Origin of the sequence: Mucilaginibacter sp. CSA2-8R (genome assembly GCF_038806765.1) — a bacterium.
Classification (GTDB): Bacteria; Bacteroidota; Bacteroidia; order Sphingobacteriales; family Sphingobacteriaceae; genus Mucilaginibacter.
Map to the genome: position 1 here is coordinate 1,095,760 of NZ_CP152389.1, position 112,191 is coordinate 1,207,950.

Here is a 112,191-nt window from a genome sequence, read left to right on the forward strand (position 1 = left end):
CTGGCCTTTGGTGGCGGGTTTGGCGAGTTTCCGAACGATCATTATTTTATTCACAAAGGCGTAGTAGCGTCCGATCGATCGCCTAAGCCTCATTATCCTGAAATGAAACACGTGTTTCAATGGATAAGCGCAAGTGCCGAAGATTTGAATAAGGGAATGATCAGGGTACGTAACAAATATCAATTTATCAACTTAAGCGGTTTTAAAGCAAGTTACACCATTACTAAAAATGGCGAGGTTGAAACCTCTGGTAACCTGGATGTGAGTACTATTGCACCACGCTCATCTAAACTGGTACAAATTCCTTACAAAAGCTTTGCCTTTAAACCGGGCAATGTTTATCATGTGCGGATAGTCTTTACATTAAATCATGATGAACTTTGGGCAAAAAAGGGATACGAAATAGCATCTGATCAGTTTGAAATACCGGCCGCTGCGGTAAGTGCTGTGCCAATAATAGCTACTAACGAGCCTGTGAAACTGCAAGATGCCGGTTCGGTAATTACCGTGAACGGTAATGCATTCAGTGCTGTATTTAGCAAGCAGAGCGGTACTTTAAAATCTTTAATAAACCATGGGGCTGATATGCTGCAAAGCAACGGTGGCCCTATGCTGCACTTGTGGCGTGCCCCGCACCAGCGTGATGATATTTACGCAGATGACCAGTGGGAAAAGTTTGGTATTAAACAACTGTCATGGTCGGCCAGTGGTGTTAACGCCCGCCAGGTATCACCATCGCTGGTTGATGTATCGGCTACTTTAACGGGGACCGGTAAAAATAATTTTCAGGTAAAGCACCAGGTGGTTTATCATATTTACGGCAACGGCATTATAAAGGTAGATAACCAGGTTAACGCCAACGATGCCAACATCACCATTGCACGCATGGGTGTACGCTTGTTTGTGAACGATGATTACCAACAGTTTAGTTACTTTGGTCGTGGCCCGATGGAAAACTATGCCGACCGCAAAATTGGCTCTGATATTGGTGTTTACAGCAGTTCGGTAGCTGAGCAGTTAACACCGTACGAAAAGCCGATGGAATGTGGTAACCACGAGGATGTACGTTGGGCCTGGCTAAGAGGCAACGGTGGCCGCGGCCTTAAAGTTACTGCTACAACCTCATTGTTACAAGTAGCTGCATTGCCTTACAGTGACGAGCAGCTGGCACCGGTTGAATACCGGATAGATTTGCCTAAAAGCACTGCTACTGTGCTTACTATTGGCTATAAAACATTGGGTGTAGGATCTAACTCATGCGGGCCAACACCATTGCCGCAGTACACGGTTACTACCAAGCCGGCCTCGTTTACTTACACATTAAATTTAACCCATTAATTTTTTGTTAATGACTTCAGTTTCTTTTTTTCGTTTGCAGCAGCTTTTATTTGCCGGTGCTTTTTTGTTTCTTTTCTTTATTCAAGGCGTAGTTGTAGCTCAGCAAAAAGCATACAATATAGCCGATTACGGAGCAGTAGGCGATGGCAAAACCAACAACGCCGTTGCTTTGCAAAAGGCCATTGATGCGGCATCTAATGCAGGCGGGGGCAGAGTAGTAGTGCCATCAGGCGCAACTTACCTCACGGGGCCGTTTAACCTTAAATCGAATATTGAATTTGAGGTACAGGTGAACGCCCGTGTGCTGGCCAGTCCGGACGAAAAGTTGTACACCCAAAGTGCGTTTAAAGACAACAAGGGCGAAGGCTCGATTTGGATAGGCGGCCAAAACCTGAACAATGTAACCCTATGCGGTGCCGGTACCTTAGATGGCAACGGTATTTCTTTTATGGGTGCCGAGCTCGAAGATTCGTACGTGCTTAAACCCTTTAACGTGGTAGACCCTCGTCCGCATTTGTTAACGATAATGGGTGGCAAAAACATCCGTATCCGCGATTTAAACATCAAAAACTCGGCTTACTGGACAGTACACCTGATTGGTTGCGATGATGTAGCCATTGACAATATAACACTCCTTAACAGCCTCAAGGTGCGTAACAGCGACGGTATTGATGTTGACCATAGTAAAAACGTGCGCATCAGCAATTGTTATATCGAATCGGGTGATGATTGTATATGTTTAAAAAACCGTCGTGAGTACGAAGAATTTGGCGCCTGCGAAAATATTGTGGTCAGCAATTGTACCATGAGCTCGCGCTCATGCGCCATTAAAATCGGGTCCGAAAATATGGATCGTATCAGCCGGGTGCTTATCAATAACTGTATCATTACTAAGAGTAACCGCGGTATAGGCATCCAGAACCGCGATGAGGGTACGGTAAGCGATGTGATATTTTCAAATATTTTGATTGACTCGCACCTGTTTTCGGACGTATGGTGGGGTAAGGCAGAGCCTATTTATGTAACTGCCTACCGCCGCGCCAATGGCAATAACAAGGATGCAGGCTGGCGTTTCCCCAAAGGCCAAACCGAAGGCCGCATAGGCAAAGTAAGCAACATCACATTCAGCAATATCAAAGCTACCAGCGAAAATGGGGTATATGTAGGCGGCGAAACGCCCGGCATGGTATCCAACATCATGTTTGACCAGGTAGACCTCAACATTACCAAAACCACTAACATTCCGGGCGGTGTGTACGACCGCAGGCCAAGCAAGGTAGAAGGTTTAATTAAAGCCAAAATAGCCGGCTTTTATTTAGACGAATCAGAAAATATCACTATCCGCAACAGCTCACTAACCTGGGGCGCCAACCGGCCCGATTATTATGGAGGCGCCATTCAAAAAGAAAAGGCCAAACAGGTAGTGGTTAAACAGTTGGACGAGCGGTTTGAGAAGTAGTGCTGAGAGCATGACGAAATCAAAAAGCGCCTTTACAAATTTGTGAAGGGGCTTTTTGATTTCGGTTAACACCCGAGTAATTACCTTATTCCTTTTCTTTTAAAAATGAGATAACTGCATTGTTTACCGCTTCCGGGTTTTCTTCAAACATATAATGCCCGGTATCTGCTAAATGAACCAAATTATACTGTGCAGCCAGCATTGGCAATGCATATTGATAAAACCCATAAGAAACATTGCTGGCTATGCCCAAAACCGGCATTTTTAACTGGTTATAGCTTTTGGCATCTTCTATGTCCTGGTTAAACGTTTGGTACCACGCATTTGAGGCGCGTATGCGTTCCGGGTCATTGTAAATAGTGGCGTATATCTCCTTTTCAAAGTCGGATATCTTACTGTCATCTACCATTACATAGTCAAAAAGCCAGTCTAACAACAGGCGATACCTGCCCGCCAGTAACTGTTCGGGTAAGCCTTTTACCTGGTTAAAGCTCATCCACCAGGTGTAAGGCTGCTCATTATCTATTTTACTGCCAAAAGTACCGGGTGCAGGTAGTAAACGCATTTGCATCATGCCTTCGCCTGGATGTAGCCCATCAGCCACAATCAATTTTGCCACTACTTCTGGGTAATTGAAAGCTAAACTCATAGCCACCATACCACCGATATCGTGACCGAGTACATATACCTGCTGCAGCCCAAGTTGCTGGATGAAGTAATAGATATCGGCAGCCATGTTTTTTTTGCTGTAGCCAGATGCGGGCGTAGCAGAACTGCCCATACCACGTATGTCTGCCACAATAACGCGGAAGTGCTTTGCCAGTTCGGGTGCAACTTTATGGTAAGAATACCACGTTTGCGGCCAGCCTGGCAAACAGAGCAGGGTAGGACCTTTGCCACCCTCTACATAATGAATTTGCGTGCCGTTAACTGTGATAGTATGATTAGTGAAGCCTACCCACTGTTTGATAAGTTCCTGGTCGGTATATTGAATTTGCATAGCTGTTGGTTTTAAATGGTGAATGAAAAATTAAGCTTGTTTTTGCTGCAAGGCATCCGATGCCGATGTCCAGCTTAAACTCAAATAACGTGCATTATCAAGATGGGGATGATGAACTGCAAACATGCTGTATAAATACTGCATTTGCTGCCAGCGTGGGTAAAGCTCTGCCTCACCCTCCGGGTTTGCTTGCCTTTGTTTATTGATGACAGCCAGAAATTGTTCTAAGCTACCATCATCAGTTAATTTAAAAGCTTCACCATAAAGTGATTTACTTAGATCTGCCAAATCTTGTGCACTTATTTGAAAGCTTGCAATATGCAGATGTCGGGGAGTACTATCATCCAAAGCCGCCGCCGCTGTATAGGCCGCAGTGTCATTCACCGTAGTGAAGTCAATTTTCCAGTCCTTTTTACCTTCGTAGTAGGCAATAGTTTTGTTTCGAGTATCAAATAGCGGGATGCCATATTGAAGCACATAAGCAAACGCACCGTTAAATATGGATGTTGCTTTGATTTTACTATCATTAATCAAAGTTTCAAATTCTTTACGCAGATCAAAATTCCGATTAACGCCTTCAGGTAATTGGGTATAATCGGTACAAAAATCAGAGGGGATAAAGCGTGGAACGCCTACCTGTAATGCAGCACTGAGCAATTGTGATTGGGTAGTAACAATCACATCACGTAACCCTGCCAATGCAGACACTATACATGATACGTCCTCGCAGGCAGATAATAAATCAGTGGGTTTGTTAAAGTCAATTACCTTCACATCTACCCCAATATCCTGTAATGCTTTTGTTTTGGCCGGGTCACTTTGCGCACGTACAACGGCTCTTACCCCTGCTCCGCAGTTAATTAGTTGTTTGCATATTTGCTTTCCTAAATTCCCGGTAGCACCGGCAACTAAAATAATGTTTTTCATAGCTTGTGTATTTTGATACAGCAAAGCTACCGGCTTAATGAAATCCAAAAACTACCATTTGGTAGAAATCACACTATGGCAGATTTTTACGAATGCGGCTCAGTGCGTTAGGTGTGATGCCCAAATAAGAAGCTAATTGTTTTATAGATACATGTTGCATGACTCCCGGCTTTTTTAAAAATTCGAGATATCGTTCTTCGGCACTGAGGGTCTGAAAGCGAATAATTTCATCAATCATCCGTATGGCCATCCCTTCCCAAAGCTTTCGGCCAAATTCTTGCCAGGCGGGTATTTGCTTGTAAAGTATTTCCATTTCAGTTTTGTCAATATAGCAGAGTTCTGTAAGGTCAACTGCTTCTATATTAAATCTGGTAGGCCGTTGCGGACTTAGGCTGGATATTTCGGCAAAGAACTCATTGGGCAACACAATCCACGCTGTAAGTGATACTTCCTCTTCAAAAAAAAATCGCAATGCGCCGCTGTTAACAAAATAGTATTGATTGGCAATCTGACCCCGACGCAATAGCAACTGCCCTTTATATAACGTTTTGCTGCGAAATTTTGACACAATGGCCTGCAGCTCATCATCGTTTACTACAACCTGACTACTAATGAACGATTTGAGTTGATGCATTATGAGGGCTAATAATGAGGAGTTCTTGGTGAGTAAATTTAAAAAGTGTTTATCAACCTGAACGTTAGTCGATAAAATCTTAAGACGTTTTTATTAAATATTCGCAAAGTATTGAAAGTTAATGTGTTATATATAAATCAAGAACTTTTTGGATGATTTAGTGGCCAGTATCGATGCAAAATCAGATGATCAGCCAAATGTGCATGTAACGTTTTTAACCAACAAATATAAGTCACCAAATACTAAGCAATTTTTTGTAAAAGCTTGAATAAAATGTTTGCGTTTAAAACTTAATTGTTTTAGCTAAGTCGTTTTTTAGGTGTATACCAAATTTAACTTCTTTGTAAGGCTGGATTATAATTCTCTTAAAAGCGTTAAAAATTTATTGATAATCGATATATTTTATATGTTTGTAATCTTAGTTTAAAATAATGAATAATTTGGACAGGTGGCTGATAGGGCTGAAGACACTTTTGTGGATATCTGTTATAGGATTTGGGCTGACGTTGTATAATGCTGTGTACTTAGTTATCTCCTCTGATCATTTACGGGCGGAGGTACGCCTGAAACAAGGGCGCTTACCGCTGGAGAAAGTGGATGGTATTCAATTAAACAGCGGGACATTCGTATTTGAATCGGCCAATATTATAGATAGAATAGTATTTAGGCATACTCCCGAAAATTGGGATTTCCCACAGTCGCTGTTTGCCTTTTTAAGCTGTGCGCTTTTGCTTTACGTTAGTAGGAGTGTGAGCAGCCAAAATCCTTTTAACCTCAGAACTGCTAATGCTATTAGGCTTATGGGGCTGGTTTTTATTGGCTACGGATTAATTAATGTGGTTGCAGCCTACTATATGCGTTTGAGGGTTGGGCAACTCACTAAAGTAATGGACCTGCGCTATATATCATTTCCAAGTGATCTCACTTATCTTAAGTCAGGCGTATTTATTCTGATTTTTTCACTGATTTACCGCATGGGCGTAGTTTACCAGGAAGAAGCACGATTAACTATTTAAGCTATGCCAATCATTGTTAATGTTGATGTCATGATGGCCAGGCGCAAAATGTCGCTGAACGAGTTGCAACAAAAAGTAGGTATCACGCTGACAAATTTATCTATACTTAAAACCGGCAAGGCCAAAGCAATACGCTTTGAGACGCTGAATGCAATTTGTAAGGCACTGGACTGTCAGCCTGGTGATCTTTTAGAATACCGTTCTGATTAACAGTTTGTCGTTGCTCAATAGCTAAGTTCCCTTTCATTAGGGTGGAACTTCTAATTAAAACCTATCCTCATGAAAAAGATTTTTATCCTCATTTTTCTTTGCCTGTCACAAGTAGCTCAATATCCAGGCGCTGCCTTGGCTAAGCCTTTGTATGCTGATCGTAAAGGTGATCAGCATATCAGCGACTTGGTTTTATTGTGCAAAGTATGGGGCATGCTCAAATATCACCATCCGGCGGTAACCAAGGGACAGTATAACTGGGACCAGGAACTAATTAAATTGCTGCCATCGTATGAGGCTGTTAGGAATAAGGTAGAGCGCAATCAGGTGCTACTGAACTTGGTAAAAGCCTTAGGTCGCGTATCTAAAGGAACGCCCTTTCCTGACAGTCTTTTAAGGGATGTTAAAATGAAACCTGACTATACCTGGGTTAGCCAAAAAAGCTTAGGAATGCAACTTGCTGACTTATTAACGCAGGTAAGTCATTATCATGATACCACAGAACAGCATTATCTTAAATATCTGGCAGAAGACAATATTGTGCTTCCATCTTTTGTAAACGAAGAACCCTATGCACAGATGGCTTTACCTGACCCGCAATACCGGCTACTGGCCGTTTACCGCTACTGGAATATCATTGAGTACTGGTACCCTTATAAGTACCTGGCAAAACAAAACTGGAACAAGTGCTTACCCATTTTTATCCAGGATGCACTTGCTGCAAACACTGAGGCAGCTTACGTTCGCTTCATCCAAAAGATGGTTGGAACAATCAAAGACAGCCATGCTACGGTAACTGCTCAAAAGGTAGAAATGCTTAAGGGACGTTGGTTTCTGCCGCTAAGAGTGCAGTTTATCGAAAATCAAGCTGTTGTTACTTCCATAGATGCGAAACTGCCGGCGGCGGCATTGAGAGTAGGAGAAGTGATTAAAGAAGTGGATGGCGTACCGGTCAGCACGTTTGTTCACAGGCAAAGGCCTTACGTTTCCGCCTCTAATGAGGCGGTGGTGCTGCGTGAGGTGGCAAGGTTGCTTGTACGAAGCGATGATTCGGTAAGTCATTTAAAGGTAGCCGCCTTGGATGGCAAAGTGCGCCAGTGTACACTGAGCAATATCCCGTTTGCACGGGCAACGCTGGCACCGGTTTACAATTTCCCTTATCAGCGCGACTCTAGCTGCTTTATGCTGACTAATGGTGTGCTTTATGTAAACCCCGGACGTTTCACAAATAATCAGGTTGCTTGGGTTAAGCAGCATCTGCCGGCGGCCAAGGGCTTAGTGCTGGATGCCCGGCAATACCCCAGAACCGGTGCCGGGGCAGTATTCAATCTATTGCAAAGCTGTTTGCTTTCGGGCAAGGGGCCGATGTGCAAGTTTAGCAGTGCGGTTAAAGGTTTTCCAGGTTTATTCAGGTTTGCTCCCCCGTTTGTCATCGGCGAAACCAATACAAATTACTATCGCGGCAGGGTAATTATCCTGGTAGATGAAAATACGCAAAGTACCAGCGAATTTTTAACGATGGGTTACCAGTTAGCGCCAGGCGCATTGGTGGTGGGTTCTACTACGGCCGGTGCAGACGGCAATGTAACTTACCCATTTCAGTTACCAGGCGGTATAGTAACTAAAATTACCGGCTTAGGCGTATATTATCCAGACGGTAAGGAAACGCAGCAAATTGGAATAGTAGCGAAGGTGAAAGTGACTCCAACTCTAACCGGCTTCCGTGCGGGGAAGGACGAATTACTGGATAAAGCTATACAGATTATATTGACTGAAAAAAGCAATTAAAACTTCCACATCCGAATCATTATCGGATTCTATGACATATGATGTCATCATCATGCTAATTGTAATAGAAGTAGCGCGCCAGCAGGTAAAGCGTTATGCCAATCGGCCATTCCGGCACTACATCACCAGATGGTGCGGCAAGCTGATTCGCTGTATAAATAGAAACAGTTTCTTTATGCAGCTTATGGATACACCCCGTCGTTCAATATGAGTGAAAGGCTGGGTACCGGATAACAGACTGATGTACTTTCAGGCTAATGTGCTCCCAATGCAAGAGCAACTGCCATTTAATAAGTAAATATAGCGCAAAGCGTCAACTAAAAAGCTTCTGTTAAAATAGAAGCTTTTTAGTTGACGCTTAATAGGCATTTCTCGAGCTACTTTATAAAAGATTTGAATAGACTGGGAAATTAGGAAACCTCGTAGTTCAAGTCTTTTTTGGGCTGCTTTGTAAGGAATTAACAAGTGCTGATCCCTTACGAGAGGTTGCTCAGAATAATGGCAGAGGAGTGGAAAAAGTGATGTTTTGCGGCTAGTATTAACAATATACTTCCGTTGATCACTTCATACAACATATCAGTGATGATGATACTCACCGATGATGACACTCGCCGATGGTACATTAAAATATTTTGTATTTACCACTGTATAGTCTCCAGCGGCTAACGAGTTGAAGATATACCCGGAGAAAAAGATTTACCGCCTAAAAGTTACGAAAAGTCTGATATCGAGTCCAGTAGCTTTCTTCCTGAGACAGCCATGCAAGACTTTTCTATTCAAGGCAAGATTAAGTAATGTTGTGCATTAATCGGCTTAGATGAGCCGATGGAAAGTTTCTGCTTTCTTTTGCCTGTGAATAACTCTTATTGGCTTTTTTTTAACTCTGCCAATATAACAGGAAGCGTGTTGATGCCCCAGTGCTCCACATATTTTCCATTTTTGATTCTTACGATGTCAATGACATCGATACTGATCTTTTTACCCGACGGAGCAATTCCCATTAACTCGCCGGTTTGGGTACCGCTTATTGTCTTCCGCGTAGTAACTAAGTCTCCTTCTGCAACCTGCTGATAAATAGTCACTTTTAAATCCGGCATGGCTGGTCTCAAAATATTGTTGAATGTGTTTATCATTCCCGCCGGGCCATTGTCTGCACCAGTTGGAGCAGAGTGATTGATGAAGTGCTCATCCATCAATGTGTTGAAACTGTCTATGTTTCCCTCCTCAATTACTTCTTCATTAAATCGGCGTACAACGGCTTTGTTCTTTTCTGTCTGTGCTTCCATAGGTCTAAGTTTTTATAATATTGTTTTTTTGATAGCAGTTGGAAAGCGTTGCTTTTACTTTTTACTATAGCAATTGATAATCCCATTACTGCCCCGCTTACAATGTGACTGTTGTTTTTTCAACGGTCAAAGGTCACTCGGCAATCGGAAGACTGTTAACGCGGAATTATCAATCTTTAAGTTTAATCCTGTTTCGGGATAGATACTACAACAAGTTCTTATTGGACAAATTTTGAATTAGTTGCAGAATAGTCAAATTGATTGCAGATCAATATTTCACGATAATAAACATGATTTATTACGGCCAACAATTGCTATCTCTTCTTAATACTTTAGTCGTTAGATCTAATTCTCCCGCAGCTTCATCGCTAAATCGCTTCAATGCATCTTTCCTCAAATTCAACAATGCGGTTTGATTGAGCTGCTTAACATAGTCAGCTTCTTCTTTATCTAATTTGCTATGTTTTATAACGTCTTTTGCAAAGTTCCTCACGTCTTTACTTAACAATTTGTCTTCAATGCTCGCTTTTATTGAACCGTCTCCTTTGCAACTATACGCAAACCATAAAGTCATAATAATTGATTTTTGGGCAGCCGGACTTGATGTTTTAAAAACGGAAATCAAAGCATCTACATAAAGTGTGTTTTTTTGTGGCAACAGTATATAGGCCAGTGCTAATCCTTGGTCAACAGTAAAAGCATGCTGTGGAATAAAAAAAGAGAATTTATCATCGTTTAAGATTTTTAAAGCTGCAGCAGTCACGTCCACCCCGTCATTAGCAAGTTGGTTTAACATTCTTGTGTACATTTCGGGATTTAAATCTTCTATATCAGCTTTCACAATGGCTTTGGCGATTAAGTCTTTGTCAATGATGTTATCAGATAAAGAAAGTAAAAAGGCACAACCATCATAGTAAAAATAAGGGTTGTGGCCAGAAGCAATCAATTCAGTTCGTAATTGAGGTAAATACTGCGCCGTATCACTTTTAATCTTATTAAAAAGTTTATCCATCGCCGGAAACTTTGTTTGTTGTTCGGCTTTGGAAAGTTTACTTGGTTTAAAGTTATAAGTATTGTCAATTTCTAATTTAAGTGACTGGCCTAATACAGCAGTATTTATGCAAATCAAAATTAACAATAGCCTGATACACATATCTCGATGTTTAATGATCGTTTGATTTAAATGGAAGTTTTGACGAACGAGTAATCTTAAAAATTAAAAAAACCTCAAAACTTTCGAATTGAGGCTTTTGCCTAAAAGTGACCCCGCTGAGGCTCGAACTCAGGACCCACAGATTAAGAGTCTGTTGCTCTACCAACTGAGCTACGGAGTCGGGTATAGTAGGGAGTAGCTGTTTATTTTAATGGCTACTCCCTGCAAAATGTTTTAAGCTAAGGCGTACATTTCTTCGCGTTGCTTTTGTACGGCGTCGCTTTTAATGTAATCGTCGTAGTTCATCATTTTATCAATCATGCCGGCGGGCGTTAGCTCAATAATGCGGGTGGCCACAGTTTGAGTAAGCTCATGGTCACGCGAGGTGAACAGGATCGTGCCTTTAAAATCTTTCATACCGTTATTAAGCGCCGTGATTGATTCCAGGTCCAGGTGGTTGGTTGGCTCGTCAAACAACAACACATTAGGCTGCTGCAGCATCATCCGGCTAAACATACAACGCATTTTTTCGCCACCCGATAATACGGCACTCTTTTTCAATACCTCTTCGCCCGAAAACAGCATACGGCCTAAAAAGCTGCGGATAAATTGCTCGTCTTTATCGCCTGGGGCATACTGGCGCAGCCAGTCTACCAAATTTAAGTCGTTCCCTTTAAAGTAATCGGCATTGTCCATCGGTATATCAGCTGGGTTAATGGTAACTCCCAATTTAAAGCTGCCGGTATAATCGGTGTCACGACCGGTTAAAATATCGTAAAAAGCGCTGGTAGCTAAACTGTTTTGTGATAGCACAGCAACCTTATCGCCTTTGTTAACCATCAGGTTGATGTTGCTAAACAGCACTTCTCCGTTAAGCGTTTTGCCTAAATTTTCGATCTGTAAAATCTGGTCACCTGCTTCGCGGCTTTGCTGGTTAAACATAATAGCCGGATACTTACGGTTGGATGGCTTAATTTCATCCAGGTTAATTTTATCCAAAGCTTTTTTACGGCTGGTAGCTTGTTTAGATTTAGAAGCATTAGCGCTAAAGCGGCTAATGAATTCCTGCAGCTCCTTAACCTTTTCTTCCAGTTTCTTGTTCTGGTCCGACCGTTGTTTTAAAGCCAACTGGCTCGACTGATACCAGAACGTGTAGTTACCGGTATAAATAGTCATCTTACTAAAGTCAATATCTACCACGTGGGTACATACCGTATCCAAAAAGTGCCTATCGTGCGATACTACCAGTACAATGGCCTCGTAGCCCGCTAAAAAGTCTTCCAGCCAGCTAATAGTATGTATGTCAAGGTCGTTGGTAGGCTCATCCAGTAATAAAATATCGGGTTTACCAAACAGCGCCTGAGCAAGCAATACGCGTACTTTTTGCGTACCATCCAGCTCTTTTAGCAGTTTATAGTGGGTATCTTCTTTAATGCCTAAGTTGCTCAGTAAGGTGGCTGCGTTGCTTTCAGCATTCCAGCCGTCCATTTCTGCAAAAAGGTTTTCCAGCTCACCGGCACGTTCGCCATCAGCATCGGTAAAATCCTCTTTCAGGTAAATGGCATCTTTTTCTTTCATGGTAGCATAAAGTTCTTTATGCCCCATCAATACCGTTTCAATCACCGGAAACTCATCAAACTCATAGTGGTTCTGTTTTAGCACCGCCATACGCTCGCCGGGAGTGAAGCTTACCGAACCAGTTGTAGGGTCAATCTCGCCCGAAAGAATTTTTAAAAATGTAGATTTCCCGGCACCGTTAGCGCCGATAATGCCATAACAATTGCCTTGGGTAAATTTAAGATTTACATCTTCGAATAAGATGCGCTTACCAAAGCGTAAGGATAAATTAGAAACTGTAATCATGCCGTTCCTTTAGAAAATTTATACAAAAATACGTTAAATAAGCCGTAGATGCTTGATTTAACAGCGTATTTATGAATCGAAAAACTAATTTTTTACGCTGTTTTGATGAGAGGTGAATGTTTTTCGATTCGAAAATAATAAGACGAAAAAGGAATTTTTATTAACTTTCAATTTAAAATAAAGTATTGCTGAAAGAAATTAAAAAGTGTTGTTTCAACGACGATTAGCGAACTATTACGTCATAATACACGTTTTAAAAGTACTAAAACGGACAAATTATGATAGCAGTTATTGTTAGTTTAATAGTTGTAAATATCATTGTAGTGTATTACAACAGAGAACAAAAAAAGGTGTATTAATATCTGGTGTAGCAGATTTGGTAACTTACCAGGTCTTCCTGATATAAAATAATACCGGGCCTAATTAATTAAGTCCGGTATTTTATTTTCTTATTGACCCCATTCAGCAGGGTTTCGGCGCCATTGTTGTAAAAGGTCAATGCTTGAGCTGTTAATGTATTGCTTTTCTTCGGCAAACTTAAGCATGGCATTGTAGTTTGATAAAGTAACATAGCGGCACTTAGCTTTCTTGAAATTTTCTTCGGCTATATCAAATCCGTAGCTAAAAATAGCAGCCAAACCAGCCACTTCATATCCTGCGCTTCTTAAAGCTTCAACAGCTTGCAAGCTGCTTTTACCGGTCGAAATCAGATCTTCTACTACCGCTACGCGTTTGCCTGGCATAATTTCACCTTCAATCAGGTTGCCGGTGCCGTGGTCTTTAGGTTTAGCACGTACGTATACAAAGGGTAAACCTAACTCTTGGGCAACCAGCGCACCTTGCGGAATGCCAGCTGTAGCTACCCCGGCAATACAGCTCACCGAGCCGAATTCTTCCTGAATAATCAGGCTTAATTTTTGACGGATGTAGGTACGGATAGATGGATAAGATAGTGTTACGCGATTGTCGCAGTATATAGGCGATTTCCAACCCGAGGCCCATGTAAATGGATTATTGGGTTGTAATTTAATTGCTTTAATTTGCAACAGAAATTCAGCCACCTGCTGTTCAATCTCATTATTATTAAACATGGCACAAAAATACAGAATTTATATCAACCAAAAGGTTATTTTGATTACGGAGTCGGTTCCCAAACATCCCGAAAAATACGAACCGCTTGAGCAGCAATCTTTTGATTTAAAAACTTTATACCCTAAAGTGGTAAATAATAATGACAGGTCTTACTATTATGTGCTGTGTGACAATGCCAAAGCGTTTTTAAAACAAGTAATTAAAAGCGTAACGCTTATTGAAGCGGCTGGTGGACTGGTAAAAAATGGAAAAGGTGATTACTTATTTATATTTAGAAATGGTAAGTGGGATATTCCTAAAGGTAAGCTTGAAAAAGGTGAAAAGCCACGTGCAGGTGCCGTGCGTGAGGTAGAAGAAGAGTGCGGAATTTCGATTGGTGAGTGCGGTAAAAAAATTGTGAATACTTACCACGTGTATACGTTAAAAGGCGAGGTGGTATTGAAGAAGACGCATTGGTATAAAATGAAATATAAAGGTAAGGAGAAGCTTAAGCCGCAAATAGAAGAAGGAATTACCGAAGTGCGCTGGTTAAATAAAAGGGAAATTAATATGGTAACCGATAATACATTCCCCTCTATTATGGACGTTTTGCTGAAACGTGATTTGCTTGAAGATATTCCAGCGCCTCTTTCGGAATAAACTGACTCACATCGCCATTGTGCCGTAACACTTCGCGCACAATGGTTGAACTAATGGAGGAGTATCCTGGTTTACTTACAATAAAAATACTCTCAATGTCGGGCGCCAGGGCATGGTTCATCTGCGCTATGGCTTTTTCATATTCAAAATCCGACACAGTACGTATACCCCGTATCATGTAATTAGCATTGATGCTTTTACAGAAATCTACCGTTAGACCTTCGTAAGCAATAATATGTATTTTGGGCTCCGACTCAAATACCGCCCTTAGCATTTGCTGGCGCTGTTCAATACTCAAAAAACTTTGTTTGGAGCTATTTACACCGATGCCTATGTAAAGCTTGTCGAACAAAGTTACCGAGCGTTTTACAATATCCACGTGGGCTTTGGTAATAGGATCAAAAGAGCCGGGGAACAGGGCAATTTTCATAGATGGCGCAATAGCTTTATACAAAGGTATATTTTTGCAACATATTTGTCTTTAATAATTGTGCCTGCATCGTTGTGCCACTCGGTAAATTATCGTGACAATAATTGCATTTAATTATAAATCAATTTTTGCGCATACCTGTTAAAGGTAAACACTTACCGAAAACTTATGGCTATTATCGGCGAACTCATCAAATCTGCAATTGACTTTACTGATAAATTTGTTAAAAACCCCGAACCTGTATCAGCTCAGCAACAGGTTTTAAACCAGTTACTTACTGAGGCCCAAAATACAGCGTTTGGCAGGCATTATCAATTTGAGCGTATTTTAAACAGCACCAATATGGCCAAGGCATTTGCTGAGGCGGTGCCTGTATTTGATTATGATAGCTTGGCCAGGCAATGGTGGCAGCGGGTAGTTGATGGAGAAAATGACGTAACCTGGCCCGGCGAAACGCATTACCTGGCCTTAAGCAGCGGCACTACCAGCCATAGTAAAACCATACCTGTTACTAACGATATGCTGACCGCTATCCGCCGGTCGGGTATGCAACAGGTGGCTGCGCTGGCCAATTTTGATTTGCCTGCCGAGTTTTTTGAAAAACAGATATTGATGCTGGGCAGCAGCACAAATCTCAAAGATATTAAAGGCCACTTGGCCGGCGAAATTAGCGGTATAAGTGCCAGTAACATCCCATTTTGGTTTAAAGGCTACTACAAACCCGGAAAAGATATTGCCAGTATTAGTGATTTTGACGAGAAAGTTAAAGAGATAGCACGGCAGGCGCCTAATTGGGACATCGGTAGCTTATCGGGCATACCGGCTTGGATAGAGCTCATGCTAAAAGAAATCATCAAACAGCATAACCTCAAAAACATTCATGAGCTGTGGCCTAACCTGGCGGTGTATACCACGGGTGGCGTAGCGTTTGATCCGTATCGCCGTAGCTTTGAAAAACTGCTGGCTCACCCGCTCGTTTACATTGATACCTACCTGGCTTCAGAGGGTTTTTTGGCTATGCAAAAACGGCCGGATACTTCGGCCATGGCCTTAGTGGTAGATAATGGAATTTATTTCGAATTTGTGTCCTTTGAGGAAAAAAATATCACTTCTGAAGGCGGTATAGTTTCTGACGCTGAAATCGTCACGCTGGCCGATGTTGAAGAAGGAAAAGAATATGTACTGTTGATCTCCACCGTATCAGGTGCCTGGCGTTATGTAATTGGCGATACAGTTACTTTTACCGATGTAAGCCGGTGCGAAATTAAAATTACGGGCCGTACCAAACAGTTTTTAAACGTAGCAGGTTCCCAGCTTTCGGTACTGCAAATGAATAAGGCTATCGAAGTGATGGCAGAAAAATATAATGCAGCCATGCAGGAGTTTATTGTAGCTACCATACACCGCGGGGATGAACTGATAGATCGCTGGTATATCAGCACCGATCAGGAATTAGACAACAGTGCGCTGGCCAAAGACATAGACCAGCATTTAAAAGACAATAACAAAAACTATGCAGTGGCACGCACACGGGCATTAAAAGACGTAGAAGTGCATACCTTGCCGGTAGAGGTGTTTCACCAATGGAGCGAAGAAAATAAAAAACTGGGTGGGCAGGTAAAAATACCCCGGGTAATGAAAGAAGAACAGTTTTTAGAATGGGAAGCCTTCGTTAAAGCGCATCAGCATTAATGCTGATGCGGGTGCTTCATTCTTTCTACCAAATCAACAATCTGCTGCGGAGAGGGATATAGCCGGCGTATACGTGCTTTGTATTCGGGCGGAATATCAGAATTATGAAGGATGAAATTTTTCGTTTTAATAATGTAATCACCCAGGCCATGGTTTACCGCATAAGTGTCGGCATTTTGCTCGGCCTGCATCAAAAACTTATCCGAGCATACATATTTTAGCCCAAATAAGGCCATGTTAGCATTGCCTCGGGTGGTGTAATCTTTTATATGGCCTAATTCATGCCCAAACCAGCCAATCAATATGTCTTGCGGTACGTTTTGTATAGGCATAGAGTTGTGTGTAGTGGCAAACCGTGGGTTAATTTTGACTACGTAACTGCGGTTTTGCTGCCCCCTGAAAAAGCTCGATATCACCGGTTGCGAAAGCATGATGGATTTGCTGGTGTGTGGGTCGAGTACAAAATCAATCGCTGTGTTTTTTAAATCGGGATAGTGGCTCAGCGCAGCTTTAATTTCTTTCTCAACCACTACCGGTATAGTTTTATGCTGGTAGAGTACGTTTAGCGGGTTCATGCCGGCTATGGCAGCCGGTTTCGGTGAAAAATAAACCAATGCACTAACAAAGGCGGTAACCAGTACAATAATTGCTGCAATAATAAACCAGTATTTCCTGAGCATAATCTGATAACGCATTTGTGCTTTAATAGTTAATTAAAACAAATTTTATTCTCAATTTCGGCGCTGTTGGTTAAACTATATAACTGCGGTAATGGCAATATTATTTTACGCACATGGAGCTACGCACGTATGATGGCAAAAATTTCGAAAAGGTTGACTACACAGAAAAGGCAGCTACCAGCCGCGAGTTTCACGACTGTACCTTTATCCAGTGCAACTTTTCGGGCAGCAATTTCTCCGGCAGTAAATTTATCGACTGCACCTTTACAAGCTGTAACCTATCGCTCGTTAAGTTTGACCAGGCTACGCTAAGGAACGTCACTTTTAAAGATTGCAAAATATTAGGCGTAAATTTTCACGAGTGCAGTGCCTTTTTATTCAGTGTTTCTTTCGAGGGTTGCATGCTCGATTTTGCCTCGTTTGCAGGGCGCAAAATGGCCAAAACCAGTTTTATTAAATGCTCGCTTAAAGAAACCAGCTTTATGCAGGCTATTTTAACCGGCTCCAAATTTGATCAATGCAATTTATTGGGCACAATATTTAACCGGACGGACCTAAGCAACTGTAATTTCGTCACTGCCTATAACTACCAGATAGACCCCGAAATAAACAAACTCAACAAAGCTTCCTTTGCCGAGCATGGCTTAGCCGGGCTGTTGTTCAAGTACGGTATAAAGGTGGTATAACAGGTATAAAGCTATTCTGCCGAAGGTTGGTCTGCATCCTCGTCAGGCATATTAAAAAACGAAAACGATGAGTGCCCGTATCGCCGTTGCTCTGTAAAATTCGGATGATTGCTCAGGTTTTGGTTAGACTGATGTTCTACTATCAGTAAGCCGCCCGGTAACAGTAAATTTTTGCCGAATATGATTTTGGGTAACTCGGGTATACGGTTCAGATCGTAAGGCGGGTCGGCAAATATCAGGTCGTACTGCTCGGTTTCCAGCTCCAGGTATTTAAATACATCGGCCTTAAAAGTGCTGATTTGGGTAAGTCCGTGTTGGCGGGCGCAGTCTTTAACGTAATTGATGCAATGTATACTTCGGTCAATAGCGGTTACACTTTCAGCATAACGTGATGCAAACTCCAAAGCCAAGTTACCGGTGCCGCTAAAAAGATCTAAAACCTTGATGCCTTCTAACTCCACCTGGTTTTGCAATATGTTGAACAACGCTTCTTTAGCCAGGTCGGTTGTGGGCCGTACCGGTAGGTTTTTGGGCGGATTAAGCCGCAAGCCCTTTAAACGTCCGCCAATGATGCGCATAGCGATAGTGCGGTTAAGGCCAGTAGTTGGTGTTGAGGTAAGTGTTCCGGCAGGGTAGCCACGGCTAGGGTGTTCAAACTCACAGCGCCAAAAATATCCTGCAGCAAATGCTGGTAGCGTTCATCGCCGGCTGCAATATCACCGCTTAGTTTAACGGTAAGAGTCCGTAAATCGAGTTTTAGTTGCTGGCAAACAAACACGGCGTAGTAAGCAAGTTCGTCTTGGTGCGTAAATTCAAACGTGTTGAATAGATTTAACCTGCCTTTATCAAAGTGTGCAATTTCTATCCGGTCGTCGTTTACGTTAAGATATAATTCATCAGCCGATGGTTGATTGGCTTCAACCGCCTGTATCCAACCCGATGGGCCAAATACGGCCTGCGTTACGTCAAAACTTTTTATAGCTTGTATTAAGGTTTCAGGTGCCTTAAAAATAACCTGATTGAAGGCGTCCAGCGGTTGCGCATAAACGGTATCGGTAGGTGCTACGTCCAGGTAACGCGCTATATCTTTTACCTGGCTTTCATTAAATACACTTTGCGCCACCAACGTAAAATAGGAAGAGCTGATTCCCGTTATTACTTCATGGTATTTAAAGTTTAACACTTCCTGTACTTCGCCTGCCTGGGTAAGCTCTGCCAGCGGAGCAGGTTTGCGCCAAACCATTAATTTGTTGTGATGCATAACCGCCAGCGAAAACTTCTTATCGCCAACCCAAAGTAAAAGCTTATAGCTGTTTACCTCCAGGTGATTAAAAGCGGGGTCAATATAGTGGTATAGCAAATCGTTCATGAGCAACTATGCAAATCTAACTATTTTTTTATTTTTTTGTTAAGGCCATAAGCCCGGTTTACATCATGCCTGCACAAGAGCAAATAAGCAAATCATTTCAGCACCAGCCCACCGGCCAGCAATTTGAGCTGTTTGGGCGCATACATACTTTTTTAAACACCAATAATGGGTACGAGTGCTTTTTATTAAGGGGGTATGCAGGTACCGGTAAAACTACCGTTTTAAGCGCCTTGGTTAAAGCTTTAAGGTCGTACGGGCAAAAGGCGGTTTTACTTGCGCCAACAGGGCGGGCTGCCAAGGTTATTACCGGCTATTCCGGGCGTAAGGCATTTACTATCCACAAGCGCATTTACCGCCGCAAGTCGGCCGTGAGTATGGATGATTCATTTACGCTGGCTACCAATAATGCCGAAAATACGCTGTTCATTGTTGATGAGGCCTCCATGATATCTGACGAAGCCAACCCGGGTAACCGCGAAACCTTGCTAAAAGATTTGATTGATTACGTTTACAACTTTAAAAATTGTAAGCTGATGCTGGTGGGTGATACTGCTCAGTTGCCCCCCGTAGGCTCGGCCATTAGTCCGGCTTTAGACGCAAAAATATTGCAGGAGTACTTCGGGTTACAAGTGTTTAGTTTTGAGCTTACGGATGTATTGCGACAGCAAAAAAACTCAGGGATATTGTACAATGTAACTTCGGTGCGGGATATTATCCGTCGCGAAGAAGAGGCGTACCCTCAAATAGTGACCAAGGGTTATAAGGATGTTTACCGCATGAGCGGCGAGCGGCTTGAAGAAGGCCTAAACTATGCTTACAGCAAATACGGGTTTGATAGTACGCTTGTTATTTGCAGGTCGAATAAAAATGCCAACATGTACAACCAGCAGATCCGTAACCGCATACTCATGCGCGAGGAGGAGCTGACCGGCGGCGACCAGATTATGATAGTGCGTAACAATTACTTTTGGTTGCAGGAGCACGAAGAGGACAGCACGGGTTTTATTGCCAATGGCGATATTGCCCGCATTAAGAAAGTGCGGCGCACCGAAGAAATGTACGGTTTCAGGTTTGCAGATGTGCAATTGGAATTTATTGATTATGCTGAAGATCCGGTCATTGAATGTAAGGTGTTGCTGGAAGCTTTGTATTCCGATTCGCCATCGTTACCATCTGACGACCAAAAGCGCCTTTACCTCGAGGTGATGAAAGATTATGAGCACATTCCTAACCGCCGCGAAAAACTAAAGGAACTGAAGCTTAACCCTTATTATAACGCGCTGCAAATTAAATTTGCTTATGCCGTAACTTGCCACAAAGCCCAGGGCGGACAGTGGGAGGCCGTGTTTGTTGACCAAGGGTATTTGACAGATGAGATGGTGAATACCGATTTTTTACGCTGGTTTTATACCGCCTGCACCCGTGCAACTACAGAGTTGTTTTTGGTAAATTTTAATGATAAATTTTACCTGGCGCCTGCCGAGTAAAAACAAAAAAGCATCAATATAAAAGCGTTCTCAGAAAGATTTTATATTGATGCTTTGTGCTGATGCAAATCTATAAAATGCACCATGCAATCAATAATGAGGATCTTTTAGGTTCACAAATACTGATACAGCTAAGTACACTAAACTGAACGCAGAGGAAACTGTAGTAACTATTGTTTTCATATTGCTTTTAAGTTTATAATTATGTAATTGTATAGCAATATAAGCTCAATTTTATGGCTTAGTTTAACGTTAAAATATTTTTATGAAATTTTTATCGACTGGTGCTAAAATGCCCTCAGCGTTATAAATAAGCACTATTTGCTTTGCTAATTATAAAATATTGGCTTTAATTACCTATCAATTTCAAAAATAGCTTTTGGTAGTATTTTCGCCAAAGTAAAACATTTTTGCACTAAAAAGCGCGTGAAATCAATAGAAAAGGCTTTTTTGGTAGTTTGTTGTTATGCAGAGGGCATTGCTCGGTTAAATATTCTGTGTAAATAATGAAGCCATTGCATGAATTTGTTTGTGCCTGATTAATCATGATTTCCGCACCTTTCTTGCCATAGCTAATTGGTAAACGCAACTACATCTCTAAAACTTGATTATATGAAAACTGTACTTCATGAGTAAGCGTTATCTGCAAAACGGCTATAAACGCAATTATTGAGTCATCTGCAGTTAGGATGGCTTAGCACGAATCCGCTATTGGAGAACTGAAAAAAGGGCATGTAATTTTAGAATCGAAAGACAAAATGTCGTTAAGAATTATCTAAAGCTGACTTTTTAACATTTGTGTAGCCGTGGCAAGTAGTTTGAACACCATAGTATACCATGAATTTTAACAACTTTACCATCAAAGCCCAGGAAGCTGTACAGAAAGCTTCCGAAATAGCAACCGGTAATCAGCAGCAAGCCATCGAAAATGCGCACCTGCTGAAAGGATTGTTACTGGTTGATGAAAACGTAATCAGCTATTTATTAAAAAAGCTGAACGTAAATATGAGTCGCTTAAACGATACTTTAGATAAGCAAATTGAGTCTTTTCCTAAAGTGAGTGGCAGCAACGTTTATTTATCATCTAACGCCAACACTGCGTTGCAAAAAGCGCAGAGTTACTTGAAAGAATTTAAAGACGAGTTTGTATCGGTTGAGCATATTTTGTTAGGCATTTTAGCCGTAAGTGATAAAACTAGCAGCGCCCTTAAAGATTATGGCGTTACCGAAAAAGATTTAAAAACTGCCATTGTTGCCCTGCGCGGCGATAGTAAGGTAACCGACCAAAATGCTGAGGCTACTTACAATGCTCTGAATAAATATGCCCGAAACCTAAACGAGTATGCCGAATCCGGCAAACTCGACCCGGTGATAGGGCGCGACGAAGAAATACGGCGTGTGATACAGATCCTGTCACGCCGCACCAAAAATAACCCGGTGCTGGTAGGCGAGCCGGGGGTGGGTAAAACTGCCATTGCCGAGGGTATCGCTTTCCGGATTATCAAAGGCGATGCGCCAGAAAATCTGAAAACTAAAACCGTATACTCATTAGATATGGGTGCCCTGGTAGCAGGTGCCAAATATAAAGGTGAATTTGAAGAGCGCCTTAAAGCGGTAATAAACGAGGTTATTAAAAGCGACGGCGAGATTATTTTATTTATTGACGAGATACATACCCTGGTAGGTGCCGGTGGGGGCGAAGGTGCCATGGACGCTGCCAATATTTTGAAGCCTGCCTTGGCTCGTGGAGAGCTGCGTGCCATTGGTGCTACTACCTTAAATGAGTACCAAAAGTATATTGAAAAAGACAAAGCTTTAGAGCGCCGTTTTCAGCGGGTAATGGTAGAAGAGCCGGATGCTGCCGATGCTATATCTATTTTACGTGGGTTGAAAGAACGTTACGAGGCTCACCATAAAGTGCGTATCAAAGACGAGGCTATTATTGCTTCGGTAGAAATGTCGCAACGTTATATTGCCGACCGCTTTTTGCCGGATAAAGCCATTGACCTGATGGACGAGGCTGCTTCTAAACTGCGTTTAGAAATGAATTCGGTGCCTGAGGCGGTTGATGAACTGGAGCGCCGTATTATGCAGCTGGAAATTGAGCGCGAAGCCATCAAGCGCGAGAATGACGATCATAAAGTAAAATCGCTGAGCGAAGAAATCGCTAATCTCTCGGCCGAACGTGACTCGCTGCGAGCCAAATGGCAGAGCGAAAAAGATTTGGTAGATGGGATCAACTTAAAAATTGAAGCCATTGAAGCCTACAAACTGGAAGCTGAACAGGCAGAACGTGCCGGTGATTACGGTAAGGTAGCCGAACTGCGTTACGGCCGTATCCGCGAAGCGCAGGAGGAAGTTGAAAAACTGAAGGATGCCTTGAAAGAGAACCAAACCGACAGCCGTATGCTGAAAGAAGAGGTTACCGCCGACGATATTGCAGGGGTAGTATCCCGGTGGACTGGTGTTCCAGTATCTAAAATGATTCAGAGCGAACGCGAAAAGCTGCTGAACCTTGAAGACGAACTTCACAAACGTGTGGCTGGTCAGGAAGAGGCTATTGAAGCCATTAGTGATGCCATACGCCGCAGTCGTGCCGGTTTGCAGGATAAGCGCCGCCCAATCGGTTCGTTCATCTTTTTAGGTACTACTGGTGTGGGTAAAACAGAATTAGCCAAAGCACTGGCCGAGTTTTTATTCAACGATGAGCAAAGCATGGTGCGTATTGATATGTCGGAGTACCAGGAACGCCATGCGGTGAGCCGCCTGATTGGTGCGCCTCCGGGCTACGTAGGTTACGATGAAGGCGGGCAATTAACAGAGGCCGTGCGCCGTAAGCCTTACAGTGTAATTCTGCTTGATGAGATTGAAAAAGCGCATCCGGATGTATTTAACATATTGTTGCAGGTGCTGGACGATGGCCGCCTTACCGATAATAAAGGCCGTGTGGTTAACTTCAAAAATACCATCGTAATTATGACCTCTAACATTGGTTCGCACATCATTCAGGAGAACTTCCAGAAGTATGACGAGATGGACAAAGAGGAAGTAATGGCTAAAACTAAAAGCCAGTTGTTTGAGTTGTTGCAGAAAACCATTCGTCCGGAGTTTTTAAACCGTATTGATGAAATCATCATGTTTACGCCGCTGGGCCGCGACGAGATAGGTGAGATTGTAAAACTGCAGTTTAAAGGCTTGCAGCAAACCCTGGCCGAAATGGGCATACAGATGGAGGCTACCGATGAGGCACTTGACTGGCTGGCCCAGTTAGGGTACGACCCGCAGTATGGTGCCCGTCCGTTAAAGAGGGTCATTCAGAAAAAAATCCTGAATGAGCTTTCAAAGCAGATACTGGCCGGTAAGGTAGATAAAGACAGCAAAATTAAGCTGGATACCTTTGATAACCAGTTTGTGTTTTTGAACGAGTAAATCTTTGTCCTCCAATTAGGGAGTCCATATATATCCACGGGGAAGTTATCAGCAGGTAGCTTCCCCGTTTTATTTGGTAATAGTGAGTGTTAATGAATTACCCGACAGATTGTTAATATTATTTGGACTATTTCCAAATAGTGTTAAATTTGCTTCACAATGAATGGAATTGCCGTGGCTGCCGAAGCAGCAGAAGTATTTAGCACGCATAAAGGCACTGTGTATCAAAGCGATCGGCAGCGTTGTTGGTACATCAATTTTGCCGATAAGCTGGTGCGTTTTGATTATCGTGGATTGTTAAAATTAAAACAATCCATTTATCGTATGGATATTGAACTACTGTTGTTAGATAGTAGCCGCTCGCCAGAGATTGAGATGGTTTTTATCTGTGCCTGTAACCATTGCTACTTTTTAAACCTGTCGCAGATTATCGCCTTAAAAGAGTTACTCGAAGGCACATTTGCTATGTTTGAACTCAATCAGATTATGCACGACCGCCTTTACAGGTTAGCGATTTAAGAAATATAAAATGCATAAAAAAAGCCGGTATCTGTTTTTCAGACACCGGCTTTTTAGTTAATGCGAAATCTGTAATTATTCTCCGGCGGTTTCGCTGTCGTATTTAATTTTGTTAACGTGCTTGTCGATTTCCCAGCGGCCGGTGCCTTCTTCGCCAATAACTTCAAACAGCTCCAGCGCACGACGTGCTTTGTATTCTTCTTCGCGTTGTTCTTTCATAAACCAGTTCAGAAACTCGAAGGTTACAAAGTCCTGCTCTTTTAAGCAGTTGGCTGCAATATTCTTGAAAGATTGGGTGATGGCTACTTCCTGCTCTAAAGCATCTTCAAATACCTCGCGGAAAGAGGCGTAGTCTTGTTTAATATTGTTTACATCCGGCGACAGCGCCGTGCCGCCCATATCTAACACATACTTAAATAATTTTAATTGGTGTACTCGCTCTTCTTCCGACTGTTTAAAAAAGTAATCAGACGAATAATCAAAGCCATTTTGATTACACCAGGAAGCCATGGCCAAGTACATGGCCGATGAATGAGCTTCTTTTTTTATCTGTTGATTTAAAAGCGTTTCCACATCTGCCGATAGCAAACACTTTATGCGCATAATGTCTTTCATGTTATTTTTGTATTACCGTTACGTGATATAGTACAATAATAGTGCAAGAAAGTTGTATTTGTTACCCGTAGTGTTAATATGAAATAAATCTAATTAAGGATATAATATTGTTAATCAGGTTGTTGCTTTCGGATGCTGCCTGTTGTAACCCTATTTTATGAGGCATGAGTAAGCAATCAGAATTTTTAACGCTTGATTATTTAAAATCTGGTACAAAAAAGCAGCAGCAGGTGTTTGAGCTGCTTACTGAAAATAGACTATTCCAAGTTTTAGCAGCTCACCATCCGGTATTAGCCGGCACCGTACCGTTAAATGTTGATATTGAAGGCAGTGATTTAGATGTGATTTGCCAGTTTGATGATAAGCATCAGTTTAAAGAGCTACTGCTCATGCAGTTTGCAGACTATCTAGAGTTTAGAATATCACAACCGTTGGTACTCGGCATAGAGACGGTAATTGCTAATTTTTTTATAGAAAACTGGGAAGTCGAAATATTTGGTCAGGCTGTACCTGTAATCAAGCAAGCTGCTTACCGTCATTTGTTGGCAGAGCATAACTTGTTGCAACAACACGGCGACGTCCTCAGGCAACAAGTGAAAGCGTTAAAAATGATGGGATTTAAAACTGAGCCGGCATTTGCCCGGGCGCTTAATCTACCTGGCGACCCTTACGAGGCCTTATTTGCTTTTGAAAATGAGTAATGCAGGATGCCTTGCACATCCTGCACACCTAAACAAACAAATGCAGGTTAATTTAACAACCCGTCTAAAGTTATTGCGGTATAATACAAGCCGCCTATGGTAGGGCCACCGGCATATTGTATGTAAGCTTTGTTAAATATGTCGGTTCCGCCAACTTTAATGGTGGCCTTAAGCTTGGGCACACGGTAGGTGGCCTGCACATCAAACACATGGAAGCCGGGCACGTAGCCGTTTACCAGAGGGCTTTCCCATAAAAAGCGCTCCTGCCATTTCCAAACCACGTTAAAGCCTACGTTCTTCACAATTTCGCGGTTACCGAAGGATACGTTAGTGGTAAACTGCGGTGTATTAAAGCCAGTTACAAAAACATCTGCCTGTGCATTAGATTTGATTTTGTTAAAACTTACATTACCCGACACGGTGTACTTTTTATAAAAGTTATAGGTAAGCCCTGCAGCCGAGCCATAATTACGGTATTTGTTTTTAGCATTGGTGTATACCCGGTACCGGTCCTGGCTGTTGCGGTTAGCATCCAGCATGGCTATCACGGCTGCATCGGTGCCTACAGTTTGTCCGTGCGGCACGTCTACCTGCACCTGGCCTAAAAAGCCATCGTAGGTATTAGTATAGGCGTCAATATCAAAGGTCAACTTATCATTCAGAAAAATACTCTTATATCCAAATTCTAAAGAGTTGATTCGTTCCGGGCGGGCAGCCTGAAGGTTGGCTTTTTCTAATAGATCACGATTAGCCAGCGCAGCGGCATTCCGGTCGGTACCATTGGCAACAGCCGCGTTTACTGCTGAGTTGAACAAGATACCAGAAGCGCGGGTATAGCTGTTTTCCAGGTAACCTAACCCTTCATCAATTCGTGGTAAACTGCCTACTCGCTTTACCCGGCCATTGTTAACGTATGATAGTGCTTCAAACAAGCCGGGGAAACGATAACCTAACTGGTAAGTAAAACGGAAATTATTATTATGGTTAGGCGAATAAACACCTGCTATCCGTGGTGTAAACTTGGGGCTGAATTCCGGGTTGTAATCATACCGCAACGACCCGAATATTTTAAGCTTTTCTTCGAAAAAGGTTTTGGTACCCTGCACAAAGCCGCCAAATTTTTTATAGTAAATATTATTACCAAAGCTGCCATTGGGTAGGGGGGTGCCGCGGTCGGCTATAGGACGCGAAAAATCTACAAAGCTATTCCCATCGGGTATTACTTCATAAACACGGGCATCGGCTCCAACCAATACATCAATTACTTTGGTGTATTTAGATAAATCCCATTGCCCTTCAGCATGATACATGTGGCTTTTTTGTACCAGCGCAGCGCCACCCGAGGCAGGCGCATCAGGGATGGTGCTTGATTTAATGTCCCAGTTGTTAATACTGCGTATCAACGCTTTTTGATCTTCAAATGCCTGGGTGCCCGGCACTACCCGGCTGCCATCAGCCATTTGGCGGGCGTATTGTGTGGCAGCAGCCAAATTACCTGAGGTAAGCGCTCCGCCATTAGATGCTGCGTAAGCATTCAAGGCGCTTTTATATTTATTTCCCCATGTGGTGGCATCGCCACCGGTTGATAAATCGAGGTTATCGGCAAGTGGTTTAACATTGTAGGAGTTACCCGAGTTTTCGAGCGAAACATAAGTACGTATAGTGAAATTGCTGCCCTTAAGCTCAAACTTATGATTTTGCACAACCACATTATCTAACTGTATTTTATTTCCCCGCTGAAAGACCCCGTCCAGCGTACCTACACGGTAGCCGTAGGCCAATTCGGTATGGTCATTTATCCGGTAATGCAGTGCTGCATCAAATTTTAAGTTGTTTACCTTGGGGTTAACCAAATCCTTTTCATAGTAGCCGGTGCGTGCCACGTTTAAGGTTTGGTTGGTTTTGCCATCAATAGTTAAGCCACTAATTGATACAGTATTACTGCCTGCCAAAACATCATCGCCATATTTATTCCAGGCATCATAAGCTACATTATTAGCTCCGTTCAGCGCCGGAAAGTTTGGGTTAGCCGATTTCAGGTTATTGGGGTTTTGGTCGGTACGGGTATCGGCAAGCCAGTCGGTGCCTTTAAAATAACTAAAGTTTACCTTAAACGCCCACTTGTTGTTAAATGCCTTAGCATACCGAAGCGCAGTTTCAGTTAGTGCGCTGGTACTGCGGCCGGTGTTGTTACCTACATGGTTTACGCCGGTGCGCTGGTAAACACTTAAACCCTGATAATTAAACGGGCTTTTGGTTAACAGGTTAGACAGACCGTTAATGGCGTTCATACCGTAAATGGCTGAGGCTGCACCTGGGGTAATTTCAACGCTGGCAATATCCAATTCGGTGGGGCCGATGGCATTGCCTAAAGGAACACCTAAAGTGGCGGCCTGCATGTCTACATCATCTACCAGTTGCATAAAACGATAATTGCTCGGGATGTTGAAACCGCGGGTGTTGGGTATCTTGAATGTTAAGCTGGAGGTAGTCATTTGCACGCCTTTCACATTTTCGAGTGCATCGTAAAAGGATGGGGCTGGTGATTCTTTAATGGCGCGTATATCGAGTTTTTCAATGGCCACCGGCGATTTCAGGATGCTTTCTGGTACCCGCGATGCAGTAACCACCACTTCGCGCCCTAACAAGGTTTGAGTATTAAGTTCGATGTTTAATTTGGAATTTGAATTGGTAACCACAAATTCTTGCGGCTGAAAACCTACGTAGCTGAACACCAGCGTAAACGGGAACTTTAAACGGGTTTTAAGCGAGAAACTGCCTTGGCCGTTGGTGGTAGTACCTGCTACCGCACCCTTAACAGATACAGTAGCACCGGTAATAAGCTGCTTTGTGCCTGCATCAAGCACCTGGCCGGATACCAGGATCAAACTGTTCTCTTGGGCAAAGGTTGCCGCCGTAGCCATAAAAAGTAATAACGTTGTGATATAGCGAAGCCTTAACTGGTGAAGGCCTTTTATAAAAGTTGACATGAAGGTTTAATGAGGTGAATGTGATTTGTTGATTAATGCTGGTTTTTGGGTTAACGGCAGCAACAACAGCAGGTGAAGGAGTATAGATGAACCATAGTGTTTAATTAAATAATATAATATCTATAGATTTAGTAGGCAAATATATTATATTTCTTCGTATGATCATCTTTATCTGAAATTTTCATAAAATAATTATCCAGTATCAGGTCAATTTTATGTCCTTTAAAAAGAGTAAAGGAAAGTAAGGGCACAAAAAAAGCAGGCGTTAGCCTGCTTATATCAAAATGAGTTGTATTAAGCTTTTAATCAGCTGCAGCTCTCAACATTAGTGCGCCTACGGTTACATTAGTACGGCTATCTACAATAATAGCACCACCATTGGCCTTGTTTTCCTGGTAAACGTCAAAAGCTAAGGGCTCTGCAGTTTTTAGTATAATACGGCCAATATCATTTAGTTTAAACTCCTCTTCGTACACTTTATCAAGCGTATTGATGTTAAATTTATATAATACATCCTGTATACGGCACCGGGTTACTTTGCTGTTGTGCTGTACGAGGTAAGTTAACGAGGTGTCTAAAGCCCGGGTATCCATCCAGCATAAATCGGCCTCAATCAGTTGCGACACTTCGGGGTGGGCATGGCTGCTCACCAGTATATCACCGCGACTAATATCAATGTTATCCTGCAAATGTACCGTTACCGATTGGCCGGCCACGGCCTCATCAAATACTTTGTCCAGCAGTTCAATTTTGGTAATGGTAGAGCTGAAGCCCGATGGTAGGACCGTAACCTTATCGTTTACTTTAAACGTACCGCTGCTTACGCGGCCTGCGTAGCCACGGTAATCATGCAGCTCTTCGGTTTGTGGGCGTACTACCCACTGCACTGGTAAACGGGCATGCGAGGCTTTGTCATCTACCGGAATTTCTACCGTCTCTAAATGATTGAGCAGGCTCTTCCCGGTATACCAGGCCATGTTAGGCGAACCATTAACAATGTTGTCGCCTTTTAGAGCACTTACCGGAATGTACGTTATGTTTTTTAAATTGAGCTTGGCTGCCAGCACCTGGTATTGTTCTACAATCTGGTTAAAGGTTGCCTGGTCATAATCAACCATATCCATTTTGTTAACGCAAACCACTACCTGCGGCAATGCCAGCAACGATACCAGGAACGAGTGCCGGTTGGTTTGCTCAACCACGCCCCGGCGGGCATCAATCAAAATAATAGCCAGGTTAGAGTTAGATGCACCGGTAACCATATTGCGAGTATATTGTATATGACCAGGCGCATCGGCAATAATAAACTTACGTTTATCGGTCTGAAAGTATTTGTAAGCCACATCAATAGTAATGCCCTGCTCACGTTCGGCTTTGAGGCCGTCGGTCAGGATGGCTAAATCGATGGTACCATCGTCATTTTTGCGGTTAGAGCGGTGAAGGGCTTCGAGCTGATCGGCCAGTATGGCATCGGTATCATATAATAAACGGCCAATCAATGTGCTTTTCCCATCATCAACACTGCCGGCTGTTATAAATTTAAGTATCTCCATAGTTGTTTTTTTGATTTAGGATGATTTTATCGAGTTGATTTCACTGATTTAAACTTCTTGATTTTGATGATTTATGTAAGAATTGATTAGCCTATTCACAGTTGCATCAATAAAATCTCTTCCTTATTCGGAGAAATCATCACAAAATCAGTGTAACCACAAGTACCCTAAAAATATCCTCCCTTTTTTCGCTCTTCCATGGCGGCTTCCGATACCTTGTCGTCCATGCGGGCACCGCGTTCGCTTATTTTAGAGGCGCTGATTTCGTCTATAATATCATCTATCAAATAAGCATCCGATTCTACAGCTGCGGTACAAGTCATGTCGCCTACGGTACGGAAACGCACGTTACGGCGGGTAATCACATCATCCTCATCCATGTTCAAATACTCGGCGGCGGCCATTAACTGCCCGTTGCGGGTAATGCAATCACGCTCGTGTGCAAAATAAATGCTCGGTAAGGCAATGTTTTCCCGGCGAATGTAGTTCCAAACATCCAGTTCGGTCCAGTTACTGATTGGGAATACCCTTACGTTTTCGCCTTTGTGTATTTTGCCGTTGTAGATGTTCCATAACTCGGGGCGCTGGCGTTTAGGGTCCCACTGGCCAAACTCATCGCGTACCGAAAATATACGTTCTTTGGCGCGGGCTTTTTCCTCGTCGCGGCGGGCACCACCAATACAGGCATCAAACTGGTGTGCGGCAATAGTATCTAACAAGGTAACCGTTTGCAGCGCGTTGCGACTTGCATTTTTACCTTTTTGTTCAACCACTTTGCCCTGGTCAATAGAGTCCTGCACATGACCAATAATTAGTTTTTCGCCTAAACGGGCAATCATTTCATCGCGATATCGTATCGTTTCCGGAAAATTATGCCCGGTATCAATATGCACTAAAGGGAAAGGGAACTTGCCCGGGCGGAAAGCTTTCTCGGCCAATCGCACCAGGGTAATGGAGTCTTTACCGCCCGAAAACAGCAACGCAGGCTTTTCAAACTGCCCGGCTACTTCGCGCAATATATGTATGGCTTCCGCCTCCAGTTCGTCTAAATAATCTAAATGATGCTTGCTCATTTCTCAGTAATAATTTCGGTTACACTATGCAAACCACACTCTTTTTTAGATTGGTCTTCCCACCACCAGCGGCCGGCCCTAAAATCTTCGCCCGGCTGTACGGCGCGGGTGCAGGGGGCACAGCCAATGCTCGGAAAGCCGCGGTCGTGCAGTGTATTGTATGGAATATTGTTGTTCTTGATATAAGTCTTTACCTCGTCGAGCGACCAGTTAAAGATGGGGTGAAATTTAACCAGTTGATTGCCTTCGTCCCATTCTACGTTGCTCATGTCGTGTCGATTGGGCGATTGCTCGGCACGGATGCCGGTTATCCAGCATACATTCCCTTTGAGTGCACGCTTTAATGGTTCAATTTTACGGATGCCGCAGCACTCTTTACGGTTATCCACCGACTCGTAAAAGCTATTCGGGCCTTTGGTGCTTACCATTTGTTCGAGCGGTTCGTGCTGCGGATAATAAGCATAGATGGGCTTGCCGTAAATTTCCATGGTGCGGTTCCACACATAATAGGTTTCAGGAAACAATCGTCCTGTTTCGAGCGTGAAAACTTTAATGGGCAGGTTGTTCGAAAAAATAAGATGGGTGATTACCTGATCTTCCCAGCCAAAACTGGAAGAGAAAATAACTTGGCCCGGAAATGCGTTAGCCAGCCACGCCAGTGCGCTGCCCGGCGAAAGGCCTGCAGTTTGTTCTTGAATATGTTGTGCCAGTTGGTCCATAATTAAATGAGCTTAATAGCGAAGCCGTAAATACTTTTAAGGCTTACTAATATAACAATAATGCCTACGGCTATCATAATCACCTTAACCGATATACGGTTGGATATGCGTGCCGCAATGGGGGCTGCCAATGCACTGCCGATCATTAAACCGGTAATAGCACTCCATGGAGCCTTGTTAAGCATAATTAAAAAAGTGAGCGACCCAATCATCGCTATAAAAAAACGGGTTAGCTTAACGGTGCCTAAAGAAAAACGAGGGTGGCGGCCGCCGGCAATAAGAGATGAAAGAACGATGGAGCCCCAGCCGCCACCGCCAACCGCATCAATAAACCCGCCGCCTAAACCCAGCAGCGGAATTTGTTTAATCTTTTTATCACCCGCTTTTCGGTTAGCCGTTTTAAAAGCTTTGGATAATATTACCGAGCCTAAAATTAAGGTATACACCGATACCAGCGGCTTGGTATACATGGTATAATGTTCTAATGATGATACCAGGTAAGCACCTGTGAGTGCGCCTAATATACCCGGAATGATAAGCAGTTTAAACAGCTTCCAGTTGATGTTACCCATGCGGTAATGCATCCAACCGGCAATGCCGTTACTCATAATTTCGGATAAATGCACGGCCATGCTTGCTGCCGCCGGAGTAATGCCCATAGACAATGAAAATGCCGTTGACGTAACGCCGTATGACATACCAATGGCGCCGTCAATCATGGCAAATACAAAGCCTGCTCCTAAAAAGTAGTAAAAGATTTTGTCTACACCCTCTACATAAGACCTAAAAGAAGGCTCATTATACCAGAGTGCTGTTATGGCAATACCTAATGAGGCTATGATGGTGAGCCAAATTAACCACTTGAAATTTTTTTTATTAACCGGTTTAGGTTCTATTAAAACGGCAGTAGCCTTATTTAAGGCTTTTACCTTACCTGCAAAATCTCCGGTTAAAGTATTGCGTAAGGCACTTAGTTGTTGCAGTGTGGTGTCTAATTCCTCGGGCAGGGCCTCGGCCAGTACCTGTTTCAGTCGCTTGGCTGCCGTTGGCGATTTGCCGTTGGTAGAGATGGCCAGTTTAAGATCCCCTTTTTTGACGATAGAGCCCAGATAAAAATCGCACAGATCGGGCTTGTCGGCTACGTTGATGAGCAGCTTGCGGGCGTGAGCCGCCTGCCTGATGCGTTCGTTCAGTACATTGTTGGCTGTAGCCGCAACCACCAGGTCGGCATCATTCAGGTCATCCTCGGTAAACGATTTCTGTACCAGCGTTACTTTAGGGTAGGTCGCTACAAAGTCGTAAACCTCGGGCAGGATGCTTTCGGCAACTATAGTTACAGTAGCCGCCTGGCTGTTGTTGAGCAGGGCGGTGAGCTTTTCGAGCCCTACGTTGCCTGCACCAATTAACACCGTATGTAAATGGTTAAGCTTCAGAAAAACCGGGAACAGCTGATTGCCTTCGGGCTTTTCTGAAACATTAACCGGGGTAAGCTCGCTATTCTTGGGCAAGGATGTCATAAAACTCGCGAATAGGTTGAAACTTGGGGTGCAGAGAAACCACGTCGCCAAACACCATCATAGCTGGTGCCTGTATCTTGTTTTCTTCGGCCAGTTCTACTATCGTATCCACAATGCCTATCACCACTTTTTCGTTAGCGGTAGTGCCGCTTTGTATCAGCGCTACCGGCAGGCGGTGTTTGCCTTCGGCTTTAAACACCGCGGCTATTTCGGCCAGCTTATGCAAGCCCATCAAAACAACTACGGTTGCCTTGGTTTTTGCGGCCTGGTGTAAATCGCGAGAGATGTTACCATCGGCCGTAGTACCGGTAACTACCCAAAAACTTTCGCTAAGCCCACGGTGGGTAACCGGAATTTGTTGCAAACCCGGAACACCGATAGAACTGGAAATACCGGGAATCACCTGGGCCGGGATGCTGTAAGACGCTGCAAAGTCCAGCTCTTCGTAACCACGTCCAAACACAAACGGATCGCCGCCCTTTAACCTGACTACATGGCCGTAGTTAATGGCGTAGTCGATCATTAGTTTATTTACGGCCTCTTGCGAGTACGAGTGTTCGCCCGAGCGTTTACCTACGTATACTTTGTGTGCATGTGCAGGTGCAAAGCTCAGCAAATCTTCGTTCACCAGGGCATCGTATAAAACCACGTCGGCCGTTTGAAGGGCTTTCATGCCTTTAATGGTAATCAGTTCGGCATCGCCGGGGCCTGCACCTACTAAAGTTATTTTGGGTTCTTTAAAAGCTGTATTTGTTTGCGTGGTAATAATCATGCTTTAAGCGCCTCCCTGGCCGCTTTCATTTCGGTTAAAAATTCTTCGGCGCTCTGCAGATAAGCGGTTGCAAATGCTTCCGATGGTTCATTCTGATTTATTTGTAAAACCAGGTCGTTAAAAGATACCGGTAATTTAACCAAACCGGTGCTCACAAAGTGGTTGTCAAACTCTTTAATAACGCCTATTTGAGTGCTGCTGTTAACGCCTTTATCCAGCAGTAGGGCCTTCGCCGTGCTGATCAATGTATTATAGCTATGATAAATGGCATCTGCCCAGCGGCTTTCGTTATAAGCATCTCTGGCCCAGCTGGCTTTTTCTTCAGCTTCAAAAAGCAGGGTAGCCACCAGGTCGATCATCACACCGGCACATTCGCCAACGCCAATAGCGGTAGCAAAAGTTTCTTCGTGGCCCCAGTCAACAAACTCTTCTTCGGTTAAGTTAGTTAAATCGGCTAGAGGTTTGAGTAACTGGTAAAAATAATCTTTACCCTGGCGGTCATAATACGCATGGAAATTTTCCTGCTCAGTGGTATTAGCCTGGTAGTCGTTTAATACTGACCGCAAAACATGGGTAGCACGTTTGGCAGGTACCTTAATTACCTTGTCGGCCGCGCGGCCAACACCGTTGCCTACCGTGCCGCCACCTAACAAAACCTGTACTGATGGTAACACCCGCTTATCAGCTTTTAATGAACTGCCATGAAAGCCGATGTGCGCCAACCCATGCTGCCCGCACGAATTCATACAGCCACTGATTTTAATTTTGATGTCGCGGTTATAAATCAGGTCTTCGTATTCGTTATAAATCACATCTTCCAGCACTTTAGATAACGTCATACTGTTGGAGATGCCTAAATTACAGGTATCTGTGCCTGGGCAGGTGGTTACATCGGCCACACTATCAAAGCCGGGCTCGGCTAAATGTAAAGCAGCTAAGGCATTGTATATTGCAGGTAAAGTTTCTTTACGGGCATACTTTAACAACAGGCCTTGGTTTTGCGTGATGCGTATTTCATCGGCTACCAGGCCGCGTAAGCTGTCTGCCAGTTGGCGGGCCTCAGGGGTATGGATATCGCCTACCGGCACTTTTACATATACGCCGTAAAAGCCTTTCTGCTTTTGCTCAAAAACGTTGGTAGCAAGCCACTGCTCGTATTTGAGTGGATTGATAATATCAATAGCAGGTACACTCAAAGCTTCGGGTGCCGCAGGTTGCGGTACGGCATCGCGGTTAATGGTGTAAGTTTTTACTTTGGTGGCAATAGTTTCCTGTTCCACCAGGTTTAAAAATTCATCCAAACCAATTTTTTGCACCAAAAACTTTAAGCGGGCCTTGTTGCGGTTATTGCGTTCGCCATAACGGTCAAATACCCTGATTACCGACTCGATGTAAGGAATCAACTCATCCTCGGGTAAAAACTCTTTTACGGCATGTGCCAAGGCAGGCTGTGCGCCTAATCCTCCGGCCATTAATACCTTAAATCCGCGCTCATTGTCGTTGTGCAGTTTAGGAATGAAACCTAAATCGTGAATATAACTGAAAGCCGTATCAGCCTCGCTGCTGGAGAATGATATTTTAAATTTACGGCCCATCTCCTGACAGATAGGGTTACGTAAAAAGTATTCGAATGTAGCATGTGCGTAAGGCGATACATCAAACGGTTCTTGCGGGTCAATGCCCGAAGCAGGGGACGAGGTTACGTTACGCACTGTGTTGCCGCAAGCTTCGCGCAGGGTAATATCATCCTGCTCCAGTTGTGCCCATAGCTCTGGGGTACGGTCAAGGCTTACATAATGTATCTGTATATCCTGGCGGGTAGTTAAGTGCAGGTTGCCGCTGCCGTACTCGTCGGCAATATCGGCAATGCGCAGCAACTGTTTAAAAGTTACCTTACCAAAAGGGAGTTTGATGCGTACCATTTGTACCCCCGGCTGCCTTTGGCCGTAAACCCCGCGGGCCAACCGCAGGCTTCTGAATTTTTCTTCGTGTATTTTACCTTCGCGAAAAGCCCTTATCTTTTTTTCAAGATCGATAATGTCTTTTTCAACTACCGGGTTTTCCAGTTCGGTTCTGAAACTTTGCATGCAGTTTATATTCAAAAAAGCCTCTAACAGTAATTTACCGAAAGAGGCCTAAGTATTAATCACTTAAAATTATTTAATAGCGCCTCGTTAACATACTGCCGTAACAGCAACACATTGCATTAAATTGAAAAGTATGTTTGTTTTGCAACACCATTTTTCAAATATATAAATATCATAGATTAAATATATAGAATAAGTAGATTTTATTTTATTTGTTTGATAAAGGCAATCTGTTGCCACACATAATGTGTATATAGTTACATAATTGTTGCAGAGCAGCCCTGGCATAATACTTAGGTTTGCCTGCTAAATGTGAGCGATTTAATAATAGTGATATGTTGAACAGTGGAGCTGATACGATGACAGCCGGTGTTTTAACCGGTTCATTAATTACTCATTTAGAATGCCCTAATTGCGGGCGGCATTATAGTGCCGATGTAATACGCACGGTTTGTGAAGATGCCAGTTGCCTGTCATCGTTATTTGCCCGGTATGATTTTACTAACGGCTTATCTATAGATATCTTAAAAGGAAGAACGGCCACCATGTGGCGATATAAAGAGGTGTTGCCTGTTATCCATGAAGAAAATGTGGTTACGCTGGGGGAGGGGTTTACACCCATACTGCCTTTAACCAAACTTAAACATTTAGCCGGTGATAATGAAGTTTTATGGAAAGATGAATCGGGCAACCCAACCGGTTCATTTAAAGCCAGGGGTATCGGGGCGGCCGTATCTAAAGCCAAAGAGTTGGGTATTGACACCATTGTAACTCCTACTGCAGGTAATGCGGGTGGTGCATTGGCCGCCTATGCCGCCAGGGCCGGCGTTAAAGCCGTAGTGTACATGCCTAAACTTACGCCCAAAGTATTTAAAGATGAATGCCACCTGTATGGCGCTCAATTAGTTGAGGTAGATGGTAACATTAGCGATTGCGGGCGCCTGGCTAATGAGCAAGCTACGGCTAATGGCTGGTTCCAGGTGTCTACCTTAAAAGAGCCTTACCGGCTGGAAGGCAAGAAGACCATGGGCTACGAAATTGCCGAACAACTGAACTGGCAACTGCCAGATGTAATTTTGTATCCCACCGGCGGCGGCACCGGGCTGATTGGTTTATGGAAGGCCTTCGATGAAATGCAACAACTGGGCTGGATTGGTAACCATCGCCCGAGGATGGTAGCCGTGCAGTCGGAAAGCTGTAATGGGATAGTGCAGGCATTTAACGGTGGAGAACTATCATCGCAGTTTGTAGATGGTGGTTTTACCATAGCCAACGGCTTGCGTGTGCCTAAGCCTTACGCCGATAAGTTGATATTGAAAGTTTTGCGGGAAAGCAATGGCACAGCCTTAAGCATTCCGGATGCGATGATGAGCGAAGCGTTGAAAGAAATTGCCCGTAACGAAGGTATGCTCATTGCCCCCGAAGGTGCTGCCTTATGGCAGGCGTTTAAACAATTGAAGGCTGAGCAGTGGATTAAACCCCAGGAGCAAGTACTGCTTCTGAATACCGGAAGCGGCTATAAATATCTGGAAAATATTGATGTTTAGTGTCAGATGAATAAGTTAACGCCAGTGCCTGTTTATTTTTTTAATTCTTTTATAGGTAACCCGCAGGTTACGTATTATTGTTTAACCTGCGGATTATCTATAAACGAATGGAACGCGACATTAAACTAAACTGGTATTTTGAACAAAACCCCGAACAGGTTTGGCAGTGCTTAACTAATGTTGACTTGCTCAATCAATGGTTTATGCAAAGCGATTTTAAGGCCGAAGTTGGGCACCACTTCCGTTTTGTGAGTAAGCCTATGCCAGCGGTTGGCTGGGATGGTATTGTATACAGCGAAGTGCTGGAAGTAGTGCCCCATCAAAAACTGATTTATACCTGGAAGGGCGGACCCAGGCCCGGCGTTATTAATTTAGATACCGTGCTCACCTGGACACTCCTGCCGCAGCAAAATGGTACGGTGCTCACTTTAGAGCATAAGGGCTTTAAGGGTATGAAAAATTTCCTGTCGAGCTTTATGATGGAGAAAGGCTGGAAAATCAACATTGAGCGTAAGTTTATGAAAGTGCTTAACCGGTATAGTCATGCTCAAGTCTAAATCCGACGTTTTTCCAGTCATTGCATACCCAACCCGCCGGGCCCTCCTGGTAATGCTGGCTGCGCAGGCTCTGCCCATTAATGCCCTGGCCGATAATTTTACCATGAGCCGTCCGGCAGTTTCCAAACATATCAAAGTACTTAACGAGTGCGGCCTGATTGAGATTAAGGATGCAGGGCGCGAACGCTACTGCTCGTTAAACCAGGCCGGATTTCAGGAGGTTACCAACTGGATAGCTTATTTTGACAGTTTTTTGGAAAGAAAAATTCAGTAACCTCGAAAAATTACTTCATCAGCAATTACAAAACAAAAAATAATGGCAAACCAACCTTACACTATTGAGCAAGTATATGCAGCACCGGTTTCGCGCGTGTGGCAGGCGCTTACCGATAAAGATCAGATGAAACAATGGTATTTTGACCTGGCCGAGTTTAAACCCGAGGTAGGTTTTACTTTCTACTTTACGGGCGGACCTGATGGCGGCATAAAATACCGCCATATTTGCTGCATAACTGAGGTGATTGAAAACCAAAAGTTGAGCTATACCTGGAGTTATGAGGGTTATGCAGGTGAATCGGAAGTGATTTTTGAGATCTTTGATGAGGGCGAATGCACCCGTTTGAAATTAACCCATAAAGGATTGGAAACCTTCCCGGCTGATAATCCGGATTTTGATGCCAAAAACTTTGCAGCCGGTTGGGGCTACCTCATCGGTACCAGCTTGAAAAACTATCTCGAAAGTAATTAAGCTTTCATTTGGTTTGCCCTCCTAGTAAAACGAGCGAAGCCAATGTGCGCTCATTTTATCAGGAGGGTACATTTATTCCGGAATTAGGGTAACGTCGTTCCGTTCAAACACTTCGCGCTGGTGGTCGCCGTCAATCAAGTCTACAATAATCTCGTCTTCAATGATGTCGTTGATGTAGCCGTTTCCTTTAGGAGTCGAAACGGCGTCGCCTATCTGTAATTCCATATCTTAAATTATAATGTATTTTATTGATGCAAGTGGCGCCATAAATCTGGGTTGTCGCGGTAATGGCTGATGTTTTCTATCACTTGTTCAACCTGGTCAGCTGTTAAGTCTTCGTTGCCGTCGGCCGTGTAGGTAAACAGTTTTCCGGGGTCTTCAAAAGTAATGTAACCCATATAGTCAGGATCGTTGTGCTTAACTAAATGCAGCTCTCCGCTCTTAGATTTTTCCAGCCCTGTCGTTTTCAGTCCGGTGTCTTTAAATATACTATAAGTATAAGTAATTACGGCATGCCCGTTCAGGTGGGCCTGCGTGTCAGGAATCACCATGAGCGACAAATCATCAATATGAAAAAATAGAGCAGACATTTAGTTAAGCACTTAAATATTACAACTTATACTTGATGTAATGGTTTTACCATGACTTATAAAGCACATTAAAGATAAAATTAAAGTCATGCCCATCATTTCAAGAAATGACTTTGATTATAGTAAGTTTTAATGCTTGGCCGAGTCGGCGTTTAATGAATCTTGCTTGGCTTTTTCTGCAGAATTAGAGTCAGCTGCCATTACGCCGCGCTGGCTTTCTAAAGCCGAGATTGAATCCATCCGGTTACGGTCACGCATAGTAGAGTCTTGTCCCTCGCCGCTCACGCCGCCTTTGCAGGCCGCCAGTGTGCCAGCTAGGCCGGCAGTTAAAATGAATAGTTTTACTGTATTTTTCATGATTTAAACTGATGGTACTTATTTAAAATGAATTTTAGCGAAACTTGTTTTCTTTTAAGTTTAATAAATGAATGAGTTTGTCGATGCAATAGTGCACTGACGCATCACTAAAATGTTACTTAAACCATTGAGTCTGGCTTGCATCTATTATAGTATTAAAATTAAAACGATAAAAACCATGATGAAGTCAATAAAATCATTAGCCATAGCAGCCCTGATTACCGCTGCATTTTCGGTAGGTGCGAATGCCCAAATCAAAAAAGGTACTGACAGTTTGAAAACTGTGCACCGGCAAGAGCGTCATGCCTTCAGGGCGTTGTTGAACGACCAGCAAAAGGCAATGCTGAAAGAAAACCATCAAAAGCAAAAAGCAGCCAGAACTGCATTTGTAGCCAGTTTAAATAACGACCAGAAAGCTATTTTAAAAGATAAAGCGCTTACGCATAAAGAGCGTAAAGCAAAACTGGCTGGCACATTTACGCAGCAACAAAAAGATGCTATGGCAACTAACAAAGCAGCGCATAAAGCAGACCGCAAAGCTTTTGTAGCTACTTTAACCGAAGATCAAAAATCGGCCTTCAAAAAGATGGCGAAAGAGCGGCATGGTCAGCATGGTTTTCATCAGCAAAAAGCACAAAAAGCTTAACATTGATAAATAACAACTAATAAAACGCCTTACAAGCTGTTTGCTTGTAAGGCGTTTTGCTTTAACGCATTTGCGTGTTTTAATTTAAAATGAGATATTGTACACCGGCATTATAACGCCATTCATTTGCATTTTCCTGTAAATATAACCATAGGCCAGTCAGTAATTCCGGTGCATTTTTTGTGCGAAACGCTGGCTTACTTTATAGGTTATCGCTATTATCTGTATTTACGAAGACTCCATCATGACCTCATCAGTGATGAGCACCGCTTGCTTATTTTTGTAGGTGCCGCGGCCGGTGCTTTTTTAGGATCGCACTTGTTAGGCGTGCTCGAAAACCCTCCAAAACTTCAATATGCCGATTGGGTTTATTTTATAGGTAACACTACCATCATCGGCGGTTTACTGGGAGGACTTGTAGGCGTTGAATCGGTTAAAAAGCGGATAGGAGTAAGAGCATCATCCGGCGATCTGATGGTTTACCCTATCATCCTAAGTATGATGATTGGCCGGACGGGTTGCTTTCTGGCCGGGCTTGAGGATGGCACTTATGGAATTGCCAGCTACTTGCCTTGGGCCATCAATTTTGGCGATGGCATTTACCGGCACCCCACCAACCTTTACGAAATAGTTTTTTGGTTGCTGCTGGGTATTAGCTTAACGCTGTTTGAAAGAAGGCACCAGTTTGCCAATGGGTTCCGATTTAAACTGATGATGGTGGCCTACCTGAGTTTTCGTTTTTTTATCGAATTTATAAAGCCCGCTTATTTTTTTAACTTCGGTTTATCGGTTTTGCAGTTGGCTTGCCTGGCCGGGTTAATCTATTATTACAAAGTATTTATCTATCCTTCAAAAATATCATCAACCTATGCCTGAACGTCCGTACATCTATTATGATTTTACCATCAGTATTTGCTCCACCTGTTTGCGGCGGGTTGATGCCAAAATTGTTTTTGAAGACGATAATGTTTATATGCTCAAAAACTGCCGGCATCATGGGCCCGAAAAAGTGCTGATAGCCACCGATATTGAGTATTATAAAAACTGCCGCAACTATGCCAAGCGCAGCGAAATGCCACTTAAATTTAATTCGGCTACACACTATGGCTGCCCTTACGATTGCGGTTTATGCCGCGATCATGAACAACATTCGTGCTTAACTGTCATTGAGGTTACCGACCGCTGCAATTTAACCTGCCCAACTTGTTATGCCATGTCATCGCCGCATTACGGCCGGCACCGTACCCTGGCCGAAATTGAGCAGATGCTTGATGTGATTGTAGCTAACGAAGGTGAACCTGACGTAGTACAGTTAAGCGGCGGTGAGCCAACTTTGCATCCGCAGTTTTTTGAAATACTGGATATTGCCAAACGCAAGCCCATCAAACACCTGATGGTAAATACCAATGGCGTTCGTATAGCCAAAGACGAAGAGTTTGTGAAAAGGCTGGCCACATATATGCCCGACTTTGAAATTTACCTGCAGTTTGACTCGTTTAAAAAAGAAGCGCTCGAAAAACTTCGTGGCGTTGACTTGCGCGAGGTGAGGGCCAAAGCTATTGCCAACCTAAACAAGTATAACCTGTCGACCACACTGGTGGTCACCCTGCAGAAGGGGCTGAATACCGACGAAATAGGAGAGATTATAGAATACGCCCTAAAACAGCGTTGCGTGCGTGGCGTAACCCTGCAACCAACACAGCAAGCCGGGCGACTGCATAACTTTAACCCAGCTACCGACCGGTATACGCTTACCGAAGTGCGGCAGGCTATACTGGATCAAACCAGCATTTTTACGGCACAGGATTTATTGCCTGTGCCTTGTAACCCGGATGCCCTGGTTATGGGATATGCCTTAAAGGCAGGTGGCTGTGTTTTTCCGCTTACGCGGATGATTAACCCTGATGATTTGTTAGATAACTCGAAAAATACTATCGTTTACGAACAGGATGAGTTATTAAAGCAGCACCTGCTGCACATGTTCAGTACCGGTAACTCGGTTGATAAGGCACAGGAGCACCTGGCATCCATTATGTGTTGCCTGCCAAACATTGAGGCGCCGGGCTTAAGTTACGAAAACCTGTTCCGCGTTATCATCATGAATTTTATTGATGCGTATAACTTTGATGTTCGGGCTATCAAAAAATCATGCGTTCATATTGTAAATAAGGACATGCAGATAATTCCTTTCGAAACCATGAACCTGTTTTATCGTGATGATAAAGCAGCCTACCTCGAAACCTTACGTAATGAAATAGCCGTATGATAACACCGCCCGAACCTCCAAAACAAGACACCGGTAATAAGGTAAACGGTAAAATACTTGGATACAATCTGCTGGCATTTGTCGGTTATACTTTGCTCGCGGCTCTTGCCAGCCCTACTGAGGGTTGGTTTTTTGCCTTTTTTATTTCGATAATCCATTTTGTAATTGCTGTCATCGCAGCACTGGCTACCCGGCGTTGGGTATGGTTGCTGGCAGGTGCGTTGGTTTTGGTTATTGGTTTTGGTACTTGCGTTAGTAATTTTAAAATGGGCGATATGCGGTAGTAGCAATTCTTTTAAGGATTGCTACTTCATGAAAATTTTTGAATTGGTTAGCGTTAGCTGAATAAAGGATTCGTTTTGAGCATTATGCGATCAGAAGGCAAGTTGTTATATTTACAGACAACTAAACGCTTATCACCAATATGACTCTTAGATTTTTTAATCTTGTTATTTTTTCTGCTGTTTTATTGCTTTTTTCTGCTTGTAAAAAAGAATCATCTGTCAGCAGTAAAGCAGATACTGTTAGTAAAACCACCCCCGTAAAAATTACCGAAATAGACAGACCGATTTATGTAAAAGCTACTAAAGGCGATTTTGGGTCGCAAATAGTTGTTAAGTGGGCGCCAATGCCTTTAGCTAAGAAGTATCAGTTGTATAAATTCAATGAAGCTGACCAACAGTACAAGCTACTTAAAGAAACACCTGACACAACGTATACCGATATTCTTGGAAAGCCTTTAGTTAAGAATTACTACAAGGTAAAAATTTATAACAGCAGCACAGAGTACAGCCAATTTAGTGATGTTGACTATGGCTACACTTCCGGACAAACGTATAGTAAGTTTGGAGTATTTGGGAGCGAAGGTACTGGGATTGGTCAATTCCAATTTCCATCAAATGTAGAGGCTGATGCTGGCGGTAATTTGTATGTAAGCGACGAGTTTGGGGGCATTCAAAAGTTTGATGCTGGAGGGAAATTCATTGAATATTTTTACAAGCCTTCGGGGGCAGGTACCCGTGCATTAGTCTTTTTATATAACGGTAATTTTGTAGCAACACACATAGCAGATTATGGCAACAACGTAAGTATTTTTAGCGCACAAAAGCAGGAGATATCTTCATTTGCACCTCTTGGAATGGGGAATGGAGATGGCCAATTTGGAAATACCAGGCAAATTTGTAATGATAAAGATGATAATATTTATATTGTTGATCAGATAAACAAACGAGTTCAAAAGTTTGATAAGAATGGAAAGTTCCTCTTGAAGTTCAATATTACCACCATTGGTGCGTCCAACGCAGGCTGGGGAGTATGTTATTTAAATGATAACATATTTGTAAGCAATACTGCTGGAAACGATATAACTGTATATGATAAAAATGGGATCTATGTTAGATCATTCAATATCGGAGCTCCAAGCTACTCTATTAAAACTGATGGTGAAAATCTGATTATAGGGTCAGTTGGTTACATTATAAAAACAGATGACAAAGGCCAAGTAGTTGAAAAAATTGGACAAGGGCAGTTTGTGTCTATTGTTGCAGGTGTAGCCATAAACAAGTCTCAAGATATTATAGCTACCGATACTTATGGAAGGAAAGTTATTACATTCAAAAAATTATAAAAAGTTCAATTCGAAAATTAAAAGACGGTTTTCGGTTTTAATGTAAGCTGTTAGTTATCAGCAGCAAGTTTACATATTCCAATATATACCACTAAGGTAGTATATATACTTTTTCAGGTACAGTAGTATTCTTTTGGCAAGCATCCTGTGCTGTCCGCATTATTATAAAAATCTTTTCCTCAACCACTTGATAATCAAAAAACAAGTGCGTACTTTTGCAGACCCGAAAACCGGGTTAAAAAGAAGTAAAACAAAAAGGAAGAAATGCCTACTATTCAACAATTAGTTAGAAAAGGTAGAGTAGCTCTGGAGGATAAGAGTAAATCCCCAGCGTTGGACAGCTGTCCACAGCGAAGAGGCGTGTGTACCCGTGTATACACCACTACCCCTAAAAAACCAAACTCAGCAATGCGTAAAGTGGCCCGTGTGCGCCTTACTAACGGTAAAGAGGTGAATGCCTACATTCCGGGTGAAGGTCACAACTTACAGGAGCACTCTATCGTGTTAATTCGTGGCGGCAGGGTAAAAGATTTACCTGGTGTTCGTTACCACATCATCCGTGGTGCGTTGGATACTTCAGGTGTAAACGGCCGTAATCAGCGTCGTTCTAAATATGGTACTAAACGTCCTAAACCAGGTCAACCGGCAGCAGCAACTAAAGGTGCACCAGCTAAAGGCAAAAAGAAATAATTAAAGGAGGATAGTTACAATGAGAAAGTCAAAACCGAAAAAAAGAATCCTTCTTCCTGACCCAAGATTTAATGATGTTTTGGTAACCAGGTTCGTAAATAACATGATGTATGATGGTAAAAAATCTACCGCATACAGCATTTTCTATAACGCCGTTGATATCGTTGAGAAAAAAATCAACGAAAGCGGTTTAGATACCTGGAAAAAAGCATTAAACAATGTTATGCCTGCTGTTGAGGTTAAGTCTCGCCGTGTAGGTGGTGCTAACTTCCAGGTTCCTACCGAGGTTCGTCCGGAGCGTAAAATTGCTTTAGGTATGAAATGGTTAATCAGCTATGCCCGTCGTCGTGGTGAAAAAACCATGATGGAGAAATTAGCCGGCGAAATCATCTCTGCTTCAAAAGGTGAAGGTGCTGCCGTTAAGAAAAAAGAAGATACGCACAAAATGGCTGAGGCCAACAAAGCGTTCTCGCATTTCAGATTCTAATTAGTGAATGAGTGAATTTTGAATGAGTGGATGAGTGAATAACAGAGTAGAGTTTAAATACTTACTCATTCACTCACTCGCTCATTCACTCAATAAAAACACAAATGTCAAGAGATCTTAAATATACAAGAAATATTGGTATTGCCGCTCACATTGATGCCGGTAAAACCACTACCACCGAGCGTATCCTTTACTACAGTGGTGTAAGCCATAAAATTGGTGAGGTACACGAAGGTGCTGCTACTATGGACTGGATGGCTCAGGAGCAGGAGCGTGGTATTACCATCACTTCGGCTGCTACAACCGTATTCTGGAACTACCGTGGCGACAAATACCAGGTAAACGTAATTGACACTCCGGGCCACGTTGACTTTACCGTAGAGGTAAACCGTTCATTGCGTGTACTGGATGGTCTGGTTTTCCTGTTCTCGGCCGTTGACGGTGTTGAGCCTCAGTCAGAAACTAACTGGCGTTTGGCTAACAACTACAACGTACCTCGCATTGGTTTCGTTAACAAAATGGACCGTTCGGGTGCCGACTTCTTAAAGGTTGTTAAACAAGTACGTAGCATGTTGGGCAGCCACGCGGTGCCTCTGCAAATCCCTATCGGTGCTGAAGACAACTTTAAAGGTGTGGTTGATTTAATCAACTTCCGTGGTGTGGTTTGGAACGAGCACGATAAAGGTATGACCTTTACCGAAGTGCCAATCCCTGACGATATGGTTGAGGAAGCTAACGAGTGGAGAGAAAAATTACTGGAAGCTGTTGCTGAGTTTGACGATACGTTGATGGAGAAATTCTTTGACGATCCGACCACCATCACCGAGCGCGAAGTATTAGATGCTTTACGCCAGGCTACTTTAGCCGGTAAAATCGTTCCGATGACTTGTGGTTCATCTTTCAAAAACAAAGGTGTACAAACCATGCTTGATTACGTAATGGAGTTGTTGCCTTCACCTCTTGATTCAAAAGGTGTTGTAGGTACTAACCCTGATACTGGCGAAGAAGTATTGGTTAAACCAGACGCAAAAGAGCCATTTGCCGCTTTGGCATTTAAAATTGCAACTGACCCGTTTGTTGGTCGTTTGTGTTTCATCCGCGTTTACGCTGGTAACCTTGATGCTGGTTCTTATGTACACAACATGCGTTCTGACAATAAAGAGCGTATCTCTCGTATATTCCAGATGCACGCTAATAAGCAAAACCCAATCCCTAACGTAGGGGCTGGTGATATTGCTGCGGTAGTAGGCTTCAAGGATATTAAAACTGGTGATACCCTTTGCGACGAAAAGAACAAAATCGTTCTGGAGTCAATGGTGTTCCCTGAGCCGGTTATCGGTTTAGCGATCGAGCCTAAAACTCAGGCTGATATTGATAAACTGGGTATGGCTTTAGGTAAGTTAGCTGAAGAGGATCCAACATTCCGTGTAAACTCTGATGAGGAAACCGGCCAGACTGTAATTTCAGGTATGGGCGAGCTTCACCTGGATATCATCATGGACCGCTTAAAACGTGAGTTTAAAGTAGAGGTTAACCAAGGTGCTCCACAAGTAGCTTATAAAGAGGCTATCACTGGTACTACGCAACATCGCGAAACCTACAAGAAACAAACTGGTGGTCGTGGTAAATTTGCCGACATTCAGGTAATTATCTCTCCTCCGGATGAAGGTAAAGAAGGTTTACAGTTTGTGAATGAAATTAGTGGTGGTGCTATCCCTCGCGAGTTTATTCCATCTGTAGAAAAAGGCTTTGCTGCTGCCATGGCTAATGGTGTGTTGGCAGGTTACCCACTTACCGGCTTAAAAGTACGTTTAATTGATGGTTCATTCCACGCAGTCGATTCGGACGCATTATCGTTCGAGATTGCAGGTCGTTCGGCATACCGTGAGGCATTGCCTAAATGTAGACCAGTATTGCTGGAGCCAATCATGAAAATCGAAATCTTAACCCCTGAAGAAAACATGGGTGACGTTATCGGTGACATGAACCGTCGTCGTGGCCAATTGTTAGGTATGGACAGCCGTGCAGGCGCACAGGTAATTAAAGCTACTGTGCCACTTTCAGAAATGTTTGGTTATGTAACCCAGTTACGTACTATCACTTCTGGCCGTGCTACTTCAACAATGGAGTTTGACCATTATGAAGATGCTCCACGTAACGTACAGGATGAAGTTGTTGCCAAGGCAAAAGGTAAAAGAATAGGTGCTTAAATAAGCATATGGTGCTGACTGGTGAGTAGCTTTTACAGGTTATCGTTAATCAGCACCATAAGCCAAAAATAAATCAACCGCTTGTAATTAATAGCTCTTACGGGCGGTTTAACACAAAAACAAAATGAGCCAAAGAATCAGAATTAAACTGAAATCTTACGATTATAACTTGGTTGACAAATCAGCTGAGAAAATCGTAAAAACTGTAAAGCCAACCGGCGCTGTAGTAAGCGGTCCGCTTCCTTTACCTACTGAAAAGAAAATCTTTACGGTATTACGTTCACCACACGTAAACAAAAAAGCGCGTGAGCAATTCCAACTGTGCAGCTACAAACGTTTGCTGGACATTTATAGCTCAAACTCTAAAACTGTAGATGCTTTGATGAAGCTTGAATTACCAAGCGGTGTTGAAGTTGAAATCAAAGTGTGATAGTACCGGAAGATCCGAATAAAAAAGCCATCAGTTATTTAACTGATGGCTTTTTTGCTTTACGTGGTATTTTATATTAAGCAGATTTACATCAGACTGGGCAAACATTGTTTGCCCAGTCTGATGTATGGTATTATCCTCTGCCTAACAATTCATCAAGCTTATTACGTTCGGTTTGCAATTCGCGGGCTAGCTTCTTTTCTTTCTCGTTAGCTTTTACTTTATAGGCCTTGTATTCTTCGTCCAGTTCTTCATACAACTTGATGCGGTATTTGGCCTCACGGCGGGCGCTACCCGAGCTTAGTAGTACTACCGTTGTGATGGCTCCAAGGGCAATCACCAGTCCCCACATAATAGTATTGTAAGTAGTTTTATTTACTAGTATACCTGCCAGGCTAATGGCATCAACTTTGGCGTTCGACTCCGTAAGGCTTTGCTCTTTCGCGTTCACATCAGATTGTAAATCCTGAACGGCTTTGCCCTGGGTTGACAACTTTTGTTGAAGTTCTCTTGTTTTTTTCCTCTCTGCACGTAAGGTATCCATTACGTTTTTGTAAAAAGCCGAAAGTGGCGGCCGCTGATAATTATAAACTTTACTTGTAACGTATTGATATTGGCCACTCAGGCTTTTGTCGGTATTTACGGGAGCAGCGCCGGGCTGTTGGGCAGCGGTGTATCTACCTGATCTAACTGCTGACCTGGTAGCTGCAGGAGTGGTGGCATTCGGCTTTGCGATGTCTTGAGCGGTTGCCGTTTGCAGGCTCGCTGCTGATAAAAGCAGTGCAAAAGCACTCATAATATACCTGTTCTTCATAATGGCAAAGTAAAATATAGATACAAAATTCAATTAGCTAAACTGTTAACGAGTTGCATAACAGCCGCTAAGCGTGACAAAGTAGGTTTATAAGCTTGATGACGAATATAGGTTAAGCGCACGTAATTTACCAAACCATATTTATATTAGCGGTTATGAACATCGGAATAATTGGTTTGGGCGATATGGGTAAGGTATATGCCAAGGCTTTTGCTAAAGCAGGCTATGCCGTTTGTGGCTGCGATTTACCGCAAAATTATGAAGCATTACAAGCCGATCTGACTCCCTACCACATTCGCGTAATGGAAGATGGCAAGCAGGTAGCCCGCACCAGCGACTTGCTGATTTACTCGGTAGAGGCCGAGCATATGGAAAGGGTAGTGGCTGATACCTCAGGTTCTATCAAGTACGGTGCTATTGTGGCGGGACAGACCTCCGTCAAACATCCCGAGATAGCCATTTTTAACAAGTATCTCCCGGCCGATGTTCAGATCGTGACTTTTCATGCCATGCATGGCGGGGCTTTCGAGCCTGCCGGGCAAAACCTCGTGCTCATCCCTTACCGTACAGATAAGGAAGCATACCAGCGCATGTATGATTTATTTATGGCTATAGGCTCAAGCATTGTTGAGCTGGCCGATTACCATGAGCACGACCAGATCGTAGCCGATACGCAGGCGGTAACGCATGTAGGTTTCGAGAGTATGGGAACTGCTTGGGCATCCGCAGGATTTTTTCCATGGGAGAATGCATCCTACTTAGGTGGGATCGATAATGTAAAAATATTAATCACGCTGCGGATATTTAGTTACAAAGCGCATGTGTACGCAGGCTTAGCAATTTTAAACCCATATGCCCGGCAGCAGGTAAAGCGTTATGCACAATCCGAATCGGAGTTGTTCAAATTGATGATTAAGGAAGACGAACATGCTTTCAGGCAGAGGTTATACAAGGCGCGCGATTTTGTTTTTCATGAAAGCCGCCAGCCCATTATGCTGAACGATACCGTGATGGATGAGTTTGCGTTTCATGGCAGTGCCCAGGAGCGAAAACCTAATTCGCACTTAAGTATCTTAAGTATGGTTGATGCCTGGCATCACTTAGGCGTTAATCCTTATGATAATTTAATCGGGCAGACGCCACCATTCAGGCTGCGCTTGGGTATTGCCGAATACTTATTTAAGAACGAAGAATTACTGGAGGAGTCTATACAAACAGCGATTTACGATAAATCCATCCGGGGAGATGACTTGGAGTTCCACTCGGCTGTAAGGGAATGGTCGTCTATCATTAACTACGGCGATATGGAAGGGTATAAGAAACACTTTAACCAGGTACAGGCCTTTTTTGGCGACCGTTTACCGGAAGGCCAAAAGCAAAGCGCTGATATGATACGCCAGCTGATGAAGAAATAAGGATACACATCGTCTTTCCAAAATTTTAAAACAAAAGAAGCAGGCAAATAAAAAAATTGCCTGCTTCGTCATTTATAAAACCGCGCAAAGGTTATTTAGCGTTCCATGTATTATTATTTTCGTCGGCATCCATAAAAATACCACCATCGAGCTTAACCGACTTAACCGCTTTTGTATTCTTAAGTGCCAGTGTTGCCTGTTTTTGGTTGCTCTCCCAAAAAGCTGATGTACGGTGTAAGGTATCTGAGGATCCATTGGTGTAAGTAATCACGGCGTCGAAAGGTGCCGCAAAGCCACCGATGTTTTTAATGGTGATGTTAACGCCGGTTTTCGTTTTGGCCACATTATCAACAGCCAGGTCTATGTAGCCATTGGTGAAAAACCAGTTATTAAAAAACCAGTTCAGGTTACGGCCCGAGCCTGCATTCATGGAGTTGAAATAATCCCACGGGATAGGGTGCTTGCCGTGCCAATTATCCATGTATGTATGCAGCGCTTTCTTAAAGAGTTCATCGCCCAGCATATCTTTCAAAGCCAGATAGCTAAGTGATGCTTTACCATATTCGTTGTTGCCCGCAGCCATGTTTAGTTCGCTGGTCGGGGTAATAATAGGTAAATCCTCGTAGCTGGATGGGTCATGTACCCAACGGTTAACCCGGAAGTTTTTATAAAGCTTATCCGTCGCCGCCTGGCCAACTTCGGCTTTGCCAATCAAATACTCAAACGTCGTAGCCCAACCTTCATCCATATAACCATAACGGGTTTCGTTGATACCCATGTAAAACGGGAAGTAGGTATGCGCAATTTCATGGTCCTGCACAAACTGAGCAAAACGCAAATCATCCGTATGGCTGTCATTCACCATCATAGGGTACTCCATATCGGCAAAGCCTTGAAATGCTGTCATTTTAGGGAAGGGGTAAGGTACACCCGGCCAACTGGTCGAAAAATAGCTCAAACTATTGCGGCCATTCTGCACCGAATGATGAAAATCAGCCGAGCTATCTGCAAAGGCAGCCTGCATGCTTGCGCGGCGGCCGGTGGCTTTGTCAACCACCACACTCGCGGCATCCCATACATAATGGTCGCTCAATCCAAGCGCTACATCGGTAATGTGGTTCGACGTCCATATCCAGGTGTTGTTGCCTGGCTTGGTAATCTTTTTAGCGGCCAGGTCTTGCGCGGTGGCTACGTGTATGGTCGAATCGCTGGTGAAAGAAGCCTGCAGGCGTTTAGCATACTCAGGTTGTAATACCTGGGCGGCGTTTTGCAGTGTACCAGTGGCCCAAACCAGGTAATTGGCCGGTACCGTTACCTTAAGATTATAGTCGTTAAAATCGTTGTAAAACTCCAGCGCGTCATTAAACGGAAGATAGTCCCAGCCATTATAATCATCATAAACTGAAACCCGCGGATAAAAGTAAGCCAGGTAATAAGTAGTGGCATCAATCATGCCTTCGCGGTTACTTTCTTTGGAGATTTCGTAGTGCCAGGCAATGTTCAGTTTAAGCGAATCATGCGGCAGAAGTGGTTTAGCAAGCCGAACTCTTTGATTGGTTGCAGCCGCCTGCTCGTTGTTCCACGCAACAGACTGCTGGCCATTAACAGTAAAAGTGTCTATTTGCATACCTGATGTAAGATAATCTGGTTGAGCAGGCGAAAGCCGTACCGCACCAGGGCGATGTACATTCAGGATTAACTTCATGTTGAGGCTGCGCAGCGTGTCGGGACTATCGTTGAAATAAGTAATACTCTCCGTGCCTTTGATATTGCGATTAGGCGGCGCGGCGGTGACGTGAATATCATAGCGGGCATGGTTTTGCCAGTAGTTTTTACCGGGTTTACCATCTGGCGAGCGGGTGCCTTTTTTAAAGGCATTTTGTATGTCGCGTGGCATATAAAGCGCATTCTGCGCAAAACCGCTAAGCGAACTTGCCGCCAAAGCCGTAAAAAGGATAAATCTTTTAAACATAAAAAATCAATTGCTAACAGCAAAGTTACGAACCTAAGTTGAAGCAGAAGCATTGTACCCGATAAGGTTAAGATTTTTATGATGAGAAAAGAAGTTCAAAAGCAAAGCGCAGGCATGATACGCCAGCTGATGAAAATGTAGGTTTTTTAACCTGTAAAGCAGCCCGTACAAATCAAGTTTTTTGAGCCATTTTGTACCTTTGCGCCGTCATTACAATCTCATTTCAAAACATAGCTGCAAAAGCAGTTCATTTCTGCTGATAATCAATGCTAAAAACTACTAAAAATAATTCCGTAACTATTTGACACATAATTAAAAATTCCTATCTTTGCCGTCCCTTAAACCGGGAAAATTGCCTTGAACGAAGCCCTACTGCTTCGATGGGCAGAATTAATTAATTAAGAAAATGTCAGGAATTATTGGAAAAAAGGTAGGAATGACCAGCATTTTCGATGAGGCGGGGAAAAACATTCCCTGTACGGTAATCGAGGCTGGCCCTTGCGTGGTTACTCACGTTAAGTCTGTTGATACAGACGGATATGCAGCTGTTCAGCTGGCATATGATGAGCAAAAAGAGAAAAACACTCCAGCTCCCTTAAAAGGCCATTTCCAGAAAGCTGGTACTACGCCAAAGCGTAAACTGGTTGAGTTCACAACTTTCGAAGATCAAAAAAGTCTGGGCGACACTGTTGCGGTAGACATTTTTGTTGTTGGAGATTTTGTGGATGTGGTTGGTACTTCAAAAGGTAAAGGCTTTCAAGGTGTGGTAAAGCGTCACGGCTTTAGCGGTGTGGGTATGCAAACCCACGGTCAGCACAACCGTTTACGCGCACCGGGTTCACTGGGTGCTTCGTCTTGGCCTTCACGCGTATTTAAAGGCATGCGCATGGCTGGTCAAACTGGTAACTCACGTGTTAAGGTGCAAAACCTTGAAGTGGTTAAAGTGTTTGCCGAGCAAAATTTGCTGGTTGTTAAAGGTTCCATCCCAGGAGCTAAGGGTTCATTCGTAATCGTGGATAAATAAGATGGAAGTCAATGTATTAAATGTATCAGGTCAGCAAACAGGTGCCAAGGTGCAGCTTCCTGATTCGGTTTTCGGTATCGAACCTAACGACCATGCGATTTATCTTGATGTTAAACAGTTTTTAGCTAACCAACGTCAAGGTACACACAAGTCAAAACAACGTAACGAAATTGCAGGTTCAACCCGCAAATTGCATAAACAAAAAGGTACTGGTGGTGCCCGCGCAGGTAGCATCAAGTCGCCTTTATTCAACGGTGGTGGCCGTGTATTCGGTCCGCAACCGCGTGATTACAGCTTCAAGCTGAACAAAAAGCTTAAGCAATTAGCCCGTAAATCAGCGCTTACTTACAAAGCTCAGGATAATAGCATTGTGGTGTTGGAAGATTTTACTTTCGATACTATCAAAACTAAAAACTATACTAAACTGGTTGCTGATTTAAATATTGGCAATGAGAAAACTCTTTTAGTATTACCTGCTGCCAACAACAATATTTATTTATCAAGCAGAAACCTGAAAAAAGCTAAGGTTATTACTGCCGACCAATTAAGCACTTATGATGTGTTGAACGCCGGTAAGCTTTTATTAACTGCAGGTTCTGTTAAAACTCTGGAGGAAGCATTCGCTAAGTAATTATGGAAATCTTAAAAAAACCTTTACTTACTGAAAAAGTATCTCTGCTAACAGAGAAACTTAACCGTTACGCTTTTAAAGTTGATCCCAGAGCGAATAAAATTCAGATCAAATCAGCAGTAGAAGCTATGTACGGTGTTACTGTAACCGCAGTAAATACCATGAAATATGCCGGCAAATTGAAGAGCCGCTACACTAAGGCAGGAACTGTAACCGGGAGGCCAGCTGCTTACAAGAAAGCGATCATCACTTTAAAGGACGGTGAAACAATTGATTTTTATAGCACAATCTAAAAAGAGACATGGCAGTTAAAAGATTTAAACCGGTAACCCCGGGTACCCGTTTCCGGGTAGGCGCTGACTACTCTGATGTGACTACCAACGTTCCTGAAAAGTCATTGGTTGTATCGCACAAAAAATCAGGCGGACGTAACAATACCGGTAAAATGACTATGCGTTATATCGGTGGCGGTCACAAAAAATCGTACCGTTTGATTGACTTCAAACGTGACAAATTTGAGATCCCAGCAGTAGTTGCAACTATTGAATACGATCCAAATCGTTCAGCTCGTATTGCCCTGCTTAACTATGCAGACGGCGAGAAAAGATATATGATTGCTCCTGAAGGCCTGACTGTAGGTCAGACTGTTCTTTCTGGTGCTGGTTCTCCTCCTGAAATAGGAAATACCTTACCATTAAAAAACATCCCTTTAGGTTCTATCATCCACAACATCGAACTTAATCCTGGCCAGGGCGGTACAATTGCCCGTTCGGCTGGTACATACGCTCAATTGTCGGCTCGTGATGGCAAATATGCTATCATTAAGTTACCTTCAGGCGAAACCCGTATGATTTTGTCTACTTGTTTAGCTACCATTGGTACAGTATCAAACGCTGAAAAAGCGAATGAGGTATTAGGTAAAGCAGGTCGTAAGCGTTGGATCGGACGTCGTCCAAGAGTGCGTGGTGTAGCCATGAACCCTGTTGATCACCCTATGGGTGGTGGTGAAGGCCGTTCATCTGGTGGTCACCCACGTTCACGTAAAGGTTTATTAGCTAAAGGCTACAAAACCCGCGACAAAAAGAAAACATCTGATCGTTATATCATAGAAAGAAGGAAGAAATAATGGCACGTTCGATTAAAAAAGGCCCTTATATTGATCATAACCTGGACAAAAAAGTACAGGTATTGAATGACTCAAGTAAGAAATCAGTTGTAAAAACATGGTCACGTCGTTCCATGATCTCTCCTGATTTTGTTGGTCATACATTTGCAGTACACAACGGTAATAAATTTATCCCTGTGTATGTAACAGAAAACATGGTAGGTCATAAGCTGGGAGAGTTTGCACCAACCCGCACATTCCGTGGTCACGCAGAAAAGAAAAAATAACAGGTAATGGAAGCAACAACAAAAATTAAAAAGTCTGTAGCTATCAGACAGCGCAAAGAGCAAGAGAAAGCTCAGCAAGGAGGAGCTTCTGTTGCCAAGTTGCAAAACTGCCCTACTTCGCCCCGTAAGATGCGTTTAGTGGTTGATTTGATTCGCGGTGAACAAGTGGAAAAAGCTCTGTATATCTTAAAGTATACCAATAAAGAAGCTGCTATCCGTGTTGAAAAGTTATTACTCTCAGCCATTAAAAACTGGGAAGCTAAAAACGAAGGTAAACGCGTTGAAGACAGCGCATTATATGTAAAAGAAGTTTCAGTTGGTGGTGGCCGTCAATTAAAGCGTCTGCGTCCGGCTCCTCAAGGCCGCGGATACCGCATTCGTAAACGTTCAAACCACGTTACTTTAATTGTGGGTAGCAAAACCGAAATCAACTAAATACAATGGGACAAAAAGCACATCCAATAGGTAACCGTTTAGGAATCATCAGAGGCTGGGATTCTAACTGGTTCGGTGGCAACAACTACTCCGATAAATTAGTTGAGGACGAAAAAATCCGCAAATACCTTTCAGTACGTATCGCCAAAGGCGGTGTGTCTAAAGTAGTAATCGAGCGTACATTAAAACGCATCACTGTAACCATCCACACTGCCCGTCCGGGTATTGTAATTGGTAAAGGTGGTCAGGAAGTAGATAAAATTAAAGAAGAGCTTAAAAAGCTTACCAAAAAAGACGTTCAGATCAACATTTTTGAGATCAAACGTCCTGAATTGGATGCTCAATTAGTTGCTGAAAGCGTTGCTAAGCAATTAGAGGCTCGTATCTCTTTCCGTCGTGCCATGAAAACTACCATCGCATCAACCATGCGTATGGGAGCAGAAGGTATAAAAGTAATGACCTCAGGTCGTTTAGGTGGTGCTGAGATGGCACGTACCGAGCAATATAAAGAAGGAAGAATCCCTCTGCATACTTTCCGTGCTGACATTGATTATGCATTGGCTGAAGCTTTAACCACTTATGGCAAAATCGGCGTAAAAGTTTGGATTTGCAAAGGTGAAGTTTACGGCAAACGCGATCTTTCTCCTAACATCGGTTCAACCAGCAGCTCAAGCGGCAGAGGCGGGCGTCCGGAAGGTGCTGCAGCATTTGGCAACGAGCGCGGTGGTAACGATCGCAGAGGTGGTGGCGACCGTCGTCAAGGTGGCGGTGGTGACCGTCGTCAAGGTGGCGGTAACGGCAACCAACGCGGTGGCGGTGGTCAAGGAGGCGGTAACCGTCCGGGTGGTCAAAACCGTCAAGGCGGTGGCAACCGTCCAGGTGGCCCAGGCCGTCCGGGAGGAAACAGATAATTAATCAAAGTCGAGACAGACATCGTTTAGATATAAAAAGCTAATAAAATGCTACAGCCAAAAAGAACGAAGTTCAGAAAGATGCAAAAAGGCAGAATGAAAGGAGCCGCTACCCGCGGTGCTGAGCTTTCATTCGGATCTTTCGGTATAAAATCACTCGAGCCGGCCTGGATTACCAGCCGTCAAATCGAGGCTGCACGTATCGCTGTAACACGTTTTATGAAACGTGAAGGACAGGTTTGGATCAGGATTTTCCCTGACAAACCAGTAACTAAAAAACCAGCAGAGGTACGTATGGGTAAAGGTAAAGGTGCTCCTGAATACTGGGTTGCGGTAGTACGCCCAGGACGGATCATCTTTGAAGCAGAAGGTGTGCCATTAGAAGTTGCTAAAGAAGCACTTCGCCTGGCCGCTCAAAAGCTGCCCGTTCAAACCAAATTTATTGTACGTAGAGATTACGTAGAAGCATAGTAAGATTACAGGTTGTAAGTTGTGGGTTGCTTTAACAAGCTTACAACCTGTAACCTGAAGGTATAATTTAAAATAGAAAGCGTGATGTAAGCATCCAACTTACCTCTCACCTTGATGAAAATTCACAAAAATGAAAAGCTCAGAAATATCAGCGCTGTCAACTGAAGAGTTAGTTGCAAGAATTAGCGAGGAGAAAACTAATCTTACCAAACTGAAATTTGCTCATGCAGTTTCGGCTATTGAGAACCCTATCCGTATTAAAAATGTACGTAAGGAAGTTGCTCGTTTAAATACTGAATTAACCAAGCGCAAAGCGGCGTCAGCTTCTGAACAGCAATAATTAAAGCGTCGAAACAAATGGAAAGAAATTTAAGAAAAACCCGTACCGGACTGGTAGTTAGCAATAAGATGGATAAATCCATCGTTGTTGCCGTAGAACGGAAAGTAAAACACCCTATCTATGGTAAGTTCGTAAACAAAACTGCCAAGTTCATGGCTCATGACGAAGCTAATACCTGTGGTATTGGTGATACCGTATTGATTATGGAAACCCGCCCGTTGAGCAAAAATAAAAACTGGAGATTAGTTCAAATTTTAGAGAGGGCTAAATAAGATGGTACAACAGGAATCGAGATTAACTGTAGCTGATAACAGCGGCGCTAAAGAAGTGTTGGTTATCCGCGTATTAGGCGGTACAGCAAAACGCTATGCCTCTGTTGGCGATAAAATTGTAGTAACTGTTAAAAGTGCTTTGCCATCCGGCAACGTAAAAAAAGGTACTGTATCTAAAGCCGTAGTTGTAAGAACTAAAAAGGAAATACGCCGCAAAGACGGTTCTTATATCCGTTTCGACGATAATGCTGCTGTTCTGTTAAACAACCAGGATGAGCCCAGAGGTACACGTATCTTCGGTCCGGTAGCAAGAGAGTTACGCGAGAAACAATTCATGAAAATTGTATCATTAGCACCGGAGGTATTGTAACATGGAAAACAAAAAAGTAAAATTAAAGATCCGCAAAGGTGACTTGGTTAAGGTTATCGCCGGCGATTCAAAAGGTCAGCAAGGTAAAATTACCGAAATCATCATTGATAAAAACCGTGCAGTGGTTGAAGGTGTGAACATGGTTTCAAAACACACTAAACCAAATGCAGCCAACCCTAATGGTGGCATTGTAAAAAAAGAAGCTGCTATTCATATTTCTAACCTGGCATTGGTTGATCCAAAATCTGGAGAAACAACCCGCGTAGGTCGTAAAAAGAATGATGCAGGCAAATTGGTTAGAGTAGCAAAAAAATCAGGGGAGGAAATTAAATAATGTCTTACGTTCCAAGATTAAAATCCAAATACAAAGACGAGATCCGCACCGCTCTGAAAGATAAATTTCAGTACAAAAGCGTAATGCAGGTTCCGAAGCTGGAAAAAATTGCAATCAATCAGGGTGTTGGCGCAGCTACTACCGACAAAAAACTTATCGATACTACTATTGCTGAGTTAGCAACCATCACTGGTCAAAAACCGGTAGCTTCAAAATCTAAGAAAGATATCTCTAACTTTAAATTACGTAAAGGTATGCCGGTAGGTGTACGTGTTACTTTACGTGATAACAATATGTACGAGTTTTTAGATCGTTTGATTGCTGTTGCTCTTCCACGTATCCGTGACTTTAAAGGTATTAACGATAAAGGCTTTGATGGCAAAGGTAACTACACTTTAGGTATCACCGAGCAAATCATATTCCCGGAGATAAATATTGATAAAATCAATAAAATTCAGGGTATGGATATTACCTTTGTAACTTCTGCATCAAACGACGTTGAGGCGTTAGAGTTGCTGAAACAATTTGGTTTACCATTTAAAAATCAAAATACTAACAATGGCTAAAGAAGGTGTTAAAGCACGTGAAGTAAAACGCGCTAAATTAGTGGCCCGGTATGCCGAGAAAAGAGCTGCCTTAAAAGCCTCTGGCGATTACGAAGCATTAGATAAATTACCTAAAGCTGCATCGCCTGTTAAATTGCACAACCGTTGCAAGCTTACTGGTCGTCCTCGCGGATATATGCGTCAGTTTGGTATTTCACGTGTTACATTCCGTGAAATGGCTCTGGCCGGAAAAATCCCCGGAGTAAAAAAAGCAAGCTGGTAATACAGCATAACTGCAGGTATTAAATTGCCGGTTGCAGGTTGAGAATTAATTTCTTACCTTTGCGGCCGGCAATTTGCAAAAATACATACTTGTAATTGCTTTAAAATAATTTTTTAACCGATGGAAGGTCGTCGTTGTGAAAACGAAGGAAACCGCCGTCATATATTTCAATAATGAATACAGATCCAATCGCAGATTATCTTACCAGAGTAAGGAATGCTATTAAGGCCAACCAAAGGGTTGTTGAAATTCCTGCATCAAATCTGAAGAAGGAAATCACTAAGGTGCTTTTCGACAAAGGTTACATCGCAAACTACAAGTTTGAAGACAACGGTCCTCAAGGCAACATCAAAGTAGCTTTGAAATACCATGCTGTAACTAAAATTCCAGCTATCCGCACATTAACCCGTGTGAGTAAGCCAGGTTTGAGAAAATATGCAGGTGCAGACACTATGCCGCGCGTATTAAATGGCTTGGGTATCGCTATTCTGTCAACTTCAAAAGGAGTCATGACTGATAAAGAAGCCCGTCAGCAAAACATCGGTGGCGAAGTTTTATGCTTTGTTTATTAATCGCAACGAGGAATTAAGAAAATGTCAAGAGTAGGAAAAGCCCCAATTACTATCCCTTCAGGTGTAACTATTACTGTTAGCGATGCTAACGTAATTAAAGTTGCCGGTCCAAAAGGCCAGCTTGAACAAGCGATAGACAGTGATATCTCTGTATCACAAGAAGACGGTGTATTAACCGTAACCCGTCCGACAGACCAAAAACGTCATAAGGCATTACACGGTTTGTACCGTGCGTTAATCAACAACATGGTTACAGGTGTAACAACAGGTTACAAACTGGAGCAAGAGTTGGTTGGTGTAGGTTACCGTGCCACTAACACAGGCAATACCTTAGATTTAGTGCTGGGTTATTCTCACCACTATGTATTTGAGTTGCCAAAAGAAATTAAAGTATCCACTACTGCTGAAAAAGGTAAAAACCCAACTATTATTCTGGAGTCAATCGACAAACAGTTAATCGGACAGGTTGCAGCCAAAATCCGCTCACTACGCGCTCCTGAGCCATACAAAGGTAAAGGTATCAAGTTTGTTGGCGAAGTGTTAAGAAGAAAAGCAGGTAAATCAGCATCTAAAAAATAATCGTCATGACAGGTAAATTATCAAGAAGAGACAAAATCAAAAAAGGAATCAGAAAGCGTCTTTCAGGTTCTGCAGAACGTCCGCGCTTGTCAGTGTTTAGAAGCAACAAAGGCATCTATGCACAGATTATTGACGATGTTGCCGGCAAAACACTGGTATCTGCTTCATCTTTATCAAAAGACTTCAGCTCTACCGGATCAAAAGGCGAACAATCAGTGGCTGTAGGCAAACTTATTGCTGAGAAAGCAATGGCTGCCGGTATCAACGCTGTTGTGTTTGATAGAAATGGATACTTGTACCATGGCCGCGTTAAGCAACTGGCTGAAGGTGCACGTGAAGGTGGATTACAATTTTAACCGTAACGAGTAATGTCAACAATAAATATTAAAAGAGTAAAAACAAGCGAGATCGAATTAAAAGACCGCTTGGTAAGCATACAACGTGTTGCCAAAGTAACCAAAGGCGGCCGTACTTTCAGCTTCTCGGCCATTGTGGTTGTAGGTGATGAAAACGGAGTTGTAGGTTACGGTTTGGGTAAAGCAAAAGAGGTAACTGAAGCTATTGCTAAAGGTATCGATGATGCAAAGAAAAATTTGGTAAAAGTGCCTATCATCAATGGTACTGTACCTCATGAGCAAATTGGTAAGTTTTCTGGCGGTTTTGTTTTTATAAAACCTGCTGCAAACGGTACCGGTGTTATTGCCGGTGGTGCAATGCGTGCCGTATTAGAGTCGGCTGGTGTTCACAACGTATTAGCTAAATCTAAAGGCTCATCAAATCCGCACAACGTGGTTAAAGCCACTGTATCTGCATTAGCTCAACTGCGCGATGCTTATACCGTAGCTCAGCACCGTGGCGTTAATTTAGGTAAAGTATTTAACGGATAATCAGTCATGGCGAAAATCAAAATAACACAGATTAAGAGCGTGATCGATAGAAGCGAGCGCCAGAAAAAAACCATCGAAGCTTTAGGTTTAAAGAAAATTAACCATAGCGTTGAAGTGGAAGCTAATCCTGCAATCATAGGCATGATTAGAAAAGTTAATCATTTGGTAGCAGTAGAAAACATTTAATGTTATGAATTTAAGTAATCTTAAACCTGCAGAAGGTTCTACTAAAAATAGAAAAAGAATAGGCCGCGGTACAGGTTCTGGCCGTGGTGGTACGTCAACACGTGGTCACAAAGGTGCCGGTTCACGTTCAGGTACTTCAACCAAAGTTGGTTTTGAAGGCGGACAGATGCCATTGCAACGTCGTGTACCTAAGGTAGGATTTAAAAACCCTAACCGTGTTGAGTATAACGGCATCAATCTGGATACTTTACAGCAATTAGCTGATACTTATTCAGTATCAACAATTAACTTTGATACCATGAAAGAACATGGTTTAGTGTCAAGGAACGACTTAGTTAAAATTTTGGGTCGTGGTACACTGACTGCTAAATTAGATGTTCAGGCACATGCGTTTTCTGCAACTGCTCAACAAGCTATTGAAGCAGCCGGCGGTTCAATTGTTAAGCTGTAATTTTCAATGAAGAATTTTTTCACCACATTATCCAATATTTGGAAAATTGAGGACTTAAGAGTGCGTATTATAAACACACTCTTATTTCTTTTAATATACCGCGTAGGTGCTTATGTAACTTTACCTGGTGTTGATGCAAATGTTATAAGTAATCAGGGCGCTAAAGAAGGCCTGATGGGTTTATTAAATATGTTTGCAGGCGGTTCGTTCTCTCGCGCTTCTATATTTGCTTTGGGCGTTATGCCGTATATTTCTGCATCTATCGTAGTGCAGTTATTAGGTATTGCGGTTCCTTACTTTGCAAAGTTACAGAAGGAGGGGGAGAGCGGTCGCAGTAAAATCAACCAGTGGACACGTTATCTGACCATTGCTATTACTATGGCTCAAGCTGTAGGCTACGTACGGTCGCAAATTACTCCTAACGCCATTAACCCGGCGTTAAGCTCTGGCTTATTTACTTTAAGTTCAATATTTGTTTTAACCGCAGGTACATTATTTGTGATGTGGCTGGGTGAAAAAATTACCGACAAAGGTATTGGCAACGGTATTTCGTTGATCATCATGGTGGGTATTATCGCTCAGTTGCCGGCCGCTATTATCGACGAGTTTAACTCACGGGTAAGCGGTACCAACGCAAGTGGCGGACCATTGGTATTTATTGTTGAGATGTTGGCGCTTGTAGGGGTAATCATGTTTACCATATTAGTGGTACAAGGCACACGTAAAATTGCTGTGCAATATGCTAAGCGTATTGTAGGTAACAAACAATACGGCGGTGTAAGGCAATATATCCCTTTAAAAGTGAATGCAGCTGGTGTAATGCCGATCATTTTTGCGCAAGCACTGATGTTTATTCCTGCAACCATTTCGTCGTTCTTTCCAAGCATTGCTGCTAACAGTGTGTTGATCTCATTGTCAAGCTACACGTCTTGGTTACATAATCTTGTGTTTGCTATATTGATTATTTTGTTTACGTATTTCTATACGGCAATTACAGTTAATCCAAAGCAAATGTCAGACGATATGAAAAAGAATGGTGGGTTTATCCCAGGTGTTGCTCCTGGTAATGCTACGTCAGAATTTATCGACGCTGTTATATCTCGCATTACTTTGCCGGGTTCTATATTCTTAGCTATCATTGCTATTATCCCTGCATTAGCTAATATCTTCCATATAAACAGTCAGTTTGCCCGTTTCTTTGGAGGTACATCATTGATTATTCTGGTAGGTGTTGTTTTAGACACACTGCAGCAGATTGAGAGTCATTTGTTAATGCGCCATTATGATGGCTTAATGAAAACTGGAAGAGTTAAAGGTCGCACAGCTGTACCTACAGCTGCAGGTACTGTTCCTCCGGCCATTTAAATTTATAATGTCTAAAATAGTATATAAGACAGCAGAGGAAATTGAACTGATACGTCAAAGCGCTCAATTAGTGTCGAAAACACTTGGCGAAGTTGCTAAGATAGTCAAACCTGGTGTCAAAACCATTGAATTAGACCGGTTAGCCGAAACCTTCATCCGTGACAACGGAGGGGTTCCGGCTTTCCTCAATTTTCACGGGTTCCCTTACTCGCTCTGTATCTCCGCTAACGACCAGGTAGTGCACGGTTTCCCTGGCGAGCATGTGCTCAAAGAGGGCGACTTGATTTCTGTGGACTGTGGTGTTGTTCTTAATAACTTTTATGGCGACTCTGCTTACACATTTGCTATAGGCGAGGTAAGCAATGAGATTAGGTCGTTAATGCGTGTAACCCAAGAATGCCTGATTAAAGGGGTTGAGAAGGCTGTAACGGGTATGCGCGTTGGCGATATTGGATTTGCCGTTCAGCAACATGCGGAAGCACATGGCTATGGCGTAGTGAAAGAGTTGGTAGGACATGGGGTTGGTACGAAGCTGCATGAGAAACCGGAAGTGCCTAACTACGGCAAACGCGGTTCGGGTGCTAAGTTAGAAGAAGGCATGGTGATTGCGATTGAGCCCATGATCAACGCTGGCAAAGCCGGCGTTAAATTTTGGAAAGATGGCTGGACGGTATCAACAGTGGACGGTAAGCCGTCTGCTCATTACGAACACACCGTGGCGGTACGAAAAGGAGTGGCAGATGTCCTTTCAACATTTTCTTATGTTGAAGAAGTTTTAGCAAAAAATAATTAAATATTACAAAAAATATTTATATTTTTGCATCCCGAATTCAATCGGTATAATTTAGTAATAATCAGTAAAATATGGCCAAACAAGCCTCAATTGAACAAGACGGTACTATCAAGGAAGCATTATCTAACGCGATGTTTAGAGTTGAACTGGAGAACGGTCATGAGATTATTGCACACATATCCGGTAAAATGCGTATGCACTACATCAAAATTTTGCCTGGCGATAGAGTGAAATTGGAGATGAGTCCGTATGATTTAACCAAAGGCAGAATAACCTACAGATATAAATAACAACATGAAAGTTAGAGCATCCATCAAAAAACGTAGTGCTGATTGTAAAATCATCCGTCGTAAAGGAAAGCTTTTTGTGATTAACAAAAAGAACCCTAAGTACAAACAACGTCAAGGGTAATTAAAAACATCGGAATGATTGTACAACGGTGGCCCAGCCGTTCGATCATTCATTAAAACAAACGAGAAAAATATGGCAAGGATTTCAGGTATTGATTTACCAAGAAACAAAAGAGGCGAGATCGGACTAACCTACATTTACGGTATTGGACGTTCTACAGCCCAACAAATTTTAGACGAAGCTGGTATCCCTTACGATACTAAAGTTCAGGAATGGTCTGATGATCAACTGGCTGCTATTCGTGGTATCATCAACGATCAAATTAAAGTTGAAGGTGCTCTGCGTTCAGAAGTGCAACTTAATATTAAACGTTTAATGGATATTGGTTGTTACCGCGGTACCCGTCACCGTAAAGGTTTACCTCTGCGTGGCCAGCGTACCAAAAACAACTCACGTACCCGTAAAGGTAAACGTAAAACAGTTGCTAACAAGAAAAAAGCTACTAAGTAATAATTGAATAACAAAGGAGCAGGATTTGTTTTGCTGCTTTGTTTGGACTATCTCATACAGTATCAATAATTAGTTAACGGGTCCCAGTTTTAGTAACTCCGTAATCTGTTAACTTAAAGAAACAAAAAATGGCTAAAGCTAAAAAAGTAACCAAAAAACGCATCGTTATTGTCGAGCCAGTTGGTCAGGCACATATCAACGCTACCTTTAACAACATCATTGTAACCTTAACCAACAGTTCAGGTCAGGCTATCTCTTGGTCGTCTGCAGGTAAAATGGGTTTCAAAGGGTCTAAAAAGAACACTCCTTATGCTGCTGGTCAGGCTGCTGCCGATTGCGGTAAAGTAGCTTATGATTTAGGCTTACGTAAAGTAGAAGTTTTTGTTAAAGGCCCGGGTGCTGGCCGCGAGTCGGCTATCCGTACACTGCAAACCAGCGGTATCGAGGTTACTACTATTAAGGACATCACTCCACTGCCACACAACGGCTGTCGTCCTTCAAAAAGAAGAAGAGTTTAATAAATCTATTTTTTAAAGCTAAGATTCTGCAGCTACAGGCTGCATGATACTTTAAAAACAAAAAACCATGGCAAGATATACCGGACCAAAGTCCAAAATTGCACGTAAATTCAGAGAGCCTATTTTTGGCCCTGATAAAGTGTTAGAAAGAAAAAATTACCCTCCTGGCATGCATGGCGTGTCAAAACGCAGAGGTAAACAATCTGAGTACGCTGTTCAGTTACAAGAGAAACAAAAAGTAAAGTACACTTATGGTGTATTAGAGCGTTACTTCGAAAACTTATTCCACCGTGCTTCTGCCCGTGAAGGTATTACCGGTACTAATTTGCTTCAGTTATTAGAAGCTCGTTTAGATAACGTAGTATACCGTTTAGGTATTGCTCCTACACGTTCAGGTGCCCGTCAGTTGGTAGGTCACAAACACATCACGGTAAATGGCGAAGTAGTTAACATCGCTTCTTACACCATCAAACCGGGTGACATTATTGCCGTTCGCGAAAAATCAAAATCACTTGAGGCTATCTCTAATTCAGTAGCTGGTCGTAAAGTGAATAAATATAGCTGGTTTGAATGGGATGCTGCTGCTTTAAGCGGTAAACTTTTAAACTACCCTAACCGCGATGAGATTCCGGAAAATATTAAGGAAAACTTAATCGTCGAGTTATATTCAAAATAATTAATGATATTGAGCTGCGAAATGATTGGCATTTTATGTCAGTCATTTTCGTGGTTATATTTCATCCAATCAGTAAACAATAAACAAAGCATATAAATGGCAATTTTAGCATTTCAAAAACCAGATAAGGTTATCATGCAGAAGTCAACCGACTTTGAAGGCACGTTTGAATTTCGTCCGTTAGAACCAGGCTTCGGTATAACCATTGGTAATGCTTTACGTCGTATCTTACTTTCTTCATTGGAAGGTTATGCTGTCACCTCAGTACGTTTTTCAGGTGTAACGCATGAGTTTTCAACCATCAAAGGGGTTGTTGAAGACGTTACTGAAATCATCCTGAACCTGAAACAAGTACGTTTGAAAAAAACAGGTGAGTCGGGTGATACCGAGAAGATCTTTGTCATTGTTAATGGACAAGACAGCTTTAAGGCTGGCGATATCACTCAGTTCTCTAACAACTTTGCTGTTTTAAATCCAGACCTCGTTATATGTAACATGGATCCTTCGGTAACCTTAGAGGTTGAGTTAACTGTTAACAAAGGCCGTGGTTATATTCCAAGCGAAGAAAACAAAAACCCTGATGCTGCAATCGGCGTAATCGCGATCGACTCGATCTATACACCGATTAAAAACGTAAAATATAGTATTGAGAACTATCGTGTAGAGCAAAAAACCGACTATGAGAAATTAGTGCTGGATATTGCTACTGATGGTTCTATTCATCCTGAAGACGCACTAAAAGAGGCGGCCAAAATTTTGATTCAGCACTTTATGTTATTCTCTGATGAGAACATGATGCTGGAGGCGCAAGCTAAAGAAGAAACTAAAGAGGTTGATGAAGAAATTTTACACATGCGTAAAATTCTGAAAACTGAATTGGTAGATCTTGATCTTTCTGTACGTGCATTAAACTGTTTAAAAGCAGCCGATATCCGTAGCCTGGCCGATCTGGTATCTTATGATGTAGCTGACATGCTAAAGTTTAGAAACTTTGGTAAAAAGTCATTAACAGAGATTCAGGATTTGGTTAAATCAAAAGGTTTATCATTCGGTATGAACCTGGCTAAGTACAAATTAGACGAAGAATAATTATAAGCGAGGGCATAATTCCGCGGGCTTGACGTTAGCGCCGCCCAACGGTATGCACGTGCACAACAAAACAAAACAATGAGACACGGAAAAAAACACAATCATTTAGGCCGTACCAAGAGCCACCGCGTGGCTATGATGGGTAACATGGCATCATCGCTTATTTTACACAAGCGTATTACTACCACTTTAGCAAAAGCAAAAGCACTACGTGTTTATGTTGAGCCTTTGGTAACCAAATCAAAAAGCGATACTACACATTCACGTCGTACTGTATTTAGCTACCTGCAAAACAAAGAAGCGGTTACTATTTTGTTCCGCGAGATTGCAGAGAAAGTTGCTAACCGTCCGGGTGGTTATACTCGTATCATCAAGTTAGAAAACCGTTTAGGTGATAACGCCGAGATGGCGATCATTGAATTGGTTGATTACAACACTGTATATGGTGTTAAAGAATCTGCTGCTGCAGCTACAACTCGTCGTTCACGTCGTGGTGGTAAAGCTAAAGCTACTGCACCTGCTGCTACTGCTGAGGTTACTCCAGCTGATGAAGCTGTAGTTGCTGAACCGGAAGTTACCCCTGAAGCTCCTGCTCAAAACGAGGAGAATGCAGAAAAAGGTGAGTAATTAAAACACTTATTATTTTTATAAAAGGTCGGCTCCTGCAAAGAGCCGACCTTTCGCTTTTTACAAAGCATAATTTACTCCTCTGGTAACATTATAGTGGTAATAGCCAGCCGGTTCCAGGCATTGATAGCTATGGCGGCCATCACAACTTTGGCTGTTGTTTTTTCTCCCAGAATAATCACAGCTTCGTTGTAAGTTTGATCACTTACACGTCCTCTAATGTCGGTAACTTCTTCAGTAAGTTTTAGTGCTGCACGTTCCTGCTTTGTAAAAGAATTTGTTTCTTGCCAGGCGTTTAATAGATAAATACGCTGTTCTGTTTCGCCAAACTTACGTGCATCTTTAGTGTGCATATTTAGGCAAAAAGCACATCCATTAATTTGTGATGCTCTGATCTTGATGAGCTCGTATAAGCTTTTATCTAAGCCCGAATTTCGGACATAGTTTTCTAGAGTGTACAGCGCTTTAAAAGCGTCTGGCTCAACATTCTGAATTTTGATTCTGGTTTCCATAATAGCTTGCATTAATTTAAATTGATGTAACGCCGGACTAAATTCCGGACATCTCAAATTTGCGCAAGCCTATTTGTCAAAATCTTAATCATGATTAAGAAATGCATGTACTCACTTCTTACCTCGTACTTTGCTCAAAAACTCAGGAGTAACGCCTAAATATGATGGCAGCATGTATTGCGGAATGCGCTGGATGAAATCTGGAAATCTGCTGGCAAAATGATGGTATTTTTCTTCGCCAGATAAGTCGGTAAAATATACCTGGCGGGTTTGCGCTGCGGCGTAAGCCCGTTGATAAACGCGTCTAAAGTACCGTTCCAGTTGAGGTGCCTTTAAAAAAGTTCTTCCTGTTTGTCTTTTTTTAACACAATGAGATGACTTGGCTGCACTGCCTGCAGGTAAAACTGGGAGGGTGTACCTAATGTGATTGACGTGTAATCGCTTATCCACCAGTTGTCGATGCCAAATTGCACTATTTGCTCAACGCCGTTATCTTTAACAAAGTACATACGCAGGCAACCCTCTGCAACAAAATATTGAGCACTGCACTCATCACCCTCCGAAAACAGGTATTGCTTTTTCTTCACCGTTGCACATTTTACATACTCTCCAACTATTTGCTGTTCTTCAGTATTAAGCGTTGTATACTTCTGTATATGCGATAGGAGTTGGGCAATCATAGCATAGTCGAATGAGTGGAATGATTTTTTAATGTTGCTATTTATGGATAGTCGAGTTGCCAACGGCTTTGTTTAGTATATAAAATACAGACTTATTCCGCTGTTCTAACTTGCGAAAACCCGACTTTGTTAGTACGCGTTGCGATGCCAGGTTATTGATGCCCGTATCCGCTTTGACGTTTTTCAAAATACTGAAATCGAAACCCCACTTGCAAATAGCATTTACAGCCTCGGTAGCATAATTATTGCCACGATGTTGCTCGTCTATCATGTAACCTACGGAGGTTTCACCATAGTCATCAGGATAGCCATTAAAACCAATGCCGCCAACGGTAACGTTGATATTCTTTAAAATAATTAGCCAATTGGTATACCAATAATACAGATCAGGATAGGCATGCGTATTGGGCAGCCAGAAGTGATATAGTGCTTCGGCCATATCAGCTTTTACCTCGTCGTCTACCACCATTGATGAGGTGTTCAATCCAAGCGTGCGTTGCAGCTCATCCCAGTGTTGGTCAAATAAAAGTAACTGGTGATGTTTTAAAGGAATTAACTTTAACCGGTCCGACTCTATAAATATCATTTTGCTACTATACTTTACATACGCTCTGCCGCGGGTGGTGGTTTTGGCAGCATATCAATTGTTATTACTGTAATTTGCTGTCATGCTGTCACGCAATTGTTTACGCTTACTGACTAATGGTTGCTTTTTCTATAATCTTTTACAATATACACTGCCATTGCTGCGTTGGCACAACCCTTGTTAATTAGTGTGTATAATAATTAACAGTAAATAAAGGAAAAATCAATCATATGTCTAAAATCATTGGAATCGACTTAGGAACAACAAACTCCTGCGTAGCAGTAATGGAAGGTAATGAGCCGGTAGTTATTGCCAACAGTGAAGGAAAGCGTACTACACCATCTGTAGTAGCATTTGTTGACAATGGCGAACGTAAAGTAGGTGACCCTGCTAAACGCCAATCTATCACTAACCCAACAAAAACCGTTTATTCTGTTAAACGCTTTATGGGTAATCAGTTTAACGAGGTTACTCAAGAGGTTGGTCGTGTACCTTACTCTGTAGTAAAAGGTGACAATAACACACCACGTGTTGAAATCGATGACAGAAAATATACTCCTCAGGAGATTTCGGCCATGATTCTTCAAAAAATGAAGAAAACAGCTGAGGACTTTTTAGGAACCGAAGTTACTGAAGCGGTTATTACCGTACCAGCTTACTTTAACGATGCTCAACGTCAGGCTACCAAAGAGGCTGGTGAAATTGCCGGTTTAAAAGTACGCCGTATCATTAACGAGCCTACTGCTGCTGCTTTGGCTTACGGTTTAGATAAAGCCCACAAAGATATGAAAATTGTGGTGTTTGACTGTGGTGGTGGTACTCATGACGTATCAGTGTTAGAGTTAGGTGATGGTGTGTTTGAAGTAAAATCTACCGATGGTGACACGCACTTAGGTGGTGACGATTTTGACCAGGTAATTATTGACTGGTTAGCCGACGAGTTTAAAAGTGATGAAGGTTTTGACTTACGTCGCGATCCGATGGCATTACAGCGTTTAAAAGAAGCTGCTGAAAAAGCTAAAATCGAATTGTCAAGCTCTCCAACTACCGAAATCAACCTGCCGTACATCACTGCAGTTGACGGTATGCCTAAACACTTGGTTAAACAACTAAGCCGTGCTAAATTTGAGCAATTAGCTGATAGCCTTATTAAGCGTACTATTGAGCCTTGCCGTACTGCTTTAAAAAATGCAGGTTACAGCACTTCTGATATTGACGAGATTATCTTGGTTGGTGGTTCAACACGTATACCTGCTATTCAGGAAGCTGTTCAGAAATTCTTTGGTAAATCTCCATCAAAAGGTGTAAACCCTGATGAGGTTGTAGCTATCGGTGCTGCCATTCAAGGTGGTGTATTAACCGGCGAAGTGAAAGACGTGTTATTGTTAGACGTTACACCGCTTTCGTTAGGTATCGAAACTATGGGTGGTGTGATGACCCGTTTAATTGAGTCAAATACAACTATCCCAAGCAAAAAGTCAGAGACTTTCTCTACCGCATCTGATAACCAGCCATCTGTAGAGATCCACATTTTGCAAGGCGAGCGCCCCATGGCCGCTCAAAACCGTACCTTAGGCCGTTTCCACTTGGATAGCATTCCGCCAGCGCCTCGTGGTGTACCTCAAATCGAAGTTACTTTTGATATTGATGCTAACGGTATATTACATGTATCAGCTAAAGACAAAGCCACCGGTAAAGAGCAAAAAATCCGTATCGAGGCTTCATCTGGCTTAACTGATGCTGAAATCAAAAAAATGAAAGAAGAAGCAGAAGCTAATGCTGATGCCGACAAAAAAGCTAAAGAAGAAGTTGAAAGCCTGAACTCTGCTGATGCACTGATCTTCTCAACCGAGAAACAGTTAAAAGAGTATGGCGATAAGATACCTGCTGATAAAAAAGCACAAATCGAATCTGCTTTAGAAAAGTTAAAAACAGCATACTCTGCTAAAAATTTAACTGATATCGAAGCTGCACAAACTGAGTTAAATACTGCTTGGGGCGCTGCATCTGAAGATATGTACAAAGCATCTGCTGATGCGCAACAAGGCGGACAGCCAGGTGCAGGTGATGCCGGAGCCAACAACCAGAACTCAGGCGACACTGTAACTGATGTTGACTTCGAAGAAGTTAAATAACAATAGATTTTAATACTTTAAAAAAGCTCCTGACCATCCGGCCAGGAGCTTTTTTATTAGGAGTAGGTTTGAATCTACCAATCTTTGGTCGATACATGTTTAGATTCTAACGGTTTAGCAGGCTTAGCGTCCGTATGGTTTAAGTAATTATACAGTTGCTGATCCAGGTAGCTAAAAAACGTGGTAATCTGTTTAGAGTAGTTCTCATACTGCGATTCTTTCACCTTTTTGCTAAGCTCTTCTAAGGTATAGCTTATGCCTGCAACGGGGGTAAACAGACCATAGCGGTTCCGTTGCAAAGGCAGATAAGTTAAGTTGGTGGCCATTACCCGGTATTTGGTTTCTTTAAAGGCTATCGTTAAATCAAATTGCAATAAGCCATCTTCCTGACCGGCAATTAATCCTTTACTGTACAAGGTAAATTTGCCTTTGGCATTGAGAGAACTGCCGTTTACAGGCTGATCTTTATCGGGTTTTATATCCGGGTAATACTTCTTCAGGAAGGCTTGAGCTACAGCCAGACGTTGTAAACTATCTGCAGCTGGTATATTGCCTACGTGATAGTACATCAGCTTGCCTTGATCGTTAGTGACAAGTATGTTTTTTTGTGCATAGCTGCTCGCTGATAGCAGTAGCACAATAATAATTATGTGTAGCTTTTTCATAAAAAAAGGACTACCCGTAAGTTAGATAGTCCTCAAATATATCATTGTAAAAGTTGAAATTATACGTTTTGCTTAAAAAGCATAGACAGCTGCAAGCACAAACTGTGAAGCTGATTTTGTAGGCATACCACTGCTTTTGATATACGGTGTTGACTTACTGGCATTGTCTAACCTCACTTCCGGAATAAAAGTAAGCCCGCCTGCTTTTACATTAGCAGTTAAGGTAAAAGCCTTAACCGAGCTGCCCGGAGGGATGGCCGAGTAAGAACCACCAGTTGCGGTTTTGTTTTTAAAATACTCACCTCTTAAACCTAAAGCTACTGCGCTTGATATAGCGTATTGCGGGTACAATGCCACACCGGCAAATCCGCCGCCGTCATTAGGTGCCGAAAACGATGCAGCGTTTAGTCCCATTTTAAACTTATCGGTGATTTGATAGGCAGTAGTTAAGTCTAATTCAGTACCCGACATTTTGCCACTTAATACATTCAGATAAGCATTCCAGCCTTTTACCGGGCTAACCATTAGCTGCCCTCCAAAGGTGGATACCTCTTTGTTAGATTCATATACGTTCCAGTTGTCATTAAAAATACCTGCCATCAAGCTCACTTTGTCCGAAAATGCATAAGAAAACTTTAAACCTGCGTTCTGGAATGGGCCGTTGGTAAACAAGTAAGATGTTGAATAATTGAAGTTACCACTTGGTGCAATAATTTCGTAACCAACAAAAGTAGCCATGTAACCGGCAGTTACATTCAGTTTATCGGTAAGGTCATACCCTACATATAAGTTTTGGATGTGAAAGCTGTTGCCGTCGGCACTATTTGGGATAGATTGATACTGGCCCCGCGGACCAAAAGATAATTCGCCTACAAATAATGCTTTGTTGTACTTCTTTTTAACGCCCAAATCAATCATGCCTATCGAAACAGAATTGGCCTCGTTGGCAAAACTGGTCTGGATGTTGGCATTTTTCCTGCCCGCAAAATCAAGTTTATAGTACGTATCTACCGACCCAAAAAACGTTAAACCAGGGTCGGCGGGTACCGGCGTTACTTTGGTAGTGTCTTGGGCCCTGGCCGTTAGCAAGAGTGATGACAGGGCAGCAGCGAGTAAAAATGTTTTTTTCATGTGAGCTTGGTTTTTGGGATGAGTGTGTTAAAATCAATTGTAATTTGAATTGTATAGGCACAACAATAGCTTACCGTCCATTTTTTTTGTTAAAAACGGATAGCCAAAACAGGTTGGTCCACGAAAAATAAAGCGAGTAGGGATAAACAAGCGCTGCATCAAGGTAAGCGCAGCGCTTGTTTTATAATATTGGTATTATAAGGTTGTAGATAACCTTTGAGAAGTGTAGCGTTCGTCGTGCTGGCTAGCATCTAAACCCATTTCTTCTTCTTCGGTAGTTACACGAATAGGTTCAATCAGGTTAACCAGTTTAAAGATGGCAAACGATACAATAAAGCTGAATGGAATTACAACGCATAGAGCTTTAAGCTGAGTTAAAAAGAATGCTGAATCGCCGTACAGCAAACCGTTAGGGCCTGCACTGTTTACAGTTTTAGTAGCAAATATGCCGGTTAAAATCATGCCTACTATACCACCTACACCATGGCAAGGAAATACGTCTAAAGTATCGTCTAAAGCTGTTTTATGTTTCCATTGTACCACCAGGTTAGATATGATAGCTGCAATAAAGCCGATAAAGATACTTTGCGGAATAGCTACGTAACCTGCCCCCGGCGTAATGGCTACCAAGCCAACTACCGCACCTATACAAAAACCTAAAACTGATGGTTTTTTGCCGCGCAATACATCAAAAAACATCCATGATAAACCTGCAGCACCGGCAGCAGTATTGGTAGTTAAAAATGCAGAAACCGATAAAGCATTAGCGCCTAAAGCAGAGCCGGCGTTAAAACCAAACCATCCGAACCACAACAAACCTGTACCAATTAATACGTAAGGGATGTTGGCCGGTGGCACTTCGATACCTTCGATGTGAGATTTACGTCTTTTTAATACTAAAGCACCCGCTAAAGCTGCACAACCAGCAGAAATATGTACTACGGTACCACCAGCAAAGTCGAAAGCGCCCATTTTAGCTAAAAAGCCGTCAGGATGCCAGCTCCAATGCGCCAACGGGGCGTAAACAAATAAGCTGAATAAAACGGTAAACAGTACATAAGAAGTAAAGCGGATACGCTCGGCAATGGCACCAACCACCAGTCCCGGGGTGATGATGGCAAACATCAGCTGGAATACCGAGAATAATGACTTAGGAATAGTAGGCGCAAATACCCACGGTGCACCCGAGTTTACACCTTTAAAAAAGAAGTGTGTAGACGGGTTGCCGATAAAACCGTTAATAGAATCGCCAAAACAAAGGCTGTAACCTACCACAATCCAGATAACAGTTACAATACCGGCGGCTACAATACTTTTAATCATGGTTGATAACACGTTTTTACGGGTAACCATACCACCGTAAAAAAAGGCCAAACCAGGTGTCATCAAAAACACGAGTGCTGAGGCTACGATAATCCAGGCTATATCTGCGGGATTGTACTTACTTGCATCAGCAAAATCAGCCTGCGACGGTATAAATATCGCCGCGACAGCCACAATGAGCAAAATGATAAATGGAAAAAATCTTTTCATGCTTTTTAAATTTTTGTTAGGGATTGTAGGTTTTTTTTGAGATAACTGCCTTTAATTTTCATAAAAATATAAAACTGATTGATAATATTTAAAGAAATTATAAAAAAAATGTAAAATATCTTTGCTTAATGCGTTTTAGCAAAATTAAGTTCTGATGAATATAGTGTTTTCTTGTGTTTTTATGACCGATGTGGTTTTTATCTTCTATATAAGGTATATAAAGCATTAAATTTTATGATATTATCTTAAGAATTATAGTTCATCTGAAGTTGTAACGATTTTGAAGTGAAAATAGAAGAGAGTGGATCTGTTTTACAATTGATACGGAGTTTGACGATATCAAAACGGATTTAATTTTTTAAATGCCAGCAAACGAGGAAAACAGGTGCGTTTGAAAATAATATCAAAAAAAGATAATTTAAATTATGAAAATTTAAATCGGATAGCTTTATTTGTAAAGATAATTGCTGTATATCTGCTAAAAATTAGCAACATTTTGTTTTTTGTATAAATATTAACTTATTAACCTGATAAATTTAACAAATGGCATCTAAACTCGAGTACATCTGGCTTGACGGTTACAAACCAACTCAAAGCTTACGTAGTAAAACTAAAATCGAAAAAGATTTTTCTGGAAAATTAGAAGATTGTCCTAATTGGAGCTTTGACGGTTCATCTACAGAGCAGGCACCAGGTGGTTCATCTGATTGTATTTTAAAGCCGGTATTTATTTGTTCAGACCCACAACGTAAGGATGCTTACCTGGTAATGTGCGAAGTATTAAGTGCTGATGGTACACCACACGAATCAAACGGCCGTGCTACTATCCAAGATGATGACAATGATTTCTGGTTTGGTTTTGAGCAGGAGTACTTTTTATGGGACCCGGAAACTAACAAACCGTTAGGTTTCCCGGTTAACGGTTACCCTGCGCCTCAAGGTCCTTACTATTGTTCGGTAGGTGCTAAAAATGCATTTGGCCGCGAGATTGTTGAAGAGCACTTAGATGCTTGTTTAGACGCTGGTTTAAATGTTGAAGGTATCAACGCTGAAGTTGCTGCCGGTCAGTGGGAATTCCAAATTTTTGCCAAAGGCGCTAAAGAAGCTGGTGATCAAATTTGGGTTGCCCGTTACTTATTAGAAAGAATCGGCGAAAGTTACGGTGTATCTATCAACTGGCATTGTAAACCATTAGGTGCCTTAGATTGGAACGGTTCTGGTATGCACGCTAACTTCTCTAATACTACATTGCGTACTGCTGCAAGTCAGGAAACTTATACCAAAATATTAGAAGCTTTCCGTCCGGCAGTAGCTGAGCACATCGCCGTTTACGGTGCCGACAACGAGCAGCGCTTAACTGGTAAACACGAAACTGCTTCTATTAACGATTATAGCTATGGTGTATCTGACCGTGGTGCTTCTATCCGTATTCCGTTATTTACAGTACAAAAAGGATGGAGTGGTTACCTGGAAGATCGTCGCCCTAACTCGGCAGCCGATCCATATAAAGTAGCTGCCGTAATTATCAAAACTGTAAAATCTGCAGTTTTATAATTAAGCCTAAATATAAAACAACGAGGCCCGCTAAATTTTTAGCGGGCCTCGTTGTTTTATTACTTCCAGGATATGTCTTTATATCTGAAACGTTATTTCCTCATTGGTGTAATTAATCAGGTCAAGTTCGCTTTGGTTTTCAAATCCGTGTAATATGAACTGTACTTGCCGGAAGCGTGAGTTATAATCGCCTTCTGCCTTCAACAATTTAACCGTTTTTGATAACGGATTGAAGGTAATAGTGCGTTTATGATAGTTTCCCTGCTCATAATCGTAGCTAACGCCATCATCTTCATAATAGGCGAGGCTGGTTATAGCATCTCCATTCCATATATTTAATTGCAGCACGCCATCACCGTTGTCTTGGGTGCTCTGCGTAAAGTTTTGCATGGGGATGATACTGCCTGCTTTAACAAAAACAGGTAAGTCATGCAGCGGTGCACTTACAGTGTATTCTTTTTGACCTTCAAAAGTTTCATTGCTGCTTAACCGGTACCAATTACCTTGGGGTAAATATACTGTAGTAGTAAGTGATGTACTAATTACGGGTGCCACCAGTAGGGCATCGCCAAACATAAACTGGTTTTGATAGTCTTCATGGTAAATCAGCTCATCGTGAGTATAAGTGATCGCCAGTGTACGGCATACCGGCATGCCGCTTTGTGAGCTTTCGTGAAAGGTTGAATACAGGTAAGGTAACAAGCGATAACGTTGTTCAATTGACTTTTTAATCAATTCCATGTTGTCGGTACCGTACTGCCACGGTTCGCGGTATTCAGAAAACCGAATGGCATGGTTACGGTACATGGGGGTATAAGTACCTAAACTGTTCCATCGTACCATTAATTCAGGTGTAGGGTTGCCGCTAAAGCCACCTATGTCTACACCTACCATAGCCATGCCGGTTATGCCCAAACTATTTACCAGGCGCGCACCTAACAGCAAATGGTCGTCGTTAGCGGTGTTATCACCCGTCCACACCGCCGAATAGCGCTGTGTGCCGCAATAAGCTGCCCTGGTAAGTACAAAAGGTCTTTTATTACCTAATAACTTGCGGGTGCCATCGTAAGTAGCTCGCGCCATTTCCATCCCGTAAACATTGCGCACCTCGGGCATAAACTTATCGCCAAATTTTACCATCCATGGTATGTTTTGGTTCCAAACGGCAGGCTCGTTCATGTCGTTCCAAAAGCCCTCTACACCAGGTTCGGTTAATGCCTGAAATGCAGCGCCCCACCATTCGCGCACATCTTCTCTAAAAAAATCGGGAAAATGACAACGGCCGGGCCAAACTTCGCCAGTATAATTTTCGCCGTTAGGATAGGTGGCAAAGTAACCGCGCTCAACGCCCTCATCGTATTGCTGGTAACCTTTCTCTATTTTAATGCCTGGATCAACAATGGTCACCAGTTTAAAGTTTAATGCCTTCAGCTTGGCTATAAATTCGGCAGGTTGGGCAAAAGTTTCCTGGTTCCAGGTAAATATCTTAAAGTCCTGCATGTAATCAATGTCACAGTACATCACATCGGCCGGAATGTTAAGATCCCTGAACTTTTGAGCAACATCCAGCACTTCCTGTGCGCTCATATAACTCCATCGGCATTGCTGATAGCCTAAACTCCACAAAGGCGGCATTTCCATGCGCCCGGTAAGCCAGGTATAATCTTTAATGATTTCGGCTACCGTTGGTGCTCCAAAAAAGTAATAGTTCAAATCACCGTCGTCTGCTCCAAGCCATATAAACTGGTCGTCGGTAGATGCGGCAAAGTCAAAGTAGCTTTTATGGGTGTTATCCAGAAAGTATCCGTAGGCTAATTGGCTATGTACTCCTATAAAAAACGGAAACGACTCGTAAAGCGGGTCAGTTTTAGGGCCATAATCTACCGCGTCGGTATTCCAGTTCACATACTGACTGCCTCGCCGGTTTAAATTGCCTGCCTTTTCGCCCAGGCCTATAAACTTTTCATCGGGCCGCAATTCACGGTAATTAGTAACGCGGCTGTTTTGCCAGTTGGTGCCAAAACGTTCGTCGTCGCGGCTAATTAGTTTGCCGTCGGTCGTATAAAATGAAAAGCGTAAGGGCGACTTGTTGATACGCAACACCAAAGCTGTTGTAGATATGGTAACTTCTTGCTCTGTTTCCTGGTACGGTATTTCAGTAACTGGTTCTCTAATTACGGCAAACGATTCATCCTTATTTTCGGGATGCTGTGTGATGTTTACCCGGATAATGCCTGGACTGTAAATAGATACCTGTGCTTCGGCCTCGGCAGTTTTAATGATAAGCTTATTATTTTGCTGATGAATGCTTTGCAGCGAACTTAAAGAGTGAAATTGCATTTGCTAGCGGTATAATGAATTATTGAACCGCTGATAGAACACAAATGCACAAGCCTTAGTTTGAAAACAAAATTTTTAGAAACCGAACTTGATAATTATCTGCTCATACAAACATATGGTATGCAAGATTTAAAAATGAATAGTATAAAACAAAAGCGTCCGACTTTGTTAAATCGGACGCTTTTGTTTTATTGTTGATGATGGAGCTTATGACCAAAGGTTTGATGGATAAGTGCCATTGTTTACCAGTTCTGCAATGCTGGCTTCTACAATTGGCTTATCTTCTTTATAAGTAACACCAAACCATTTGTTACCGGTTGGGATTACCTTAAACTTGGCAGTTCCGCTTTTAATTAACTCATCTGCAACTAACGGTATAAAAAACTCTGCTTTAGGGTTGTTCTCGTTAGCGTCAACAAAGCGCTTAAACATATCTTCGCTTTGTTTAAATACAGCCGGGGTAAAGCCCCAGAAGTTCATACTTACACGAGTGTCGTTAGGTAGCTCATGCTCGCCGGTGGCATCTTTGTAAAATACTTTACCGTCTTTAAAATAAACTTCGGTACGCTCGTTGATTTCAACCATGTTGCCGTCTTCAACTTTACATACACCGCGGGATACAGAACCGTAATCAGATAAAGTTCTATCAATCTGATAGCCCATTAATGAGTAATTATCATCAGCCACTTCGGTGGTTAAAAACTGCGCCATTTTTTCAAAGGCTTCGTAGCCATAAAAGTCATCAGCGTTAATTACACAAAAAGGTTCGTGTACCTGGTTGCGTGCTGCTAAAACTGCATGGGCAGTACCCCACGGTTTAGCGCGCTCAACAGTTTTATCAATACCAAACTGAGTTAAATCGTAGCTTTGAAAAACATAATCCGTTTCTACACGGCCAGCTAACTTAGGTTCAAATTTTGCTTTAAAGGGCTCTAAAAACTCTTCACGAATGATAAAGCTTACTTTACCAAAGCCGGCTTTAATGGCATCGTAAATTGAGTAATCAATAATGGTTTCGCCGTTAGGGCCAAAGCCATCCACCTGTTTCATGCTGCCGTAACGGCTGGCCATACCTGCGGCCAAAATTAATAGTGTAGGTTTCATAGATTGTACTAGGCAATAAATATAGGTAAAAAAATATGAGCTATAAATATTGCCCCTTTACCTTATTTAAAATATAATGTTTATTTAATATATCTAAAATCGTGTCCTGCTTCAATATTAAGCAAAGTTTCATAGATAAGACGTATCACATTGTCTACATCTTCTTTATGAATCATCTCTACCGTAGTATGCATGTAGCGTAGCGGCAATGATATTAAGGCTGATGGTACACCGTCATTTGAATATGCAAAAGCATCTGTGTCGGTACCTGTTGAGCGTGATGAAGCCTGGCGCTGGAAAGGAATCTCAGCTTTTTGTGCCGACTCAATTAATAGTTTGTTTAGGTTATTCTGCACTGCCGGCGCATAAGATACCACCGGTCCTCGGCCGCAAGCCAAATCGCCTTGAGTTATTTTGTTAATCATCGGCGTTTGGGTGTCGTGCGTTACGTCTGTAATGATGGCTACATGAGGTTTTATTTTATGGGCTATCATTTCGGCACCACGCAGGCCTATTTCTTCCTGTACGGCGTTTACAATGTATAAGCCAAACGGCAAAGTTTGTTTGTTTTCTTTAAGCAAACGAGCCACCTCTGCTATCATAAAGCCGCCGGCACGATTATCTAATGCCCTGCCAACGTAATAACGGTTATTCATTACGCTAAACTCATCCTCGTAAGTAATTACACAGCCTACATGAATGCCCATGGCTTCTACCTCTTCTTTGCTGGTACAGCCACAATCCAGGAAAATGTTTTTCAGGGTAGGAGACTCTTCTTTGTCGCCACCCTGGCGGGTGTGGATGGCAGGCCAGCCAAATACGGCTTTAACTACACCCTTGTCAGTATGGATGTTGACCCGTTTAGAAGGTGCAATCTGGTGGTCTGACCCGCCATTGCGAATTACATAAATTAAACCATCGCTGGTAATGTAATTTACAAACCACGAAATTTCGTCGGCATGGGCCTCAATCACCACCCTATATTCAGCATCTGGGTTAATGATGCCAACGGCGGTACCATAGTTATCTACATAGTAAGTATCAATATAAGGTTTTAAATATTCGAGCCACATTTTCTGGCCTTCCCATTCAAAGCCGGTTGGCGATGGGTTATTAATATATTTCTCAAAAAATGCCAGAGAAGTATCATTCACCACGGCAACGTGCTGTGGTTTATTATCGTTTTCGTTTTCAGCCATATGTTTATTCAGGATATGTATGATGACAAATATAGTAAAGCTGCCGACTTCAGGTAAAAAAGACCCTTAGTTTGCTTATGCCATAAATTGTTAATGCGTTAATATAAGGTTAATATATGAAGCGTTGTTTTGCGGTAAGTAAAATTTTCAGGAGTTAGTAGTTTTCAAGGCCGGTTTGCAAAATTGAACCGGCTTTTTTAATAAGCGGTTTCTCCATTTTTATATAAGCAATATTATTTTGCTCAAAAGATTGGCCCGAAACTGTAAAGCCTACTTTTTCATAAAATTGGGTAGCCGTTGTACGTGCGTTACACCAAAGCAGCGTCCCTTTTTGTTGTTGACAAAAGCTAATAACGTAATTTAAAAGGCCGGTGCCTATGCCTTGTCCTTGATGGTTTGTAGCTACAGCAAATTTCCGGAACTGATAAGTAGTGCCGTTTTCAAAGAGGGAAATAACACCAACTAACAGGTTATTGCTAAAAGCTCCGAAATGTAAACCATCGGCATCAACAGGCATTTGCATAGCTGCCAGGGGTTTAGCTGGGTATAGTACCTCACGGCGCAGGCGCCAGGTTAACTCTGGTCTTATTTGTTCAAAATGCACAGCAGTAAAACAATAATAAATTACAAGTGTTTGCTGCGGGTAAGATTAAGGTAAAGAAGACCAAATTTGGTAAAAAATCGTTATCATTGCAGTTAATGAAAATCAGGACTAACAAAATTCTAGTTTGCTCGCTGTTTATGATAATCTTCATGGTGAAGATGATTATTTCGGTGGCGCCTGTTTTTCTGGTGCTCAATAATAAAACTGTAAATGCTGCCATTATGCAGCTGGAGCAGGAAAATAAAAGCGAAAAAGACGACCCGGATAAAGAGGGCAGTAAAGAAAAAAAGTTTTTTGACGAAGAAATGTATTGCATCTATCCTACAGTACAGATCCATTTAGAAGTCGAAAAGCCGGCGTTATTGCACGCCTGTCAGCAACTATATCACGAAACTCACCATTTGTCGGTCCCCACACCGCCTCCAAATTACTCTATAACGTAAGCCTGTTTAAAACTTAATGCTTAATTAAGATTTGATGTTACTACCCGTAAAGTTTGGTTACTAACAGTCAAAATCATAACTCTTGGTATGATTAAATTTTATTAGGCTTTTGTTATACACGGATGTAGCAACATGTTTTCTGCAATAATTGTTGCTTAAAACATGTTGCTTGCACTTAATCAATCTGTTGTTTTAACGTGTCTTCGCTTAAAAGGGCGAACGGTGTGAAGCAACAACACCTGATTAGTTATTATAATGCTGAAAGAGCTTCAGGGCTTTCGTCTGCTTACTGTTACTCAAGATTAAACAACAAACTATTGCAAAACAGCCATGATGTTAACATGTGATTCATCACTGTTAACATCATGCAGCCCTATCTTAAATACGTTATCATTTAATTGAATTACAATTGCTTAGTACAGTGATTGTGGTGTTTGATAGGGTAAAATAAAAGTATATAAAATATTATAATGAAGAACCATCATCTTGTTGAAGTTCTCACGCCTTGGCAGAGGCTTTTGCGCATACTGCACTATGAGCGCTCAACTATCAATTACATATTTATTTATGCCGTGCTTATAGGCCTCATTGGCCTTACATTGCCATTAGGCACCACGGCAGTGTTTAACCTGCTCTCTAACGGAGCAATGTATAGCTCTACTTATATACTCATTGCCGTTATATTGGTGGGCATTATTGTAGGCGGTTTATTGCTTATAGGCCAGCTATCTTTAGTGGAAGTTATTGAGCAAAAAATATTTGCTAAAACGGCACTGGAATTTGCTTTTCGTTTGCCGCGCATTAAAAGAGAGGCATTGGAAGGCGAGTATCCACCCGAACTGGTAAACCGCTTTTTTGATATACTTACCATACAAAAAGGACTTACCAAGTTACTGGTTGATATAGTTGCTGCGGCAGTACAAATATTTTTCAGCGCTATCTTACTGTCTTTTTATCATCCGTTTTTTATTGCCTTCGGTTTATTAATCATCGTTTTTATTGTAGGCATCCTCTTGCTGTACTTCAGGAGGGGTGTAGAAACCAGTATTGAGGAGTCTGAGTACAAATACGAAGTGGTAGCTTACCTCGAAAGCGTAGCGGCCGATTTAGAACCTTACCGCGAAAGTGAAGCTAAGCGTTTAGAGGTTGTAAAGCAAACCGATGCCATTACTGCCAATTACTTGCAGGCCCGTAATGAACACTTTAAGGTACTAAAAAAGTTTTTCGGTAGTGCTATTGCCATGCGTACTATTTTGATGGGGGGCTTACTATTGTTAGGGTCATTTTTTGTGGTAAACCGTTCAATGTCATTCGGCCAATTTGTGGCTGCCGAGGTTATCATTGTACAAATTAGCTACGCTATTGAAAAACTCATGACTAACATGAATACTGTATTTGACATGGTAACCGGCGCCGAAAAACTGGCCGTAGTTACCGATCTTGAATTGGAGAAAGGAGATAAACACCATGAGTAAGAAATCTCCTGAATTGGAACAAATAGAAAATTGGGAAGAGCTTTCGACCCAGTCAGTTGCTAACGTTTTACCCGACCGTGGGCCACGATTACTCGGGCGCATATTAATGGGGATATTAATTGTTATTATTATTATCCTGCTGCTGCCGTGGCGGCAAACTATACCCGGCAAAGGTACAGTAACGGCTTTACGTCCCGAAGACCGCCCGCAAACCGTGCAAAACCAAATTGGTGGCCGTATTGAGAAATGGGCTGTGCGCGAGGGGCAGGAAGTTAAAAAGGGCGATACTATCCTGGTGATTTCTGAAACCAGTCAGTCTTATTTTGACCCTCAATTGCCTCAACGCTTAAACGAACAGCTGGATGCTAAACGGAACAGCGAGGGCGCTGCTACGCAAAAAATCAGAGCTACCAATGCTCAGATTGAGGCTTTAAGTAGCGGCTTGCGTTTCCAGCTAAGCGCTGCGGAAAACAAAATTACGCAGGCGCAAAATTATGTAGACATCGACCGTGCTGACCTGAATGCGGTGCAGAAGTTTTACGAAATTAGTAAGGCGCGTTTAGCCCGTTATGAGGCCGGCTACAAAAGTGGTTTATTTTCGCTGACTGATATAGAAACCAGAAGGTTGAAACTGCAGGAGGATTACGCTAAGGTAATTAGTGCACAAAACAAACTGAATAACTCTAAACAAAACCTGATTAACGCCCGCATTGAACTGGATAATATCAGGGCAAAATACCAGGAGTCGTTAGCTAAGGCACAATCCGATTTAGGGTCGGCCATATCAAACCGTGCCAGCGTACAGGGCGAAATATCAAAGCTTAAAAATGATACTGCTAACATTTCTGTTAGGCGTTCATTATACATCGTTCGCGCTCCGCAAACCGGTTTTGTAGTTAAAACGCTAAAAGCGGGTATTGGCGAAAATATTAAAGAAGGAGAGTCGGTGGCTACGCTGCAACCTAAAACGCCTTTGGTAGCTGCAGAGCTTTATGTAGCTGCGATGGATGTGCCATTGATTGTGGATACCAGTGATGTAAGGCTGCAGTTTGAAGGCTGGCCTTCTATACAGTTTGCCGGCTGGCCATCAGTTGCGGTGGGTACATTTGCCGGAAAAATATTTGCTATTGACCGCGTAAGCAGCGCCGGCGGAAAGTACCGTGTACTCATCAGACCGGAAATTCCGGTACCGGCCAATGATGAGCCATGGCCAGAACAACTGCGCCAGGGTTCGGGCGTGTATGGCCGTATCATTTTAAGATCGGTACCTGTATGGTACGAGATATGGCGACAGCTGAATGGTTTCCCGCCAAGTTTAGAAAAAGAACCATCGGCAGATATAAAAGATAAAAAAGGTTGATTTTGAATTGCACAGCAAAAAAATTACATGCATATACAATATATAAAGCGTAATCAGATTTGCCTGTTGCTGGTGTTTTTGTTAAATATTACAATCGCCTTTGCACAAAATAAACAGGCAGCTGATACAGCTAAAGTTTTTTCGCTCGAAGATTTGCAGATGCAGGTGTTTAGATATCACCCCATCATTAAGCAGGCAGCATTACTTACCGAGTCGGCCAGGGCAAACGTCTTGCAGTCGTTAGGTTATTTTGACCCGGCTTTAAAAGCTCATTTTGGTAGCAAGATGTTCGGCAACACCGAATATTATAATAATTGGGACAGCGAGTTAAAGGTTCCGCTTTGGCTGGCAGGGGCCGACCTGAAGATTGGTTATGACCGTAATGTAGGAACGTATACAAATCCCGAAACACGTACTAATCTTTCGGGTTTAACCGGGGTGGGGTTAAGTATCCCTCTGGGGCAGGGATTGATAATAGACTCGCGCCGTAGTACCCTTAGGCAGTCTAAAATTATGGTGCGCTATGCCGAAGCCGAACAGGTTAAGCAAATTAACAGCACCTGGTATGCCATTGTAAAAGATTATTGGAACTGGTATTACTCATTTCGGCAAGCTAGGCTATCGCAAGAGGGTGTCGATTTAGCTCAAACCAGATTTAGGGCGGTTGCCGCGCAAACTACTTTGGGCGATAAAGCACCTATCGATTCGGTAGAGGCATACATCACGGTGCAGGAGCGTATTGTACAACTGGAAAAAAATAAGGTTGAACTGCAAAATGCACGTTTGATATTATCTAACCATTTATGGGACAAAGATGGAAACCCGTTAGAATTACCGGCAAATGCCGCTCCGCAACCGGTAGCGGCTAATGTTACCAGGCCATCACAGGCTGTATTAGACACCTTGGTTAACCAGGCGTCTGATCAGCATCCTGAGTTGGTTAAGCTGCGTACCAAAGGCAGCCAGCTGGCGGTTGAGCGCAGCTACCGTCAGGAAATGCTTAAGCCTAAAATTAATGTAAGTGGTACTTTGCTATCCAACCGCCGGAGCCTGGTAACCAATGTGCCCGGTTATTATGATTTTAATTGGAGCAATTATAAAGTCGGCCTTGATTTTTCGTTTCCATTGTTTTTACGTGCCGAACGCGGGAAACTGAAGGAAGTAAAATTAAAACAACAAGAGTTGAACTACGATTTACAACAGTCAGGGCGCGAAATCAGGAACAATGTACTGTCGTCGTATAATGACCTGAGGGCTTATGAATCGCAGTTGGCTGTACAGTTGCAAAGTGTAAAAAACCAGGAGGCACTGCTTAAAGGCGAATCCAATAAGTTTGAATTAGGAGAAAGTACACTTTTCCTGATTAATAGCCGCGAAACTAAATTAATTGATATGCGCATCAAACTGGAAAGCATGGTTGCAGGTTATCAGAAAACGCTGGCCGAACTGTACTACAAAGCGGGTACCCGTCAAACGTTAATTGCCCAACCTTAACTATTTGCTTTAATTGTTCAGGAACTGCTATTTTTACAACTCATAAAAACTAACACTATGTGTGCAACTACCAAAACTGAGCTGGCCATTCATGATACCAGCCATATTACTTACGAAAGCCTATTAGAAGGGAACGAAAAGTTTATTGAAGAAGCTCTGCAAGTAGACCCGCAATTTTTTGAAAAATTAGCCAACGGTCAAAAGCCGCCTGTGTTGTGGATTGGTTGTGCCGACAGCCGTGTGCCGGCGGATAGGATTACCAATACTAATCCGGGTGAGATTTTTGTACATCGTAATATTGCCAACGTAGTTGTACACACAGATTTAAATTTATTATCGGTATTGGACTATGCGGTAAATGTGCTTAAAGTTAAGCATGTTATTGTAGTAGGGCATTACGGTTGCGGTGGTGTTGAAGCTGCCATGGGCAACAGCCAGTTAGGTTTGATTGACAACTGGCTGAGAACCATTAAAGACGTTTACCATAAATATTCGGACGAGCTTGCAAAGATAGATGATCATAAAGAGCGCTTTAATAAGATGGTGGAGTACAATGTAATCGAGGGTGTTGAAAACCTTTGTAAAACCACTATAGTGCAGGGGGCCTGGAAAAACAAACAGGACTTAAGTATTCACGGTTGGGTTTACGCACTTAACACCGGTAAAATTAACGATCTTAAAGTAAGCAGAACCAGCAGCGCTGATATGGATCCGATTTACAAATTCGAATAATTGCTTCAAAACAGCTATAAAATGTTAAAAAGCAGGTGGTTGTCCACCTGCTTTTTTTATTGCTTTTATGTTCGTATCTTTGAGTAATTGTCCGGCTAATTAAATCCGGGTTACTAAACTCATCATGATACTGCACGGTCTGTGCAGTTTTTACATATACGTCATTATCAATACATGTTATTTCAAGATTTAAATTTAATTGAGCCTATTCTTAAAGCGTTAAAAACCGAAGGATATACTCAGCCCACTCCTATACAGCAACAGGCTATACCTATCATATTACAACGTAAAGATTTATTAGGCTGCGCCCAAACCGGTACCGGTAAAACAGCGGCATTTTCTATCCCTTTGTTGCAAATATTGCATCAGGAACGCTCACAACATAAGGAGCAGAAAACCATTAAGGCGCTTATTTTAACGCCTACCCGTGAGTTGGCCATACAAATTGACGAAAGCCTTGCCGCTTATGGTAAGCATACCGGTTTAAAACACCTGGTTATTTTTGGTGGTGTGTCTCAAAACCCGCAAACAGAGGCTTTAAGACGCGGCGTGGATATATTGGTAGCTACACCTGGCCGTTTGCTGGATTTGATGAACCAACGTTTTGTTCACCTGGATCATCTTAAGTTTTTGGTATTAGATGAAGCAGACCGTATGCTGGATATGGGTTTCGTAAACGATGTGAAGAAGATTTTAGCTAAGGTGCCTGCCAAACGCCAAACCTTGTTTTTTTCGGCTACCATGCCAAAAGAAATACAGCAACTGGCAGATACTATCTTAAACAAGCCTGAAAAGGTAGAGGTAACCCCGGTATCTTCAACAGCTGAAACCATCCAGCAGGAAATGTTTTTTGTTGATAAAGGCGATAAAAGAGCTTTGCTTAACCATATCCTGAAAGATAAAAGCATCCAGACGGCACTGGTATTTACCCGTACTAAGCATGGTGCCGACAAAGTAGTTAAAGACTTGATCAGAGCCGGTATTACTGCCGAGGCCATCCATGGTAATAAATCGCAAAATGCGCGTCAGCGTGCGTTAAGCAACTTCAAAAACCGCAGCACCCGCGTACTGGTAGCAACCGACATTGCGGCACGTGGCATTGACGTGGATGAACTGACACACGTTATTAACTTTGAATTACCTAATGTGCCCGAAACTTATGTACACCGTATTGGCCGTACCGGCAGGGCAGGGGCAAGTGGTATAGCATTTTCGTTTTGTGACCATGAGGAAAAGGAATTTCTGAAAGATATTCATAAACTTATTGCTAAGGACATACCGGTTAACGACCAGCACCCTTACCCAATGAAACAAATGAACTCTGTTGAGCGGATAAAAGAAGAAATGAAAGCTACATCGGGGCAGCGCCAGGGTAGATCCCGCAGTAATCCGGGACAACGTTCCGGCCAGCGCCGCTACAATGGCAACAGGAGCGGATCAGGTAAACCTAAAGCCGTTTAAAAATTATCGGGCTGCGTTGTAAGATTCAATCTTTCAATTTATTTTTGTTATCCATTAAATCCGCTCTTAAAGTATGAACCGTGCTGTTGAACTGTTAAAGAATAAGTATTTTCTGATAACGATTGCCTTTGTAATATGGATGTTGTTTTTTGACAAAAACGATTTATACTCACAATTTGAACAACACCGGCAGTTAACAAAGTTAGAGCAGGAGCGCGACTTTTACAGTAAGGAAACCGCTAAAGTGAGTAAAGACCTGGATGAGTTATCATCAAACCCGCAGAAGCTCGAAAAATTTGCCCGCGAAAAATACCTTATGAAAAAAGCAAATGAGGATGTTTTTGTCATCGTGAAAGAACATAAAAAGGAAGAGTAAAAAAAAGCCGTCGCTAATAACGACGGCTTTTTCGTTACAGCGGTTAGCTTAAATCACTCCATACAAGCTTCCGCCTTTTTCGCCCATTTTGTCTACCAGCTTTTCAATGGCAGGGTCTTTTTCAAGTACGGGTGCATGGTGTGGTTTAATGCGGGCGTCAATAATTAGCGGGCCGCGGCAACCCCAATGTTTATGCTCGGTAAAACTGTGAATACCATAAATATCATGTGATGGGTTGCTGCGGGTAAATGTTACCCACACTAAGTTGTTAATATTTTTTGCGGTAAATCCGGCGTTATCACATAACACCATTAATGGCAAGCCGGGTAAATCCTCGTCTTTTATAGCATGATCTAAATGGTCTAAAGCTGCCGTTAATTCTTCAGGCTTGGTGCCTTTGCTAACTTCAATCGCCAATACGCCGGGCATTGCCATTTTAAATACATCAAACGGACGTGGCAGTGTAAAGCCTGGGGGTAATTCTGTCCATAGCTCGCGCTTTTTATTGCCTGCTACGGTAATAGCTACTTTACTGCCGCTGTTTAAGCCGCTGCCGCTGTAATCGAGTGTATCAATCGTGGTTTTGGTATAAAAGTGAAGGTCACGCGTAAGGTCAACTCGCTCCAGCATATGCTTTAAAAATCCGGCAATGTCATTTACGTTGAGGGTTGGGTCGTCTTCTTTAGCCGCGATAAATAAGTATTTGGCTAAACTTAGTTGGTTTTTACCTAAAATATGATTGGCTATGGTTAGTATTTCTTGTGGCTGCCGCTCTTTAATGTAGGGTGTGTAACGCTCACTGCCTATGGCAAAAAGCAGTGGATGAACCCCGGCAGCGTCCACTGCATTGACGGCATGCAGGCCAGGGATTTCGGAAGGCAAAGCAGAGCCGGTAATTTCGTGTATCAGGGCGCCAAAGCTGGTATCTTCTTGTGGCGGACGGCCCACCACGGTAAAAGACCAGATGGCATCCTTGCGGTGGTACACATTATGCACCTTCATCAGCGGGAATGGATGCGTTAAGCTGTAATAACCCAAATGGTCTCCAAATGGACCTTCAGGTTTATTTTCGTGCGGCATCACTGTTCCGGTAATCACAAAGTCGGCATCGGCCGATATGAAAAAACCTTCAGCATCATAAAAATAACGGAAACGGCGTTTGCCTAAAGCCCCGGCAAATGTCATTTCAGATAAGCCTTCGGGTAAAGGCATTACAGCGGCTACCGGATGAGAGGGCGGGCCGCCTACAAAAACACTTACTTTAAGCGGCTGCCCCTTGGCATTGGCTTTTGTTTGGTGTACGCCTATGCCCCGGTGCAATTGGTAATGCAAACCAATCTCTTTATCAGTAATGTATTCATTACCCCCTAACTGTATGCGGTACATGCCCAGATTGGCGTTCATCACGCCTGGTTTATCGGCATCCTCAGTGTATACCTGGGGCATAGTCACAAAAGGACCGCCATCCATAGGCCAGTTTACAATTGGGGGTAACGCGCTGATTTGCGTGCGACCGAAATTTACAGGTGCACTTTTACCTGTTTTCATAGGTAAGGCCGACAGGGCAGTAAGTGCCACGTTGGCATAGCTAAACGGTTTCTTAATAGCCTTGATAGGATCTGTTTTTAAATCAACCAGCGTTTTTATTTTTTGGAGCGTATCCCTGAAAATAAACCGCGACCGATCGAGCGTACCAAACAGGTTAGATGCTGCCGGAAACCGGCTTCCTTTCACATTTTCAAATAAAATGGCCGGCCCTTGGTGTTCGTAAACACGCAGGTGTATGGCGGCCATTTGCAGGTAAGGGTCAACTTCTTCTTTAATACGTATCAGGTGTCCGTTTTTTTCTAAATCAATAAGGCAGGCACGTAAACTCGGGTATCCCATGTAATGGCAGTTTTATCAAAGGTCAAAATTACTTAAAATATAAAGAGCCGTAAGGTTTGATTTTTAGTGAAACTATTTTATCACTGACTTGTGGTTTAAGAGAAAATAATTTAACCCTATGGAAACCGCAGCATTAAAATTAGAAACAACAAAAGAGTTTAAAGTACCTGTACAACAACTGTATAAAGCATGGATAACGCCCGAAGACTTAAAGCAATGGTGGAAGCCGTCAGAAAATCACTTAACTACGGTAGACCTTGATATTAAAGAAGGCGGTAAGCTTAAGTATGAGTTTGCAGGCAAAGAAGATAAAACTACCCTTGTAATTACCGGTGAGTATAAGGAAGTGAAGGAAAACGAAAAGCTGGTTTATAGCTGGAACTGGGACGTGCCGGCAGATGTAATTAAACCAAGCGAACACGTGTTAACCATTGAGTTTATGAGCGAAGGCGAAGGCAGTAAAATCCATGTGGTACAGGAGAACTTTGAAAACGAAGAATCAATTACACCGCATAAAGAAGGATGGGAAAAGGCATTAAATGACCTGCAATCTTATTTAAACAAATAAGATCAGGCATAAAATCGTTATTTTAGACAGTGTATCATCCCATACACTGTTTTTTTATGTCTCAATTTTTGAAATCAGTCAGGCTAAGCATCATTGCTTCGGGTATTGCTTGTTCAGCTTTTGCTCAAAAAAGTGCTGTTGTAACCCCGGCATTTAGCGCCGCTTCTTATACCAGTTATGTCAAAGCATTATCGGCCGATTACATGCTGGGACGTATGCCTTTTTCCCGCGGCGAAACCAAAACGGTAGCTTACCTCGAAAAACAATTTATCAACCTGGGTTTAAAGCCTGGTAATAAAGGGAGCTACGTACAGCAGGTGCCTATGGTTGCTATCAGCTGTAATCCGCAAAACACCATGAACATTAGCACAGCCGATGCTAACTTTAATTTAGATGGTGGAAAAGACTATGTGCTCTGGACGCGGCGCACGTCTGCCACAATCGACCTGAAGAATGAGGATTTGGTGTTTGCCGGTTTTGGCATTACCGCTCCCGAGTTTCACCATGATGACTATGCCGGGCTGGATGTGAAAGACAAAATTGTGGTGGTGTTGATTAATGACCCAGGATATTACGACCACCAGCAGTTTAAAGGTAAAACCATGACCTATTATGGCCGTTGGACTTATAAGTACGATGAAGCTGCCCGCCATGGCGCCAAGGGTTGTCTTATTATTCATGATACCGGCCCTGCGGCATATGGTTTCGGCGTAGTACAAAACAGCTGGCGGGCTACCAAATTGTACCTTGACAGCCGTGGGCACGAAACTTACAAGTGTGCCATTGAGGGCTGGCTAAACTTGCCTGCTGCCGAACGACTTTTGCAAACTTGCGGTACTAATTACAAAACTTTACTTAACAGTGCTTTGCAACACAATTTTAAAGCTCAGCCACTGCCACTAAAATTAAGCACATCATTGGTAGTAAATGCCACGTACAAGCAATCGCATAACGTAATTGCCATGATACCCGGTAGCCAAAAGCCTGATGAATGTGTTATTTATTCAGCACATTGGGATCATTTGGGTATAGGCAAGCCAGATGCAAATGGAGATACCATTTATAACGGGGCAGTGGATAATGCCAGCGGCACAGCGGCTTTATTAGAGCTTGCCCGTGCATTTAAACAAAATAAAGTTAAACCGGCTCGCAGTGTGGTGTTTTTATCGGTTACTGCAGAGGAGCAAGGCTTATGGGGATCGGCCTGGTATGCCGAAAACCCGGTATTTCCGAAAGATAAAACCGTTGCCGATATTAATATGGATATGTTTTACCCATACGGCAAAACCAAGGATATTGGCCTGGTAGGTTACGGGCAATCTGAATTGGAAGATTACCTGCAACAGGCAGCCAAGGTGCAAGGGCGTTATATTGCACCAGAGTCTGATCCGGCCAAAGGAATGTATTTCCGGTCAGACCATTTTAATTTTGCTAAGGTTGGTATTCCGGCTTTGTATACCGAAAGCGGTGTTGACTTGGTAATTAAAGGTAAAGCCGCCGGTTTAAAAATGCACGATGATTTCACAGCCAACCATTACCATAAACCCTCAGACCAATTCAGCGCAGCTACATGGGATGTAAGCGGCACCCTGCAAGATTTACAGTTACTTTATCAGGTAGGTTACAAGCTGGCTTCGTCAACCACCTTATGGCCCAAATGGAAGCCGGGTTCGGAGTTTAAAGCTATACGTGAAGCTTACAAAAAATAGGAGTGGTAATATCCGTTATTATGTTTCCGGCTTTTGCTTTTTTCTTGTCACTGCACGATTTAATGTAGAAAAAGATACCAATCCAAATCAATCCTTTAATCAAAAAAAACAGGAAACCGGCCAAGCCTATGCGTTTGAGCCATTTAATCATGAGTGTAGTAAATATAAAATTTCGTTTATTACAGTAAAAGCTATGCTTACATTTTGCCAACCAAGTTTTAAATACTTTGTTGTAAGCAAAAACAGGTTTTATGGCTCAAGATCAAATTTTGTTAACTGAATTAGAACAACTATTGCGAGGCGGTACAGCTCACGCTCATTTAAACGATGCTTTGAAAGGGCTACCAGCAGAGCAAAGAGGCGAAAAGCCTTACGGATTACCTTACAGCATCTGGCAACTGGTTGAACATATTCGTATTGCTCAGTGGGACATGCTGGAGTTTAGCAAAGATGCCGGTCACCAATCGCCTAAGTGGCCCGACGAATACTGGCCTGAGGAAGCAGCCCCTAAAGATGAGGAAACCTGGAACCAATCCATACAGCAGATAGAAAAAGATTTAAATGAAATGATTGCACTGGTAAAAGCCGATGATTTGTATCAACCTTTTCCGCACGGCACAGGGCAAAACCTATTGCGCGAAGCCCTGCAGGTGGCCGACCACAATGCTTACCACACAGCCGAAATTATTTTGCTACGCCGTTTGTTAGGCAGCTGGAAATCGTGACAGTTGTTATAAAGTATAACGTCAATAAAAAAATAAAACGTGCATCTCTGTTACGGTGATGTGCGTTTATTTGATGTCTAAAATATAGGGTATATTTAATTACCGGCTTGTAAGGCTAGAGCCCGCGCATTGCGTTGCATCTGCTTGCCGTACATGAATTTTTGCAATTTATAAGTTAAGAAAGCCGATCCGGAGCCTAATACAATACCGCACAGCACATCGCTGGGGTAGTGTGCGCCACGGTACATGCGTGAATAAGCTGTTGCCGAAGCAAAAGCAAAGCTTGGCGCAATAACATACCACTTAGGGTAAGCTAAACTCACCGAAGTTGCCACGGCAAACGCGGTTGAAGTATGCCCTGATGGAAACGAATAATCAGTAGGAGAGGTATTACCCTGAAGCATGATTTTATCACCCCAGGTAACAAAAGGCCGCTGGCGCTGTATGGCGTTCTTCATCAACATAGTAAGGGCTGTGTTACCCACCAGTGTTATGCCCGTATTAAGCGCAGTTTGTTTTAATTTTTGATCATGGGTGGCAATACCAGCGGCCATCAACGCTAATGGTGTAGCGGCCGACATCATGATAGCGTTATTGGAAACAAATTTCCATCCGGCGTTTTCGCTGCCGTTATTTGGGTTAAATTTAGACAATAGGCTTACATCCCAATTTTGAGATTTACCTGCCGATATCTGTAAAAAAAGGATCAGCGCTAATAGTTTAAACTTCATTTATAAACAGTAAAAGGGGTTACTAAGTATGTTTATTTTCAATAACGTTTACTATAAAATGAAAGGGTAGGCCGATGAAGTGTTTTTATACGATAAGATTAAATCAAAAGTTTAAAATATTAATCTCGATTTAAAAATAGGATAAATTTTTATCCGGAGGAAATTTTGTTTCTGCTTATTTAACAATTGAGCCATACTTACACGGTAAACATGGCTCAATTATATTTGTGGCACTAAAAGTTTATGCAGAAAATCGACGGTGCAAAATCATGTAAAATTTATCAACCGTATCGGGTTTGGCTGTCCAGTTATTTTTAGTGACGTAATTTGACCGCAAAAAGCGATCAGCTTCATCAAAGTTTTTACAGCGGTTCAGTAACTCCACCGCTTCGCTGTACGCCAGACTGTAACCGTTAAAAAGGTCCTTAACAAACAGCATTTTATCATTCAGATTGATGGCCGATTTAATATCTGTTACACCAGAGCTGTTGTAGCCTGGGTTTTGAGATGGAGATTGCTGCTGCAATTGAGCTGATAAGCGCTGATTTAAAGTAAGAGGCTGTTCTGGCTCTTTTTTAGGCTGTTCAGGTACCGGTGGTATTACCGGCTCTGCATTAATGTGAGCGATTACTGGAGCAGCAACGGGTTCAATGGGCAGTTCATGAGTTTTAAATTCTTGTACAGTTTCAGGCTTAAATTCGCGCTCAGGCTCTTTATCTTCCACGTGAATAGCTGTTGAAAAGCTGAAGACTCCTTCCTGCGGTCTAATTTCCTCGTTCAAGTTTACATGCGGTGGCTTTTCGTCTTCGGTATGGCTGCTGCTAATATCAAAGGTATGTGCGTTGCTGCTAACATCCGGCTCAGTGCGCACAAAGCCAAAAGAGTCTTGCGTGGCCGCCGGTTCAATGTTTATTTCGGGTGCGGCTTCGGTAGTTTCCGGTTCGTTGGTAAATATTGTCTCGATAACAGGTTCTTTGATAAAAGCAGGTGCCGAAGACACTGGCTCATCTTCGGGCGGGACGTAGGAGTTAAAGGCCAAAGCTTTTTCAGACAACGATGGCAGTGGTGCTTCTTCAATCTGCTGTACAGGCTCCTCAATCACTATCGGAACAGTGGTATTTACGAAAGAGCTATCCCCACTTTCGGTATGCTCGGGCAAACTGATAACAGTTTGCTGATTTTGTAGATTGACTTTGCGTAAAATCTCGGTATGGTCTGTTAAAAACTTAGCGTTGGCTGCAAATAGTTCCAGTTCCAGATCGTTTAAATTCGTGTCTGCAGTCTGCAGATAATCGAACTGTTCAGTGAGTTCATGAAGTATATGGCTTATCTTTTTTAATATCTCTTGCTGTTTCATGAAGTGTGATGTTGAAAATGTCCCTATTCAAAAGTAAGATATAATTCTGATATTAGCCGGCTTTAAAGGTTTAAGAATGCTGTTTAGTGAAGATGTTTTTAAAAGGCGAAGTGAGCATGGTGGGAGTATTGAGGTGGTATGCGGATCGATGTTTTCTGGTAAAACCGAAGAGCTGATTCGTCGTTTACGCCGTGCACAAATAGCCCGTTTACAGGTAGAAATATTTAAACCTAAAATTGATACCCGCTATGATGAAATGGCTATCGTATCGCACAATCAAAACAGCATTCCGAGCACCCCGGTCGATAGTTCGTCCGCCATATTACTTTTGGGTAGCCACGTGCAGGTAGTGGGTATTGACGAAGCTCAGTTTTTTGATGATGAGTTACCCAACGTGTGTAATATATTAGCTAACCGTGGCGTGCGGGTAATTGTTGCCGGATTAGATATGGATTACAAAGGCAAGCCGTTTGGCCCTATGCCTGCCATCATTGCCATGGCCGAGTCGGTTACTAAGGTGCATGCTGTTTGTGTAAAATGTGGTAACCAGGCGCTTTATTCATACCGCCTGGTGCCTGATGAAAGCCGGGTGTTACTTGGCGAACAGGAAAGCTATGAACCCCGCTGCCGGGTATGCTATCTGCAAGGTTGATAATGTTGGTGATGTACTGAACAAATGATTACACGGTTGGTTATAGATTTATATAACCGACTAAGTGATGAGCGTGAAACTAATAGCTGTTTTGCATTGTAATTTAGATGCAGAAGAAACCTTTGAACAAGAGTTAAAAAAATTGGTTGAAGCATCCATCAACGATCCCGGATGCCTGTCTTACGAATTATACCAGTATAACGAAGAGCGTTGCCGCTATGTAATCATCGAGGAGTGGCAAAATGAGCAATCGCTTAAGCAACATCAGGAGGCAGTTCATTATAAGCACTTTATCCGGGTGTCGCCAGTGTTACTTGCCAAGCCTGCCAAAATAAAAGCATTAACCAGATTGTTTTAAATGCCCGAGTATCGTGTTTAATCCATCTCTGTTTTAAAATAAAGCACTTTTTAGCGCTTTATTTTAAAACAAAAACCCTATTTTCTGTTGTTAATAGCTAAATGACATTGCTGTTTCTGATGACGATATTGTCAGAGTAGTAATTGCTTTATTTATTTAAATGTAATATCCCGATCCTGCCATGGCAAAAAAAGTTCTGCTTATTGAAGATGATAAAGACATCAGAGATACTATAATTTATGCTTTAAGAGAACATCAGTATGAGGTCATTGACTCAGAAGATGCCAAGATCTTAAAAAGGGTCAGTGAAATCAATCCTGATTTGATTTTGCTGGATAACTGGCTGACGGATTGGAAAAGTGATGCCAACGGTCAGCAGTTGAGCAAAGAACTCAAATCTAACGCGGCTACCAGTCATATCCCTGTGGTTATTGTATCGGCTGTAAGTAATATTAAAGAAGTTACCGAAGCCGGGCTGGCCGATGGTTATTTGAAGAAGCCTTTTGAGTTAACCGAGCTGTTTGATATTGTGCACAAGTTTACCGACTAATTGCCATCTAACCGAGGCCTCAGCCTTGCTCAATTCACGTTAAAAATATTTTATAAAACAACAAAAGCCGCTTAAGTAAGCGGCTTTTGTTATAACAGGTAAAAATTACTGTTAATTATTTTTGTCTTTTCTTCAAAAATTTGAAGTCTTTACCAATAAAACGTGCATTAGCACCTAATTCTTCCTCGATGCGCAGCAATTGGTTGTATTTTGCAATCCTGTCCGAACGTGAAGCCGAACCGGTTTTAATCTGACCGCAATTTAAGGCAACAGCTAAATCGGCAATGGTAGCATCTTCAGTTTCGCCAGAACGGTGACTCATTACCGAAGTATAACCGTTGGTTTGCGCCAAAGTAACGGCGTTGATAGTTTCGGTTAACGAGCCAATCTGGTTTACTTTAACCAGGATAGAGTTACCGGTTTCGTTATCAATACCTTGCTGTAAACGGGTTACGTTAGTTACAAATAAATCATCACCTACTAATTGTACTTTATCGCCAATTTTTTCGGTTAACAATTTCCAGCCATCCCAATCGTCTTCGGCCATACCGTCTTCGATAGAAATAATTGGATATTTTGCAGCTAATTCTGCCAGGTATTCTACCTGCTCAGCGCTGGTACGTACAGCACCTTTGTCGCCTTCAAATTTAGCGTAGTTGTATTTGCCACCTTCGTAAAACTCAGATGCAGCACAGTCAAACGCTAAAAATATATCTTCGCCTGCTTTGTAACCGGCTTTTTCAATCGCTTGTAAAATGGTTTCAACACCATCTTCGGTACCGGCAAAAGTAGGAGCAAAACCACCTTCGTCGCCTACTGCTGTAGATAAGCCACGATCATGAAGAATTTTTTTCAGGTTATGGAAAACCTCGGTACCCCATCTTAAAGCTTCAGAAAATGAAGGAGCGCCAACCGGCATAATCATAAATTCCTGGAAAGCGATAGGAGCATCTGAGTGTGAACCACCGTTAACAATGTTCATCATCGGTATAGGCAAAGTGTTAGCGTTAACGCCACCTACATAACGGTATAAAGGCTGACGGCTTTCTTGAGCAGCAGCTTTAGCCACGGCTAAAGAAACGCCTAAAATAGCGTTAGCACCTAAGTTACCTTTGTTAGCAGTACCATCAATTTCGAGCATTAACTTGTCAATCGCATTTTGCTCAAAAACATCCATGCCTTGCAGTTCTTTGGCCAGTTTGTCGTTTACGTTGGCAACTGCCTGTAAAACGCCTTTGCCCATGTATTTGCTTTTGTCGTTGTCGCGAAGTTCAACAGCTTCGTGTGCACCGGTTGAAGCACCCGATGGTACGGCAGCACGGCCTAAAGCACCATTTTCGGTTAACACCTCAACCTCTACGGTAGGATTGCCGCGCGAGTCTAATATCTGGCGGGCATGTACATTAATTATTAAGCTCATAAAATTATCAAGTTTGCTAAATGTATAGGTACACTTTTAATTGCGTGCTAAGATAAGTGCAAAATATGATATTAAAAATGTTAAAAGTGAATACTTAGTGTTTTGTTTACAATAACTTAATACAGCAATAGCTAGCCAAATATGGTAACAAGTATTATTTGCGTTGCAGATTGTATGTAGCCGTTAAAATCAGGTAATTTTTATCATCGCTGTTGTTGATGGCATAGTTACGTTGATTAATAAAACCAGCTTGAAAAGTAAAAGGCTTTGTAAACTTATAACCCAATGACGGTGAAAAGCGATTGCGTTCAAAATTAGGTTGCTTGTTATTGAAGAACACTTCGGCAAAAACTGAGGCAAATAAAGTGCCCTGTTCTAACTTAGGCTTATTTAACGGCAAGGTGGCGGTTAAACGGTATCTAAATCTGTTTCGGTACCCTGTATTTAGCCAACGCTGTTCAATACGGTAACGGTGCTCAAGTTTTAACCTGCTGATGTAGTGATTGGTGGTAAACTGTTCCCAAAAACGGGTTTCAGTAATTTGCGGGCCATCGTCTACAGCATTAAACCCATAGGTAGTATACCGGCCGGTGCCCAGCAAAGCAAAACTGTTATTATCAAAATTGTAACTGACACCTGTTTTTAATTCGTAGTAGTAAAAATTGCTGGCTACGCCATAATTTCGATTTTGCGCCTCAAAATAACCACCCCATCGGTGTTGTATACTGCCTGGCAAGTTAACGGTTATAATATTCCAACTACCGGTTCCCGAAAATTGTCCTTGTGCTTTAACTGGCAACGTTTTTATTGACAATAAAATGAAAAGCAGCAATAATTTAAAGCGCATTGTTAAGGTTATGTTAACAGATGCGCAAATATAATAGTAATCAGGTATGTTAAATTAATATTAACTATTCCCATTTAAATGTTTTAATAGCAACGGCATAGATTGCCACTCCCCAAATGAATAGAATCAAAAGTTGGTGACTTACTTCAAGTAATCCTGCTCCCTCAAAAGCAACCTTTCGCATAGCATTATTTAAATGGGTAAGCGGCAAAATATTGCTCACCGGTTGCAACCATTTAGGAAATGCTGCTGTAGAAAAGAAAGTGCCTGATAAAAGGAATTGGGGCAGGGTAATAATGTTAGATAAAGGTGGCACACTGGTTTCGTTACGGGCCAAGCCTGATATAATAAAGCCAAACCCCATAAATACTACGAGGCCTATAAAAGCCAACAGCAACATGTTAAGCACAGTAGCTACACCATTTACCAAGGTGAAACCGAAAGCATAATGGCCTATGCTGATAATGATGATGGCACTTAACAAGGCAAAGGCAACGCGGGCCAGCATCTCTCCTAAAATAATGCTGTACTTTTTTACCGGTGTGGCAAAAAAGCGTTTAATTACTAAGGTTTGGCGCAAGCTTAAAAATACAAAAGCAGTACCAAACACGCCGATGTTTAGCAACGAGAAACCCAATTGCCCTGGTAATATAAAGTCGATGTATTTGTATTCACGCCCTTTGATTGTGGTTTCCTTAAGTTCGGCTATTTTAGGGCGCACGTTAGGGTCGGCTTGGGTATTAAACTGGTAAAGCAAACTCTTAAGCAGCGACCGAAGCATATTGCCTTTTTCTTGTGATGCCGCAGTAAAAGTTACATCGAGTGTATAAGCCGGCAGGCCGTTGTTTTTGTGAATATTGATAATAGCATCCAGGCTGCCCTTGTTCAGGTTTTTTTGCATGTCGGCTACCGATAACTCTTTCCTTAAATTGATGACATTGTAGTTTTTTAATACGTGGTAAATTGGGTTAAGCGTATCAGCGTTCTTAGCCAAACCTGCGTCGATGCTAACAGCCCCACCGCCAATATTGGCAAATATTACAATGAAGATTAACGGAAACAGTAAGCTAAATACTACAGCCGACGGGCTCCGGAATATAGACCGTAAACTGGCTTTGATAATAGATAAGGTAGCGTGAAGGTTATTATATGGTTGCATAAAAGTAAGGCTGTTGGTGTGTTGATTATGAGGTTGATTGATTTTCTCTTCCCCTTTTAGGGGGCAGGGGGGCTAGTGGCTTACTGCCGCAAATCTTTCCCTGTAAGATTAATAAATACATCCTCCAGGTTAGCTTGCTTTACCTGTTTAGGACGCTCAAATCCACGTGCTACCAGTTCGTCAATAAAGTGGTCGGGTGTGTTGATGCCTATAATGCGGCCGCCGTCAACAAAAGCCACGCGGTCGCATAACTCTTCGGCCTCATCCATATAATGTGTAGTGAGTACAACAGTGGTCCCTGCGCTGCGGATATCACGTATAAGTTGCCACAAGTTGCGGCGTGCTTGTGGGTCGAGCCCCGTAGTAGGCTCATCTAAAAATATAATACGCGGACTGTTAATTAAGGTCGTAGCGATAGAGAAGCGCTGCTTTTGCCCGCCCGAAAGGTTTTTATATTGCGTTTTAGCTTTATCGGTAAGTGCTACCTTTTGCAGCACATCCAATGGCTTAATACGCACGCCATACAACCCGGCAAATAAATCAAGTAGTTCAATCAAGTTAAGGCCTGGATAGTACCCTGCAGCCTGCAACTGTACGCCAATGCGCTGTTTGATCTGGTCGGCCTGCTGGTCTACCGAAAAGCCGTCTACCATAATTTCGCCCGACGATTTAGTACGCAGGGTTTCAATAATTTCGAGCGTAGTGGTTTTCCCTGCACCGTTGGGGCCAAGCAGTCCGAAGATTTCGCCTTCGTAAACGTCAAAGCTAATGCCCTGTACAGCAGTAAAACCGGCGTACTGCTTTACCAGGTTTTTTACAGTGATGATAGGTTGTGTTGCCATACTTTAAAAGTAAGGCGAGTGGAGGCCGAATTAAATAACTTTTGGCTGAATGGTTGGTTTTTGGTTATGAATGGTAGCGGCTAGCAATTATGCAGAATATTTATCAGGTACTACCGGAAATTAGGTATACAAGTTTGGATATACATCATGAACTTTACCACGCATATCTTCAATATATGTTCATCAATAAAGCAGCATCATACTAAAAATCTAAAGGGCCCAAACGACGCATATTCATCAAAATCAAATACCGGCGATGGCGCAAAAAGCGGGTTGGGTTAGTGGCCGACCGTTTTAGCGGGCTCGGGAATATAGCAGCAATAGCTGCGGCTTCGCGCTTGGTTAGGTTTGCAGCCGGCTTGTGAAAGTAATTCTGAGCGGCAGCTTCGGCACCATAAATGCCATCGCCCATTTCAATTACATTCAGGTAAACTTCCATAATGCGCTGCTTGCTCCACAAAACCTCCATCAGCATTGTAAAATAAGCCTCGAAAGCTTTTCGTATGTAAGAACGGCCTGGCCACAAAAAGACGTTTTTAGCCGTTTGCTGCGAGATGGTGCTGCCGCCAATTACCTTTTTGCTATTACGGTTTTTATTGATAGCGTTTTGTATGGCTTTAAAGTCAAAGCCGTTGTGCTCTAAAAACGACTGGTCTTCGCCGGCTATCGCGGCTCTTTTCATATTGATAGAAATCTCGTCAAAATCTTTCCAGTGTTTATCAATTTTCCATGTTTTGCCGGCAGCCTTACGCTCAAAGCCACGGGTAAGCATGAGCCAAGTAATAGGCGGATTTACAAAACGATAAAACAGCACCCACAAAAAAGTGAAACCAACAAAGGCAATTACAAATATTTTTACAAAACGCCAGATGAGCTTACCAATACCCATAAAATGTATACGGATGTTTGAATTAAAAGGGGAATAAACAGCGCAATTTACTTACATAAAAAAAGTGTTTAGCTTTCACTAAACACTTTTTTTTAAATATTTAAAGATCCGGAGGCCTCAATGCTATCAGCCGGGTTCCGGATCTAAAATTACTCAGCTACAACTTCAAAAGGAACCTGTACTTTAACTTCTTTGTGTAAGTTTAAAATAGCAGTGTATTCACCTGTAAATTTAGGGTCCTCGTTAAAAGTGATACGACGACGGTCAACTTCAAAACCTTGTTTTTTCAAAGCATCAGCCACCTGGATAGTGTTGATAGCACCAAAGATTTTACCGCTCTCGCCGGCTTTAGCGCCGATAGTTAATTTGATGCCTTCTAAACGTGCAGCTAAATCGTCAGCATCCTTACGGATTTTGTCTTGTTTAAACTGAGCTTGTTTCAGGTTTTCGGCTAACACTTTACGTGCTGATACTGTTGCCAGAATGCCAAAACCTTTCGGAATTAAAAAGTTACGGCCGTAACCAGCTTTTACTTTTACTACGTCGTCTTTCTCACCGAGGTTTTTAACGTCTTGTTTTAATATAATGTCCATTTTGTTAACCTCCTGTGTTATTTTAACGAGTCAGCAACGTAAGGTAATAAACCAATGTGACGGGCACGTTTAACAGCCTGAGCCACTTTACGCTGAAATTTTAATGAAGTACCGGTTAAACGACGTGGTAACACTTTACCCTGATCGTTAACAAACTTTAATAAAAAATTAGCGTCTTTGTAATCAATGTATTTGATGCCGTTTTTCTTGAAACGGCAATATTTTTTGCGGTTATCGTCCACTTTAGGAGCGGTAACGTATTGGATTTGATCGTTTGCCATAATTAACCTGCTGCCTCCTCTGTTTTAGGTTTTTTGTTGAAAGCGCCGCTGCGTTTTTTCTCGTTGTAAGCAATGGCATTTTTATCCAAAGCAATAGTCAGGAAACGCATTACACGCTCATCACGTTTAAAATCAATCTCCAGTTTGCTGATTAATTCACCCGGAGCACGGAATTCGGTGAGGTGGTAATACCCGGTCGATTTTTTTTGAATCGGGTACGCTAATTTTCTCAAACCCCAATTGTCCTCTTGAACAATTTCGGCTCCGTTATCAGTTAAAAGCTTGCTAAATTTGGCAATTACCTCTTTAGCAACCTCATCTGATAACAACGGGGTTAGAATGATGACGGTTTCGTACTGTTGCATTTTATACGTTTTGTTATTTTACTACCCGTATGAAAACGGGAGTGCAAATGTATAAATATTTTAAACAATATGCAAGCGTCTTGATGTTAAAGTGTTGACTGCATGGCCGGTAACGGCAGCAATTATCCTGTTTGACATTTTGTTGCTTAAAATCGAGCTGTAAAAAGTTAAGCTCCAAGCATTGTTTAAATGCTTACACAATCTTATTCATGAACAGAACATGCTTCATTAGTATTATTTAAAACAACAACGCCACTGATTTTGAATAAATCAGTGGCGTTGTTGTTTTAAAACTTCAGCTTTTTGTAAAGCTGCTTATTTGCGTCCGCTCATTGCGCTTAGCTCAGTAAGTGTAATTTTGTCAAAACCTGCCGGGATACCAAAAGTACCAACCGGAGGTTTAGTTTCCGAAATTGACTTTAAAGTATTGGTAACACTACGGCCCATTTGGTTAATAGTAAATTGTACCGGAAACCCACCCACTTTAGCATAAATTGTACTGTAAGCGCTGGCTGGTGCATTGATATCAGTGGTTACCCAGGTATCAAAAGTGGTATTGCTTTTTGCATCTTTAGCTATCACTTTTTTGCAATTATAACCGTTAATCTGTTTGGTTTCGGTAGTAGGAGTAAAAGTAAAGCTTGGCATTTTAGACATGGCTTCTTCTAGCTCTCCAGGCGTAGCAACGCCTGCCTTTTTGATGTTGGCAACAGGTACATCAACCAAAACGGCCAGATAATCTTCTTTAAAGCCTAATACCTTAATAGTAGCAGGGCCTTGCTGAATTACAGTGGCTGATGAATCGCCTTTGAAATACACTTTAGCCTCGGTACCGGCCACCTCGTAAACGGCAGTACCTTCAGTGTAAGATTTTTGTGCGCTTGCGCTCAGGGCAGTAGCTGAGAGGGCAATACCCATAGCAGCAGTGAACAATTTATTCATGATTATAGTTAATTGCAATTAGTGATTAATTTAAAGTTATCAACTTTTTAGTTAGATGCAACAATATATGATTTGTTACGGCGTAAATTAAATAAATTTATATGAAGGCTATCTGCCTCGGACACTAACTTTTTCAGCCGCTGTGGCGAGTTGCTGGCCTCAGCAATTAAATAGTTGTAAGCGTAACTGTTGTTCAATTTTTTAAGGGTTACATGCGGATTTTGTGACAGCAAAACGTAATCTACCGGCAGTTTCTCATTTAAGACTGTTTTATCGAGCGATGGATTAAAAAACAAAACGGTTTTTTGCATAAACTGCACGTAGTTGCTTTGCTTTTTAAAAAAGGTAGTCTGCAAACTTTGCTGCGGCTGGCAAAACAGCAGGCTGTCTACACCTAAACTATCCAGGCAAGGTTGTATACTGTATTGGTAATTTTTATCAGCTAAGGTAAAATTAGTTACCAGCACTGCCTGTCGGCCTCTCTGAAACAAGGTAGCCGTATTCTTTTTTACGTTAAAAAATACTATCCTTTCGGTTTGCAAGGTTTGTGCCGCTTTCCAGCTACTGCTGATGCATAATACCAGTACATAAACAAAGCTGAGTTTTAGCATAGCCGCCTTTTTACTAATAAAGAAATAAAGTGTTAAGCCAATTAACAAATACCAGCACCAGTATTCAAACGGGGTAAGCCATATTTTGCCAATGCTGGCGTAAGGCAGGTGTTCTATAAAACTTAAAACGCGGGTCATCCCAGTAATAATCTGCTCTAACAGGTAACCACTCCACTGGCTGAATACTTTGAGGAAGGGAATAAATGTGCTGGTTAAAAATATAGCCCCAATAATTACAATGGCTTCGGCCGGTATAAGGATGAGCAGGTTGCTGATTAAAAAGTAAACCGGAAACTGGTGAAAATAATAAGCACTTAAAGGAAAGGTAATAATTTGCGCGGCTACAGATGCCGAACAGGCATACCATAATTTACGCGTCACCTGATTTTTTAACTCTTTAAGTTCGTAAATAACTGGCTGCACCACTAACAAGCCAAATACGGCTAAATAAGAAAGCTGAAAGCCAACATCGGTAATCAATAGCGGATTGTAAAGCAACAATCCAAAAGCGGATACTGCCAATACGTTTAAAGTATGCACAGGCCGGCTGCCGGCTTTGCTTAAAATAATCAGGCTAAGCATAACAGCCGCCCGGCATACGGCTGGCGACAAGCCGGTGAGTATGGCATAACCCCAGATTAGTACCAGCGAGAGGCCTGCATTAAGCCACTTACCAAAACGATGATGCCTGAAGGGTTTGAGCAATGTACTGATGAGCCAAAAAATAACGGCCACGTGTGCGCCCGACACAGAAAGCACATGTATGGTGCCTGTTTTGGAGTAAGCCTGTAACACCTCACTGCTTAAGTCGGCCTTATAACCCAACAGCAGGGTAGAGGCTATGGCTGCTGCTTCGGGGTTATGCAGATAATTTTTAATAGCCGCTATCAGTTGCTGCCTTATTTGTAGCGAAAATGCAATAAGCCGGTTGCCCTGGTTGCGTCTTAGCAGTCGTGCCTGCGGTAAAGGCAAAAAGCTCTGGTAATAAATATTCTGGTTAGCCAGATACTGTTTGTAGTTAAACTCGGCCGGGTTGTAAGGAGGATCGATGTGCTTATAAGTAGCCGGTATTAGCCATACATCGCCATAGTGGGCTTTGCGGGTATTGCTATCGGCTACAAAAGTAACCAGCAAATTGCCAGATGCTCGCCTGGTGTATTTGCCGTTAATCAGGCTTTGTGCCCGGGCATTAAAACGGGTGTAAATACCTTTAGCAGAGGGCTCGCTTACTATTTTTACAATCAGGTAATCGGCTTTGAGCTTAGCGAAATGATTAATACTATTCAGGTCGTTACCACGGTAGGTGCCTAACCAGCCCGCACAAAACAGGATAAACGAAAGGAGTGCGCCACCCAGCCAGGCAAAGCGATGAATACTTAAACGGTTATAAAAAAGGTTTGACCCAACAAACAGCAAAGTACTTATACCCAAAACAGCAGCTATGGTTTTTACCCATAAATGCTGATTGCTGTGCAGCGCCGAAATAATGCCGGCTATTAACGGCAGTAGCCAGTAAAAAAAGGGTATTTCACCCTTATGGGCACGGAGCAGTGTTTGCACTTACAGGATAGGTTTGTGCCCGAAGATACATAAGAAGATTGACTGTTAATGAGCCATCATTAAATGACTGAGTAATGCGGTTGGCATGCATTGCTGGCGACAGCCGCTTACAGCTGGTCACGCACTTCGAGCAAAAACTTTTTAAGATTTTCGAGTGCGGATAAAACGCTTTGCTGGCTTTTGGTTTCGTTAATGTTGCTTTTCAGGTGGTCTTTGGCGCCTTGTAACGTATAACCTTTATCGCGTATTAAATGAAAAATGATTTTTAAATTTTCAATATCATCCTCAGTAAAATAGCGGTTGCCTTTTTTGTTTTTTTTAGGTTGCAGTATATCAAATTCTTTTTCGTAATACCTGATTAACGAGTGGTTAACGCCAAACATAGCGGTTACCTCGCCCATGGTATAGTACATTTTATTGATATCGCGTTCTTTATAAGGCATGTGCAAAAGTAAAGCATAAATTGCAACAATCAATCCACGATTTGAATTTTTGACTGTCCTAACTTTTATATATTTGAACAGTATGAGCAAAAAGAATATCGCCCTTTTGGCCGGTGGTTATACCGGCGAATATGAGGTATCTATTAATAGCGCCAAAAATATTGCGGCTAACCTTAACGCCGACCAGTATAATGTGTACACCATCCTCATTGACCGCGACCGCTGGTTTTATCAAAACGGCGATGAAAAGGTCGATGTCAATAAAAATGATTTCAGTTTGCCGCTCAGCACCGGTAATGTAAAGTTCGACAGTGTGTTTATCACGGTACACGGTTCGCCCGGCGAAGATGGTAAGCTGCAAGGTTATCTGGATATGTTAGGCCTGCCTTACAATACCTGCGATGCCACCACCTCAGCCATCACCATGAATAAAGCTTACACTAAAGCGTTGGTGCATGGTATTCCAAACCTGCATGCTGCTAAATCTGTAAAGCTATTTAAAGGTGATATACACGATGTGAGTACCATTGCATCAGTGCTGAAGTTTCCGCTGTTTGTAAAACCTAATAATGGCGGCAGCAGCGTGGGCATGAGCAAGGTGCATAACGTAGCCGAGCTGCCCGCCGCTCTCGAAAAAGCATTTCGCGAAGATGAGCAGATACTGGTTGAAGAGTTTATCAAAGGCAGGGAGTTTAGCCGTGGATTGGCACGTTTGCATGGCAAGATTGTAGTGCTGCCCGCTACCGAAATAATCAGCTCTAAAGAGTTTTTTGATTACGAAGCCAAATACACCCCAGGTGTTACCCAGGAAATTACTCCGGCCGATTTGCCCGAAGAAAAAAACAACCAGATTGCCGACATTTTGACCGAGGTTTACCTGCGGCTAAATTGCCGCGGCATGGTACGGGTTGATTTTATTTTAGACGAGCAAACCGGCGACTTTTATTTTATCGAAATTAATACCACTCCCGGTCAGTCGGCCAATAGCCTGATACCGCAGCAGGTTAGGGCTGCTGGCATGGACGTTAAAATTTTTTACGGTGACATTGTAGAAGGTTCTTACCGGTAATGTAACAAAACGAAGCATCGGCACTCTTAAACTTGCAGTATTTGCGCTGATTAACTGAACATCGATGCTTCGTTTTGTAAATTTTCAAAAATCATACGGGCAATACCCTGCCCTGGATATCCCGGCTTTTGACATTAAGCTCGGCATCTATTGGATTAAAGGCGTTAACGGCTCCGGTAAAAGCACACTATTAAAATCGATTGCCGGTATGCTGGCTTTTCAGGGTGATATTTTGCTGCATGACATCAGCATCAAGAAGCAACCGGTGGCCTACCGTAAGCTGGTGAACTTTGCCGGGGCCGAGCCCCTGTTTCCCGAATTTTTAACCGGACGCGAGCTTATTAATTTATTCGCCTCCGCAAAAGGCGCTCCTGCCCGGCAGGAAGATAGCTACCTGAACAGCATGGATATGCGCAGCTACATTAATAAGCCCGTAGGCACTTACTCAAGCGGGATGTTAAAAAAACTATCTCTGGTGCTGGCCTTTTTGGGTAAACCCAAACTGATATTGTTGGACGAACCATTAATCACTATTGACGCCGCTGCGCTGGCCGTACTTTATCAATGGATAGCAGAGCAACATCAGCAGTATCAAACAAGCTTCTTATTATCATCTCACCAGGTGCTGGATGCTGATTTGTTGCCGGCCGGTATACTGCAGGTTGACAAACAAACGCTAACTCATATTAACGGGTATGAGTAAAGCGCTCACCTACGTATTTGTCCGCATTTTTGTAAACGGGTTTTACCAGGCACATGCCGGTTTATTTCTTTTCTTTTTTTTGTTTATGATAGGCGCCGTTGACCCGGCCCAGTTACTGAATTATCACAAAACGCTGATGCTGGCGTTGGTAAGTAGTCCGGTAATGCTGTTACTGGTTTTTGCTGTTTGGCTACTGTATGCAATTAAAAGTGTGCATTATGTAACCGGGCAAATTAACGCGCCTACGCAGCAGTTTTTGTATTATAGTGCCGTTTCATTTTCAAAGCAAGAGCAGTTTAAAAGCTGGTTTACAATACAATCCATTATTTTTTTGCCGGTAACGCTTTACGGACTGTTAGCTGCAGGCGTTGGCTTAAGCAATCACCAATATTTGTTGCCCCTGTTAATCGTGGTGTACCTGTTGCTTTTAACAGCGCTTGGTGCATGGATCTATACGATAAGGCTGAACCGTTTGATAGCCAGCAATAACGGACCCGCATGGCTGCAATGGAGCAGCGGTCTAAAAAAGCCGTTATTTAGTTTGTACATCTACCATATACTCCACCAGTTCAAACTGCCATTTATAATCACCAAAGCCCTGTCGTGGTTAATTATTGCCAGTATATTCTGGTTATTTGCCGATGTAAAGCACGATGCTAGAGTGGCAGGCATGGCCGTGCTGGCTATAGGTATAGCACACGCCATACTGGTGTTTGAGCATCAAAAGTTTGAGCAGGTTTATTTAACATGGGTGCGCAACTTTCCATACGCTTATATTAAACGTTGCGTTTTTGCAGCCCTTACCTACAGCCTGCTCTTGCTACCCGAAGCAGTATGGCTGCTCAGTCGTTTTAATATACCTTTGGCAGTCAATTTATTTTTAATAGCCTTAAGTATGCTTATGCTTTTGCATGCATTATTAAGCTACATCGGGCTTAACATGGATAAGTACCTGCAATGGTTGATGGGCTTATTTATACTCTTATTCTGGATTATGATGTTTAAGCTAACATGGCCTTTAATTGCCTGCAATGTGCTGCTGTCGTATTGGCTGTTCCGGCAAAATTATGGCCGGGATTTGCAGGTTGTTAATGGCAAATAATCAGTCCATCTAGTTGTACCTTAATTTAGTGTTTTTTTCTTCCAGTCCGCATCTTTTTTACTGCCATTGTAAGTAGTGAGTGTATTTAATGCACCGGTTTCATCTTTCGAGAACTCAAATTCTAATTTGGCTTCCTTGATGTAGAATCGGGTGCTACTTTTAGCATGCAATTGCACGCGCCAAAGTCTGTCTTTGGGGTTAGGCGACTCTACAAAGAGCCGGTTGCCTTTATGGGTGATGATGAGTTGATGCTCTGCGTTAAAAATATAGGTACCTGCATACTGTTTAAGCAGATTTTCGTCAATTTTGACGTTTAGGTCTACAGGCTTGCCGCATGCCAGCCGGGCAATGTCGTTAGATAATACTATCCAGTCCATATCCTGTTCAAAACCGTTGAACAACGTAACAATATAAATATCTTGATTGGGCAGATAAATTTCATTGGTCTGGTAGCCATCAGTCGAACCACTATGCTCAATAGTGGGCTCACCATCCAAATTGCGTATATACCAGCCGTAACCGTAGTCTGACGTTGTTCCGTCATTTAACCGGTAAGGCGTGTAAGCCTTTTTTAGTAACGACCGACTTGCCAGTTTTCCCTGCAATAAGGCTTGATGCCACTTTACTAAATCATCAGCATTACTTACCAGGCCTCCGGCGGCATATAAGACGGTCGGATTTTGCAGATCAGCGTTTTCCCATCTTTTGCCGTCAAACCTGGAGTAGCCACGGACTATGTTGTTGCCGGTCTG

Annotated in this window: 122 protein-coding genes and 1 tRNA gene (2 of these 123 cut by a window edge); 73 read left to right on the top strand and 50 right to left on the bottom strand. The window is 42.5% G+C overall.

The genetic code is table 11. The annotated features are described in order from the left end of the window. On the top strand, positions 1-1,338 hold the 3' portion of the coding sequence (locus AAGR14_RS04690) for a glycoside hydrolase family 2 TIM barrel-domain containing protein (RefSeq protein ID WP_342647442.1). Its footprint begins 1,860 nt before the window's first position; 1,338 of the gene's 3,198 nt are visible here — the last part of the coding sequence; its start codon lies beyond the left edge, outside the window; the stop codon is at positions 1,336-1,338. Positions 1,339-1,348: 10 nt separating this feature from the next. Continuing rightward, on the top strand, positions 1,349-2,797 hold the full coding sequence (locus AAGR14_RS04695; RefSeq protein ID WP_342647443.1) for a glycosyl hydrolase family 28 protein: 1,449 nt from the start codon (positions 1,349-1,351) through the stop codon (positions 2,795-2,797). An 85-nt stretch (positions 2,798-2,882) separates the two neighbouring features. On the opposite strand, the gene AAGR14_RS04700 is transcribed toward AAGR14_RS04695, so the two are convergent. The 3 genes from AAGR14_RS04700 to AAGR14_RS04710 all read right to left on the bottom strand — a co-directional run bounded on the left by AAGR14_RS04700 (position 2,883) and on the right by AAGR14_RS04710 (position 5,358). Beyond that, entirely contained in the window at positions 2,883-3,797 is a 915-nt protein-coding gene (locus tag AAGR14_RS04700; protein ID WP_342647444.1) for an alpha/beta hydrolase, read from the bottom strand. Positions 3,798-3,827: 30 nt separating this feature from the next. Continuing rightward, entirely contained in the window at positions 3,828-4,724 is an 897-nt protein-coding gene (locus AAGR14_RS04705) for an NmrA family NAD(P)-binding protein (RefSeq protein ID WP_342647445.1), read from the bottom strand. A 73-nt stretch (positions 4,725-4,797) separates the two neighbouring features. Then, positions 4,798-5,358, bottom strand: a complete 561-nt coding sequence (locus AAGR14_RS04710; protein ID WP_342647446.1) for a Crp/Fnr family transcriptional regulator — start codon at positions 5,356-5,358, stop codon at positions 4,798-4,800. Positions 5,359-5,789: 431 nt separating this feature from the next. Between AAGR14_RS04710 and AAGR14_RS04715 the strand changes: the two genes are divergently transcribed. From AAGR14_RS04715 to AAGR14_RS04725, 3 genes are all read left to right on the top strand, one after another. Continuing rightward, on the top strand, positions 5,790-6,374 hold the full coding sequence (locus tag AAGR14_RS04715; protein ID WP_342647447.1) for a hypothetical protein: 585 nt from the start codon (positions 5,790-5,792) through the stop codon (positions 6,372-6,374). A 3-nt stretch (positions 6,375-6,377) separates the two neighbouring features. Beyond that, positions 6,378-6,584: a helix-turn-helix transcriptional regulator gene (locus AAGR14_RS04720; protein WP_342647448.1), complete on the top strand. Its 207-nt coding sequence runs from the start codon at positions 6,378-6,380 to the stop codon at positions 6,582-6,584. A 69-nt stretch (positions 6,585-6,653) separates the two neighbouring features. Beyond that, positions 6,654-8,372 (top strand): S41 family peptidase, encoded by a 1,719-nt coding sequence (locus AAGR14_RS04725; protein WP_342647449.1) that lies wholly within the window; start codon positions 6,654-6,656, stop codon positions 8,370-8,372. Between the two features lie 863 nt (positions 8,373-9,235). Here the strand turns inward: AAGR14_RS04725 and AAGR14_RS04730 are convergent. The 5 genes from AAGR14_RS04730 to pyrE all read right to left on the bottom strand — a co-directional run bounded on the left by AAGR14_RS04730 (position 9,236) and on the right by pyrE (position 13,765). Then, the gene (locus AAGR14_RS04730; RefSeq protein WP_342647450.1) at positions 9,236-9,658 is read right to left on the bottom strand and encodes an ester cyclase; all 423 of its coding nucleotides are present in this window, start codon (positions 9,656-9,658) and stop codon (positions 9,236-9,238) included. 298 nt (positions 9,659-9,956) lie between these two features. Further along, positions 9,957-10,811, bottom strand: a complete 855-nt coding sequence (locus AAGR14_RS04735; RefSeq protein WP_342647451.1) for a hypothetical protein — start codon at positions 10,809-10,811, stop codon at positions 9,957-9,959. 108 nt (positions 10,812-10,919) lie between these two features. Continuing rightward, positions 10,920-10,992, bottom strand: a tRNA-Lys gene (locus tag AAGR14_RS04740). A 53-nt stretch (positions 10,993-11,045) separates the two neighbouring features. Then, on the bottom strand, positions 11,046-12,674 hold the full coding sequence (locus AAGR14_RS04745) for an ATP-binding cassette domain-containing protein (RefSeq protein ID WP_342647452.1): 1,629 nt from the start codon (positions 12,672-12,674) through the stop codon (positions 11,046-11,048). Positions 12,675-13,123: 449 nt separating this feature from the next. Further along, on the bottom strand, positions 13,124-13,765 hold the full coding sequence (pyrE, locus tag AAGR14_RS04750; protein ID WP_342647453.1) for an orotate phosphoribosyltransferase: 642 nt from the start codon (positions 13,763-13,765) through the stop codon (positions 13,124-13,126). Here pyrE and AAGR14_RS04755 point away from each other — a divergent pair. Next, entirely contained in the window at positions 13,764-14,405 is a 642-nt protein-coding gene (locus tag AAGR14_RS04755) for an NUDIX domain-containing protein (RefSeq protein ID WP_342647454.1), read from the top strand. The two genes, pyrE and AAGR14_RS04755, sit on opposite strands and share 2 nt — an antisense overlap. Here the strand turns inward: AAGR14_RS04755 and coaD are convergent. After that, positions 14,344-14,835, bottom strand: coding sequence for a pantetheine-phosphate adenylyltransferase (coaD, locus tag AAGR14_RS04760; RefSeq protein ID WP_342647455.1), 492 nt, complete (start codon positions 14,833-14,835; stop codon positions 14,344-14,346). The two genes, AAGR14_RS04755 and coaD, sit on opposite strands and share 62 nt — an antisense overlap. A gap of 168 nt (positions 14,836-15,003) precedes the next feature. Between coaD and AAGR14_RS04765 the strand changes: the two genes are divergently transcribed. After that, positions 15,004-16,527 carry a GH3 auxin-responsive promoter family protein gene (locus tag AAGR14_RS04765; RefSeq protein ID WP_342647456.1) on the top strand — a complete coding sequence of 508 codons (1,524 nt, stop codon included), beginning with the start codon at positions 15,004-15,006 and terminating at the stop codon, positions 16,525-16,527. On the opposite strand, the gene AAGR14_RS04770 is transcribed toward AAGR14_RS04765, so the two are convergent. Continuing rightward, positions 16,524-17,207, bottom strand: a complete 684-nt coding sequence (locus AAGR14_RS04770; protein ID WP_342647457.1) for a hypothetical protein — start codon at positions 17,205-17,207, stop codon at positions 16,524-16,526. The two genes, AAGR14_RS04765 and AAGR14_RS04770, sit on opposite strands and share 4 nt — an antisense overlap. A 113-nt stretch (positions 17,208-17,320) precedes the next feature. Here AAGR14_RS04770 and AAGR14_RS04775 point away from each other — a divergent pair, with 113 nt between their 5' ends. After that, positions 17,321-17,893 (top strand): pentapeptide repeat-containing protein, encoded by a 573-nt coding sequence (locus AAGR14_RS04775; RefSeq protein ID WP_342647458.1) that lies wholly within the window; start codon positions 17,321-17,323, stop codon positions 17,891-17,893. Positions 17,894-17,904: 11 nt separating this feature from the next. Here AAGR14_RS04775 and rsmD read toward each other — a convergent pair whose 3' ends face one another. Continuing rightward, on the bottom strand, positions 17,905-18,471 hold the full coding sequence (gene rsmD / locus AAGR14_RS04780; protein ID WP_342647459.1) for a 16S rRNA (guanine(966)-N(2))-methyltransferase RsmD: 567 nt from the start codon (positions 18,469-18,471) through the stop codon (positions 17,905-17,907). Beyond that, complete coding sequence (locus AAGR14_RS04785) at positions 18,447-19,262, bottom strand: DUF3822 family protein (protein ID WP_342647460.1); 816 nt, start codon at positions 19,260-19,262, stop codon at positions 18,447-18,449. Before AAGR14_RS04785 ends, rsmD begins: the two co-directional genes overlap by 25 nt. A gap of 65 nt (positions 19,263-19,327) precedes the next feature. On the opposite strand from AAGR14_RS04785, the gene AAGR14_RS04790 reads away from it, so the two are divergent. From AAGR14_RS04790 to AAGR14_RS04800, 3 genes are all read left to right on the top strand, one after another. Beyond that, a complete protein-coding gene (locus AAGR14_RS04790) occupies positions 19,328-20,749 on the top strand; it encodes an AAA family ATPase (protein ID WP_342647461.1) in 1,422 nt (473 codons plus the stop codon). An 837-nt stretch (positions 20,750-21,586) separates the two neighbouring features. Beyond that, positions 21,587-24,178, top strand: coding sequence for an ATP-dependent chaperone ClpB (gene clpB, locus AAGR14_RS04795; protein ID WP_342647462.1), 2,592 nt, complete (start codon positions 21,587-21,589; stop codon positions 24,176-24,178). A 159-nt stretch (positions 24,179-24,337) separates the two neighbouring features. Next, the gene (locus AAGR14_RS04800) at positions 24,338-24,697 is read left to right on the top strand and encodes a hypothetical protein (protein ID WP_342647463.1); all 360 of its coding nucleotides are present in this window, start codon (positions 24,338-24,340) and stop codon (positions 24,695-24,697) included. A 75-nt stretch (positions 24,698-24,772) separates the two neighbouring features. Here AAGR14_RS04800 and AAGR14_RS04805 read toward each other — a convergent pair whose 3' ends face one another. Then, complete coding sequence (locus tag AAGR14_RS04805; protein ID WP_342647464.1) at positions 24,773-25,312, bottom strand: ferritin; 540 nt, start codon at positions 25,310-25,312, stop codon at positions 24,773-24,775. 164 nt (positions 25,313-25,476) lie between these two features. On the opposite strand from AAGR14_RS04805, the gene AAGR14_RS04810 reads away from it, so the two are divergent. Then, complete coding sequence (locus AAGR14_RS04810; RefSeq protein ID WP_342647465.1) at positions 25,477-26,013, top strand: DUF4269 domain-containing protein; 537 nt, start codon at positions 25,477-25,479, stop codon at positions 26,011-26,013. 47 nt (positions 26,014-26,060) lie between these two features. On the opposite strand, the gene AAGR14_RS04815 is transcribed toward AAGR14_RS04810, so the two are convergent. The 7 genes from AAGR14_RS04815 to AAGR14_RS04845 all read right to left on the bottom strand — a co-directional run bounded on the left by AAGR14_RS04815 (position 26,061) and on the right by AAGR14_RS04845 (position 36,724). After that, a complete protein-coding gene (locus AAGR14_RS04815) occupies positions 26,061-29,003 on the bottom strand; it encodes a TonB-dependent receptor (protein WP_342647466.1) in 2,943 nt (980 codons plus the stop codon). A gap of 302 nt (positions 29,004-29,305) precedes the next feature. After that, positions 29,306-30,556 (bottom strand): GTP-binding protein, encoded by a 1,251-nt coding sequence (locus AAGR14_RS04820; RefSeq protein ID WP_342647467.1) that lies wholly within the window; start codon positions 30,554-30,556, stop codon positions 29,306-29,308. 167 nt (positions 30,557-30,723) lie between these two features. Further along, complete coding sequence (gene cysD, locus AAGR14_RS04825) at positions 30,724-31,629, bottom strand: sulfate adenylyltransferase subunit CysD (RefSeq protein WP_342647468.1); 906 nt, start codon at positions 31,627-31,629, stop codon at positions 30,724-30,726. After that, positions 31,626-32,348: a phosphoadenylyl-sulfate reductase gene (locus AAGR14_RS04830; RefSeq protein ID WP_342647469.1), complete on the bottom strand. Its 723-nt coding sequence runs from the start codon at positions 32,346-32,348 to the stop codon at positions 31,626-31,628. Before AAGR14_RS04830 ends, cysD begins: the two co-directional genes overlap by 4 nt. Before the next feature lie 2 nt (positions 32,349-32,350). Beyond that, positions 32,351-33,865: a TSUP family transporter gene (locus AAGR14_RS04835; protein ID WP_342647470.1), complete on the bottom strand. Its 1,515-nt coding sequence runs from the start codon at positions 33,863-33,865 to the stop codon at positions 32,351-32,353. After that, on the bottom strand, positions 33,843-34,637 hold the full coding sequence (cobA, locus tag AAGR14_RS04840) for a uroporphyrinogen-III C-methyltransferase (RefSeq protein ID WP_342647471.1): 795 nt from the start codon (positions 34,635-34,637) through the stop codon (positions 33,843-33,845). The genes AAGR14_RS04835 and cobA overlap by 23 nt, the downstream gene beginning before the upstream one ends. Next, the gene (locus AAGR14_RS04845; protein WP_342647472.1) at positions 34,634-36,724 is read right to left on the bottom strand and encodes a nitrite reductase; all 2,091 of its coding nucleotides are present in this window, start codon (positions 36,722-36,724) and stop codon (positions 34,634-34,636) included. The genes cobA and AAGR14_RS04845 overlap by 4 nt, the downstream gene beginning before the upstream one ends. A gap of 335 nt (positions 36,725-37,059) precedes the next feature. Here AAGR14_RS04845 and AAGR14_RS04850 point away from each other — a divergent pair, with 335 nt between their 5' ends. The 4 genes from AAGR14_RS04850 (at position 37,060) to AAGR14_RS04865 (ending at position 39,576) form a co-directional block, all read left to right on the top strand. Next, positions 37,060-38,271, top strand: coding sequence for a threonine synthase (locus AAGR14_RS04850; RefSeq protein WP_342647473.1), 1,212 nt, complete (start codon positions 37,060-37,062; stop codon positions 38,269-38,271). A 107-nt stretch (positions 38,272-38,378) separates the two neighbouring features. Then, positions 38,379-38,828, top strand: coding sequence for an SRPBCC domain-containing protein (locus AAGR14_RS04855; protein WP_342647474.1), 450 nt, complete (start codon positions 38,379-38,381; stop codon positions 38,826-38,828). Continuing rightward, positions 38,815-39,102: a metalloregulator ArsR/SmtB family transcription factor gene (locus tag AAGR14_RS04860; RefSeq protein WP_342647475.1), complete on the top strand. Its 288-nt coding sequence runs from the start codon at positions 38,815-38,817 to the stop codon at positions 39,100-39,102. The genes AAGR14_RS04855 and AAGR14_RS04860 overlap by 14 nt, the downstream gene beginning before the upstream one ends. 42 nt (positions 39,103-39,144) lie before the next feature. Further along, positions 39,145-39,576, top strand: coding sequence for an SRPBCC domain-containing protein (locus tag AAGR14_RS04865; RefSeq protein ID WP_342647476.1), 432 nt, complete (start codon positions 39,145-39,147; stop codon positions 39,574-39,576). 72 nt (positions 39,577-39,648) lie between these two features. Here the strand turns inward: AAGR14_RS04865 and AAGR14_RS04870 are convergent, their stop codons facing one another. From AAGR14_RS04870 to AAGR14_RS04880, 3 genes are all read right to left on the bottom strand, one after another. Then, a complete protein-coding gene (locus AAGR14_RS04870; protein WP_342647477.1) occupies positions 39,649-39,801 on the bottom strand; it encodes a hypothetical protein in 153 nt (50 codons plus the stop codon). A 20-nt stretch (positions 39,802-39,821) separates the two neighbouring features. Then, the gene (locus AAGR14_RS04875) at positions 39,822-40,166 is read right to left on the bottom strand and encodes a hypothetical protein (RefSeq protein WP_342647478.1); all 345 of its coding nucleotides are present in this window, start codon (positions 40,164-40,166) and stop codon (positions 39,822-39,824) included. 129 nt (positions 40,167-40,295) lie between these two features. Further along, positions 40,296-40,523: a hypothetical protein gene (locus AAGR14_RS04880; protein ID WP_342647479.1), complete on the bottom strand. Its 228-nt coding sequence runs from the start codon at positions 40,521-40,523 to the stop codon at positions 40,296-40,298. A 178-nt stretch (positions 40,524-40,701) separates the two neighbouring features. Between AAGR14_RS04880 and AAGR14_RS04885 the strand changes: the two genes are divergently transcribed. The 9 genes from AAGR14_RS04885 (at position 40,702) to rpsJ (ending at position 48,879) form a co-directional block, all read left to right on the top strand. Then, positions 40,702-41,169, top strand: a complete 468-nt coding sequence (locus AAGR14_RS04885; RefSeq protein ID WP_342647480.1) for a hypothetical protein — start codon at positions 40,702-40,704, stop codon at positions 41,167-41,169. Between the two features lie 126 nt (positions 41,170-41,295). Further along, positions 41,296-42,045 (top strand): prolipoprotein diacylglyceryl transferase family protein, encoded by a 750-nt coding sequence (locus AAGR14_RS04890; RefSeq protein WP_342647481.1) that lies wholly within the window; start codon positions 41,296-41,298, stop codon positions 42,043-42,045. Further along, positions 42,038-43,435 carry a radical SAM protein gene (locus AAGR14_RS04895; protein WP_342647482.1) on the top strand — a complete coding sequence of 466 codons (1,398 nt, stop codon included), beginning with the start codon at positions 42,038-42,040 and terminating at the stop codon, positions 43,433-43,435. Before AAGR14_RS04890 ends, AAGR14_RS04895 begins: the two co-directional genes overlap by 8 nt. After that, on the top strand, positions 43,432-43,719 hold the full coding sequence (locus AAGR14_RS04900) for a hypothetical protein (RefSeq protein ID WP_342647483.1): 288 nt from the start codon (positions 43,432-43,434) through the stop codon (positions 43,717-43,719). The genes AAGR14_RS04895 and AAGR14_RS04900 overlap by 4 nt, the downstream gene beginning before the upstream one ends. 140 nt (positions 43,720-43,859) lie before the next feature. After that, entirely contained in the window at positions 43,860-45,062 is a 1,203-nt protein-coding gene (locus AAGR14_RS04905; RefSeq protein WP_342647484.1) for an NHL repeat-containing protein, read from the top strand. Between the two features lie 264 nt (positions 45,063-45,326). Continuing rightward, entirely contained in the window at positions 45,327-45,752 is a 426-nt protein-coding gene (gene rpsL / locus AAGR14_RS04910) for a 30S ribosomal protein S12 (protein ID WP_158825062.1), read from the top strand. 19 nt (positions 45,753-45,771) lie between these two features. Further along, the gene (gene rpsG, locus AAGR14_RS04915) at positions 45,772-46,239 is read left to right on the top strand and encodes a 30S ribosomal protein S7 (protein WP_342647485.1); all 468 of its coding nucleotides are present in this window, start codon (positions 45,772-45,774) and stop codon (positions 46,237-46,239) included. Positions 46,240-46,343: 104 nt separating this feature from the next. Further along, complete coding sequence (gene fusA / locus AAGR14_RS04920) at positions 46,344-48,449, top strand: elongation factor G (RefSeq protein ID WP_342647486.1); 2,106 nt, start codon at positions 46,344-46,346, stop codon at positions 48,447-48,449. Positions 48,450-48,573: 124 nt separating this feature from the next. After that, on the top strand, positions 48,574-48,879 hold the full coding sequence (gene rpsJ / locus AAGR14_RS04925; protein WP_022830652.1) for a 30S ribosomal protein S10: 306 nt from the start codon (positions 48,574-48,576) through the stop codon (positions 48,877-48,879). Between the two features lie 133 nt (positions 48,880-49,012). Here the strand turns inward: rpsJ and AAGR14_RS04930 are convergent, their stop codons facing one another. Next, positions 49,013-49,693, bottom strand: a complete 681-nt coding sequence (locus AAGR14_RS04930; RefSeq protein ID WP_342647487.1) for a hypothetical protein — start codon at positions 49,691-49,693, stop codon at positions 49,013-49,015. Between the two features lie 155 nt (positions 49,694-49,848). Here AAGR14_RS04930 and AAGR14_RS04935 point away from each other — a divergent pair, with 155 nt between their 5' ends. After that, positions 49,849-51,108 (top strand): prephenate dehydrogenase, encoded by a 1,260-nt coding sequence (locus AAGR14_RS04935; RefSeq protein WP_342647488.1) that lies wholly within the window; start codon positions 49,849-49,851, stop codon positions 51,106-51,108. A gap of 91 nt (positions 51,109-51,199) precedes the next feature. Here the strand turns inward: AAGR14_RS04935 and AAGR14_RS04940 are convergent, their stop codons facing one another. Continuing rightward, positions 51,200-53,080 carry a M1 family metallopeptidase gene (locus tag AAGR14_RS04940; RefSeq protein ID WP_342647489.1) on the bottom strand — a complete coding sequence of 627 codons (1,881 nt, stop codon included), beginning with the start codon at positions 53,078-53,080 and terminating at the stop codon, positions 51,200-51,202. Positions 53,081-53,486: 406 nt separating this feature from the next. On the opposite strand from AAGR14_RS04940, the gene rplC reads away from it, so the two are divergent. The 29 genes from rplC (at position 53,487) to rplQ (ending at position 68,692) form a co-directional block, all read left to right on the top strand. After that, positions 53,487-54,104 (top strand): 50S ribosomal protein L3, encoded by a 618-nt coding sequence (rplC, locus tag AAGR14_RS04945; RefSeq protein ID WP_342647490.1) that lies wholly within the window; start codon positions 53,487-53,489, stop codon positions 54,102-54,104. Between the two features lies 1 nt (position 54,105). Further along, positions 54,106-54,735, top strand: a complete 630-nt coding sequence (gene rplD / locus AAGR14_RS04950; RefSeq protein ID WP_342647491.1) for a 50S ribosomal protein L4 — start codon at positions 54,106-54,108, stop codon at positions 54,733-54,735. Positions 54,736-54,737: 2 nt separating this feature from the next. Next, positions 54,738-55,028 carry a 50S ribosomal protein L23 gene (gene rplW / locus AAGR14_RS04955; protein ID WP_342647492.1) on the top strand — a complete coding sequence of 97 codons (291 nt, stop codon included), beginning with the start codon at positions 54,738-54,740 and terminating at the stop codon, positions 55,026-55,028. Between the two features lie 8 nt (positions 55,029-55,036). Continuing rightward, on the top strand, positions 55,037-55,861 hold the full coding sequence (rplB, locus tag AAGR14_RS04960; RefSeq protein WP_342647493.1) for a 50S ribosomal protein L2: 825 nt from the start codon (positions 55,037-55,039) through the stop codon (positions 55,859-55,861). Beyond that, positions 55,861-56,127: a 30S ribosomal protein S19 gene (rpsS, locus tag AAGR14_RS04965; RefSeq protein ID WP_311952162.1), complete on the top strand. Its 267-nt coding sequence runs from the start codon at positions 55,861-55,863 to the stop codon at positions 56,125-56,127. The genes rplB and rpsS overlap by 1 nt, the downstream gene beginning before the upstream one ends. A gap of 6 nt (positions 56,128-56,133) precedes the next feature. Continuing rightward, positions 56,134-56,562, top strand: a complete 429-nt coding sequence (gene rplV / locus AAGR14_RS04970) for a 50S ribosomal protein L22 (protein ID WP_342647494.1) — start codon at positions 56,134-56,136, stop codon at positions 56,560-56,562. Positions 56,563-56,567: 5 nt separating this feature from the next. Beyond that, positions 56,568-57,473: a 30S ribosomal protein S3 gene (gene rpsC / locus AAGR14_RS04975; protein ID WP_342647495.1), complete on the top strand. Its 906-nt coding sequence runs from the start codon at positions 56,568-56,570 to the stop codon at positions 57,471-57,473. A gap of 48 nt (positions 57,474-57,521) precedes the next feature. Then, complete coding sequence (rplP, locus tag AAGR14_RS04980) at positions 57,522-57,944, top strand: 50S ribosomal protein L16 (protein ID WP_157539795.1); 423 nt, start codon at positions 57,522-57,524, stop codon at positions 57,942-57,944. A 130-nt stretch (positions 57,945-58,074) separates the two neighbouring features. Beyond that, complete coding sequence (gene rpmC, locus AAGR14_RS04985) at positions 58,075-58,284, top strand: 50S ribosomal protein L29 (RefSeq protein WP_342647496.1); 210 nt, start codon at positions 58,075-58,077, stop codon at positions 58,282-58,284. A 17-nt stretch (positions 58,285-58,301) separates the two neighbouring features. Next, a complete protein-coding gene (gene rpsQ / locus AAGR14_RS04990) occupies positions 58,302-58,556 on the top strand; it encodes a 30S ribosomal protein S17 (protein WP_158825047.1) in 255 nt (84 codons plus the stop codon). 1 nt (position 58,557) lies between these two features. After that, on the top strand, positions 58,558-58,926 hold the full coding sequence (gene rplN / locus AAGR14_RS04995; RefSeq protein WP_169608574.1) for a 50S ribosomal protein L14: 369 nt from the start codon (positions 58,558-58,560) through the stop codon (positions 58,924-58,926). A 1-nt stretch (position 58,927) separates the two neighbouring features. Next, entirely contained in the window at positions 58,928-59,260 is a 333-nt protein-coding gene (rplX, locus tag AAGR14_RS05000) for a 50S ribosomal protein L24 (protein ID WP_342647497.1), read from the top strand. Continuing rightward, positions 59,260-59,826 carry a 50S ribosomal protein L5 gene (gene rplE, locus AAGR14_RS05005; RefSeq protein WP_342647498.1) on the top strand — a complete coding sequence of 189 codons (567 nt, stop codon included), beginning with the start codon at positions 59,260-59,262 and terminating at the stop codon, positions 59,824-59,826. The genes rplX and rplE overlap by 1 nt, the downstream gene beginning before the upstream one ends. Continuing rightward, positions 59,819-60,088, top strand: coding sequence for a 30S ribosomal protein S14 (rpsN, locus tag AAGR14_RS05010; RefSeq protein ID WP_342647499.1), 270 nt, complete (start codon positions 59,819-59,821; stop codon positions 60,086-60,088). The genes rplE and rpsN overlap by 8 nt, the downstream gene beginning before the upstream one ends. 170 nt (positions 60,089-60,258) lie before the next feature. Continuing rightward, positions 60,259-60,660 carry a 30S ribosomal protein S8 gene (rpsH, locus tag AAGR14_RS05015; RefSeq protein ID WP_342648731.1) on the top strand — a complete coding sequence of 134 codons (402 nt, stop codon included), beginning with the start codon at positions 60,259-60,261 and terminating at the stop codon, positions 60,658-60,660. Positions 60,661-60,681: 21 nt separating this feature from the next. After that, positions 60,682-61,239: a 50S ribosomal protein L6 gene (rplF, locus tag AAGR14_RS05020; protein ID WP_342647500.1), complete on the top strand. Its 558-nt coding sequence runs from the start codon at positions 60,682-60,684 to the stop codon at positions 61,237-61,239. Between the two features lie 5 nt (positions 61,240-61,244). Then, positions 61,245-61,595, top strand: coding sequence for a 50S ribosomal protein L18 (gene rplR / locus AAGR14_RS05025; RefSeq protein WP_342647501.1), 351 nt, complete (start codon positions 61,245-61,247; stop codon positions 61,593-61,595). Positions 61,596-61,607: 12 nt separating this feature from the next. Continuing rightward, entirely contained in the window at positions 61,608-62,126 is a 519-nt protein-coding gene (gene rpsE / locus AAGR14_RS05030) for a 30S ribosomal protein S5 (protein WP_194101685.1), read from the top strand. A gap of 6 nt (positions 62,127-62,132) precedes the next feature. Further along, on the top strand, positions 62,133-62,312 hold the full coding sequence (gene rpmD, locus AAGR14_RS05035; RefSeq protein ID WP_158825038.1) for a 50S ribosomal protein L30: 180 nt from the start codon (positions 62,133-62,135) through the stop codon (positions 62,310-62,312). Positions 62,313-62,316: 4 nt separating this feature from the next. After that, entirely contained in the window at positions 62,317-62,763 is a 447-nt protein-coding gene (gene rplO, locus AAGR14_RS05040; RefSeq protein WP_342647502.1) for a 50S ribosomal protein L15, read from the top strand. Positions 62,764-62,769: 6 nt separating this feature from the next. Then, positions 62,770-64,128 carry a preprotein translocase subunit SecY gene (gene secY / locus AAGR14_RS05045; protein ID WP_342647503.1) on the top strand — a complete coding sequence of 453 codons (1,359 nt, stop codon included), beginning with the start codon at positions 62,770-62,772 and terminating at the stop codon, positions 64,126-64,128. Between the two features lie 7 nt (positions 64,129-64,135). After that, positions 64,136-64,921: a type I methionyl aminopeptidase gene (gene map / locus AAGR14_RS05050; protein ID WP_342647504.1), complete on the top strand. Its 786-nt coding sequence runs from the start codon at positions 64,136-64,138 to the stop codon at positions 64,919-64,921. A 71-nt stretch (positions 64,922-64,992) separates the two neighbouring features. Next, the gene (infA, locus tag AAGR14_RS05055; RefSeq protein ID WP_008506260.1) at positions 64,993-65,211 is read left to right on the top strand and encodes a translation initiation factor IF-1; all 219 of its coding nucleotides are present in this window, start codon (positions 64,993-64,995) and stop codon (positions 65,209-65,211) included. A gap of 4 nt (positions 65,212-65,215) precedes the next feature. After that, positions 65,216-65,332: a 50S ribosomal protein L36 gene (gene rpmJ / locus AAGR14_RS05060; protein WP_157539780.1), complete on the top strand. Its 117-nt coding sequence runs from the start codon at positions 65,216-65,218 to the stop codon at positions 65,330-65,332. Positions 65,333-65,404: 72 nt separating this feature from the next. Beyond that, positions 65,405-65,782 (top strand): 30S ribosomal protein S13, encoded by a 378-nt coding sequence (gene rpsM / locus AAGR14_RS05065; RefSeq protein WP_342647505.1) that lies wholly within the window; start codon positions 65,405-65,407, stop codon positions 65,780-65,782. Positions 65,783-65,910: 128 nt separating this feature from the next. After that, positions 65,911-66,300 (top strand): 30S ribosomal protein S11, encoded by a 390-nt coding sequence (rpsK, locus tag AAGR14_RS05070; protein WP_342647506.1) that lies wholly within the window; start codon positions 65,911-65,913, stop codon positions 66,298-66,300. 67 nt (positions 66,301-66,367) lie between these two features. Beyond that, on the top strand, positions 66,368-66,976 hold the full coding sequence (rpsD, locus tag AAGR14_RS05075) for a 30S ribosomal protein S4 (RefSeq protein WP_342647507.1): 609 nt from the start codon (positions 66,368-66,370) through the stop codon (positions 66,974-66,976). A gap of 96 nt (positions 66,977-67,072) precedes the next feature. Further along, positions 67,073-68,065, top strand: coding sequence for a DNA-directed RNA polymerase subunit alpha (locus AAGR14_RS05080; RefSeq protein ID WP_342647508.1), 993 nt, complete (start codon positions 67,073-67,075; stop codon positions 68,063-68,065). Positions 68,066-68,143: 78 nt separating this feature from the next. Further along, positions 68,144-68,692, top strand: a complete 549-nt coding sequence (rplQ, locus tag AAGR14_RS05085; protein ID WP_342647509.1) for a 50S ribosomal protein L17 — start codon at positions 68,144-68,146, stop codon at positions 68,690-68,692. 74 nt (positions 68,693-68,766) lie between these two features. Here rplQ and AAGR14_RS05090 read toward each other — a convergent pair whose 3' ends face one another. The 3 genes from AAGR14_RS05090 to AAGR14_RS05100 all read right to left on the bottom strand — a co-directional run bounded on the left by AAGR14_RS05090 (position 68,767) and on the right by AAGR14_RS05100 (position 70,470). Further along, positions 68,767-69,204: a carboxymuconolactone decarboxylase family protein gene (locus AAGR14_RS05090; protein WP_342647510.1), complete on the bottom strand. Its 438-nt coding sequence runs from the start codon at positions 69,202-69,204 to the stop codon at positions 68,767-68,769. Between the two features lie 332 nt (positions 69,205-69,536). After that, entirely contained in the window at positions 69,537-69,884 is a 348-nt protein-coding gene (locus tag AAGR14_RS05095; protein WP_342647511.1) for a cyclic nucleotide-binding domain-containing protein, read from the bottom strand. A gap of 37 nt (positions 69,885-69,921) precedes the next feature. After that, complete coding sequence (locus AAGR14_RS05100) at positions 69,922-70,470, bottom strand: GNAT family N-acetyltransferase (RefSeq protein WP_342647512.1); 549 nt, start codon at positions 70,468-70,470, stop codon at positions 69,922-69,924. 230 nt (positions 70,471-70,700) lie between these two features. Here AAGR14_RS05100 and dnaK point away from each other — a divergent pair, with 230 nt between their 5' ends. Further along, positions 70,701-72,605, top strand: coding sequence for a molecular chaperone DnaK (gene dnaK, locus AAGR14_RS05105; RefSeq protein WP_342647513.1), 1,905 nt, complete (start codon positions 70,701-70,703; stop codon positions 72,603-72,605). A 74-nt stretch (positions 72,606-72,679) separates the two neighbouring features. Here dnaK and AAGR14_RS05110 read toward each other — a convergent pair whose 3' ends face one another. The 3 genes from AAGR14_RS05110 to AAGR14_RS05120 form a co-directional block, all read right to left on the bottom strand. Further along, entirely contained in the window at positions 72,680-73,270 is a 591-nt protein-coding gene (locus AAGR14_RS05110; RefSeq protein ID WP_342647514.1) for a hypothetical protein, read from the bottom strand. Positions 73,271-73,342: 72 nt separating this feature from the next. Further along, the gene (locus AAGR14_RS05115; RefSeq protein WP_342647515.1) at positions 73,343-74,401 is read right to left on the bottom strand and encodes a porin; all 1,059 of its coding nucleotides are present in this window, start codon (positions 74,399-74,401) and stop codon (positions 73,343-73,345) included. 195 nt (positions 74,402-74,596) lie between these two features. Next, positions 74,597-75,934, bottom strand: a complete 1,338-nt coding sequence (locus AAGR14_RS05120) for an ammonium transporter (RefSeq protein ID WP_342647516.1) — start codon at positions 75,932-75,934, stop codon at positions 74,597-74,599. Between the two features lie 543 nt (positions 75,935-76,477). Here AAGR14_RS05120 and AAGR14_RS05125 point away from each other — a divergent pair. Beyond that, positions 76,478-77,488: a glutamine synthetase beta-grasp domain-containing protein gene (locus AAGR14_RS05125; RefSeq protein WP_342647517.1), complete on the top strand. Its 1,011-nt coding sequence runs from the start codon at positions 76,478-76,480 to the stop codon at positions 77,486-77,488. Positions 77,489-77,566: 78 nt separating this feature from the next. Here the strand turns inward: AAGR14_RS05125 and AAGR14_RS05130 are convergent, their stop codons facing one another. The 4 genes from AAGR14_RS05130 to AAGR14_RS05145 form a co-directional block, all read right to left on the bottom strand. Beyond that, entirely contained in the window at positions 77,567-79,828 is a 2,262-nt protein-coding gene (locus tag AAGR14_RS05130) for a glycoside hydrolase family 31 protein (RefSeq protein WP_342647518.1), read from the bottom strand. 207 nt (positions 79,829-80,035) lie between these two features. Beyond that, on the bottom strand, positions 80,036-80,932 hold the full coding sequence (locus AAGR14_RS05135) for a sugar phosphate nucleotidyltransferase (RefSeq protein WP_342647519.1): 897 nt from the start codon (positions 80,930-80,932) through the stop codon (positions 80,036-80,038). A gap of 80 nt (positions 80,933-81,012) precedes the next feature. Then, positions 81,013-82,131: a M42 family metallopeptidase gene (locus AAGR14_RS05140; protein WP_342647520.1), complete on the bottom strand. Its 1,119-nt coding sequence runs from the start codon at positions 82,129-82,131 to the stop codon at positions 81,013-81,015. A 154-nt stretch (positions 82,132-82,285) separates the two neighbouring features. Next, positions 82,286-82,735 carry a GNAT family N-acetyltransferase gene (locus AAGR14_RS05145; RefSeq protein ID WP_342647521.1) on the bottom strand — a complete coding sequence of 150 codons (450 nt, stop codon included), beginning with the start codon at positions 82,733-82,735 and terminating at the stop codon, positions 82,286-82,288. A 149-nt stretch (positions 82,736-82,884) separates the two neighbouring features. On the opposite strand from AAGR14_RS05145, the gene AAGR14_RS05150 reads away from it, so the two are divergent. The 7 genes from AAGR14_RS05150 to AAGR14_RS05180 all read left to right on the top strand — a co-directional run bounded on the left by AAGR14_RS05150 (position 82,885) and on the right by AAGR14_RS05180 (position 90,076). Further along, a complete protein-coding gene (locus AAGR14_RS05150; protein ID WP_342647522.1) occupies positions 82,885-83,178 on the top strand; it encodes a hypothetical protein in 294 nt (97 codons plus the stop codon). 470 nt (positions 83,179-83,648) lie between these two features. Beyond that, positions 83,649-84,653: an ABC transporter ATP-binding protein gene (locus AAGR14_RS05155; RefSeq protein ID WP_342647523.1), complete on the top strand. Its 1,005-nt coding sequence runs from the start codon at positions 83,649-83,651 to the stop codon at positions 84,651-84,653. Then, positions 84,646-86,013: a biotin/lipoyl-binding protein gene (locus tag AAGR14_RS05160; protein ID WP_342647524.1), complete on the top strand. Its 1,368-nt coding sequence runs from the start codon at positions 84,646-84,648 to the stop codon at positions 86,011-86,013. Before AAGR14_RS05155 ends, AAGR14_RS05160 begins: the two co-directional genes overlap by 8 nt. Before the next feature lie 27 nt (positions 86,014-86,040). Then, entirely contained in the window at positions 86,041-87,507 is a 1,467-nt protein-coding gene (locus AAGR14_RS05165; protein ID WP_342647525.1) for a TolC family protein, read from the top strand. 57 nt (positions 87,508-87,564) lie between these two features. After that, entirely contained in the window at positions 87,565-88,239 is a 675-nt protein-coding gene (gene can, locus AAGR14_RS05170; RefSeq protein ID WP_342647526.1) for a carbonate dehydratase, read from the top strand. Between the two features lie 174 nt (positions 88,240-88,413). Further along, entirely contained in the window at positions 88,414-89,700 is a 1,287-nt protein-coding gene (locus tag AAGR14_RS05175; protein ID WP_342647527.1) for a DEAD/DEAH box helicase, read from the top strand. Between the two features lie 73 nt (positions 89,701-89,773). Further along, complete coding sequence (locus tag AAGR14_RS05180; RefSeq protein ID WP_342647528.1) at positions 89,774-90,076, top strand: septum formation initiator family protein; 303 nt, start codon at positions 89,774-89,776, stop codon at positions 90,074-90,076. A 48-nt stretch (positions 90,077-90,124) separates the two neighbouring features. On the opposite strand, the gene AAGR14_RS05185 is transcribed toward AAGR14_RS05180, so the two are convergent. Beyond that, the gene (locus tag AAGR14_RS05185; protein WP_342647529.1) at positions 90,125-91,963 is read right to left on the bottom strand and encodes a UbiD family decarboxylase; all 1,839 of its coding nucleotides are present in this window, start codon (positions 91,961-91,963) and stop codon (positions 90,125-90,127) included. Positions 91,964-92,081: 118 nt separating this feature from the next. Between AAGR14_RS05185 and AAGR14_RS05190 the strand changes: the two genes are divergently transcribed. The 3 genes from AAGR14_RS05190 (at position 92,082) to AAGR14_RS05200 (ending at position 94,965) form a co-directional block, all read left to right on the top strand. Further along, positions 92,082-92,531 (top strand): SRPBCC domain-containing protein, encoded by a 450-nt coding sequence (locus AAGR14_RS05190; protein WP_342647530.1) that lies wholly within the window; start codon positions 92,082-92,084, stop codon positions 92,529-92,531. Positions 92,532-92,587: 56 nt separating this feature from the next. Continuing rightward, positions 92,588-94,240: a M28 family metallopeptidase gene (locus AAGR14_RS05195; protein WP_342647531.1), complete on the top strand. Its 1,653-nt coding sequence runs from the start codon at positions 92,588-92,590 to the stop codon at positions 94,238-94,240. A 251-nt stretch (positions 94,241-94,491) separates the two neighbouring features. After that, positions 94,492-94,965 (top strand): DinB family protein, encoded by a 474-nt coding sequence (locus tag AAGR14_RS05200; RefSeq protein ID WP_342647532.1) that lies wholly within the window; start codon positions 94,492-94,494, stop codon positions 94,963-94,965. 95 nt (positions 94,966-95,060) lie between these two features. Here AAGR14_RS05200 and AAGR14_RS05205 read toward each other — a convergent pair whose 3' ends face one another. Then, the gene (locus AAGR14_RS05205; RefSeq protein ID WP_342647533.1) at positions 95,061-95,696 is read right to left on the bottom strand and encodes a phosphatase PAP2 family protein; all 636 of its coding nucleotides are present in this window, start codon (positions 95,694-95,696) and stop codon (positions 95,061-95,063) included. A 241-nt stretch (positions 95,697-95,937) separates the two neighbouring features. Next, on the bottom strand, positions 95,938-97,053 hold the full coding sequence (locus AAGR14_RS05210) for a hypothetical protein (protein ID WP_342647534.1): 1,116 nt from the start codon (positions 97,051-97,053) through the stop codon (positions 95,938-95,940). A 76-nt stretch (positions 97,054-97,129) separates the two neighbouring features. Here AAGR14_RS05210 and AAGR14_RS05215 point away from each other — a divergent pair, with 76 nt between their 5' ends. From AAGR14_RS05215 to AAGR14_RS05225, 3 genes are all read left to right on the top strand, one after another. Then, entirely contained in the window at positions 97,130-97,705 is a 576-nt protein-coding gene (locus AAGR14_RS05215) for a thymidine kinase (protein WP_342647535.1), read from the top strand. Positions 97,706-97,772: 67 nt separating this feature from the next. Next, positions 97,773-98,063 (top strand): putative quinol monooxygenase, encoded by a 291-nt coding sequence (locus AAGR14_RS05220; RefSeq protein WP_342647536.1) that lies wholly within the window; start codon positions 97,773-97,775, stop codon positions 98,061-98,063. 181 nt (positions 98,064-98,244) lie between these two features. Then, positions 98,245-98,613, top strand: coding sequence for a response regulator (locus AAGR14_RS05225; RefSeq protein ID WP_342647537.1), 369 nt, complete (start codon positions 98,245-98,247; stop codon positions 98,611-98,613). A 115-nt stretch (positions 98,614-98,728) separates the two neighbouring features. Here AAGR14_RS05225 and eno read toward each other — a convergent pair whose 3' ends face one another. The 11 genes from eno to AAGR14_RS05280 all read right to left on the bottom strand — a co-directional run bounded on the left by eno (position 98,729) and on the right by AAGR14_RS05280 (position 108,565). Continuing rightward, on the bottom strand, positions 98,729-100,033 hold the full coding sequence (eno, locus tag AAGR14_RS05230; protein WP_342647538.1) for a phosphopyruvate hydratase: 1,305 nt from the start codon (positions 100,031-100,033) through the stop codon (positions 98,729-98,731). Between the two features lie 154 nt (positions 100,034-100,187). Then, positions 100,188-100,880, bottom strand: a complete 693-nt coding sequence (locus tag AAGR14_RS05235) for a DUF2490 domain-containing protein (protein WP_342647539.1) — start codon at positions 100,878-100,880, stop codon at positions 100,188-100,190. A gap of 64 nt (positions 100,881-100,944) precedes the next feature. After that, positions 100,945-102,039: an ABC transporter permease gene (locus AAGR14_RS05240; RefSeq protein ID WP_342647540.1), complete on the bottom strand. Its 1,095-nt coding sequence runs from the start codon at positions 102,037-102,039 to the stop codon at positions 100,945-100,947. A gap of 80 nt (positions 102,040-102,119) precedes the next feature. Next, positions 102,120-102,881: an ABC transporter ATP-binding protein gene (locus tag AAGR14_RS05245; protein WP_342647541.1), complete on the bottom strand. Its 762-nt coding sequence runs from the start codon at positions 102,879-102,881 to the stop codon at positions 102,120-102,122. Positions 102,882-103,083: 202 nt separating this feature from the next. Further along, on the bottom strand, positions 103,084-103,770 hold the full coding sequence (mtgA, locus tag AAGR14_RS05250) for a monofunctional biosynthetic peptidoglycan transglycosylase (RefSeq protein ID WP_342647542.1): 687 nt from the start codon (positions 103,768-103,770) through the stop codon (positions 103,084-103,086). A gap of 149 nt (positions 103,771-103,919) precedes the next feature. Then, on the bottom strand, positions 103,920-104,363 hold the full coding sequence (gene rplI / locus AAGR14_RS05255) for a 50S ribosomal protein L9 (RefSeq protein ID WP_342647543.1): 444 nt from the start codon (positions 104,361-104,363) through the stop codon (positions 103,920-103,922). Between the two features lie 17 nt (positions 104,364-104,380). Further along, entirely contained in the window at positions 104,381-104,644 is a 264-nt protein-coding gene (gene rpsR, locus AAGR14_RS05260; protein WP_342647544.1) for a 30S ribosomal protein S18, read from the bottom strand. Between the two features lie 2 nt (positions 104,645-104,646). Next, entirely contained in the window at positions 104,647-105,009 is a 363-nt protein-coding gene (rpsF, locus tag AAGR14_RS05265; protein WP_342647545.1) for a 30S ribosomal protein S6, read from the bottom strand. Positions 105,010-105,324: 315 nt separating this feature from the next. Beyond that, positions 105,325-105,951: a hypothetical protein gene (locus tag AAGR14_RS05270; protein ID WP_342647546.1), complete on the bottom strand. Its 627-nt coding sequence runs from the start codon at positions 105,949-105,951 to the stop codon at positions 105,325-105,327. Positions 105,952-105,998: 47 nt separating this feature from the next. Beyond that, positions 105,999-108,122: a ComEC/Rec2 family competence protein gene (locus AAGR14_RS05275; protein WP_342647547.1), complete on the bottom strand. Its 2,124-nt coding sequence runs from the start codon at positions 108,120-108,122 to the stop codon at positions 105,999-106,001. Positions 108,123-108,229: 107 nt separating this feature from the next. Beyond that, on the bottom strand, positions 108,230-108,565 hold the full coding sequence (locus AAGR14_RS05280; RefSeq protein WP_342647548.1) for a MerR family transcriptional regulator: 336 nt from the start codon (positions 108,563-108,565) through the stop codon (positions 108,230-108,232). Between the two features lie 82 nt (positions 108,566-108,647). Here AAGR14_RS05280 and AAGR14_RS05285 point away from each other — a divergent pair, with 82 nt between their 5' ends. The 3 genes from AAGR14_RS05285 (at position 108,648) to AAGR14_RS05295 (ending at position 111,439) form a co-directional block, all read left to right on the top strand. Then, positions 108,648-109,634, top strand: coding sequence for a D-alanine--D-alanine ligase (locus tag AAGR14_RS05285; protein WP_342647549.1), 987 nt, complete (start codon positions 108,648-108,650; stop codon positions 109,632-109,634). Between the two features lie 64 nt (positions 109,635-109,698). Then, positions 109,699-110,337 (top strand): ABC transporter ATP-binding protein, encoded by a 639-nt coding sequence (locus AAGR14_RS05290; RefSeq protein ID WP_342647550.1) that lies wholly within the window; start codon positions 109,699-109,701, stop codon positions 110,335-110,337. After that, positions 110,330-111,439 carry a hypothetical protein gene (locus tag AAGR14_RS05295; protein WP_342647551.1) on the top strand — a complete coding sequence of 370 codons (1,110 nt, stop codon included), beginning with the start codon at positions 110,330-110,332 and terminating at the stop codon, positions 111,437-111,439. The genes AAGR14_RS05290 and AAGR14_RS05295 overlap by 8 nt, the downstream gene beginning before the upstream one ends. A gap of 20 nt (positions 111,440-111,459) precedes the next feature. Here the strand turns inward: AAGR14_RS05295 and AAGR14_RS05300 are convergent, their stop codons facing one another. After that, on the bottom strand, positions 111,460-112,191 hold the 3' portion of the coding sequence (locus AAGR14_RS05300; RefSeq protein ID WP_342647552.1) for a serine hydrolase. Its footprint extends 675 nt past the window's final position; the window shows 732 of its 1,407 coding nt (coding positions 676-1,407); its start codon lies beyond the right edge, outside the window — the gene reads right to left on this strand; the stop codon is at positions 111,460-111,462.

Coding starts and splice junctions, on each gene's coding strand:
- AAGR14_RS04695 (WP_342647443.1), top strand. CDS start 1,349: ATGACTTCAGTTTCTTTTTTTCGTTTGCAGCAGCTTTTATTTGCCGGT.
- AAGR14_RS04700 (WP_342647444.1), bottom strand. CDS start 3,797: ATGCAAATTCAATATACCGACCAGGAACTTATCAAACAGTGGGTAGGC.
- AAGR14_RS04705 (WP_342647445.1), bottom strand. CDS start 4,724: ATGAAAAACATTATTTTAGTTGCCGGTGCTACCGGGAATTTAGGAAAG.
- AAGR14_RS04710 (WP_342647446.1), bottom strand. CDS start 5,358: ATGCATCAACTCAAATCGTTCATTAGTAGTCAGGTTGTAGTAAACGAT.
- AAGR14_RS04715 (WP_342647447.1), top strand. CDS start 5,790: ATGAATAATTTGGACAGGTGGCTGATAGGGCTGAAGACACTTTTGTGG.
- AAGR14_RS04720 (WP_342647448.1), top strand. CDS start 6,378: ATGCCAATCATTGTTAATGTTGATGTCATGATGGCCAGGCGCAAAATG.
- AAGR14_RS04725 (WP_342647449.1), top strand. CDS start 6,654: ATGAAAAAGATTTTTATCCTCATTTTTCTTTGCCTGTCACAAGTAGCT.
- AAGR14_RS04730 (WP_342647450.1), bottom strand. CDS start 9,658: ATGGAAGCACAGACAGAAAAGAACAAAGCCGTTGTACGCCGATTTAAT.
- AAGR14_RS04735 (WP_342647451.1), bottom strand. CDS start 10,811: ATGTGTATCAGGCTATTGTTAATTTTGATTTGCATAAATACTGCTGTA.
- AAGR14_RS04745 (WP_342647452.1), bottom strand. CDS start 12,674: ATGATTACAGTTTCTAATTTATCCTTACGCTTTGGTAAGCGCATCTTA.
- AAGR14_RS04755 (WP_342647454.1), top strand. CDS start 13,764: ATGGCACAAAAATACAGAATTTATATCAACCAAAAGGTTATTTTGATT.
- pyrE (WP_342647453.1), bottom strand. CDS start 13,765: ATGTTTAATAATAATGAGATTGAACAGCAGGTGGCTGAATTTCTGTTG.
- coaD (WP_342647455.1), bottom strand. CDS start 14,835: ATGAAAATTGCCCTGTTCCCCGGCTCTTTTGATCCTATTACCAAAGCC.
- AAGR14_RS04765 (WP_342647456.1), top strand. CDS start 15,004: ATGGCTATTATCGGCGAACTCATCAAATCTGCAATTGACTTTACTGAT.
- AAGR14_RS04770 (WP_342647457.1), bottom strand. CDS start 17,207: ATGCTCAGGAAATACTGGTTTATTATTGCAGCAATTATTGTACTGGTT.
- AAGR14_RS04775 (WP_342647458.1), top strand. CDS start 17,321: ATGGAGCTACGCACGTATGATGGCAAAAATTTCGAAAAGGTTGACTAC.
- rsmD (WP_342647459.1), bottom strand. CDS start 18,471: ATGCGCATCATTGGCGGACGTTTAAAGGGCTTGCGGCTTAATCCGCCC.
- AAGR14_RS04785 (WP_342647460.1), bottom strand. CDS start 19,262: ATGAACGATTTGCTATACCACTATATTGACCCCGCTTTTAATCACCTG.
- AAGR14_RS04790 (WP_342647461.1), top strand. CDS start 19,328: ATGCCTGCACAAGAGCAAATAAGCAAATCATTTCAGCACCAGCCCACC.
- clpB (WP_342647462.1), top strand. CDS start 21,587: ATGAATTTTAACAACTTTACCATCAAAGCCCAGGAAGCTGTACAGAAA.
- AAGR14_RS04800 (WP_342647463.1), top strand. CDS start 24,338: ATGAATGGAATTGCCGTGGCTGCCGAAGCAGCAGAAGTATTTAGCACG.
- AAGR14_RS04805 (WP_342647464.1), bottom strand. CDS start 25,312: ATGAAAGACATTATGCGCATAAAGTGTTTGCTATCGGCAGATGTGGAA.
- AAGR14_RS04810 (WP_342647465.1), top strand. CDS start 25,477: ATGAGTAAGCAATCAGAATTTTTAACGCTTGATTATTTAAAATCTGGT.
- AAGR14_RS04815 (WP_342647466.1), bottom strand. CDS start 29,003: ATGTCAACTTTTATAAAAGGCCTTCACCAGTTAAGGCTTCGCTATATC.
- AAGR14_RS04820 (WP_342647467.1), bottom strand. CDS start 30,556: ATGGAGATACTTAAATTTATAACAGCCGGCAGTGTTGATGATGGGAAA.
- cysD (WP_342647468.1), bottom strand. CDS start 31,629: ATGAGCAAGCATCATTTAGATTATTTAGACGAACTGGAGGCGGAAGCC.
- AAGR14_RS04830 (WP_342647469.1), bottom strand. CDS start 32,348: ATGGACCAACTGGCACAACATATTCAAGAACAAACTGCAGGCCTTTCG.
- AAGR14_RS04835 (WP_342647470.1), bottom strand. CDS start 33,865: ATGACATCCTTGCCCAAGAATAGCGAGCTTACCCCGGTTAATGTTTCA.
- cobA (WP_342647471.1), bottom strand. CDS start 34,637: ATGATTATTACCACGCAAACAAATACAGCTTTTAAAGAACCCAAAATA.
- AAGR14_RS04845 (WP_342647472.1), bottom strand. CDS start 36,724: ATGCAAAGTTTCAGAACCGAACTGGAAAACCCGGTAGTTGAAAAAGAC.
- AAGR14_RS04850 (WP_342647473.1), top strand. CDS start 37,060: ATGTTGAACAGTGGAGCTGATACGATGACAGCCGGTGTTTTAACCGGT.
- AAGR14_RS04855 (WP_342647474.1), top strand. CDS start 38,379: ATGGAACGCGACATTAAACTAAACTGGTATTTTGAACAAAACCCCGAA.
- AAGR14_RS04860 (WP_342647475.1), top strand. CDS start 38,815: ATGCTCAAGTCTAAATCCGACGTTTTTCCAGTCATTGCATACCCAACC.
- AAGR14_RS04865 (WP_342647476.1), top strand. CDS start 39,145: ATGGCAAACCAACCTTACACTATTGAGCAAGTATATGCAGCACCGGTT.
- AAGR14_RS04870 (WP_342647477.1), bottom strand. CDS start 39,801: ATGGAATTACAGATAGGCGACGCCGTTTCGACTCCTAAAGGAAACGGC.
- AAGR14_RS04875 (WP_342647478.1), bottom strand. CDS start 40,166: ATGTCTGCTCTATTTTTTCATATTGATGATTTGTCGCTCATGGTGATT.
- AAGR14_RS04880 (WP_342647479.1), bottom strand. CDS start 40,523: ATGAAAAATACAGTAAAACTATTCATTTTAACTGCCGGCCTAGCTGGC.
- AAGR14_RS04885 (WP_342647480.1), top strand. CDS start 40,702: ATGATGAAGTCAATAAAATCATTAGCCATAGCAGCCCTGATTACCGCT.
- AAGR14_RS04895 (WP_342647482.1), top strand. CDS start 42,038: ATGCCTGAACGTCCGTACATCTATTATGATTTTACCATCAGTATTTGC.
- AAGR14_RS04900 (WP_342647483.1), top strand. CDS start 43,432: ATGATAACACCGCCCGAACCTCCAAAACAAGACACCGGTAATAAGGTA.
- AAGR14_RS04905 (WP_342647484.1), top strand. CDS start 43,860: ATGACTCTTAGATTTTTTAATCTTGTTATTTTTTCTGCTGTTTTATTG.
- rpsL (WP_158825062.1), top strand. CDS start 45,327: ATGCCTACTATTCAACAATTAGTTAGAAAAGGTAGAGTAGCTCTGGAG.
- rpsG (WP_342647485.1), top strand. CDS start 45,772: ATGAGAAAGTCAAAACCGAAAAAAAGAATCCTTCTTCCTGACCCAAGA.
- fusA (WP_342647486.1), top strand. CDS start 46,344: ATGTCAAGAGATCTTAAATATACAAGAAATATTGGTATTGCCGCTCAC.
- rpsJ (WP_022830652.1), top strand. CDS start 48,574: ATGAGCCAAAGAATCAGAATTAAACTGAAATCTTACGATTATAACTTG.
- AAGR14_RS04930 (WP_342647487.1), bottom strand. CDS start 49,693: ATGAAGAACAGGTATATTATGAGTGCTTTTGCACTGCTTTTATCAGCA.
- AAGR14_RS04935 (WP_342647488.1), top strand. CDS start 49,849: ATGAACATCGGAATAATTGGTTTGGGCGATATGGGTAAGGTATATGCC.
- AAGR14_RS04940 (WP_342647489.1), bottom strand. CDS start 53,080: ATGTTTAAAAGATTTATCCTTTTTACGGCTTTGGCGGCAAGTTCGCTT.
- rplC (WP_342647490.1), top strand. CDS start 53,487: ATGTCAGGAATTATTGGAAAAAAGGTAGGAATGACCAGCATTTTCGAT.
- rplD (WP_342647491.1), top strand. CDS start 54,106: ATGGAAGTCAATGTATTAAATGTATCAGGTCAGCAAACAGGTGCCAAG.
- rplW (WP_342647492.1), top strand. CDS start 54,738: ATGGAAATCTTAAAAAAACCTTTACTTACTGAAAAAGTATCTCTGCTA.
- rplB (WP_342647493.1), top strand. CDS start 55,037: ATGGCAGTTAAAAGATTTAAACCGGTAACCCCGGGTACCCGTTTCCGG.
- rpsS (WP_311952162.1), top strand. CDS start 55,861: ATGGCACGTTCGATTAAAAAAGGCCCTTATATTGATCATAACCTGGAC.
- rplV (WP_342647494.1), top strand. CDS start 56,134: ATGGAAGCAACAACAAAAATTAAAAAGTCTGTAGCTATCAGACAGCGC.
- rpsC (WP_342647495.1), top strand. CDS start 56,568: ATGGGACAAAAAGCACATCCAATAGGTAACCGTTTAGGAATCATCAGA.
- rplP (WP_157539795.1), top strand. CDS start 57,522: ATGCTACAGCCAAAAAGAACGAAGTTCAGAAAGATGCAAAAAGGCAGA.
- rpmC (WP_342647496.1), top strand. CDS start 58,075: ATGAAAAGCTCAGAAATATCAGCGCTGTCAACTGAAGAGTTAGTTGCA.
- rpsQ (WP_158825047.1), top strand. CDS start 58,302: ATGGAAAGAAATTTAAGAAAAACCCGTACCGGACTGGTAGTTAGCAAT.
- rplN (WP_169608574.1), top strand. CDS start 58,558: ATGGTACAACAGGAATCGAGATTAACTGTAGCTGATAACAGCGGCGCT.
- rplX (WP_342647497.1), top strand. CDS start 58,928: ATGGAAAACAAAAAAGTAAAATTAAAGATCCGCAAAGGTGACTTGGTT.
- rplE (WP_342647498.1), top strand. CDS start 59,260: ATGTCTTACGTTCCAAGATTAAAATCCAAATACAAAGACGAGATCCGC.
- rpsN (WP_342647499.1), top strand. CDS start 59,819: ATGGCTAAAGAAGGTGTTAAAGCACGTGAAGTAAAACGCGCTAAATTA.
- rplF (WP_342647500.1), top strand. CDS start 60,682: ATGTCAAGAGTAGGAAAAGCCCCAATTACTATCCCTTCAGGTGTAACT.
- rplR (WP_342647501.1), top strand. CDS start 61,245: ATGACAGGTAAATTATCAAGAAGAGACAAAATCAAAAAAGGAATCAGA.
- rpsE (WP_194101685.1), top strand. CDS start 61,608: ATGTCAACAATAAATATTAAAAGAGTAAAAACAAGCGAGATCGAATTA.
- rpmD (WP_158825038.1), top strand. CDS start 62,133: ATGGCGAAAATCAAAATAACACAGATTAAGAGCGTGATCGATAGAAGC.
- rplO (WP_342647502.1), top strand. CDS start 62,317: ATGAATTTAAGTAATCTTAAACCTGCAGAAGGTTCTACTAAAAATAGA.
- secY (WP_342647503.1), top strand. CDS start 62,770: ATGAAGAATTTTTTCACCACATTATCCAATATTTGGAAAATTGAGGAC.
- map (WP_342647504.1), top strand. CDS start 64,136: ATGTCTAAAATAGTATATAAGACAGCAGAGGAAATTGAACTGATACGT.
- infA (WP_008506260.1), top strand. CDS start 64,993: ATGGCCAAACAAGCCTCAATTGAACAAGACGGTACTATCAAGGAAGCA.
- rpmJ (WP_157539780.1), top strand. CDS start 65,216: ATGAAAGTTAGAGCATCCATCAAAAAACGTAGTGCTGATTGTAAAATC.
- rpsM (WP_342647505.1), top strand. CDS start 65,405: ATGGCAAGGATTTCAGGTATTGATTTACCAAGAAACAAAAGAGGCGAG.
- rpsK (WP_342647506.1), top strand. CDS start 65,911: ATGGCTAAAGCTAAAAAAGTAACCAAAAAACGCATCGTTATTGTCGAG.
- rpsD (WP_342647507.1), top strand. CDS start 66,368: ATGGCAAGATATACCGGACCAAAGTCCAAAATTGCACGTAAATTCAGA.
- AAGR14_RS05080 (WP_342647508.1), top strand. CDS start 67,073: ATGGCAATTTTAGCATTTCAAAAACCAGATAAGGTTATCATGCAGAAG.
- rplQ (WP_342647509.1), top strand. CDS start 68,144: ATGAGACACGGAAAAAAACACAATCATTTAGGCCGTACCAAGAGCCAC.
- AAGR14_RS05090 (WP_342647510.1), bottom strand. CDS start 69,204: ATGGAAACCAGAATCAAAATTCAGAATGTTGAGCCAGACGCTTTTAAA.
- AAGR14_RS05095 (WP_342647511.1), bottom strand. CDS start 69,884: ATGATTGCCCAACTCCTATCGCATATACAGAAGTATACAACGCTTAAT.
- AAGR14_RS05100 (WP_342647512.1), bottom strand. CDS start 70,470: ATGATATTTATAGAGTCGGACCGGTTAAAGTTAATTCCTTTAAAACAT.
- dnaK (WP_342647513.1), top strand. CDS start 70,701: ATGTCTAAAATCATTGGAATCGACTTAGGAACAACAAACTCCTGCGTA.
- AAGR14_RS05110 (WP_342647514.1), bottom strand. CDS start 73,270: ATGAAAAAGCTACACATAATTATTATTGTGCTACTGCTATCAGCGAGC.
- AAGR14_RS05115 (WP_342647515.1), bottom strand. CDS start 74,401: ATGAAAAAAACATTTTTACTCGCTGCTGCCCTGTCATCACTCTTGCTA.
- AAGR14_RS05120 (WP_342647516.1), bottom strand. CDS start 75,934: ATGAAAAGATTTTTTCCATTTATCATTTTGCTCATTGTGGCTGTCGCG.
- AAGR14_RS05125 (WP_342647517.1), top strand. CDS start 76,478: ATGGCATCTAAACTCGAGTACATCTGGCTTGACGGTTACAAACCAACT.
- AAGR14_RS05130 (WP_342647518.1), bottom strand. CDS start 79,828: ATGCAATTTCACTCTTTAAGTTCGCTGCAAAGCATTCATCAGCAAAAT.
- AAGR14_RS05135 (WP_342647519.1), bottom strand. CDS start 80,932: ATGAAACCTACACTATTAATTTTGGCCGCAGGTATGGCCAGCCGTTAC.
- AAGR14_RS05140 (WP_342647520.1), bottom strand. CDS start 82,131: ATGGCTGAAAACGAAAACGATAATAAACCACAGCACGTTGCCGTGGTG.
- AAGR14_RS05150 (WP_342647522.1), top strand. CDS start 82,885: ATGGTGAAGATGATTATTTCGGTGGCGCCTGTTTTTCTGGTGCTCAAT.
- AAGR14_RS05155 (WP_342647523.1), top strand. CDS start 83,649: ATGAAGAACCATCATCTTGTTGAAGTTCTCACGCCTTGGCAGAGGCTT.
- AAGR14_RS05160 (WP_342647524.1), top strand. CDS start 84,646: ATGAGTAAGAAATCTCCTGAATTGGAACAAATAGAAAATTGGGAAGAG.
- AAGR14_RS05165 (WP_342647525.1), top strand. CDS start 86,041: ATGCATATACAATATATAAAGCGTAATCAGATTTGCCTGTTGCTGGTG.
- can (WP_342647526.1), top strand. CDS start 87,565: ATGTGTGCAACTACCAAAACTGAGCTGGCCATTCATGATACCAGCCAT.
- AAGR14_RS05175 (WP_342647527.1), top strand. CDS start 88,414: ATGTTATTTCAAGATTTAAATTTAATTGAGCCTATTCTTAAAGCGTTA.
- AAGR14_RS05180 (WP_342647528.1), top strand. CDS start 89,774: ATGAACCGTGCTGTTGAACTGTTAAAGAATAAGTATTTTCTGATAACG.
- AAGR14_RS05185 (WP_342647529.1), bottom strand. CDS start 91,963: ATGGGATACCCGAGTTTACGTGCCTGCCTTATTGATTTAGAAAAAAAC.
- AAGR14_RS05190 (WP_342647530.1), top strand. CDS start 92,082: ATGGAAACCGCAGCATTAAAATTAGAAACAACAAAAGAGTTTAAAGTA.
- AAGR14_RS05195 (WP_342647531.1), top strand. CDS start 92,588: ATGTCTCAATTTTTGAAATCAGTCAGGCTAAGCATCATTGCTTCGGGT.
- AAGR14_RS05200 (WP_342647532.1), top strand. CDS start 94,492: ATGGCTCAAGATCAAATTTTGTTAACTGAATTAGAACAACTATTGCGA.
- AAGR14_RS05205 (WP_342647533.1), bottom strand. CDS start 95,696: ATGAAGTTTAAACTATTAGCGCTGATCCTTTTTTTACAGATATCGGCA.
- AAGR14_RS05210 (WP_342647534.1), bottom strand. CDS start 97,053: ATGAAACAGCAAGAGATATTAAAAAAGATAAGCCATATACTTCATGAA.
- AAGR14_RS05215 (WP_342647535.1), top strand. CDS start 97,130: ATGCTGTTTAGTGAAGATGTTTTTAAAAGGCGAAGTGAGCATGGTGGG.
- AAGR14_RS05220 (WP_342647536.1), top strand. CDS start 97,773: ATGAGCGTGAAACTAATAGCTGTTTTGCATTGTAATTTAGATGCAGAA.
- AAGR14_RS05225 (WP_342647537.1), top strand. CDS start 98,245: ATGGCAAAAAAAGTTCTGCTTATTGAAGATGATAAAGACATCAGAGAT.
- eno (WP_342647538.1), bottom strand. CDS start 100,033: ATGAGCTTAATAATTAATGTACATGCCCGCCAGATATTAGACTCGCGC.
- AAGR14_RS05235 (WP_342647539.1), bottom strand. CDS start 100,880: ATGCGCTTTAAATTATTGCTGCTTTTCATTTTATTGTCAATAAAAACG.
- AAGR14_RS05240 (WP_342647540.1), bottom strand. CDS start 102,039: ATGCAACCATATAATAACCTTCACGCTACCTTATCTATTATCAAAGCC.
- AAGR14_RS05245 (WP_342647541.1), bottom strand. CDS start 102,881: ATGGCAACACAACCTATCATCACTGTAAAAAACCTGGTAAAGCAGTAC.
- mtgA (WP_342647542.1), bottom strand. CDS start 103,770: ATGGGTATTGGTAAGCTCATCTGGCGTTTTGTAAAAATATTTGTAATT.
- rplI (WP_342647543.1), bottom strand. CDS start 104,363: ATGGACATTATATTAAAACAAGACGTTAAAAACCTCGGTGAGAAAGAC.
- rpsR (WP_342647544.1), bottom strand. CDS start 104,644: ATGGCAAACGATCAAATCCAATACGTTACCGCTCCTAAAGTGGACGAT.
- rpsF (WP_342647545.1), bottom strand. CDS start 105,009: ATGCAACAGTACGAAACCGTCATCATTCTAACCCCGTTGTTATCAGAT.
- AAGR14_RS05270 (WP_342647546.1), bottom strand. CDS start 105,951: ATGAATAAATTGTTCACTGCTGCTATGGGTATTGCCCTCTCAGCTACT.
- AAGR14_RS05280 (WP_342647548.1), bottom strand. CDS start 108,565: ATGCCTTATAAAGAACGCGATATCAATAAAATGTACTATACCATGGGC.
- AAGR14_RS05285 (WP_342647549.1), top strand. CDS start 108,648: ATGAGCAAAAAGAATATCGCCCTTTTGGCCGGTGGTTATACCGGCGAA.
- AAGR14_RS05290 (WP_342647550.1), top strand. CDS start 109,699: ATGCTTCGTTTTGTAAATTTTCAAAAATCATACGGGCAATACCCTGCC.
- AAGR14_RS05295 (WP_342647551.1), top strand. CDS start 110,330: ATGAGTAAAGCGCTCACCTACGTATTTGTCCGCATTTTTGTAAACGGG.